At 70.8% G+C, this 113,704-nt stretch carries 101 protein-coding genes, 4 pseudogenes and 1 riboswitch (1 of these 106 cut by a window edge); of the genes and pseudogenes, 39 read left to right on the plus strand and 66 right to left on the minus strand.

The genetic code is table 11. The annotated features are described in order from the left end of the window. Positions 1–1,199: 1,199 nt before the first annotated feature. Entirely contained in the window at positions 1,200–1,625 is a 426-nt protein-coding gene (locus tag AB0J04_RS07825) for a DUF6299 family protein (RefSeq protein ID WP_363167474.1), read from the minus strand. 230 nt (positions 1,626–1,855) lie between these two features. Here AB0J04_RS07825 and AB0J04_RS07830 point away from each other — a divergent pair, with 230 nt between their 5' ends. After that, on the plus strand, positions 1,856–2,038 hold the full coding sequence (locus tag AB0J04_RS07830; RefSeq protein ID WP_363167475.1) for a DUF5999 family protein: 183 nt from the start codon (positions 1,856–1,858) through the stop codon (positions 2,036–2,038). A 224-nt stretch (positions 2,039–2,262) separates the two neighbouring features. Here the strand turns inward: AB0J04_RS07830 and AB0J04_RS07835 are convergent, their stop codons facing one another. Both AB0J04_RS07835 and AB0J04_RS07840 read right to left on the minus strand, forming a co-directional pair. After that, positions 2,263–2,664 carry a RidA family protein gene (locus tag AB0J04_RS07835; RefSeq protein ID WP_363167476.1) on the minus strand — a complete coding sequence of 134 codons (402 nt, stop codon included), beginning with the start codon at positions 2,662–2,664 and terminating at the stop codon, positions 2,263–2,265. After that, positions 2,661–3,830 carry an acyl-CoA dehydrogenase family protein gene (locus tag AB0J04_RS07840; RefSeq protein ID WP_363167477.1) on the minus strand — a complete coding sequence of 390 codons (1,170 nt, stop codon included), beginning with the start codon at positions 3,828–3,830 and terminating at the stop codon, positions 2,661–2,663. The genes AB0J04_RS07835 and AB0J04_RS07840 overlap by 4 nt, the downstream gene beginning before the upstream one ends. A gap of 194 nt (positions 3,831–4,024) precedes the next feature. Between AB0J04_RS07840 and AB0J04_RS07845 the strand changes: the two genes are divergently transcribed. From AB0J04_RS07845 to cysC, 3 genes and pseudogenes are all read left to right on the plus strand, one after another. Continuing rightward, positions 4,025–5,647 (plus strand): AMP-binding protein, encoded by a 1,623-nt coding sequence (locus AB0J04_RS07845; RefSeq protein ID WP_363167478.1) that lies wholly within the window; start codon positions 4,025–4,027, stop codon positions 5,645–5,647. A gap of 15 nt (positions 5,648–5,662) precedes the next feature. Beyond that, entirely contained in the window at positions 5,663–6,475 is an 813-nt protein-coding gene (locus AB0J04_RS07850; RefSeq protein ID WP_363167479.1) for a PaaX family transcriptional regulator C-terminal domain-containing protein, read from the plus strand. A 166-nt stretch (positions 6,476–6,641) separates the two neighbouring features. Next, a pseudogene (cysC, locus tag AB0J04_RS07855) lies at positions 6,642–7,208 on the plus strand (adenylyl-sulfate kinase). Positions 7,209–7,266: 58 nt separating this feature from the next. On the opposite strand, the gene AB0J04_RS07860 reads toward cysC, so the two are convergent. Further along, positions 7,267–9,624: a bifunctional salicylyl-CoA 5-hydroxylase/oxidoreductase gene (locus tag AB0J04_RS07860; RefSeq protein WP_363167480.1), complete on the minus strand. Its 2,358-nt coding sequence runs from the start codon at positions 9,622–9,624 to the stop codon at positions 7,267–7,269. Then, complete coding sequence (locus AB0J04_RS07865) at positions 9,621–10,448, minus strand: enoyl-CoA hydratase family protein (protein WP_363167481.1); 828 nt, start codon at positions 10,446–10,448, stop codon at positions 9,621–9,623. The genes AB0J04_RS07860 and AB0J04_RS07865 overlap by 4 nt, the downstream gene beginning before the upstream one ends. A gap of 339 nt (positions 10,449–10,787) precedes the next feature. On the opposite strand from AB0J04_RS07865, the gene AB0J04_RS07870 reads away from it, so the two are divergent. Next, complete coding sequence (locus AB0J04_RS07870) at positions 10,788–11,249, plus strand: ATP-binding protein (protein WP_363167482.1); 462 nt, start codon at positions 10,788–10,790, stop codon at positions 11,247–11,249. Between the two features lie 24 nt (positions 11,250–11,273). Here AB0J04_RS07870 and argF read toward each other — a convergent pair whose 3' ends face one another. Then, a complete protein-coding gene (gene argF / locus AB0J04_RS07875; protein WP_363167483.1) occupies positions 11,274–12,281 on the minus strand; it encodes an ornithine carbamoyltransferase in 1,008 nt (335 codons plus the stop codon). A gap of 153 nt (positions 12,282–12,434) precedes the next feature. Then, a complete protein-coding gene (locus AB0J04_RS07880; protein WP_363167484.1) occupies positions 12,435–13,658 on the minus strand; it encodes an arginine deiminase in 1,224 nt (407 codons plus the stop codon). Positions 13,659–13,917: 259 nt separating this feature from the next. Between AB0J04_RS07880 and AB0J04_RS07885 the strand changes: the two genes are divergently transcribed. Next, positions 13,918–15,087: an SPFH domain-containing protein gene (locus AB0J04_RS07885; RefSeq protein ID WP_363167485.1), complete on the plus strand. Its 1,170-nt coding sequence runs from the start codon at positions 13,918–13,920 to the stop codon at positions 15,085–15,087. Beyond that, positions 15,084–16,001: a hypothetical protein gene (locus tag AB0J04_RS07890; RefSeq protein WP_363167486.1), complete on the plus strand. Its 918-nt coding sequence runs from the start codon at positions 15,084–15,086 to the stop codon at positions 15,999–16,001. The genes AB0J04_RS07885 and AB0J04_RS07890 overlap by 4 nt, the downstream gene beginning before the upstream one ends. Before the next feature lie 197 nt (positions 16,002–16,198). Here AB0J04_RS07890 and AB0J04_RS07895 read toward each other — a convergent pair whose 3' ends face one another. The 4 genes from AB0J04_RS07895 to AB0J04_RS07910 all read right to left on the minus strand — a co-directional run bounded on the left by AB0J04_RS07895 (position 16,199) and on the right by AB0J04_RS07910 (position 22,572). After that, entirely contained in the window at positions 16,199–18,757 is a 2,559-nt protein-coding gene (locus tag AB0J04_RS07895; RefSeq protein WP_363167487.1) for a polynucleotide kinase-phosphatase, read from the minus strand. Beyond that, the gene (locus tag AB0J04_RS07900; protein WP_363167488.1) at positions 18,754–20,250 is read right to left on the minus strand and encodes a 3' terminal RNA ribose 2'-O-methyltransferase Hen1; all 1,497 of its coding nucleotides are present in this window, start codon (positions 20,248–20,250) and stop codon (positions 18,754–18,756) included. Before AB0J04_RS07900 ends, AB0J04_RS07895 begins: the two co-directional genes overlap by 4 nt. 170 nt (positions 20,251–20,420) lie before the next feature. Then, entirely contained in the window at positions 20,421–21,380 is a 960-nt protein-coding gene (locus AB0J04_RS07905; protein WP_363167489.1) for a DUF4232 domain-containing protein, read from the minus strand. Positions 21,381–21,648: 268 nt separating this feature from the next. Then, positions 21,649–22,572, minus strand: a complete 924-nt coding sequence (locus tag AB0J04_RS07910; protein ID WP_363167490.1) for an LLM class F420-dependent oxidoreductase — start codon at positions 22,570–22,572, stop codon at positions 21,649–21,651. 243 nt (positions 22,573–22,815) lie between these two features. Here AB0J04_RS07910 and AB0J04_RS07915 point away from each other — a divergent pair, with 243 nt between their 5' ends. Further along, the gene (locus tag AB0J04_RS07915) at positions 22,816–22,974 is read left to right on the plus strand and encodes a hypothetical protein (protein ID WP_363167491.1); all 159 of its coding nucleotides are present in this window, start codon (positions 22,816–22,818) and stop codon (positions 22,972–22,974) included. Positions 22,975–23,322: 348 nt separating this feature from the next. On the opposite strand, the gene AB0J04_RS07920 is transcribed toward AB0J04_RS07915, so the two are convergent. Both AB0J04_RS07920 and AB0J04_RS07925 read right to left on the minus strand, forming a co-directional pair. Then, positions 23,323–24,015 carry a hypothetical protein gene (locus tag AB0J04_RS07920; RefSeq protein ID WP_363167492.1) on the minus strand — a complete coding sequence of 231 codons (693 nt, stop codon included), beginning with the start codon at positions 24,013–24,015 and terminating at the stop codon, positions 23,323–23,325. 402 nt (positions 24,016–24,417) lie between these two features. Beyond that, a complete protein-coding gene (locus tag AB0J04_RS07925; protein WP_363167493.1) occupies positions 24,418–25,665 on the minus strand; it encodes a helix-turn-helix domain-containing protein in 1,248 nt (415 codons plus the stop codon). A gap of 139 nt (positions 25,666–25,804) precedes the next feature. Between AB0J04_RS07925 and AB0J04_RS07930 the strand changes: the two genes are divergently transcribed. Then, on the plus strand, positions 25,805–26,089 hold the full coding sequence (locus AB0J04_RS07930; protein WP_363167577.1) for a hypothetical protein: 285 nt from the start codon (positions 25,805–25,807) through the stop codon (positions 26,087–26,089). Beyond that, entirely contained in the window at positions 26,086–26,271 is a 186-nt protein-coding gene (locus tag AB0J04_RS07935) for a hypothetical protein (protein WP_363167494.1), read from the plus strand. The genes AB0J04_RS07930 and AB0J04_RS07935 overlap by 4 nt, the downstream gene beginning before the upstream one ends. Positions 26,272–26,331: 60 nt before the next feature. Here the strand turns inward: AB0J04_RS07935 and AB0J04_RS07940 are convergent, their stop codons facing one another. From AB0J04_RS07940 to AB0J04_RS07965, 6 genes are all read right to left on the minus strand, one after another. Next, positions 26,332–27,894, minus strand: a complete 1,563-nt coding sequence (locus tag AB0J04_RS07940) for a recombinase family protein (protein ID WP_363167495.1) — start codon at positions 27,892–27,894, stop codon at positions 26,332–26,334. Between the two features lie 643 nt (positions 27,895–28,537). Then, positions 28,538–29,017 carry a DUF6099 family protein gene (locus tag AB0J04_RS07945; RefSeq protein WP_363167496.1) on the minus strand — a complete coding sequence of 160 codons (480 nt, stop codon included), beginning with the start codon at positions 29,015–29,017 and terminating at the stop codon, positions 28,538–28,540. A 224-nt stretch (positions 29,018–29,241) separates the two neighbouring features. Continuing rightward, on the minus strand, positions 29,242–29,571 hold the full coding sequence (locus AB0J04_RS07950; RefSeq protein ID WP_363167497.1) for a nucleotide pyrophosphohydrolase: 330 nt from the start codon (positions 29,569–29,571) through the stop codon (positions 29,242–29,244). Further along, complete coding sequence (locus AB0J04_RS07955; protein WP_363167498.1) at positions 29,568–30,869, minus strand: ATP-binding protein; 1,302 nt, start codon at positions 30,867–30,869, stop codon at positions 29,568–29,570. Before AB0J04_RS07955 ends, AB0J04_RS07950 begins: the two co-directional genes overlap by 4 nt. A 308-nt stretch (positions 30,870–31,177) precedes the next feature. Beyond that, a complete protein-coding gene (locus AB0J04_RS07960) occupies positions 31,178–31,573 on the minus strand; it encodes a cell division protein SepF (RefSeq protein ID WP_363167499.1) in 396 nt (131 codons plus the stop codon). Positions 31,574–32,008: 435 nt separating this feature from the next. Further along, entirely contained in the window at positions 32,009–32,656 is a 648-nt protein-coding gene (locus AB0J04_RS07965) for a TetR/AcrR family transcriptional regulator (protein ID WP_363167500.1), read from the minus strand. Between the two features lie 247 nt (positions 32,657–32,903). Between AB0J04_RS07965 and AB0J04_RS07970 the strand changes: the two are divergent. Next, positions 32,904–33,308, plus strand: a pseudogene (locus tag AB0J04_RS07970) (ATP-binding cassette domain-containing protein); the annotation flags it as partial. Between the two features lie 9 nt (positions 33,309–33,317). Here AB0J04_RS07970 and AB0J04_RS07975 read toward each other — a convergent pair. From AB0J04_RS07975 to AB0J04_RS08000, 6 genes and pseudogenes are all read right to left on the minus strand, one after another. Then, positions 33,318–33,529: pseudogene (locus tag AB0J04_RS07975) on the minus strand (BREX system ATP-binding domain-containing protein); the annotation flags it as partial. Between the two features lie 70 nt (positions 33,530–33,599). Beyond that, positions 33,600–34,466 (minus strand): 4-hydroxyphenyl-beta-ketoacyl-CoA hydrolase, encoded by an 867-nt coding sequence (gene couO / locus AB0J04_RS07980; protein WP_363167501.1) that lies wholly within the window; start codon positions 34,464–34,466, stop codon positions 33,600–33,602. A 43-nt stretch (positions 34,467–34,509) separates the two neighbouring features. Then, on the minus strand, positions 34,510–36,477 hold the full coding sequence (locus tag AB0J04_RS07985) for an acetoacetate--CoA ligase (RefSeq protein ID WP_363167502.1): 1,968 nt from the start codon (positions 36,475–36,477) through the stop codon (positions 34,510–34,512). Further along, entirely contained in the window at positions 36,474–37,052 is a 579-nt protein-coding gene (locus tag AB0J04_RS07990) for a hypothetical protein (protein WP_363167503.1), read from the minus strand. The genes AB0J04_RS07985 and AB0J04_RS07990 overlap by 4 nt, the downstream gene beginning before the upstream one ends. A 42-nt stretch (positions 37,053–37,094) precedes the next feature. After that, positions 37,095–38,405, minus strand: coding sequence for an aminotransferase class III-fold pyridoxal phosphate-dependent enzyme (locus tag AB0J04_RS07995; protein ID WP_363167504.1), 1,311 nt, complete (start codon positions 38,403–38,405; stop codon positions 37,095–37,097). Continuing rightward, a complete protein-coding gene (locus AB0J04_RS08000) occupies positions 38,402–39,775 on the minus strand; it encodes an aminotransferase class III-fold pyridoxal phosphate-dependent enzyme (RefSeq protein ID WP_363167505.1) in 1,374 nt (457 codons plus the stop codon). The genes AB0J04_RS07995 and AB0J04_RS08000 overlap by 4 nt, the downstream gene beginning before the upstream one ends. 262 nt (positions 39,776–40,037) lie before the next feature. Between AB0J04_RS08000 and AB0J04_RS08005 the strand changes: the two genes are divergently transcribed. From AB0J04_RS08005 to AB0J04_RS08020, 4 genes are read left to right on the plus strand one after another with little or no spacing between them, the layout of a single operon-like run. Continuing rightward, positions 40,038–41,393, plus strand: coding sequence for an MFS transporter (locus AB0J04_RS08005; protein ID WP_363167506.1), 1,356 nt, complete (start codon positions 40,038–40,040; stop codon positions 41,391–41,393). Beyond that, a complete protein-coding gene (locus AB0J04_RS08010) occupies positions 41,390–42,418 on the plus strand; it encodes a hypothetical protein (protein ID WP_363167507.1) in 1,029 nt (342 codons plus the stop codon). Before AB0J04_RS08005 ends, AB0J04_RS08010 begins: the two co-directional genes overlap by 4 nt. Beyond that, positions 42,415–43,392, plus strand: a complete 978-nt coding sequence (locus AB0J04_RS08015; protein ID WP_363167508.1) for a hypothetical protein — start codon at positions 42,415–42,417, stop codon at positions 43,390–43,392. Before AB0J04_RS08010 ends, AB0J04_RS08015 begins: the two co-directional genes overlap by 4 nt. A gap of 58 nt (positions 43,393–43,450) precedes the next feature. Beyond that, positions 43,451–44,167: a TetR/AcrR family transcriptional regulator gene (locus AB0J04_RS08020; protein ID WP_363167509.1), complete on the plus strand. Its 717-nt coding sequence runs from the start codon at positions 43,451–43,453 to the stop codon at positions 44,165–44,167. Between the two features lie 253 nt (positions 44,168–44,420). On the opposite strand, the gene AB0J04_RS08025 is transcribed toward AB0J04_RS08020, so the two are convergent. Both AB0J04_RS08025 and AB0J04_RS08030 read right to left on the minus strand, forming a co-directional pair. Then, positions 44,421–44,936 carry a hypothetical protein gene (locus AB0J04_RS08025; RefSeq protein WP_363167510.1) on the minus strand — a complete coding sequence of 172 codons (516 nt, stop codon included), beginning with the start codon at positions 44,934–44,936 and terminating at the stop codon, positions 44,421–44,423. A 170-nt stretch (positions 44,937–45,106) separates the two neighbouring features. After that, a pseudogene (locus AB0J04_RS08030) lies at positions 45,107–45,876 on the minus strand (hypothetical protein); the annotation flags it as partial. 43 nt (positions 45,877–45,919) lie between these two features. Between AB0J04_RS08030 and AB0J04_RS08035 the strand changes: the two are divergent. Then, positions 45,920–46,252, plus strand: coding sequence for a transposase (locus tag AB0J04_RS08035; protein ID WP_363167575.1), 333 nt, complete (start codon positions 45,920–45,922; stop codon positions 46,250–46,252). Positions 46,253–46,619: 367 nt separating this feature from the next. Here AB0J04_RS08035 and AB0J04_RS08040 read toward each other — a convergent pair whose 3' ends face one another. Both AB0J04_RS08040 and AB0J04_RS08045 read right to left on the minus strand, forming a co-directional pair. Next, complete coding sequence (locus AB0J04_RS08040) at positions 46,620–47,975, minus strand: TRAM domain-containing protein (RefSeq protein WP_363167511.1); 1,356 nt, start codon at positions 47,973–47,975, stop codon at positions 46,620–46,622. A 148-nt stretch (positions 47,976–48,123) separates the two neighbouring features. Continuing rightward, positions 48,124–50,184: an APC family permease gene (locus AB0J04_RS08045; protein WP_363167512.1), complete on the minus strand. Its 2,061-nt coding sequence runs from the start codon at positions 50,182–50,184 to the stop codon at positions 48,124–48,126. A 423-nt stretch (positions 50,185–50,607) separates the two neighbouring features. Between AB0J04_RS08045 and AB0J04_RS08050 the strand changes: the two genes are divergently transcribed. Both AB0J04_RS08050 and AB0J04_RS08055 read left to right on the plus strand, forming a co-directional pair. After that, positions 50,608–51,276 (plus strand): TrkA family potassium uptake protein, encoded by a 669-nt coding sequence (locus AB0J04_RS08050; protein ID WP_363167513.1) that lies wholly within the window; start codon positions 50,608–50,610, stop codon positions 51,274–51,276. Continuing rightward, positions 51,276–51,944 carry a TrkA family potassium uptake protein gene (locus tag AB0J04_RS08055; RefSeq protein ID WP_363167514.1) on the plus strand — a complete coding sequence of 223 codons (669 nt, stop codon included), beginning with the start codon at positions 51,276–51,278 and terminating at the stop codon, positions 51,942–51,944. The genes AB0J04_RS08050 and AB0J04_RS08055 overlap by 1 nt, the downstream gene beginning before the upstream one ends. Before the next feature lie 40 nt (positions 51,945–51,984). Here AB0J04_RS08055 and AB0J04_RS08060 read toward each other — a convergent pair whose 3' ends face one another. The 8 genes from AB0J04_RS08060 to AB0J04_RS08095 all read right to left on the minus strand — a co-directional run bounded on the left by AB0J04_RS08060 (position 51,985) and on the right by AB0J04_RS08095 (position 60,157). Next, on the minus strand, positions 51,985–52,758 hold the full coding sequence (locus AB0J04_RS08060) for a DUF3159 domain-containing protein (RefSeq protein WP_363167515.1): 774 nt from the start codon (positions 52,756–52,758) through the stop codon (positions 51,985–51,987). Positions 52,759–52,761: 3 nt separating this feature from the next. Then, complete coding sequence (locus AB0J04_RS08065; RefSeq protein WP_363167516.1) at positions 52,762–53,160, minus strand: OB-fold nucleic acid binding domain-containing protein; 399 nt, start codon at positions 53,158–53,160, stop codon at positions 52,762–52,764. Positions 53,161–53,381: 221 nt separating this feature from the next. After that, a complete protein-coding gene (locus tag AB0J04_RS08070; protein ID WP_363167517.1) occupies positions 53,382–54,098 on the minus strand; it encodes a response regulator in 717 nt (238 codons plus the stop codon). Further along, positions 54,092–56,644, minus strand: coding sequence for an ATP-binding protein (locus tag AB0J04_RS08075; RefSeq protein WP_363167518.1), 2,553 nt, complete (start codon positions 56,642–56,644; stop codon positions 54,092–54,094). The genes AB0J04_RS08070 and AB0J04_RS08075 overlap by 7 nt, the downstream gene beginning before the upstream one ends. A gap of 198 nt (positions 56,645–56,842) precedes the next feature. Continuing rightward, positions 56,843–58,021, minus strand: coding sequence for an alginate lyase family protein (locus tag AB0J04_RS08080; protein WP_363167519.1), 1,179 nt, complete (start codon positions 58,019–58,021; stop codon positions 56,843–56,845). A 225-nt stretch (positions 58,022–58,246) separates the two neighbouring features. After that, positions 58,247–59,023 carry a DUF3710 domain-containing protein gene (locus AB0J04_RS08085; RefSeq protein ID WP_363167520.1) on the minus strand — a complete coding sequence of 259 codons (777 nt, stop codon included), beginning with the start codon at positions 59,021–59,023 and terminating at the stop codon, positions 58,247–58,249. A 1-nt stretch (position 59,024) separates the two neighbouring features. Continuing rightward, positions 59,025–59,576 (minus strand): dUTP diphosphatase, encoded by a 552-nt coding sequence (gene dut / locus AB0J04_RS08090; protein ID WP_363167521.1) that lies wholly within the window; start codon positions 59,574–59,576, stop codon positions 59,025–59,027. Beyond that, complete coding sequence (locus tag AB0J04_RS08095) at positions 59,573–60,157, minus strand: PaaI family thioesterase (protein WP_363167522.1); 585 nt, start codon at positions 60,155–60,157, stop codon at positions 59,573–59,575. Before AB0J04_RS08095 ends, dut begins: the two co-directional genes overlap by 4 nt. 58 nt (positions 60,158–60,215) lie before the next feature. Between AB0J04_RS08095 and AB0J04_RS08100 the strand changes: the two genes are divergently transcribed. Further along, positions 60,216–60,680 (plus strand): DUF3093 domain-containing protein, encoded by a 465-nt coding sequence (locus AB0J04_RS08100; protein WP_363167523.1) that lies wholly within the window; start codon positions 60,216–60,218, stop codon positions 60,678–60,680. A 28-nt stretch (positions 60,681–60,708) separates the two neighbouring features. Here AB0J04_RS08100 and AB0J04_RS08105 read toward each other — a convergent pair whose 3' ends face one another. The 4 genes from AB0J04_RS08105 to AB0J04_RS08120 form a co-directional block, all read right to left on the minus strand. Further along, positions 60,709–61,674 carry a hypothetical protein gene (locus AB0J04_RS08105; protein WP_363167524.1) on the minus strand — a complete coding sequence of 322 codons (966 nt, stop codon included), beginning with the start codon at positions 61,672–61,674 and terminating at the stop codon, positions 60,709–60,711. Positions 61,675–61,687: 13 nt separating this feature from the next. Further along, complete coding sequence (locus AB0J04_RS08110; RefSeq protein ID WP_003993510.1) at positions 61,688–61,984, minus strand: DUF4193 domain-containing protein; 297 nt, start codon at positions 61,982–61,984, stop codon at positions 61,688–61,690. 396 nt (positions 61,985–62,380) lie between these two features. Beyond that, a complete protein-coding gene (locus tag AB0J04_RS08115; RefSeq protein WP_363167525.1) occupies positions 62,381–63,622 on the minus strand; it encodes a HAMP domain-containing sensor histidine kinase in 1,242 nt (413 codons plus the stop codon). A gap of 6 nt (positions 63,623–63,628) precedes the next feature. Next, entirely contained in the window at positions 63,629–64,282 is a 654-nt protein-coding gene (locus tag AB0J04_RS08120) for a response regulator transcription factor (protein WP_003993508.1), read from the minus strand. Positions 64,283–64,693: 411 nt separating this feature from the next. Here AB0J04_RS08120 and AB0J04_RS08125 point away from each other — a divergent pair, with 411 nt between their 5' ends. Then, the gene (locus AB0J04_RS08125) at positions 64,694–64,867 is read left to right on the plus strand and encodes a hypothetical protein (RefSeq protein WP_351909625.1); all 174 of its coding nucleotides are present in this window, start codon (positions 64,694–64,696) and stop codon (positions 64,865–64,867) included. 71 nt (positions 64,868–64,938) lie between these two features. Here the strand turns inward: AB0J04_RS08125 and AB0J04_RS08130 are convergent, their stop codons facing one another. Continuing rightward, a complete protein-coding gene (locus AB0J04_RS08130) occupies positions 64,939–65,754 on the minus strand; it encodes an inositol monophosphatase family protein (protein ID WP_363167526.1) in 816 nt (271 codons plus the stop codon). A gap of 8 nt (positions 65,755–65,762) precedes the next feature. Then, on the minus strand, positions 65,763–66,890 hold the full coding sequence (locus AB0J04_RS08135) for a ferrochelatase (protein ID WP_363167527.1): 1,128 nt from the start codon (positions 66,888–66,890) through the stop codon (positions 65,763–65,765). A 236-nt stretch (positions 66,891–67,126) separates the two neighbouring features. Between AB0J04_RS08135 and AB0J04_RS08140 the strand changes: the two genes are divergently transcribed. From AB0J04_RS08140 to sepH, 3 genes are all read left to right on the plus strand, one after another. Beyond that, entirely contained in the window at positions 67,127–68,365 is a 1,239-nt protein-coding gene (locus AB0J04_RS08140) for an MFS transporter (protein WP_363167528.1), read from the plus strand. Continuing rightward, positions 68,325–69,644 (plus strand): D-arabinono-1,4-lactone oxidase, encoded by a 1,320-nt coding sequence (locus tag AB0J04_RS08145; protein ID WP_363167529.1) that lies wholly within the window; start codon positions 68,325–68,327, stop codon positions 69,642–69,644. Before AB0J04_RS08140 ends, AB0J04_RS08145 begins: the two co-directional genes overlap by 41 nt. 468 nt (positions 69,645–70,112) lie before the next feature. After that, positions 70,113–71,150 (plus strand): septation protein SepH, encoded by a 1,038-nt coding sequence (sepH, locus tag AB0J04_RS08150; protein WP_363167530.1) that lies wholly within the window; start codon positions 70,113–70,115, stop codon positions 71,148–71,150. Positions 71,151–71,268: 118 nt separating this feature from the next. Here the strand turns inward: sepH and AB0J04_RS08155 are convergent, their stop codons facing one another. Further along, positions 71,269–72,120, minus strand: coding sequence for a sulfurtransferase (locus tag AB0J04_RS08155; protein ID WP_363167531.1), 852 nt, complete (start codon positions 72,118–72,120; stop codon positions 71,269–71,271). Here AB0J04_RS08155 and AB0J04_RS08160 point away from each other — a divergent pair. Together AB0J04_RS08160 and AB0J04_RS08165 are read left to right on the plus strand one after the other, a co-directional pair. Beyond that, the gene (locus AB0J04_RS08160) at positions 72,119–72,259 is read left to right on the plus strand and encodes a hypothetical protein (RefSeq protein WP_363167532.1); all 141 of its coding nucleotides are present in this window, start codon (positions 72,119–72,121) and stop codon (positions 72,257–72,259) included. The genes AB0J04_RS08155 and AB0J04_RS08160 overlap by 2 nt on opposite strands. A gap of 81 nt (positions 72,260–72,340) precedes the next feature. Next, positions 72,341–73,144, plus strand: a complete 804-nt coding sequence (locus AB0J04_RS08165; protein ID WP_363167533.1) for a VOC family protein — start codon at positions 72,341–72,343, stop codon at positions 73,142–73,144. Positions 73,145–73,166: 22 nt separating this feature from the next. On the opposite strand, the gene AB0J04_RS08170 is transcribed toward AB0J04_RS08165, so the two are convergent. After that, positions 73,167–73,808: a thymidine kinase gene (locus tag AB0J04_RS08170; protein WP_363167576.1), complete on the minus strand. Its 642-nt coding sequence runs from the start codon at positions 73,806–73,808 to the stop codon at positions 73,167–73,169. Between AB0J04_RS08170 and AB0J04_RS08175 the strand changes: the two genes are divergently transcribed. After that, positions 73,788–74,291, plus strand: coding sequence for an integrase core domain-containing protein (locus AB0J04_RS08175; RefSeq protein ID WP_363167534.1), 504 nt, complete (start codon positions 73,788–73,790; stop codon positions 74,289–74,291). The genes AB0J04_RS08170 and AB0J04_RS08175 overlap by 21 nt on opposite strands. A 125-nt stretch (positions 74,292–74,416) precedes the next feature. On the opposite strand, the gene AB0J04_RS08180 is transcribed toward AB0J04_RS08175, so the two are convergent. Beyond that, positions 74,417–75,481 carry a S8 family peptidase gene (locus AB0J04_RS08180; protein ID WP_363167535.1) on the minus strand — a complete coding sequence of 355 codons (1,065 nt, stop codon included), beginning with the start codon at positions 75,479–75,481 and terminating at the stop codon, positions 74,417–74,419. Between the two features lie 1,172 nt (positions 75,482–76,653). On the opposite strand from AB0J04_RS08180, the gene AB0J04_RS08185 reads away from it, so the two are divergent. After that, positions 76,654–77,607, plus strand: a complete 954-nt coding sequence (locus AB0J04_RS08185; RefSeq protein WP_363167536.1) for an FHA domain-containing protein — start codon at positions 76,654–76,656, stop codon at positions 77,605–77,607. 14 nt (positions 77,608–77,621) lie between these two features. Beyond that, positions 77,622–78,014: a hypothetical protein gene (locus AB0J04_RS08190; protein ID WP_363167537.1), complete on the plus strand. Its 393-nt coding sequence runs from the start codon at positions 77,622–77,624 to the stop codon at positions 78,012–78,014. Between the two features lie 274 nt (positions 78,015–78,288). Here the strand turns inward: AB0J04_RS08190 and AB0J04_RS08195 are convergent, their stop codons facing one another. From AB0J04_RS08195 to AB0J04_RS08210, 4 genes are all read right to left on the minus strand, one after another. Then, positions 78,289–78,939, minus strand: a complete 651-nt coding sequence (locus tag AB0J04_RS08195; RefSeq protein WP_363167538.1) for a thymidine kinase — start codon at positions 78,937–78,939, stop codon at positions 78,289–78,291. Between the two features lie 60 nt (positions 78,940–78,999). Continuing rightward, positions 79,000–80,190 carry a nucleotide pyrophosphatase/phosphodiesterase family protein gene (locus AB0J04_RS08200; RefSeq protein WP_363167539.1) on the minus strand — a complete coding sequence of 397 codons (1,191 nt, stop codon included), beginning with the start codon at positions 80,188–80,190 and terminating at the stop codon, positions 79,000–79,002. Continuing rightward, complete coding sequence (locus tag AB0J04_RS08205; RefSeq protein ID WP_351909669.1) at positions 80,190–80,786, minus strand: DUF5998 family protein; 597 nt, start codon at positions 80,784–80,786, stop codon at positions 80,190–80,192. Before AB0J04_RS08205 ends, AB0J04_RS08200 begins: the two co-directional genes overlap by 1 nt. Before the next feature lie 269 nt (positions 80,787–81,055). Beyond that, complete coding sequence (locus AB0J04_RS08210) at positions 81,056–83,869, minus strand: GNAT family N-acetyltransferase (protein WP_363167540.1); 2,814 nt, start codon at positions 83,867–83,869, stop codon at positions 81,056–81,058. Positions 83,870–84,049: 180 nt separating this feature from the next. Here AB0J04_RS08210 and AB0J04_RS08215 point away from each other — a divergent pair, with 180 nt between their 5' ends. Continuing rightward, positions 84,050–84,331, plus strand: a complete 282-nt coding sequence (locus AB0J04_RS08215; protein WP_351909603.1) for an HPr family phosphocarrier protein — start codon at positions 84,050–84,052, stop codon at positions 84,329–84,331. Between the two features lie 149 nt (positions 84,332–84,480). On the opposite strand, the gene AB0J04_RS08220 is transcribed toward AB0J04_RS08215, so the two are convergent. The 4 genes from AB0J04_RS08220 to AB0J04_RS08235 form a co-directional block, all read right to left on the minus strand. Beyond that, complete coding sequence (locus AB0J04_RS08220; protein WP_363167541.1) at positions 84,481–85,176, minus strand: GntR family transcriptional regulator; 696 nt, start codon at positions 85,174–85,176, stop codon at positions 84,481–84,483. 188 nt (positions 85,177–85,364) lie between these two features. Continuing rightward, positions 85,365–86,108 carry a M23 family metallopeptidase gene (locus tag AB0J04_RS08225; protein WP_363167542.1) on the minus strand — a complete coding sequence of 248 codons (744 nt, stop codon included), beginning with the start codon at positions 86,106–86,108 and terminating at the stop codon, positions 85,365–85,367. A 14-nt stretch (positions 86,109–86,122) separates the two neighbouring features. After that, a riboswitch (cyclic di-AMP (ydaO/yuaA leader) is annotated at positions 86,123–86,321 on the minus strand. Positions 86,322–86,547: 226 nt separating this feature from the next. Next, a complete protein-coding gene (locus AB0J04_RS08230) occupies positions 86,548–87,936 on the minus strand; it encodes a pitrilysin family protein (RefSeq protein ID WP_363167543.1) in 1,389 nt (462 codons plus the stop codon). Continuing rightward, on the minus strand, positions 87,933–89,282 hold the full coding sequence (locus AB0J04_RS08235) for a pitrilysin family protein (protein WP_363167544.1): 1,350 nt from the start codon (positions 89,280–89,282) through the stop codon (positions 87,933–87,935). Before AB0J04_RS08235 ends, AB0J04_RS08230 begins: the two co-directional genes overlap by 4 nt. 270 nt (positions 89,283–89,552) lie before the next feature. Between AB0J04_RS08235 and AB0J04_RS08240 the strand changes: the two genes are divergently transcribed. Next, complete coding sequence (locus AB0J04_RS08240) at positions 89,553–92,018, plus strand: DNA topoisomerase IV subunit A (protein ID WP_363167545.1); 2,466 nt, start codon at positions 89,553–89,555, stop codon at positions 92,016–92,018. Positions 92,019–92,063: 45 nt separating this feature from the next. Next, entirely contained in the window at positions 92,064–93,287 is a 1,224-nt protein-coding gene (locus AB0J04_RS08245) for an IS4 family transposase (protein ID WP_363167546.1), read from the plus strand. Between the two features lie 173 nt (positions 93,288–93,460). Here the strand turns inward: AB0J04_RS08245 and AB0J04_RS08250 are convergent, their stop codons facing one another. Further along, a complete protein-coding gene (locus AB0J04_RS08250) occupies positions 93,461–94,531 on the minus strand; it encodes a GTP-binding protein (RefSeq protein WP_363167547.1) in 1,071 nt (356 codons plus the stop codon). A gap of 325 nt (positions 94,532–94,856) precedes the next feature. Between AB0J04_RS08250 and AB0J04_RS08255 the strand changes: the two genes are divergently transcribed. From AB0J04_RS08255 to AB0J04_RS08280, 6 genes are all read left to right on the plus strand, one after another. Next, the gene (locus tag AB0J04_RS08255) at positions 94,857–95,414 is read left to right on the plus strand and encodes a DUF6082 family protein (protein WP_363167548.1); all 558 of its coding nucleotides are present in this window, start codon (positions 94,857–94,859) and stop codon (positions 95,412–95,414) included. 273 nt (positions 95,415–95,687) lie between these two features. Next, positions 95,688–95,927, plus strand: coding sequence for a hypothetical protein (locus AB0J04_RS08260; RefSeq protein WP_363167549.1), 240 nt, complete (start codon positions 95,688–95,690; stop codon positions 95,925–95,927). A gap of 76 nt (positions 95,928–96,003) precedes the next feature. Further along, on the plus strand, positions 96,004–97,293 hold the full coding sequence (locus tag AB0J04_RS08265; protein ID WP_363167550.1) for a citrate synthase: 1,290 nt from the start codon (positions 96,004–96,006) through the stop codon (positions 97,291–97,293). Between the two features lie 103 nt (positions 97,294–97,396). Beyond that, the gene (locus AB0J04_RS08270) at positions 97,397–98,341 is read left to right on the plus strand and encodes a sucrase ferredoxin (RefSeq protein ID WP_363167551.1); all 945 of its coding nucleotides are present in this window, start codon (positions 97,397–97,399) and stop codon (positions 98,339–98,341) included. 129 nt (positions 98,342–98,470) lie between these two features. Next, positions 98,471–100,141, plus strand: a complete 1,671-nt coding sequence (locus AB0J04_RS08275; RefSeq protein WP_363167552.1) for a sensor histidine kinase — start codon at positions 98,471–98,473, stop codon at positions 100,139–100,141. Further along, the gene (locus tag AB0J04_RS08280) at positions 100,138–100,818 is read left to right on the plus strand and encodes a response regulator (RefSeq protein ID WP_351909579.1); all 681 of its coding nucleotides are present in this window, start codon (positions 100,138–100,140) and stop codon (positions 100,816–100,818) included. The genes AB0J04_RS08275 and AB0J04_RS08280 overlap by 4 nt, the downstream gene beginning before the upstream one ends. Before the next feature lie 79 nt (positions 100,819–100,897). Here AB0J04_RS08280 and AB0J04_RS08285 read toward each other — a convergent pair whose 3' ends face one another. From AB0J04_RS08285 to AB0J04_RS08295, 3 genes are all read right to left on the minus strand, one after another. Next, entirely contained in the window at positions 100,898–101,959 is a 1,062-nt protein-coding gene (locus tag AB0J04_RS08285; protein WP_363167553.1) for an ABC transporter substrate-binding protein, read from the minus strand. Between the two features lie 75 nt (positions 101,960–102,034). After that, complete coding sequence (locus AB0J04_RS08290) at positions 102,035–102,898, minus strand: ABC transporter permease (RefSeq protein ID WP_363167554.1); 864 nt, start codon at positions 102,896–102,898, stop codon at positions 102,035–102,037. Then, entirely contained in the window at positions 102,888–103,703 is an 816-nt protein-coding gene (locus AB0J04_RS08295; protein WP_363167555.1) for an ABC transporter ATP-binding protein, read from the minus strand. Before AB0J04_RS08295 ends, AB0J04_RS08290 begins: the two co-directional genes overlap by 11 nt. 161 nt (positions 103,704–103,864) lie before the next feature. Between AB0J04_RS08295 and AB0J04_RS08300 the strand changes: the two genes are divergently transcribed. Beyond that, positions 103,865–104,557, plus strand: a complete 693-nt coding sequence (locus AB0J04_RS08300; protein WP_363167556.1) for a response regulator — start codon at positions 103,865–103,867, stop codon at positions 104,555–104,557. Between the two features lie 49 nt (positions 104,558–104,606). Here the strand turns inward: AB0J04_RS08300 and AB0J04_RS08305 are convergent, their stop codons facing one another. The 6 genes from AB0J04_RS08305 to AB0J04_RS08330 form a co-directional block, all read right to left on the minus strand. After that, positions 104,607–106,199 (minus strand): cation acetate symporter, encoded by a 1,593-nt coding sequence (locus AB0J04_RS08305; RefSeq protein WP_363167557.1) that lies wholly within the window; start codon positions 106,197–106,199, stop codon positions 104,607–104,609. Then, a complete protein-coding gene (locus tag AB0J04_RS08310) occupies positions 106,196–106,774 on the minus strand; it encodes a DUF485 domain-containing protein (protein WP_363167558.1) in 579 nt (192 codons plus the stop codon). The genes AB0J04_RS08305 and AB0J04_RS08310 overlap by 4 nt, the downstream gene beginning before the upstream one ends. Positions 106,775–106,855: 81 nt before the next feature. Beyond that, positions 106,856–107,539 carry a response regulator transcription factor gene (locus tag AB0J04_RS08315; RefSeq protein WP_363167559.1) on the minus strand — a complete coding sequence of 228 codons (684 nt, stop codon included), beginning with the start codon at positions 107,537–107,539 and terminating at the stop codon, positions 106,856–106,858. Beyond that, a complete protein-coding gene (locus AB0J04_RS08320; RefSeq protein WP_363167560.1) occupies positions 107,536–108,687 on the minus strand; it encodes a histidine kinase in 1,152 nt (383 codons plus the stop codon). Before AB0J04_RS08320 ends, AB0J04_RS08315 begins: the two co-directional genes overlap by 4 nt. Continuing rightward, a complete protein-coding gene (locus AB0J04_RS08325; protein WP_363167561.1) occupies positions 108,684–109,208 on the minus strand; it encodes a DUF1453 domain-containing protein in 525 nt (174 codons plus the stop codon). Before AB0J04_RS08325 ends, AB0J04_RS08320 begins: the two co-directional genes overlap by 4 nt. A 383-nt stretch (positions 109,209–109,591) precedes the next feature. Further along, the gene (locus tag AB0J04_RS08330; protein ID WP_363167562.1) at positions 109,592–111,712 is read right to left on the minus strand and encodes a DNA topoisomerase IV subunit B; all 2,121 of its coding nucleotides are present in this window, start codon (positions 111,710–111,712) and stop codon (positions 109,592–109,594) included. A gap of 443 nt (positions 111,713–112,155) precedes the next feature. Here AB0J04_RS08330 and AB0J04_RS08335 point away from each other — a divergent pair, with 443 nt between their 5' ends. Continuing rightward, positions 112,156–112,386, plus strand: coding sequence for a hypothetical protein (locus AB0J04_RS08335; protein ID WP_328479314.1), 231 nt, complete (start codon positions 112,156–112,158; stop codon positions 112,384–112,386). A gap of 136 nt (positions 112,387–112,522) precedes the next feature. Here AB0J04_RS08335 and AB0J04_RS08340 read toward each other — a convergent pair whose 3' ends face one another. Continuing rightward, the gene (locus AB0J04_RS08340) at positions 112,523–113,389 is read right to left on the minus strand and encodes a serine protease (protein ID WP_363167563.1); all 867 of its coding nucleotides are present in this window, start codon (positions 113,387–113,389) and stop codon (positions 112,523–112,525) included. Between the two features lie 133 nt (positions 113,390–113,522). After that, positions 113,523–113,704 carry the end of an RNA polymerase sigma factor gene (locus AB0J04_RS08345; protein ID WP_363167564.1) on the minus strand. The gene runs 1,360 nt beyond the window's last position, so only the last 182 of its 1,542 coding nucleotides appear in the window; its start codon lies off the right edge, out of view; it ends in the stop codon at positions 113,523–113,525.

The following is a 113,704-nucleotide window of genomic DNA, read 5'->3' on the forward strand; positions in this document are numbered from 1 at the left end:
AGCTCCGCTACGAGGACTCTCGCCCGGCACACCGAGAGCACGCACCGAACGCCGCTCCTTCTCCCACGGAGATCCATCAGAAGCCCCCTAGGCCCACGGCCCCCGTCGCGTGTCACATCCGTCCGCGCCTTGCGATCAGTTCCGCCTCGTCCACAGGGAGAAGGCCATCCGCATCGCCACATCGCGCGCCGCCTCTGAAGCAGACCCACTTCAACAGCAGCGATCCTCTGCCCAAGGCGACGTGGACAAGATCTGCGACCTCAACAAGCTGCTGAGGGAGTACAGGAGCAGATCCAGGCACTCTCTGCCGCACCACCGCCGCGTACACGCAGTCCACCGTCGCCCACGGCGTCTCGTTGTGTGCGCGTCGGACCTGGGCAGCTCAGGGTTCGCCGGGCAGCGTTGGCGGCCACGTGCCCGGAAGGGACTTCGGGGCACGGCTCACCGGCACCAGCGGCGAACTGCGCGAGAAGTGTCGGACACTCGCGCGGAACGCGTACCGCCACTCTCCCTCGACGAACGGCCCTGCGGCGCCGAGTCCGGCAGGGGCCTGATGCTGGTCGCGGCGCTGGCCGACGAGTGGGGGACCAAGCCGCGTGTGAACACACCCGGAAAGACGGTGTGGGCGCCGCCGGCGCTTTTCTGACCGCGCGTCACCCATGCAGCCGGTGCCCCGGCCGGCCTCCGCCCTCTTCGGCACGACAGGCTGCTGCCAGGACCTCGCGGACGCCTCACAGACACACGGGGCCGACGCTCGTCGAGCGCTTTCTGGATCTGTTTCCCGGGAGCCGCGCCCCCACGCAGCGGTCGTGGGGGCGGATCGGCAGACGTCTACGGTCGGCCGTAGCCGCGTCGGCGGAACGCCCCTCGGATTTTCGGCTGCACCAGCGGGCAGGAGCACGAGGGCCCGAAGGGCCACGCGTGCGGGTGAGCACCCCGCAGCTGCCCGTTTCGGCAGGTTTCGGCGACCCGGGCAGGTCGGTGTGCCGTCGGTCGCGAAGGGGGTCACCCCGACTCCGTCCGGCGGAGTCGGCCGGTGCACGCAGTCGGCGTACCTGGTCGTCAGCCGCCTTCGGGCGTGCGCGACGAGCTCGGACACGTGGCTGGGTGCGGCACCGCGGGCGGGCGCGGCTGGAGGACTCCACTCGGTCCGCCGACCGGGACGCGGTGTCGGACGACACCGCGTCCCGTCCGGCCGCTCAGCCCTCGGCGAGCGTGATGTCCCGCTCCTGTACCGCGTGGAAGCGGGGCAGGGGCAGGCCGCCCTCGGGGCGGAGTTCCATCAGCGTGGCCTCGACGTGGGCCACGCCGGGTTCGAGGTCGCCCGAGGCGACCTTGCCGGTGTTCCGCCAGGCGTGCTCGGCGCCGTCGCACACAGCGCGGGTGCCGCCGATGCCGTGCCGGGTGTTCCCGGAGTTCTGCCGGACGGAGGAGCTGACGAAGACGGGGCCCGTGTCGCCGATGCAGCGATATGTGCCGGACAGCGTGACAGTGCCGTCGGAGGCGATACGGCCGACCGCGTCGACGGTGACGGACTCGGCCGGGGCCGCGACGGTGACCGCCGGGGCGGCCAGCAGGAACAGGGCGGCACCGACGGCCGCGGACAGGACAGGGCGCAACGACATGGAAGAACCTCCAGTTGTGGGGGCCTCCACTGGTACCGGGCGGGCGCACGCTGGACGGTGACCGTCACTCCTTCGGTGGCGAGTCCGCACCGGTCGTCGGCGAACGGTCCTGGAGTTGTCCTGGTGCTGTCACGCTTTCTGGCGCCCCCTGGCGGTGGCTCCGGGGCGGGCGCATGGTCTAAGCATGCGGGCCGACCGGACGGCCGACCCCACCGACGTGGAGGTGCGCCATGTGTTCCCACCAGCTCCCCGACGCTCACCCCGTGCACATCGTCGCCGCCCACCCCGAGCAGGGCTGGAACCTGCTGTGCGACGGCACGATCGTCTTCGACGACTCCGGCGAACTCCTCCCCGACGGCCGCGTAGTGGACCCGCACCGGGTGACCGCGCAGCGGCTGGCCGTCGCGGCCTGATCCCGATCACCGAGCCCGATCACCGAGCCCCATCGCCGAGCCCGACCGCTGTCGCCTGTCACCTGCTCGGCTGATCGCTGGTACGGATCCCCGCCCCGGACGCCGTCCATGCATCGCCGCCACGAATCCGGGCCGTGCTTGTCGGTGCCCGAGCCCGCAAGCCGCATCGCCGTCACCGGGCCCGGCCGCGCATCCCGGTCACGCAACCCCGCCGGCAGGCCGCCTCACCGATCCAGCACCGCGAACCCGTCCAGCTCGACGAGGGCCTGCTCGTCCCAGAGTCGTACGATGCCGACGACTGCCATCGCCGGGTACTCCCGGCCCGCCGACTCCCGCCAGATTCGGCCCAGTTCGGCAGCGTGCTCCCGATACGCGGCGACGTCCGTGACGTAGACCGTGACGCGCGCCAGGTCCGATGCCGTGCCGCCCGCCGCCGTCAGCGCGGCCAGCAGGTTGGCGAGCGCCTGCGCGAACTGCTGGGGCAGCGTCTCCCCCACGACCTTTCCGTCGACGTCCAGCGCGGTCTGGCCGGCGAGGAAGACGATCCGGCTGCCGGTGGCGACGACGGCGTGGGAGAAGCCGGTGGGAGGGGAGAGTTCGGGCGGGTTGACGCGCTGGGTGGTCACCTGGCCTCCAGGTCGACGTGCTCGGCATCCTCGGCGTCCTTGGCGTGCTCCGTGTACAGCTCCCGGGCGATGATGCCGCGTTGGACCTCGCTGGCCCCCTCGTAGATGCGCGGTGCGCGCACCTCGCGGTAGAGGTGTTCGAGGAGATGGCCGCGGCGCAGCGCCCGCGCGCCGTGGAGTTGGACGGCCGTGTCGACGACGTACTGCGCGGTCTCGGTGGCGAGCAGCTTGGCCATCGCGACGCGTTTCGGGACGTCCGGCGCGCCGTCGTCGTACGCCGTCGCGGCCGCATGGACCATCAGACGGGCCGCCTCGGTACGCAGGGCCATCTCGGCGACCTGGTGGGCGACCACCTGAAGGTCCCTCAACTTGCCGCCGAACGCGTCTCGTTCGGCGGTGTGGGCGAGGGTGGCGTCGAGGGCGGCCTGTGCCATGCCGACGGCGAAGGCGCCGACGCTGGGGCGGAACAGATTGAGCGTGCCCATGGCGACCCGGAAGCCGCGGTCGGCCTCCCCGATCACATCGTCCGCCGTGACCGGTACGGCGTCGAAACGGAGAGCGCCGATGGGATGCGGGGAGAGCATGTCGAGGGCCGAGCCGGTGAGACCGGGGCGGTCGGCGGGAACGAGGAAAGCGGTTACGCCACGGGATCCCGCCCCGGGGGTCGTACGCGCGAAAACGGTATAGAAATCGGCCTCGGGCGCGTTCGAGATCCAGCGTTTCTCACCGGTGAGCCGCCAGCCGCGGACGTCCGGGCCGTCCCGTTCGGCGGCCAGTGACAGCGCCGCCGCGTCCGAGCCCGCGCCCGGCTCGCTCAGCGCGAACGCGGCCACCGCGCTGCCGTCGGCGACGCCCGGCAGCCAGCGCTCCCGTTGGGCCGGGGTGCCGTGCGCGTGGACCGGATGAGCGCCCAGCCCTTGCAGCGCGAGGGCGGTCTCCGCCTCCGTGCAGGCGTACGCGAGGGACTCGCGCATCAGGCAGAGGTCGACGGCGCCCGAGGTGAACAGTCGGGCCGACAGGCCGAGTCGGCCGAGTTCGGCGACGAGCGGACGGTTGACGCGGCCCGGTTCGCCCTTCTCGGCGAGCGGGCGCAGCCGGTCGGCGGCCAGCGTGCGCAACTCCGCACACCAGGCGGTCTGTGCCGGTTCGAGCGAGAATGCGGGCATCGCCTGTCCCCTCTGCCGTATCCGTGCGCCGTGTCGGTCCTGTACCGCCGCCCTGTACCGCCGCCTGTACATCCCCACCGCCCTTCGACGGTATCGCGTACCGTTGACTGTCGTCACCAACGCGATACGCTCGTTGCGCGAGCCTGCTACGACGCCCAGCCGGACAGTCCCTCCAGGCAAGGGGTTGAACGCCCATGAACGTCTCGGCCCACGTCGACACCTTCGCGCGCGATCACCTCCCGCCGCCCGGCGAGTGGCCCGAGCTGCGCTTCGAGCTGCCCGAACTGGACTACCCCGAACGGGTGAACTGCGCCGCCGAGCTGCTCGACCACGCCACCCCCGACCGGCCGGTGTTCCACACCCTCGCCGGACCGTCCTGGACTTACGGGGAGCTGCGCGCCCGTGTCGACCGGATCGCGCATGTGCTCACCGGCGGCCTCGGGGTCGTCCCCGGCAACCGGGTGCTGCTGCGCGGGCCCACCACGCCGTGGCTCGCGGCCTGCTGGCTGGCGGTGCTGAAGGCGGGCGCGATCGCGGTCACCGTCCTGGCCCAACAGCGGCCGAACGAGCTGCGCACCATGTGCGAGATCGCGCACGTGCAGCATGCCCTGTGCGACGTCAGGGCCGTCGACGACCTCGCCAAGGCGGAGATGGCCGGGCTGCGGATCACGACGTACGGGGGTGACTCCGCCGACGACCTGCTGAACCGGCCCGCGCCGGCCGAGCCGTACGAAGCTGTCGAAACCGCTTCCGACGACGTTGCGCTGATCGCGTTCACCTCCGGCACCACCGGCCGTCCGAAGGGATGTCTGCACTTCCACCGGGACGTGTTGGCGATCGCCGACACGTTCTCGCGACATGTGCTGAAACCGCTTCCCGACGATGTCTTCGCCGGCAGTCCCCCGCTCGGATTCACCTTCGGCCTCGGCGGACTCGTCGTCTTCCCGATGCGGGCCGGCGCCAGTGCGCTGCTGCTCGAACAGGCGGGCCCCCGACAGCTGTTGCCCACGATCGCCGAGCACCGGGTCACCGTGCTGTTCACAGCGCCCACCGCCTACCGCGCGATGCTGGCCGACCTCGGCGCCCCTGGAGACGTCGACGCCCACGACGTGTCGTCGCTGCGGCGCTGCGTCTCCGCCGGCGAGAACCTGCCCGCCGCCACCTGGCACTCCTGGTACGAGCGGACCGGACTGCGGCTGATCAACGGCATCGGCGCCACCGAACTGCTCCACATCTTCATCTCCGCCGCCGACGAACAGGTCCGCCCCGGCAGCACCGGCGTCCCTGTCCCCGGCTGGCACGCGCGCGTGCAGGACGCGGACGGCGCACCCGTGCCCGACGGCGAGCCGGGACTGCTCGCCGTGCGCGGCCCGATCGGCTGCCGCTACCTCGCCGACCCGCGACAACAGCAGTACGTGCGCGACGGCTGGAACATCACCGGCGACACCTACATCCGCGAGGCCGACGGCTACTTCCGCTATGTCGCCCGCGCCGACGACATGATCATCTCGGCCGGGTACAACATCGCAGGCCCCGAGGTCGAGGAGGCGCTGCTGCGCCACCCGGACGTGGTCGAGGCGGCGGTCGTGGGCCGGCCCGACGAGCGCCGGGGGCAGGCGGTCGTCGCGTTCGCCGTGCTGCGGGAGGGCGCCCGGCGCGACACGGAGGCGTTGCGCGCCTTCCTCAAGGAGGAACTGGCACCGTACAAGTGTCCGCGCGAGTTCGTCCTGCTGGACGCGCTGCCGCGCACCGCGACCGGGAAGCTGCAGAGATTCAGGTTGCGTGCAAGCGGTTACACCGATGGTGACCAGCACTGATGTCGAAGACCTAAGATGATCAACGTGTCCGATCAGCCCGCACCTCGGTCTCTCATCGTCACGCTCTACGGCGCGTACGGCCGCTTCGCGCCGGGCCCGGTGCCCGTCGCCGAGCTGATCCGGCTGCTCGCCGCCGTCGGCGTCGACGCGCCCTCCGTACGCTCCTCGGTGTCCAGGCTCAAGCGACGCGGACTGCTGCTGCCGGCCCGTACGGCGCAGGGCTCGGCCGGCTACGAACTCTCCGACGAGGCACGGCAGTTGCTCGACGACGGCGACCGGCGCATCTACACCACGACGCCTCCCGCGGACGACGGCTGGGTACTGGCGGTGTTCTCCGTCCCGGAGTCGGAGCGGCAGAAGCGGCACGTACTGCGGTCCCGGCTCGCCGGGCTGGGCTTCGGCACGGCGGCGCCCGGGGTGTGGATCGCGCCGGCACGGCTGCACGACGAGACCCGGCACACCCTGCGCCGCCTGCGCCTCGATCCGTACGTCGACCTCTTCCGCGGCGAGCATCTGGGTTTCGCGCCGACCGTCGAGGCCGTCGCCCGCTGGTGGGACCTGGCGGCCATCGCCAAGGAGCACGAGACGTTCCTCGACCGCCACGCGCGCGTACTGCACGCCTGGCAGCAGCGGTCGGACACCCCGCCGCAGGAGGCCTACCGCGACTACCTCCTCGCCCTGGACTCCTGGCGTCACCTGCCCTACACGGACCCGGGCCTGCCCGCCCGGCTGCTGCCTGCGGACTGGCCGGGCACCCGGTCGGCGGCCGTGTTCCACGAGCTGCACGAGCGACTGCGGGACGCGGGGGCGGAGTTCGCCGGGGTGTGAGCCTGCTCAAGAGCGCCGGGCCCCTGAGCTCCGGCGCCCGCCGCGTCATCTCCTGAGCACCGGGCGCGCCGCTCAGTCAAACCCCAGGTTCCTGGACCGCTCCTCTCAGCTTCCCTGCCTACCGTTCGACGGGTTGTCCGCCGGTGAGGAAAGAGGACAGTCGCGCATGAGCACCACGCCAAGGGCCATCACCCCGAGGGCTCAAGGGGCCACCGTCCGGCTCACGGGACTGCCGAGCGCGGGAAAGACGACGATCGCCCGTTTCCTGGGCGACCGGCTGCGGTCCGAGGGGCACCGCGTGGAGCTCCTCGACGGCGACGAGTCACGCCGTTTCCTCTCCGCCTGACTCGGTTTCTCGCGCGCCGACCGCAACACCGACGTGCAGCGCATCGGCCTCGTCTCGGATGTCCTGGCACGCAACGGCGTCCTGTCGGTCGTCCCCGTCGTCGCGCCCTACGCCGACAGCCGCGAGGCGGTGCGCCTGCGGCACGAGAAAAGCGGGACGCCGTACATCGAGGTGCATGTCGCGACCCCGGTCGAGGTGTGCAGCGCGCGGGACGTGAAGGGCCTCCACGCCCGGCAGGCCGCGGGCGAGCTGACCGGGCTCACCGGAGTCGACGACCCGTACGAGGCGCCGGTCGACCCCGCCCTCGTGCTCACGACGCACGAGCGGACGCCGCTGGAATCCGCGGACGCGGTGTACGCGGTGCCGGCGGAACGAGGGCTGGTATGAGGGCGACGACTGCGGAAAGGCTCCTTCATCGGGACGCCGACCGTCGGGATGGCGGATCTCAACTCATAAGTGTCAGGCGGGGTTTGGGGGCGTCGGTGCGTCCGGTGCGCGGGGGTCGGCTGCCTGCCCGGTAGGGCGTCGGCCAGTCGACGCCCGGGCCGGCATAGCCCTGCTCGGCCGCCGCGTGCAGGGTCCAGTTGGGGTCGTGGAGGTGGGGCCGGGCGAGCGCGCAGAGATCGGTGCGGCCTGCCAGGATCAGCGAGTTGACGTCGTCCCAGGAGGAGATCGCACCGACCGCGATCACCGGGACGCCCACCTCGTGCCGGATACGGTCCGCGAACGGCGTCTGGTACGAGCGTCCGAAGTCGGGCCGTTCCTCGGCCACCACCTGTCCGGTCGACACGTCGATCGCGTCGGCACCGTGCTCGGCGAAGGCACAGGCCATCTCGACGGCGTCGTCGGCCGAAGTCCCGCCCTCTGCCCAGTCGGTGGCGGAGATGCGCACGGTCATCGGCCGTTCCGCCGGCCACACTTCGCGGACCGCGTCGAAGACCTCGAGCGGGAAGCGCAGCCGTTCGGCGAGTGAGCCTCCGTAGGCGTCGGTGCGGCGGTTGGTCAGCGGGGAGAGGAAGCCGGACAGCAAGTAGCCGTGTGCGCAGTGCAGTTCGAGCAGGTCGAAGCCGGAGCGGGCGGCCCGCGAGGCTGCGGAGGTGAACTGCTCGCGCAGGTCGGTGAGTTCGGCTCGGGTCAGTTCGCGGGGCACCTGGCTTTCCGGCTTGTAGGGCAGTGGGGAGGCGGCCACGAGCGGCCAGTTGCCGTCGGGCAGGGGCTCGTCCATGCCCTCCCACATCAGCTTTGTGGATCCCTTGCGCCCGGAGTGGCCGAGCTGGACGCCGATCGCTGTGCCCGGGGCCCTCTCGTGCACGAAGTCGGTGATCCGCCGCCAGCCGTCGGCCTGCCGGGCGGTGTAGATGCCGGTGCAGCCGGGGGTGATGCGTCCCTCGGGGGACACGCACACCATCTCGGTCATCACCAGCCCCGCCCCGCCGAGAGCGCGGGCGCCGAGGTGGACGAGGTGGAAGTCGCCGGGGAGACCGTCCACCGCCGAGTACATGTCCATGGGCGAGACGACGACGCGGTTGCGCAGGGTCAGGCCCCGCAGCCGGAACGGGGTGAACATCGGGGGCGTCCCGGGCGGGCAGCCGAACTCCCGCTCCACGGCCTCGGTGAAGTGCGGGTCGCGCAGCCGGAGGTTGTCATGGGTGACGCGGCGGCTGCGGGTGAGCAGGTTGAAGGCGAACCTTCGGGGCGGCTGATCGAGGTAGAGGCCGAGGTTCTCGAACCACTCCAGGCTGGCGCGGGCGGCCCGCTGGGTGGAGGCGACGACAGGCCTGCGCTCCTCTTCGTAGGCGGTCAACGCCGTTGGGAGATCGGGGTGTTCCTCCAGGCAGGCGGCCAACGCGAGCGCGTCCTCGACGGCGAGTTTGGTGCCGGAGCCGATGGAGAAGTGGGCGGTGTGCGCGGCGTCGCCCAGCAGGACGATGTTGTCGTGCGACCAACGCTCGTTGACGACCGTGCGGAACGTGGTCCAGGTGGAGTCGTTGGACTTGAGAGGACGTCCGCCGAGCGCGTCCGCGAAGATCTTGGCGCAGCGCTCGACCGACTCCCGCTCGTCGAGTTCGTCGAAACCGGTTGCCCGCCAGACCTCTTCGCGCATCTCGACGATCACCGTGGAGGCGTCGAACTGACGCTGCGGCCCGGAGGGCCTCGTCGAGGGGTGGTGGTCGGGCGACGGGCGGGAATACGGGTAACCGTGCAGCTGCATCACGCCGTGCTCGGTCTCGGCGATCTCGAAGCGGAAGGCGTCGAAAGCGAAGTCGGCGGCGAGCCATATGTAACGGCAGCGGTGGCTGACCACGCGGGGCCGGAAAACATGCGCGTACGCCTCACGGGTCGTGCTGTGCACGCCGTCCGCGGCGATGACGAGGTCGTACTTCTCCGCCAGCCATGCGGGGTACGGCGCCTCCACGTGGAAGCGCAGGTCGACGCCGAGGGAGCGGCAGCGTTCGTGCAGGATCTCCAGGAGCCTGCGCCGGCCCAGGGCGGCGAAGCCGTGTCCTGAGGAGGTGTGGCGGACGCCGCGGTGGACGATGTCTATGTCGTCCCAGCGGACGAAGTCCCGTTGGAGAGCCGCGTAGACGACCGGGTCGGCGTGTTCGATGCCGCCCAGGGTCTCGTCGGAGAGAACCACCCCGAAACCGAAGGTGTCGTCGGGAGCGTTGCGTTCCCAGAGGGTTATCTCCCGGGACGGGTCGAGCCGTTTCAGCAACGCCGCGGCGTACAGTCCGCCGGGGCCGCCGCCGATGATCGCGACTTGCAGGGGCTGGTTCGTCGTCCCTTGAGTCGGCACACTCATCGCCCCCTCCATTTGGGAGGTCGCTTCTCCGTGAACGCCGCGTGGAACTCGGCGTAGTCCTCGCCGTTCATGAGCAGAGCCTGGGTGGCGGCGTCCAGTTCGACCGCTGCCGCCAGCGGCATGTCCAGCTCGGCCGTCAGCAGCGCCTTCGTCTGGGCGTACGCCAGTGCGGGGCCGTCGGCCAGGCGGCGGGCGAGCTCCTGGGCGCGTTCGTCGGCCCGGCCCTCCTCGGTCAGTTCGCTGATCAGGCCGATCCGCTCGGCCTCGGGGGCGCGGACCGGTTCGCCGAGCATGAGCAGCCGGGTGGCGTGGCCGAGGCCGACGACCCGGGGCAGGAGGTAGGCGGCGCCCATGTCCCCGCCGGAGAGACCGACGCGGGTGAAGAGGAACGCGAAGCGGGCGCTGGGGTCGGCGACCCGGAAGTCCGCGGCCAGGGCGAGGACCGCGCCGGCCCCCGCCGCGACTCCCTGCACGGCCGCGATCACCGGGAACGGGCACTCCCGTACGGCCCGCACGACCTGGCCGGTCATCCGGTTGAAGTCGAGGAGCTGGGCGGTGTCCATGCCTAGGGTGGCGCCGATGATCTCGTCGACGTCTCCCCCCGAGCAGAAACCGCGGCCTTCGCCGGACAGCACCAGGGCGCGGACCGACCGCTCCCGGGACAGCTCGGCGAGCAGGTCGCGCAGGTCGGCGTAGGCGCCGAAGGTGAGGGCGTTGAGTTTCTCGGGACGGGCCAGGGTGACGGTGGCGATGCCGTCGGTCTGCTCGACGCGCAGATGGCTCCAGTCGGAGGTGCGGGCGGCGGAGCCGGTGAAGGGACTCATCAGGGCGGCCTCCTCGACAGTCACCTTCGAAGTTATCACCCTCTCGTGACTGTCGTCATGAGTGCGCGATAGCCCGGCCGGGCAGAATCGCTGTGCAACCGCATGTCACGGGATGAGATGTCACCGCACGGCATGCCCCCGTCACACACGTCACCGGTCGTCAATAACGCGGTAACAACGGGATCAGGTGCGCGAGTGGGACCGTTCACCCGGGTAAGCCATCCGGTAGCGGGACCGACAGTCCCGTGCGGCACCCACTGAGCGCCTCGCCGGAGGCCGCCGTACCATTCCTAAAGTTGAAAGCAGGACCGCCTGATGTCGATCACAGGAACCTGCGCCATGAACGGACTCACCTTGCACGAACGCCCCACCGATTCGGCCGCCTCCTGGCGTATCGCACTGCCGCACTCCGCCGCGGCCGTGCCGGTGGCGCGCGCTCTGGTCCGTACGGCGCTGGCCGAGCTGAAGCACGGGGCGGACAGCGACACCGCGGAGCTGCTCACCGCAGAGCTGGTGGCGAACGCCGTGGAGCACACCGCCGGGGACGCCCCCATAGAGCTGGTGGTGGAGCTGCAGCCGACCGGCTGCCAGGTCGAGGTGCACGACCCCGACCCGGTGCCGCCCGGCGACCTGACCCGGCCGTCCGGCGAGGAGCCCGACCCCTGGCAGGAGCACGGGCGCGGGCTGCTGCTGATCCGCGCCCTCAGCTCGTCCTGCGGGCACCGGCCCACGGAACAGGGCAAGGCGGTGTGGTTCAGGCTGGCCGCGGTTCCGCCGCAGTGGCGTCCGCGTTCGTTGTGAGACCGGTTTCCGGCCCGCGGACGGTCAGCCCAGGGTGGCGACCAGCACGGCCTTGATCGTGTGCAGCCGGTTCTCCGCCTCGTCGAAGACGACCGAGTGGGCGGACTCGAAGACCTCGTCCGTCACTTCCAGGGAGTCCAGACCGTGGCGCTCGTGGATCTCCCGGCCGACCTTGGTGTCGAGGTCGTGGAAGGCCGGGAGGCAGTGCATGAACTTGACCTCGGGATTGCCGGTGGCCCGCAGGACGTCCATGGTCACCGCGTACGGGCCGAGGGCGGCGATCCGCTCGTCCCACACCTCCTTGGGCTCGCCCATGGAGACCCATACGTCGGTGGCGACGAAGTCGGCGCCGAGCACGCCCTCCGTCAGTGACTCGGTGAGCGTGACCCGGGCCCCGCTGGTCGCGGCGAGCTCGCGGGCCCGGTCGACGACCTCCTGGGCGGGCCAGTAGGCCTTCGGGGCGACGATGCGCACGTCCATGCCGAGCAGGGCGCCGGTGACCAGGTAGGAGTTGCCCATGTTGAAGCGGGCGTCGCCGAGGTAGGCGAAAGCGATGTCCGTAAGCGGTTTCTCGCAGTGCTCGATCATGGTCAGCACCTCGGCGAGCATCTGGGTGGGGTGCCAGTCGTCGGTGAGACCGTTGTAGACGGGGACACCCGCGTGCGCGGCGAGTTCCTCGACCTTTTGCTGGCTGTCCCCGCGGTACTCGATGCCGTCGTACATCCGGCCCAGCACGCGCGCGGTGTCCTTCACGGACTCCTTGTGGCCGATCTGCGAGCCGGAGGGGTCGAGATAGGTGGTCGAGGCGCCTTGGTCGGCGGCGGCGACCTCGAACGCGCAACGGGTGCGCGTCGAGGTCTTCTCGAAGATCAGCGCGATGTTCTTCCGGCTCAGGTACTGAACCTCGGTCCCGGCCTTCTTGGCGGCCTTCAGTTCGGCGGCCAGTTCGATCAGGCCGCGGAACTCCTCCTCCGTGAAGTCCAGCTCCTTGAGGAAATGGCGGCCGGCGAGGGCGGTCGGGACTGTCGCCATGGGGCGCTCCAGAAGTGCGGTGACGAAATGCAGTGCGAGGTGTGACTGCAGTGACAGGGACCCTCGGAAGTCTATACGAAGCTCGGCATTTTTATACAGACACTTGTTCGTAAGGCATCCGTACGTACAGACACCCTCCTTCACTCCCTTCGCCTATACGGCACTCCGCTCGACCGGACAGCTCATACAGCGCGGCCCGCCCCGCCCCCGGCCCAGTTCACTGCCCGGGATCTCGATCACCTCGACGCCCTGTTTGCGCAGGTGGGTGTTGGTGGTGACGTTGCGCTCGTAAGCGACGACGACACCGGGCTCCACGGCCAGGACATTGCAGCCGTCGTCCCACTGCTCACGCTCTGCCGCGTGGACGTCCTGGGTGGCCGTGAGCACACGGATCTCGCTGAGACCGAGGGCGGCGGCGATCGCGCGGTGCATGTGCTCCGGCGGATGGTCGGTGACCTTCAACTCCTTCTCGCCGACGCCCGGTTCGATGGTGTACGAGCGGAGCATGCCGAGGCCCGCGTACTGGGTGAAGACATCGGCGTCGACCATCGTCATCACCGTGTCCAGGTGCATGAAGGCGCGCCGCTTGGGCATGTCGAGGGCCACGATGGTCTCGGCGGAGCCCGCGGCGAACAGCTTGTGGGCGAGCATCTCGACGGCCTGCGGGGTGGTGCGCTCGCTCATGCCGATCAGCACGGCGCCGTTGCCGATGACGAGGACGTCGCCGCCCTCGATGGTGGACGGATAGTCGGCCTGCCCCTCGGACCAGACGCGGAACGTTTCGCCACGGAAGAGGGGGTGGTGCCGGTAGATCGCCTCGAAGTGGACGGTCTCGCGCTGCCTGGCCGGCCAGCGCATGGCATTGATGGCGACGCCGTCGTAGATCCAGGCGGAGGTGTCCCGGGTGAAGAGATGGTTCGGGAGGGGGTCGAGGAGGAAGTCGTCGAGGTCCATCACATGGAAGCGCACGGAGGTCGGCTCGGGATGCGCTTCCAGGAACTCCCGCTTGGTCATGCCGCCGACGAGCGCCTCCACGAGTTCCGGAGCGGGGAGGGCCTCGAAGGCGGCACGGAGATGATCGGTGGCGAGCACCCCGTACTCCTTCTCGTCGAAGACGCGGTCCAGGACGAGCGCTCTGGCCACCGGGATCTCCAGGGCCTCGGTGAGCAGGTCGCCGAAGAGGTGGACGGCGACGCCACGATCGCGCAGCACGTCGGCGAACCCGTCATGCTCGGCGCGCGCCCGGCGCACCCACAGCACATCGTCGAAGAGAAGGGCGTCCTTGTTACTGGGGGTGAGCCTTTTGAGCTCGAGATCCGGCCGGTGCAGGATGACGCGGCGCAGCCGCCCGGCCTCGGAGTCGACTTGGAATCCCATGACTCCATCCTGACCATCGGAGACCGCATTCACCCGCCGCCGGACCGTTTCCGCACAGTCTTGTTTCCGAGCCCGCCTCTGATCCTGTTTCCGGGGGTGCTTCCGATCCTGTTTCCGGGGGTGCCTCCGATCCTGTTTCCGGGGCTGCTCGCGGGCTTGCGCCACTCCCCCTTCTCGTCCTCTTGACGACAAGACCGTTTCTGACTATCGTCTTCTTATCGTCGTAGTGACGAAAAATGGGGACGAGGGGGGTCCATTCATGGCCGACATCACGCGGCGCCTGGGCTGGCGTCATCTGCGCGGAGCTCCGACGGCGCACGTGCGCCACCACCGCTCCGGCAAGCTGGTGCACGACGGGCCGGGACTCAGCTTCTGGTTCCGTTCGCTGAGCGCCGCGCTCTCCGAAGTTCCGGTCGACGACCGGGAGTTGGCCATGACCTTCCACGCCCGCACGGTCGACTTCCAGGATGTGACGGTGCAGGCGACGGTGACCTACCGGATCAGCGATCCGGCCGTGGCCGCCGCCCGCCTCGACTTCTCCGTCGACCCCGACACCGGGGTGTGGCGCAGCGCGCCCCTGGAGCAGCTCGGCACCCTGCTGACCGAGACGGCACAGCAGCACGCGCTGGACGTCCTCGCGCGCACGTCACTGTCGTCTGCGCTGGTGGACGGTGTGACGGCGGTCCGGGAACGGGTCGCGGCGGGGTTGGCGGCGGAGCCGCGGCTGCCGTCCACCGGCATCGAGATCGTCGCCGTCCGGGTCGTCGCGCTGCGTCCGGAGCCGGAGGTGGAGCGGGCGCTGCGCACGCCGGCCCGGGAGCAGATCCAGCAGGAGGCCGACCGGGCGACGTACGAGCGGCGGGCGGTGGCGGTCGAGCGGGAGCGGACGATCGCCGAGAACGAGCTCGCCAGCAAGATCGAACTGGCCCGCCGTGAGGAGCAGTTGGTCGAGCAGCGCGGTACCAACACCCGTCGTGAGGCGGAGGAGAGCGCGGCCGCTGACAAGGTGCGGGCGGAGGCGGAGGCGAGCCGGAGCGTGCGGCTCGCGGAGGCGGAGGCCGCGCGGGCGGTGAAGCTGGCGGAGGCGGAGGCCTCGAAGCAGGTGCGGCTGGGGGACGCCGAGGCGCAGCGCACGGAACGGTTGGCCCAGGCCGAGGCAGCCCGTACGGTCCGGCTCGCGGAGGCCGAAGCGACCCGCTCGGTCCAGCTCGCCCGCGCCGAGGCCGAGGCCGCGCGCGAGGTCGGCGAGGCGCGGGCCCAGGCACAGGCGGCCTGGCTGCGAGTGCACGGGGACGTCGACGTGGCGACCCTGCACGCCCTCACCGGGACGCGCCTCGCGGAGAATCTGCCGCACATCGACAGTGTGACGATCTCGCCGGACGTCCTGACCGGGCTCCTGTCGAGGCTCGGCGGCGGGGAACGGGAATGAGTCTCGCCCCGCGGGCCGTGCTGGTCCATCGCACCACGGAGTACGAGGAGTTGGTGGCCCGGCACGGCACGCACGGCCAGGCCGCCTTCTTCCTCTCCTCGCGGGGCCGGGACATCGAGGAGGTCGCCGAGCGCCACCGCCGCACGAGGCGGGCGCTGGCGGAGGTCACGGCGGCCATTCCGTTGACGTGGCGTCAGACGAGGCTGGAGCGGGCGGACTTGGACCGCTTTCTCTTCGCGCCCAAGGACGTGATCGTCGTGGTCGGCCAGGACGGACTGGTGGCGAACGTCGCCAAGTACCTGGCGGGCCAGCCGGTGTTGGGCATCGACACGGATCCTGGCCGCAATCCGGGCGTCCTGGTGCGGCATCGGCCGGGGGACGCCCGGGTGCTCCTGCCCTCCGTGCTCGCCGCCGGCACCGGCATGACCGAGCTGACCATGGTCGAGGCGGTCGCCGACGACACCCAGCGGCTGCTGGCCCTCAACGAGATCTACCTGGGCGCCCCCGGCCACCAGACCGCCCGCTACCGCCTGGGCCTCGACGACGACAGGGGTGTCGTCGAGGCCCAGGCATCCTCCGGGGTGCTGGTGGGCACGGGCACGGGGGCGACCGGGTGGATCCGTTCGGTGTGGCAGGAACGGGGCGGCGGTGGCAAGGGCGACGGGGGCCTGCGGCTGCCGGGCCCGACGGAGGAGCGACTGGTGTGGTTCGTGCGGGAGGCGTGGCCGTCGCCCGCGACCGGTACCTCGCTGGTCGCGGGCGAGCTGGCGGCCGGCGGGCGGCTGAGCCTCACCGTGGAGTCGGAGCGGCTCATCGCCTTCGGGGACGGCATCGAGAGCGACGCGGTGGAGCTGACGTGGGGGCAGACGGTACGGGTGGGAAGGGCGGGGACGGCACTGCGGCTGGCGGGCTGAGCCGTCCCCGCCGGGCGAGGACGAGCGGGATGAACATGAGCCGTCCTCGCACCTCCTGGAACTCCGTGCCCCGCCCAGCCGGACGAACGCGGCGCAGCGCAGTGCCTGCCCCGCCGCGTCGAACGGCTCGTCCGCGGTACCAGTACCGGGACTGGTACCGGTAACGTGACTGGTACCGGTAACGGGACTGGTACCGGTTACAACCTGGGGTCGACCGGTTCCGACTCCAGGGCCAGCACTCCGAACACCGCTTCGTGGACCCGCCACAGCGGCTCGCCCTCCGCCAGCCGGGCCAGCGCCTCCAGACCGAGCACGTACTCGCGGATCGCGAGCGAGCGCTTGTGGTTGAGGAAGCGGCCGCGCAGGCGGGTGAGGTTGTCGGGGCGCGTGTACTCCGGGCCGTAGATGATCCGGAGGTACTCGCGGCCCCGGCACTTGATGCCGGGCTGGACCAGTCGGCCCTCTGCGCTGCGCACCAGCGCGCCCAACGGCTTGACGACCATGCCCTCGCCGCCCCGGCCGGTCATCTCCAGCCACCAGTCGACGCCGGCCTGGACCGACTCGGGGTCGGCCGTGTCGACGTAAAGCCGGCGCGTGGTCTGCAGCAGGCCGGTCGGGTCGTGCTCCACCAGCCGGTCGAGCAGCGCCAGTTGGCCGTCATGGGGCAGATCCGCGAGGCTGCGGCCCTGGACCGCGAGGATCTGGAACGGGGCCAGGCGTACGCCGTCCAGGCCGTCCGTGGTCCAGCAGTAGCGCCGGTAGGCCTCGGTGAACGCCGTTGCCGCATCGGCCCGTTCACGCTGGCGCGCGAGCAGGTCGGACACGTCGACGCCACGGTCGGCCGCACCCTGGAGTGCGGCCAGTGCGCCCGGGAACACCGCCCCGGACGCGGCGCCGACGGCCGCGTACTGCGATCGCAGCAGACCGGCGGCCTTGAGCGACCACGGCATCAACTCGGCGTCCAACAGCAGCCAGTCCGTGTCGAGTTCGTCCCACAGACCGGCCTCGCCGACCGCCGTCCGCACCCGGTCGAGTATTTCCTCCGTCACCGACTCGTCGTCGAAGAACGGGCGGCCGGTGCGGGTGCAGAGGGAGCCGGTCGGGCCGTCCACGCCGAACCGCTTACGCGCTGTTTCCGCGTCGCGGCAGACCAGGGCCACCGCCCGCGAGCCCATGTGCTTCTCCTCGCACACGACCCGCGCCACACCGTCGGCTGCGTACTGCGCGAACGCCTCCGCCGGGTGCTCCAGGTAGCCGTCGACGTGCGAGGTGGCCGTGGGCGCCATCGTCGGCGGGAGATACGGCAGCAGGCGCGGGTCCACCGCGAAGCGGCTCATCACCTCCAGGGCAGCGGCCGCGTTCTCCTCACGGATCGAGACGCGATTGTGTCCTTCGTAACGGGTTTCGACGATGCGTCGGCCGTTGACGTCCGCCAGGTCCAGCGGACGACCGTCGTGTCCGCCCGGCGCGTCCGTCTTCAGCGGCCGCGCCGGCTCGTACCAGACCTGCTCCGCCGGTACGTCGACCAGCTCGCGCTCCGGCCAGCGCAGCGCGGTCAGCTTGCCGCCGAAGACGGCGCCGGTGTCCAGGCAGATGGTGTTGTTCAGCCAGGTCGCCTCGGGGACCGGGGTGTGGCCGTAGACGACGGCCGCCCGGCCCCGGTAGTCCTCCGCCCACGGGTAGCGCACCGGCAGGCCGAACTCGTCGGTCTCGCCGGTCGTGTCGCCGTAGAGGGCGTGCGAACGGACCCGGCCGGAGGTGCGGCCGTGGTACTTCTCGGGCAGACCGGCGTGGCAGACCACCAGCTTGCCGCCGTCGAGGACGTAGTGGCTGACCAGTCCGTCGATGAACTCCCGCACCTCGGCGCGGAACTCCTCGGTCTCCGTCTCCATCTGCTCGATGGTCTCGGCGAGGCCGTGGGTGTGCTGAACCTTGCGGCCCTTGAGGTAACGGCCGTACTTGTTCTCGTGGTTGCCGGGGACGCAGAGGGCGTCGCCGGACCTGACCATCGACATCACGCGGCGCAGAACGCCCGGGCTGTCCGGGCCCCGGTCGACCAGGTCGCCGACGAAGACGGCCTGGCGGCCTTCCGGGTGCGCGCCGTCGACGTAGCCCAACTTGCCCAGCAGGGACTCCAGTTCAAAGGCACAGCCGTGGATGTCGCCGATGACGTCGAAGGGGCCGGTGAGGTGGGTCAGGTCGTTGAAGCGCTTCTCGGTGACGATCGAGGCGTTCTCGACGTCCTCGACGCCCCGCAGGACGTGCACCTTGCGGAAGCCCTCGCGCTCCAAGTGGCGCAGGGAGCGACGGAGTTCGCGAGTGTGGCGCTGAATGACCCGGCGGGGCATGTCGGCGCGGTCGTTGCGGCCCGCGTTGCGTTCGGCGCACACCTCCTCCGGCACGTCCAGCACGATGGCGATGGGCAGGACGTCGTGCTGCTTGGCCAGGTCGATCAGCTGCCGGCGGGCGTCCTGCTGGACGCTGGTCGCGTCGACGACCGTGCGCCGGCCGGCCGCGAGCCGCTTGCCCGCGATGTAGTGCAGGACGTCGAAGGCGTCCCGGGTCGCGCTCTGGTCGTTCTCGTCGTCGGAGACCAGACCTCGACAGAAGTCGGAGGAGATGACCTCGGTGGGCTTGAAGTTCCGGCGGGCGAAGGTGGACTTGCCCGACCCGGACGCGCCGATGAGCACGACGAGGGAGAGGTCGGTGACGGGCAGCACGCGGCCCTGCTCCATGGAAACCTGATTCTCGGTCATGCTGCCTTCTCCTCCTTCTCGTTCGCCTTGTTCTTCTGGTTCGTCTCGTTCGCGGGCTTCATGCGGAACACGGCCATCTGGGTGGGCGGGCCGACCTCGGGGTCGTCGAGGCCCACGGGGACGAACTCGACCTCGTAGCCGTGCCGTTCGGCGACGCCGACCGCCCAGGCGCGGAATTCCTCGCGGGTCCACTCGAAGCGGTGGTCGCCGTGCCGGACGTGGCCGGCCGGGAGGGTCTCCCAGCGCACGTTGTACTCGACGTTCGGGGTCGTCACGAGGACGGTCCTCGGGCGGGCCGAGCCGAACACCGCGTACTCCAGGGCGGGCAGCCGCGGCAGGTCGACGTGTTCGACGACCTCGCTGAGGACGGCGGCGTCGTAGCCCTTGAGACGGGTGTCGGTGTAGGCCAGCGAGCCCTGGAAGAGCTGGACGCGGGAGGCCTGCCGCTCCCCCATGCGGTCCAGCTTCAGACGGCGCGAGGCGATGGTGAGCGCACGCATCGACACGTCGACGCCGACGATCTCGGTGAAGCGCGGGTCCTTCAGCAGCGCCTGCACCAACTGGCCCTGGCCGCAGCCGAGATCGAGGACGCGGGCGGCCCCGGACGCGGTCAGCGCCGTGACGATCGCCTCGCGGCGCAGCACGGCCAGCGGGGTCGGGCGCTCCTCCGTCTCGGCCTCCGCCGCGACCGCGTTGTCGATCTCCTCGACCTCGCTGTCGTCGGCCTCGGCGAGCCGGACCAGCTCCAGCCGCTCCATCGCCTGCCGGGTCAGTGACCAGCGGCGGGACAGGTAACGGCTTGTGATCAGTTTCTGCTGGGGGTGGTCGGACAGCCAGCCCTCACCGGCGCGAAGCAGCTTGTCGACCTCGTCGGAGGACACCCAGTAGTGCTTGGCGTCGTCGAGGACGGGCAGCAGGACGTACAGGTGCCGCAGGGCCTCGGCGAGAGTGAGCGTCTGCGATTCCAGAACGAGGCTCACATAGCGCGAGTCGCCCCACTGGGGGAACTCCGTGTCCAGGGCCACCGGTTCGGCGCTCACCGTCCAGCCGAGCGGCTCGAAGAGGGCTCGTACGAGGTCGGGGCCGCCGCGGGCGGGCAGCGCGGGCACCTCGACCCGCAACGGCCTGGCCTGCGCGGGGAGTTCGGGCTTGGCGGCGCACACTCCGCGCATCGCGCTGGAGAACACGCCGCTGAGTGCGACCGCGAGCAGCGAGGAAGCGGCGTACGGGCGGTCGTTGACGTACTGGGCGAGGGCGGCGTCGGGAGCGCCGCCGCGGCCCTTGCCCTTGCCGCGCCGGACCAGCGCCACCGCGTCCACCTCCAGCAGCAGCGCCGCCGTGCAGCGCTCGGCGTCGGCCTCGGGATAGAGGACGTGCGCCCGGCCGTAGGAGGTGGAGAACGCCTGCGATTTGTCGGGATGCTTGTGCAGCAGGAAGCCCAGGTCGGTCGCGGGGCGTTCGGGGGTGCCTGTGGTGCTGATCGTCAGGAACACGGTGGGTGCCTCGAAGGGGTCGGAAGGAGCGAAAGCGCTGGTGGTGCGCTCGCGCGCCTCTCCAACGTACCGAGAAACGGTGCGCGAAGACGCGGAATTTTTCCTGGCTGCCGTAGGCCTGCCCTACGGCGGCCGTGCGGCTGCCATGCGGCTGCCATGGGCTACCGCGGTTAGCGATCCGCCCTTTTCCACGCTCCGACGCCCAGCTTTCCGGTGGTGCCGAGGTCGAGGTGCGGAGTGACGATGACAGGTGCGGCACCGGTTTTCGCGCGGACGCGGACGTACGGGACGGTCACGGCGTCGAGACCGGCTTCGGTGGTGTTGCGCCAGATCAGGCCGGAGACAGCGGTTTCACCGGGTTTCAGGGTGAGCGGGCTCGGCGGGTCGTCGTAACCGGTTCCGGTGGAAATGCTGTCGCCGCCGTGGAGGATCTGCACTCCGTCGACCGGCTGGTGGTCGTCGTCCAGGAGGGTCAGTTGCGGGTAGCCGTCGAGGGAGTAGTCCTTCTTGCCGCAGTTCTCCAGGTGCAGTCCGACGACGCGCAGGCCCATCGCCGCGTCGCCCTCGTCGGCCGTGACGCGAATCCCGGAGGACGGGCAGACGTCGGGGGCGGCCGGCGCCTCGGTCGCGGGGACCTTGGTCACCTCGGCGACCTTCGCCGTCGTCACCGGGGAGGCGCCCGGGGCGAGCACGCCCGGTTCGACGGTTCCCCGCACGGTCCTGCCGGGTCCGACCGCCCGCACGGTCTCGCGCTTGCTGCTCATGACCTCGCCGTTGCTCGTCGTGAAGGTGAAGAGCACGGTGTACGTCAGCGACTCCGAGCCGTCGTTGGTGATCTCGTAGACGGCGGAGACACCGGAGTCCTCCCGGCCGGCGGAGTCGTCCGAGCCGACGGGGAGGCGGTCCGCGGGGATGGTGACCGAGGTGATCCGAACGCCGTCCACCGGAGGGTCGGTGACCAGGGTCGTGGGCGCCGCGGACGCCGCGCCGACTCCGCCGGTCGTGCCCGCGCGTTCCGTTCCGCAGGCCGTCGCCGCCGAGGCGAGGAGCAGCACGGCGGCGACGGCAGGGAGGACGGGGCCGACGGGGCCGACGGGGCCGACGAGGCCGGAACCACGGGGTCTGCGCATCCGGCCAGCTCATCAGGGCATGGTCGGGCCGACTGTGACGGAAGCCATACCTCCGGTCACAGCCGTGTCACAGATGACCTGCGGCGCGTCGCGGTTGCGGGGACGCACAGGACGTGCGGGACGCGGAAGGACGACGATGTCCGGACCCGGGACGCTCCGCATGCCTCGCCCCAGGGAGGTCGGCGCCGCCCCGGGGACGTCGGCCCCGTCCAGGGACATCGGCTCACCCCCTGGGACGCCGACCTCGCCTCAGGACGCGAGCGTCGCCTCAGGACAGTTGTGTCTGTACCTGGGCGGAGATCAGCTCGAGGTGGTCCAGGTCGTGCAGGTCGAGGACCTGGAGGTAGATCCGCCGGGAGCCGGCCTCGGCGTAGCGGCCGATCTTGTCGACGACCTCGGCGGGGGAACCGGCCAGCCCGTTGGCCTTCAGCTCGTCGACCTCGCGGCCGATCGTGGCGGCGCGCCGGGCGAGTTCCTGGTCGTCCTTGCCGACGCAGACGACGAGGGCGTTGGAGAGGGTGATCGCGTCGGCTTCGCGGCCGATCTCCTCCGCGGCGGCCCGCACCCGGCCGAACTGGCGTTCGCTGTCCTCGACCGAGCCGAACGGCATGTTGAACTCGTCGGCGAACCGGGCGGCCAGTCGCGGCGTGCGGGTCGCGCCGTTGCCGCCGATCAGCACCGGGATCTTCGCCTGTGCGGGCTTGGGCAGCGCGGGCGAGTCGGTGAGGTCGTAGTACGACCCGTGGAAGTCGAAGGTCTTGCCGAGCTCCGTGGCCCACAGGCCCGTGACGATCTCCAGCTGCTCCTCCAGGCGGCCGATCTTCTCCTTCGGGAAGGGGATGCCGTACGCCGTGTGCTCCTCCTCGAACCAGCCTGCGCCCAGGCCGAGTTCGACGCGTCCGCCGGACATCTGGTCCACCTGAGCGACCTGGATGGCGAGGACGCCGGGCAGCCGGAAGGTGCCGGCCGTCATGAGCGTGCCGAGGCGTATGCGCTTGGTCTCACGGGCGAGGCCGGCGAGCGTGATCCAGGCGTCGGTGGGGCCCGGGAGTCCGCCGGCATCGCCCATCTTCAGGTAGTGGTCCGACCGGAAGAAGGCGTCGAACCCGAGGTCCTCGGTGGCCTTGGCCACGGTGAGAAGGGTGTCGTAGGTCGCCCCCTGCTGGGGCTCGGTGAAGATGCGAAGATCCATGCCTCCATCCTGCATGCCGTCCGCCCCGTCAATCTCACCGGTCCCCCGGCCCCCGGGCTTCCCCGGTCGGGTGAAAAAGGCGCATGCCGTGCGTGGGGGGTTGCCCGGGCCAGTGACCCGCCTCCGCAGTGATCGTTGGCCGGGGCGGAGCCGGACCGCCCGGCGCCGGTGCCCGGCTGGTCAGCGCCGGGACGCCACCCGCATCGGCCCTCCTCACGGGGGGCCAGGGCCGAGGAGGCCGTCATGTCCGAAGAGACCGTGCCGCAGCAGGGTGGGGCCACCGCAGCCCAGCCGAAGGGGTTGTTGCAGCAGATGGAGGAGCTGATGGCGGCGTTGAACGCGGATCTGTCCGACCTTGAGATCAAAGCGGGTTTTTCTCGTGAGGAATCACAGGCCCCGTGACCTGGGGTGATGCCGATTTGCCTTAGCTGAATCGGCTCAATCCGGCGGGCGGAGCACGCCATGGAATCCCTGGCGAGACGGACGACCCGCCAGGGATTCCATGACCCAGGTCAGTCCCGCCACGGGAGGATCACCCGGCTGAGAGACCCGCTGTAGAGCCGGGCGCGGAGTTCGGGCGGCCAAGTGTCGACGGCGGCCTGGTCCTGCTCGGTCAGCCCCTTTCACGGGCGCAATGGAGCGCTCGGCCGCCGGGGTGCGCCTGCGGCGACGGCGGGCCCGCTTCAGCTCCGTCGCCAGCTCGGCCACGCGGTCGGTGTCCGGAGGTCCTCGGCCCGCGCGGCCGTCAACTCAGCCTTGATCGTCGTCTTCGTCCTCATCCTCCTCAAGCAGGGCGCGGGCGGCGGCGAGCACCGAGTCGGCGTCGTCGCGTGGGGGCCGCCGGGCAGACGGGCCGGGCGGCAGGGCGAGCTGAGTGACCGTCGGGGCGTCCTGCGGCTCCACGGCCACGACGCGGTACCGCAGGCCCTCCGGCCCGTCGATGAACATCACGCCGTCCTCGGTGTAGGGCGTGGGCGCGGAGGCCGGCGGCGGCAGCGGCTCCGGCGGGGCGAACTCTCCGCCCCCGACGGCCCGGAGGCGACCGGCGGCGGCCTCCAGCGCGTACTGCTGCCGGTCCTGCGGCAGGGAGACGGCGGCGAGCCCGGCCGTGATGGCCTCCACGACGTCCACCGACTCCTCGTCCACCCGGCGCTCCGAGGAGACCGTCAAGGCCTCCGGCGCGTCGGCCCCGTGGAGGCGACGGCGGGACTCGTTGAGGCCCCGGAGGACGTTGATCGCTTTCAGCTTCGTCTCGGGGTCGTCGGCACGGGCGTACTGCGCCCGCCCCCTGCGCCAAAGATCCTCCAGCTCGGCATCGCGCACGGCGACCATGGTGCCCACCACTGGCCCGAGCTGCTGCGCGATCCGCTGCTCTACGACCGCGTTGACGCGCGACTGCGACAGGCCGACCTCGGCGGCGATCTGCCGCTCCGTCAGCCGCAAGGAAGGCGATCAGGTCGGCCGTGCGCACCTTCTGTCCGCCGAGGATCCGCAGCACCGGTACAGGAAACGCGCCCCGGGCTGCGGTGACGAAGGCAGTGGTGCGGCCGATGTTGAGTGCGCGGGCCGCCTGGGTGAGCGGGACGAGTGCGGACCAGGTGCGCACCTCGTCGAGCGTGACGGGGGATTCGCCCGTGTGTGGGCCTCCGGTCGGGTCGTGACCAGCCCCACGCGGCAGAAAAAAGACCACTGCCCGTGTGTTGCCGGTCAGTGGTCGGGGTCTTGCTGCGCCCTCCCGGAGTACGTCTCCGTACGGGCAGGTTCCAGAGGATTCGGAGCCGTTCGCCAACCAGTCTGAGCTGGTCAGAGTGGTTTTGACTGAATCAGCCGGCAAGAGGCCCAGGCTCAGTCGAACTGCCGCAGCGCGGCGACGAGCTGGGGCCCTTCGGGGGCACCCCGGCGCAGCAGCAGGGCCGCCGTGCTGTGGAGTTCGTTCCAGGCATGCGGGCGGCCGACGGCGGCGGCATCCGGCACCGCCTCCAGGGCCACGGCGAGGGCCTCGGGGGCTTCCCCGGCCCCGGCGTACGCATGCGCCAGGCACGTGCGGTACCAGGTGCGGTCACGCCGGTACTCGTCCGGCAGGGCAGCCAGCCCGACCGTGAGGTGGTCGACGGCGACCCGCCATTCCCGCAGGTGCAACGCGGCCATGCCCCGCTGGAGGGTGAACCAGGTCTCGCCGTAGAAGTACATCCAGACCGGCTCGTCTTCCGGGTGCTCGGCCGCCCGGCCGATGAGCGACTGCGCCTCGTCCAGGAGCCGTTCGGCGTCGTCGCCGTCACCATTGAGGGCATGCCCCCGGGCGGCCATCTGCGCTGCCATGCCCTGGACCCCGAGTGATGTCCCAGGAGCGGACCAGCGCGCGGCCTCGGCCAGCCGGACGGCCCGGTCGCCCCGGCCACCCGACCAGGCCATGTGCGCCTTCATCGAGAGCGTGGTGGCGGCCATGTTGGCGTCTCCGGCCTCAAGGGCCCACTCGTGGGAGCGGTCGTACCAGGCGAGCGCGGCGGCGGTCTGGCCCTGGTCCTGCGCCATCCACGCGAGGAACTGGGCATGCTCGGAGGCGAGTCGGATCACCCGGTCGGCCAGTGGACCTCGGGCCCCGGCGTACAGGTCGACGACCGTACGGAGTTGCTGGCGCATGATCTCGACCAGCGGGCGCGAGCCGATCTCGTCCTCGGCCCGGCGGTGCTCGGCGAGCAGCCGGTCGAGCCAGTCGAGGGCGGGAGCGTCGACCCGGTGCGCGGAATCGACCACGGTCGTCACCCGGGTCAGCAGGTCGTCATCGGGGCCGGGGCCGGGGAGCACGAGACCGGCGACCGACTGAGCCGGGGCCAGAGCCCCCGCACGGGTGAGGTCCGCCGGGATGTCCAGGCCGGACACGATGCGCTGCCGCACCTCGACAGAGGTGACCCGGCGGTGCCCGCGTTCGATGCCGGAGACGTCGGGCTGGACCAGACCGACGCGCTCACCGAGCTTGGTCTGACTGAGACCGGTCAGCTTGCGGTACGCGCGGAAGACAGCACCCCAGTCCTCGGCCGTGACGGCTGCGATGAGCTGCGGGTGCGACCACAGGCCCGGTTGCGAGTCCCCCATGGATTTAAAGATATAGGGCCGAGCTATAGGACGGCCCAATTGTGACGGATGGGGCAGCGCACAAGGGTTGACAGGCAAGGACCCCGGCAACGGCGGACACCGTCCCGGGGCGTGGCCGACGCTTACGAGGAGCGACGACATGACCGAACCTACCGCCCGCCCGGCAGCACTGGCAGAGTCCCCGCCGACCGAGACAGACAGCTTGCCGCCGGACACGCCCCAGGTCGGGGACCTCGTGTGGGACACGTCGGCGCGGCGGATCGGCAGGGTGATGGGCCATGTCGGCCCGTACGTGCAGCTCCGGCCGCCGGGCGGGGGGCGGGAGTGGGACGCGAGGGGGCCTCTCCGGCCCGCCACGGTGGCGGAGAGCCTGTCCGCCGGTGCGGCCGTGGCGAACGCTCGGAGCCGGGGAGAGACGCCGTGAGCGCGCCGACCACGGACGACGGGGTGCTGTCGGCGGAGTGCGCGGTCGGGGCCCGGCCCGGATACGGCGCCCTGCACGATCGCTGCCGACAGACCCGGGACGTACCGCTGCCTCACTCGACCAGGATCACGCTGGTGCACCGCTGTCGCTGCTCGTGCCACGGGCGCGAGGCGAGCAAGTAGGCGAACAGCGCGGAGCCCGGCCGGGCGTCACCACCGGCCGGGCTCCGTCGTGTGTGGGGGTCAGCTCGTCCAGTCGACCTGCACCGACTCGGGGTCGACGCCCCCCGGCAGGACCCCGAGCGGACGGCCCCGCCGTCCAGGCCTCAGGGTGACCACCGCCAGCACGGCGAGGATCTTCCGCCGCCGCTCCAACGAATACGTGGCGCGCCACCACTCAAGGGCGTCATCGGGGTCAGCCTCGTGCCGCCTGACCAACTCCGGCAAGTCAACGGCGTCCAACGGGCCCGGCTCGCTGGCGGCTGCCGCCGCCGACACCGCATCGGCGATCTGCGTCTCGACGGCTGCGATCCTCTCACTGACGCGCCGGGCCGCCTCACGGTACTCGACCGGGTCGGCATCCTCACTGTCCGCGAACACCTCGGCCAGGGCGTTCAGCCGGGCGTTCAAGGTCGCGTGACGGGCGGTCAGGGCGTCTACGTCCGGGCCGTCGGCTACGGGTGACTCGGACGTCGTGAAGACCTCCCGGGCCCGCCCGGGGCGGCACAACCGCGCGATGATCAAGCGTTCCACCAAACCATCCACCGGAGCGGCGGTCCGGATCAGGTGCGCGCTGGCCGTGCACCGGTACTGCTGCCCCTGTCCGGCCCTGGCCCCGCCGGGACGGACCACTGCGCCGCAGCCTGGACGGCCGCACCGGTACAACCCGGAACCCAGGTACTTGGGCGCTCGGGCGTCGGCACTGGCGAGGTGTGCGCTGCGAGCTGGGTCGGTCAGCACCGTGCGCAGCGCGAGCCACGTGTCATGGTCGATGATCGCGTCCCACTGCGCCGGGCCCACGTCCTCGCCCTTGTGCACGACGCGTCCGGCGATCCGGGGCGAGAGCAGCACGGAGCGAAGCGTCTGGATGACCCACGGCTTGCCTCGCGGACTGGTGATCCCCCGAGCGTTCCACGCCCGGCAGATGCCCGTCAGGGTCGCGCCGCTCTGCGGGTCGGCGGCACGCGCCAGTACCGCGTCCGCCGCCTCGCGAATCAACTTCGCCTCACGCGGGTCGACACGCGGCACCTGAGGAGCCTTCCCCTTGACCGTGGGCTCAACAGCCTTGAACCCGAAGGTGCGGGGGCCGCCGTGGTGGACGCCCGCCCGGCGGTTCGCCTCCTTCTTGGCTTTCATGCGCTCGACAGAGTGCTCGACCTCGTGCGTGCTCACGCTGGCGAGGATACGGGCGACCATCCGGCCGGAGGCGGTTGCGAGATCGAGTTCGCCCTGCTTCACCGGGCGGATCAGGATGTGCGTGCGCTCCACGATCTCGATGAGCGGCTCAAGGTCCCGGGCCTGCCGATACAGCCTGTCGGTGTGCCAAACAAGCACGGCGTCGGCCTCACGGGCGGACAGCATGCCGAGCAGTTCCGCGTAGGCGGGACGCCGGGCGCGCTGGCCGCTCTTGCCGACGGCGGTGCGGTCGTCATCGACCTTGACCGCGACGACGGACCAACCGAGGTCGGCGGCGAGCTTGCGGCAGGCGTCCTCCTGCCGGGTAACCCCTTCGGCCTTGCCGGTCGGGTCGTGGGAGATGCGGGTGTAGATCACTGCGCGGAGCGGCGTGCGCTCGGTCCTGACCATGCCTCAATAATACGCTGTGATCATTATGTTGGATCTGTCGGCACTGGACGCGGATTTCCAGTCGACCGGAACGGGAGTTCCTCAGCGAACCCCAAGAGAAGAGGGCACCGCAGGCCGACGCCCCCGACCCGCGGGGCCCGGCCCCTCCCCGGGCTCCCAGGCACCGCAGGCTCCCGGACACGCAGACTCCCAGGCATCCGGGCCCTCCGGGCCCGAGGGCCTCTGGTCGCGGGCCCACGGCCCCCGGCTCCGGCCCGCCAGTCCACTGCCTCCGGTGCCCAGACCCGCCGATCCTCCGACCCCGATCCTCCGACCCCGGTGCCCCGACCGCCGGTCCTCCGACCGCCGGTCCACCGTCTACCGTTCTGCCGGTCCATGTTGGCGGGCCTTCAGTCCCCGGCCCCGGACCCGGCCGCCAGCCCGTTGATCACCCTGGCCAACCGCTCCCCTGATGACCTCGCCCTAAGGACCACCCCGACCTGACGTGACCCACGGAGCAAGGAGCACGGAGCACGGATGACGCGCCGGGGCCGGGGTGCGGCAGACCGGCGGGCGGGCCCGAGAGGCGGCCGACGGACGGCATGGTCGGGGTGCGGCAGACCGACAGCCGGGCAGGGATGAGGGAGACCGACGGTCGGGGGGCTCATCTCTCTGGTAAGGCGGCCTCTCTCTGTTCCCGTTCTTCTCTTGCGGTCAGTTTGCGTAGCATTTCGAGGACTCGGTCTCTGGATTCGTCGGCCGCGTCGATGGCCTCCATGCACTGCCAGTACGTGCTCTGCTCGTCCGCCGAACTGGCCAGGCCGACCAGGGCGATGCCGACCTCGCCGAGCAGGCCGCCCAGGTCGAGCAGGGCCCGGCGGGCGTCGTCCAGCTCGGTGAGCCGGGCGGCGAGGAGGTCCGTGGGGTCGAGGTCCGGCGCGCCCAGCACACCACAGCCCCTGCCCGCCAGCTCGGTCAGTCCGAGCGCCTCGCCGCGCAGTTCGGGCGGGCCCGAGACGGCGAGGCGACTGCCGATCGCCTGCGCCAGGGCCTGTGCCTGCCACACCTCCGTGAGTATCTCCGTCGCCTGGCTGCTGCCCGCGAGCGCGCGCCTGCTCGTCAGGATGAGCCGCACCGCGTCCATGCGCCGCCCCCGTCTGTCCCGACGTGCTGCTCGCACGTCCGCCCGAACACCCTTGTCCACTACCCAGAGTGAGGGTCTGTGGGACGAAAAGCCAGAGGAAGACCGAAATCTGTGGACAACAAATCGATTTCGGTCCGCCTGTTGACTCCGGAGAGTGAAAACGGATCGTCCGGCTCCCGCGCGATGGCGCGCGGGAGCCGCTCCCACCACGGCTGCATCTACGGCTACGGCGCCGGGAATCTGTGCTCGTTGCGGTCGATCTTCGCGTCCAGCGCCGCCAGCGGATCGATCCCGAGTACCTCGCACAGTTGCAGCAGATAGGCGAGCACGTCGGCGACCTCGTCCGTCACCCGGTGGGCCGTGTCGGGGTCGTTCATCACGCGGGCCGACTCCTCCGGCGTCAACCACTGGAAGATCTCGACCAGTTCGGACGCCTCCACGCTCAGCGCGGCGACGAGGTTCTTGGGCGTGTGGAAGGGCTGCCAGTTCCGCGCGGCCGCGAACTCGGCCAGTCGGCGTTGCAGTTTCGCCACGTCGAGGTGTTGTTCTGTCACGACCCCAGGTGTACCACCGTCACTCCGTCCGTCCGGGCGGCGAAGGAGCCGTCGCTGACCGCGCCGACGCAGCGGATGTGCCCGCGCTCGGCCATCCGGACCGCCAGCCGCACCAGTTCGGCGTGCTGCGTCGCGTCGAGGCCGCGGTCGAGGCCGTCGGCGAGCAGGGTGAGAGTCTGCATCGCGGCGGGCACCTCGCCGACCGGGTCCACGTCGAGGACGCCGGGGCCGGTGAGCAGCACCAACGCGAGGGCGACGTAACGGAGTTCGCCGTATCCCAGCCGGGCGAGTTCGGTGCGGGTGCCGTCTGCTCGGTGGAGGAGCGCGCGGACCGTGCCGTCGGTCAGCGGCTCGGCGCGCAGGTCGACGATCGGGCCGGTGGGCCGGGGGGCTCCGCCGGATCCGGCGGACAGCGCGGCCACCAGTTGCGCGTGCCGCCGTCCGCACTCCTCGCGGGTGCGCCAGAGCACGTCGGCGAGGTTGTCGCAGCCGGTGAGCAGTCGGCCGGAGCCGGTGGGGACGGGGGCGCCCATCCAGTCGGGCTGCGGATCGCAGGCGAACACGGACCGCAGGGCGACCACCATCTGTTCGGCGGCGGCGAGCACTTGCCGCTGTCCGTCGGTCTTGCCGGCCACGCGCAGCGGCAGCAGCGCGGTGCCGAGCCGGTCGTCGGGCAGCGGAGCGCGGGTCACCGGGGAGGAGCCGCCGGTGTGCCAGGCGGCCTGCACCGAGCGCCGCCCTGGATCGCGCAGGGCCGTCTCCAGCAACACGATGCCGCCCGCGCTCAGCCGCTCCCCCACGATGCGCAGCTCGGGTTCGGCCTGTACGGCGACGTCGAGCCTGACCGGCCCGCCGGGTCCGTCGGCCGTGCACCCGATACGGAACCCGCGGCGGCGCTGGGCGTCGGGCCGCGCGCCCTGGGGCACACACGCGACCGGGTCGGCGAACACCTCGCAGAGCGGGGCGCCGCCTCCGAGCCGCGCCAACGCCTCGTACGCCCGCAGCGCGCTGCTCTTGCCGCTCCCGCTGGCCCCCACGAACAGCGTGACGGCGCCCAGTGCGAACCGGGCACGCACGTGCGTCGCGAAGGCGGAGAGCCGCAGCTCGGTGACGCAGGGCCGGGTGTACCGCACCTGCGCGGGCGCCGTGCGGGGGACGTCGGCCCCGGGCGAGGCGCGTTGCTCCTCCATGGAGGCCGCCTGCGCGGGCACGGTGGGCGAGGCGTCGCCGGGCGGCGCGCCGTCGGGCGTGGTGGGAGGTTGGGGTAAGGGCGCGGAAGAGGCGAACGGCGAGGGCATATCCGGACCGTAGGACTCCGCCGCCGGACGAACCGTTCCGCCCGGGCAAGCTTCCTACGATCGGGCGACCACGACGAGACGAACGACGACGAGACGGTGTCGGCGAGCAGCCATGGCAGCCGCCCACGCCCGGCCGGACCGGGTCCCGCTCCCGCTCCCGCTCCCGCTCCCGGCGAACCGGCCGCGCCGGTCGGTCGCCGCGCGCCCTTCGCACCGAGCCGGTCGCGCCGCCGGCCCGGCGGCGGTCCGACGCCGGCCCCGTGACGGTCCGACGGCGGCCCGCCGCTCACGGGACCGGCCCCGCCGTCTCAGACCCCCGGAACCCCCGCCCCTTCCATGATCCCGCTCACCTCTGTGCCCGGTGGGGTCAGCAGGAAGACGTTGCGGTCGACCCGGTGCATGCCGCTGGACAGGCCGAAGACGACCCCGGTGGAGAAGTCCAGGACTCGCTTGGCGGTGTCGGTCTCCGCGCTCGTCAGGTCGAGCAGCACCGGGATGCCCGCCATCAGCGTCTCGGCGACCTCGCGGGCGTCCGCGAAGACGTTGACCCGCAGCACGACGAAGCGGCGCCGGGTCTCCGTCTCGTCGTCGGGCAGCGCGCGATGGTCCACCGCCGACGGCCAGGCGTCCCGGCCGCGCAACGGAACAACCTGAGCGAGCCCTTCCCATTGTTCATCGGTGACGTCGTAACGGTTCACCGGCACCCCCCGAACTGACTCGCCTTCAATGCGTGCACCAGCCAATTCTTACGCCAAGTCACCCGTTCGGCCCAACAGCGACACGGACCGCCACCGCCTCGGATGTCACACAGTGGCCTCCTGCCCCGGCCACACCGCAGTGTTGACGTCCGAGCGCACCGCGTTCACCAGCCCCGATTACGTTGTGAGACCGTGCACTTGGCAGAAGCGCCGCTGGTGACAAGGGCGGCGACGAAGCCGTCCTCACCACCCAGGCAGCCCGGGCGCTCGTCGTCGGCGACCTCGTCTACGGACAGCCCTGGCCCTGGCTCTTCGGCCACGGCGTCGCGCTCACGCCGACGATGGACGGGGCCGCCTTCGACTGACCGGCTGACTGACTGACTGACCGGCTGGCTGGCTGGCTGGCTGGCTGGCTGGCTGGCTGGCTGGCTGATCGACGCGTCAGGCGTCGGTGTCGTGCCCCGCGTCCGCCGCCGACACGACCTCGTCGACCACGGCGCGGGCCCGTCCCTCCGGCACACCCGCCGCCACGAGCGTGGCGACGGCCGTCCGCGTCCCGTCGTCCTCCAACGCGCCGGTGTTGACCTCCTCCAACAGCGCGATGTGCATGCCCTCCAGCCCGGCGCTCAGCACGGCGGGCGGCAGTTGCGTGTGGAAGACGCCGGTGCGCTGGCCCCGCGCCAGGATGGCCGTGACCTCCTCGCGGGCGGGGGCGAGGATGTCGGCCACCCGCTCGATGCCCAGGTCGCGCTGGGCCAGGGCGAGCAGCAGCCGGTAGCGGTCCCCCACCGGCCAGATCGAGCAGACGAAGTGCGCGAGCGCCCGCTCGGCCGGGTCCTCGGGGCGTGCCGCCACCGCCAGGACGGCGCGCAGCGCGTCGGACGCCTCCTGCGCGAGCGCCTCCAACAGCGCCGCCCGCCCGGGAAAGTGACCGAAGAGCGTACGCCGTACGACGCCGGAGGCCCGCGCGATCTCCTCCAGGGTGACGTCCGGATTCCGGCCGAGCTCCTGACGGGCCGTGGCCAGGATGCGAGCCCGGTTGGACCGCGAATTGCGCCGCTGCGGCTCGCGGGCCACGGAGTGGGTCACGGAAAACCTCGGTGGTTCGGTACGGACGAACGGGCACCCATTCTGGCGGATCTTCGCGACGAGGGCGACCCGGATGCGACCCGGGGACGACACGACGACGGCCCCGGGTGGTACCGCGGTACGACCCGGGCGCGAAGATTCCCCTCCGGTCCCAGCCTCCCGGCCCGAGGCGCTCGTAGCTTCAAAAACAGACACCGCGGCACCGCCCCCGCGGCCGAGTCCCAGGCAGGAAAGGCCAGGCCCACCCATGGTCGAAGCGCGCGAGCTGACGAAGCGGTACGGCGACACGACGGTCGTCGACAAGCTGGGCTTCACCGTCGAGCCCGGTGAGGTGACCGGCTTCCTCGGTCCCAACGGCGCGGGCGAGTCCACGACCATGCGGATGATCGTCGGACTGGACTCCCCCACCAAGGGCTCGGTCACGGTCAACGGGCGTGCGTACGGCGGGCACTCCGCGCCGCTGCACGAGATCGGCACCCTGCTGGAGGCGAAGTCCGTGCACCCCGGGCGCAGCGCGTTCAGCCATCTGATGGCACTCGCGTACACGCACGGCATTCCGCGGCGCCGGGTCGACGAGGTCATCGAGCCGGCCGGGCTGACCAGCGTGGCCGGCAAGCGCGTCGGCGCCTTCTCGCTCGGCATGGGGCAGCGCGGAGATCGGCACCGCGGCGGTGGCGAGCCCCGCGCGCTTGGCCCGTTCGGCGAGCCGGCGCGCGAAGAACGTCCTGCCCGAGCCGTACTCGCCGCGAATGGCGTGAAAGGCGGCCCCGTCTCGTGCCGCTGTCGTGAGGTCGTCGTCCAGGACGGACCCGAACCGGTCGAGACCTACGGCGAACAGGTCGAGCCCGCCTGTGGAACGGTGCCCCGGCGCAGCGCGTCGCGTCGATGACCGTGCGCTTCGTCTTGGCCGCAGCGACGGTGCGTTGTTGCGGGATGCCGGCGGCTACTTCAGACCCAGCATCCGTGCCGCGTTGTCCTTGAGGATCAAGGGCCGTACGTCGTTTTTGATCTCCAGCTCGGTGAAGTCGGCCATCCAGCGGTCGGGGGTGATGACGGGGAAGTCCGAGCCGAACAGCACCTTGTGCCTGAGGAAGCTGTTGGCGGCGCGTACGAGCTGGGGCGGGAAGTACTTCGGTGACCAGCCCGAGAGATCGATGTAGACGTTGGCCTTGTGGGTGGCGATGGAGATCGCGGCGTCCTGCCAGGGCACCGAGGGGTGCGCCATGACGATGGTCAGGTCGGGGAAGTCGGCGGCGACGTCGTCGAGGAGCATCGGGTCGGAGTAGCGCAGCTTGATGCCGCGCCCACCGGGGAGGCCGGCGCCGATGCCTGTCTGCCCGGTGTGGAACAGGGCGGGGACGCCGAGTTCGGCGAGGGTTTCGTAGAGCGGGTAGTGGCGGACGTCGTTGGGCTGGAATGCCTGCAGGCTGGGGTGGAACTTGAAGCCGCGTACGCCGTGTTCGGTGACGAGTCGGCGGGCACGGGCGATCGCGGCCTGTCCGGCGTGCGGATCGACCGACCCGAAGGGGATCAGTACGTCGGCATGTTCAGCGGCCTGGTCGGCGATCTCCTCGCTGGAGAGGGCCGGATGGCCGGTTGCGGCGGTGGCGTCGACCGTGAACACGACTGCAGCCATGCGCCGGGCGCGGTAGTGCTCGGCGATATGGGCGAGGGTGGGCGTGCGGTTCTCGGAGGATTTGAAGTAGGACGCCGAGGCGTCCATGAGCTCGTCGTCGAGTGAGTAGCAGCCGTGGGCGTCCTGTTCGACGTGGACGTGGACGTCGATGGCGTCCAGTGCGGTGAGTTCCATGGTGTGTTCTCTCGGTACGGGTGGCCGTCGTGGTGCTGTCACGTCAGTGCGCGGGGCGCCGGGCGGCCAGGGCGGTGAATGTGTCCAGCGATGTCGGCTCGGCCAGGGTGTCGCGGCTGACGACTTCGGACAGGGCGGCTCCCAGCAGGATCTTCTTCGCCGGCAGTTCGAGTTTCTTGCCGGTGCGGTTCCTGGGGATCACCGGCACAGGGATGATGCTGTCGGGCACATGGCGCGGGGAGAGGGCGTTCCGCAGCGCTGTCGTGATCCGCTTTCTCAGGGCATGGTCCAGCTCGGCGCCGTTGTGCAGTGCGACGAACAGGAGCAGTTCGCCGGCGCCGCCGACGGGGTCCTCCAGGTGGACGACCAGGCTGTCGTCGACTTCGGGCAGTTCTTCGACGACGCGGTAGAACTCCGCAGTGCCCAGGCGCACCCCGCCGCGGTTGAGGGTGGCGTCGGAGCGTCCGGCCACCGTACAGCTGCCCGTCGCCGCGGTGAAGCGCACCCAGTCGCCGTGGCGCCACACGCCCGGATAGGTGTCGAAGTAGGCGTCCCGGTAGCGGGAGCCGTCGGCGTCGCCCCAGAAGCCGACGGGCATCGAGGGCATGGGCTGGGTGATGACCAGCTCGCCGAGCGCGTCGGTCACCTCGTGGGCCTGCTCGTCGTAGGCGGTGGCGGCGACGCCCAGGCAGGGGCCGGAGATCTCTCCTGCCCAGACTGGCTGCAGTGGGCTGCCCTGCAGGATTCCCGTGCACACATCGGTGCCGCCGCTGCCTACGTTGAGCAGTACGCCGGGGCCGAACTGCTCGGCTACCCAGCGGAATCCCTCGAGTGGCAGGGGGCTTCCCGCGGCGCCGATCTGGCGCAGCCGGGACAGGTCGTGGTCCTTGGCCGGGGCCATGCCTTCTTTTCGGCAGGCCATCAGGAATCCGGGGCTGGCGCCCATGAGGGTGGCGCCGGTCTCCTCGGCCAGCTGCCACTGCCAGTCCAGGCCGGGGTGGAGGGGGTTGCCGTCGATCATCACGACGGAGGCGCCCACGAGCAGCCCGGAGACCAGGGAGTTCCACATCATCCACGCGGTGGTGGTGAACCACAGGATGCGGTCGCCGGGGCGCAGGTCCCAGCTCAGGGAGTGGTTTTTCAGGTGTTCCAGCAGGATCCCGCCGTGGCCGTGGACGATCGGTTTGGGTTTGCCCGTGGTGCCGGACGAGAACAGCACGCACAGCGGGTGGGCGAAGGGGACGGGGTCGAAGCCGGGGTCGGCGGGTGCGGCGAGCAGGTCCGCCCAGGCGACCGTGTCGGTGAGTTCCCCGGGCCCGTACGGTACGTGGACGGTGTGGCGCAGGGTGGGCAGGCCGGCGCGGATTGCGGCGAGTTCGTCGCGTCGGTCGATGTCCTTCGCGCCGTAGCGATATCCGGCTGTGGCGAGAAGGATGGTGGGCTCGATCTGCGAGAACCGGTCGATGACGCCGCGGGCGCCGAATTCCGGTGCGCAGCTTGCCCAGACGGCGCCCAGGCTCGCGGTCGCCAGGAACGCCACGAGGGTTTCGGGGATGTTCGGCAGGTAGGCGACGACACGGTCGCCCCTGCCGACACCGAGGCGGCGCAGACCAGTCCGGGCGCGGGCGACCTGGTCGGCCAGCTGCCGCCAGGTCAGCTCCATGGGCCCGCGGGTCTGCGATCGCGCCAGCACGGCCACGGCGTCGGGCGCGGCTCCTGCCGGCCGCAGGGCGTGTTCGGCGTAGTTGAGGGTCGCGCCGGGAAACCATTCGGCACCGGGCATGTCCCGTCGGCCGAGTACCCGGTCGTAGGGGGTGTGCGTACGGACGTCGAAGTGGTCCCAGATCGACGACCAGAAGCCTTCGAGGTCCGTGACCGACCAGTGGTGCAGGTCGTGGTAGCCGGTGAAGGCAAGATCCCGGGTGCGCTCCAGCCAGGTGAGGTAGTCACCGATCGCGGTGGCGCGGAGCACGTCGGGAGCCGGTTCGCGTAGCATCTCCGGCTCGTTCATGAGGTGACCTCCTTCGCCGGACGGAAAGGAGAGCACCCCGAGCGGTCCGGCACGGCCGGGCCGGGCTGATCCGTCCGGCTCGAGTCGGCGGCTGCGTGGAACCCGGTCACGAACAGCCTTCGCTGCTGCCGGGACAGAGCACTCTTCCGGATCGTCGGACCGGGGCGGGCGTGTGTGTTTTCCATGCGGTGGAAGCACTTTCGGGTTGTGCGGCGCGGCTGTGGGCGATGCGGGTGGCCTGGCTGCGGCTGGTCCTGCGAAGGGGGCCCGGCCGGCCTCAGGATCATGCGCCGGCCGGGGCCTGCGAGTCGGACAGGCAGGGGCCCTGCGCGCCGGCCACCCGGAGCGGGGCTGCAGGTGGCCGACTCCTGGGGCATCCGCTTGATCAGGAAGATGACCGCACCGATGCCGATGCAGGCGAGCAGCATGGTGGGGCCCGCCGCGGAGATCGCGGTGCCGCTGCCGACGAACAGGCCGACGCCGATGACGCCGCCGATGACGATCGTGTCGAGCTGGCAGACGGACAGGACCGGCTTGGGTCGCTGCGGGGTTGAGGGTGCAGGGTCGTTGGTCATCTGGGGCCCCCGGGTCGCCGGATCAGGGAAACGGCACGGGGATCACCGGGACGGTGTGGGGATCTCCGCGTCTGCGAGCCGCTGGAAGGCGTGGGCATACGCCTGAGCGGCACGGTCGAGGTCGTCCGCGTCCAGCGCGGTCGACAGATTGATCATTCCTCGCGGAGTCGTGTAGACCCCGTCGAGGAGCAGCGCGAGGTGCAGGGCGCTGAGCAGGGGGGTGGCGGTGGCCGCGCGGGCCTGTTCGGCGTCGACCGGCACGGTCGGGGTGAAGTGGACGTTGAGGATGGATCCGGCGCGGGTCACTGTGGCCGGGATTCCGGCCCCGGCCGCGGCGGCGGTGACGGCGTCGGCGAGGCGGCGTGCGGCCTGGTTCAGGCGGTCGATCGCGGGGGCGTCGAGATGCCGGAGGGTGACGGTACCGGCGGCTGCGGCGGTGAGGTGGCCGTTGAAGGTGCCGGAGTGCGCGAGGTTGCGGTCGGTGGTCGCCGCGGTCAGTCGCAGCAGCTCCTCGCTTCCGCCGATCGCGCCGATGGGCATGCCCCCACCGATGACCTTGCCCATCACGGTCAGGTCCGGGCGCAGACCGAGCCGGTTCTGCTCGCCGCCGACGGCGTTGCGCAGTGACTGCACCTCGTCCAGGACGAACAGGGCCCCGCGCTCACGGGCCAGTTCGGCAACGGCCCGCAGGAATTCCGGCCGGCCCGGGATCACTCCGCCGGCGCCGAGGAAGGGCTCGGCGAACACCGCGGCGATGTCCTCGGTGAGCGCCTCTCGTACGGCGTCGAGGTCGTTGTAGGGGACGGTGACGACATCGGGGCCGTCGGCCAGCAGCGGGGGCGCGCTGCCATGGTAGGCGCCGTCGAACAGCAGCAGTCGGCTGCGCCCGGTGGCGCGCTGGGCGAGCCGCGCGGCGAGCACCGACGCCTCGGTCCCGGAGTTGGTGAACCGTACCCGCTCCACCGACGGAATACGGGCGACGAGCAACTCCGCGAGTTCCAGCTGCAGTTCGTGCGGGCTGGGGAAGACCGCGCCTGATGCCAGTACCGCCGCGGCGGCCGTCATGGCCGGTGGATACGCGTTGCCGTGGACGAGCGAGGTGTAGTTGTTGACCAGGTCCAGGTACTCGACGCCGTCGACGTCGAGCAGCCGCGAGCCGTGGCCCTCGGCAAGGATGACCGGGTACGGCGGGAAGTAGGTGACGAACCGGGTCTCGCCGCCGGGCAGCGCCGCGACGGCCCGCTGGAAGGCGGTCGCCGACCCCGGGGTACGGGCCCGGTACTCGGCGAGCAGCGCCTCCAGCACTGCGGAGTCGCGGGTCGGGCTCGGACGGTCGGCAGGCAGTGTCGTCATGCGGTGGGGCTCGGCTTCCCGCTCGGCTTCTTCTTCAGCTCGGTCAGGGCGGCGTCGAGGAGTTCGAGCAGCAGATCGGTCTCCTGGGCGGTGACGGTGAGCGGCGGGGCGACGAGGATCGCGTCGTTGATCCCGCCGGTCGCCGGGTAGACGAGCAGTCCGGCGTCGCGGGCGGCCAGCACGGCGGCACGCGTGAGGGAGCCGACGGGCTCGCCGGGGCTGCGGGTCGCGCGGTCGCTGACCAGCTCCAGTCCCTGGAGCAGGCCGAGGCCGCGGACCTCTCCTATGACCTCGTGCCGTTCGGCAAGTTCTTCCAGGCCGGCGCGCAGCTGCTTGCCGCGCGCCGCGGCGTTCGCCACCAGATCCCTGGACTCGATGGCGTCCAGGACGGCCAGGGCCACGGCACTGCCGAGCGGGTTGCCGCCGTAGGTGTGCCCGTTGGTGACGGACGCGGTCCCGGCGGCGATGGTGTCGATGAGGTGCCGGCCGACCAGCACCGCCGACACGGGTGCGTATCCGGCGCCCATCCCCTTGCCGAGGACCACCATGTCGGGGTGCACGTCCCAGTGCTGCGCAGCCAGCATGGTGCCGGTGCGGCCCATGCCGGTCATGATCTCGTCGGCGATCAGCGGCAGCCCGCGTTCGTGGCACAGGCCGGCCAGCGCGGGCAGGTAGCCGTCGGGCGGTGTGATGGCGCCGCCTGCCGCGCCGCCGACGGGTTCGACCACCACGCCGGCCGCGGCGGAGCCGTGGGAGTCCAGCACGTGGGCCGCTCGCTCGCTCAGCAGCGCGGTGAACGACGCGTCGTCGCGGCCCTCGGCGAACCGGTAGGCATAGGGCGGAGTGAGTTCGTCGAACCCGTGCAGCAGCGCTTCGGCGGCCCAGCGGCGCTGCGGGTGGCCGGACAGCGACAGCCCGCCGAGGGTGGCGCCGTGGTAGCTCACCGCATGGGAGACGAACCTGGCCCGCTCGGGCTCGCCCCGCTCCCGCCAGTACTGCAGGGTCAGCCGCAGCGCGGTTTCCACCGCCTCGGATCCGCTGTTGCACAGGAAGACGTACGGATAGCCGGTCATCTCGCTGAGCCGGTCGGCCAGGCGCTCCGACTGCTCGCTGTGGAACGAGCCGCGGTGCGCGAAGGTGATCCGCTCGGCCTGCTCGCTCATGGTCCGCAGGATCTCCGGGTCGGCATGCCCCAGGTTCGCGGTCACCGCCCCGGAACACCCGTCGAGGTACCTGCGTCCATCGGTGTCGTGGACGAACACCCCCCGCCCGTGGCTGACGAACGGCAGCTCCTCACCGAAGGAGAACTTGATCAGTCGGCTGCCGTCGGGCCGCATGGCCGTACGGGGCGGCGAGGTGGCTGGGCGCATGCTGGACTCCTGGATCGGGTGGGGGTGAGGAAAGGAGCGACCTCGTTCATGTACATCGGCCAGTATGCATTGTACGCGGGACAAGAGAAAGGCCGGTGCCCACGTCGGGCTCCACGGAGGTGTCGCGGTGTTGCGGATGCGTTACGCGGCGTTGCGCCGCGCGTCGACCTATTGACCGTTGTACGTCGGACAAGTAACGCTGTCCAACGTACAGCTCTCCGCGGCTGTCCGTCCCCGCTGCTTCGATGCCCCCGGAGTCCTCATGACGGCAACCTCCCCCTCCCCGAACAAACCCTCCCCCGCGCGCCCCGAGAAAGAGCTCCCGCCCGCCGGCTCACGCCGGGTGCTGATCTCGGCATACCTCGGCAGCGTCATGGAGTGGTACGACTTCCTGCTGTACGGCACGGCCTCCGCGCTCGTGTTCAACAAGCTCTTCTTCCCCGAGCTCAGCTCGGCCGCCGGCACACTCGCCTCGTTCGGAACACTGGCCGTCGGTTACGGAGCCCGCCCGCTCGGCGGCATCCTCTTCGGACACTTCGGCGACCGCCTCGGCCGCAAGAGCATGCTGGTGACGAGCATCTTGCTGATGGGTGCGGCAAGCACCCTGATCGGGCTGCTGCCCACGCACAACACCATCGGCATCTGGGCCCCCGCCCTCTTGGTGCTGCTGCGCCTCGTGCAGGGAGTCGCCGTCGGCGGCGAGTGGGGCGGCGCGGTACTGATGACCGTCGAGCATTCCGGCAAGGGGCGGCGCGGGCTGTGGAGCAGCGTGGCGCAGATGGGCGCGCCCACCGGCCTGCTGCTGTCGACCTTCGTCTTCTCGCTGGCCAACAGGCTGCCCGAGTCGGCCTTCATGTCCTGGGGCTGGCGAGTGCCATTCCTGATGACCGTCGTCCTGGCCACCGTGGGGCTGTGGATCCGCCTCGGCGTGTCCGAGACCCCGGCCTTCGAGGCCGCACAGTCCGAGCTGGCAGCGAAGCGCGAACGGGGCGAGCGGACCCGCCCGCCGATCGTCGAACTGCTGCGCACGCAGCCCAAGGACCTGCTGCTGGCCTCGCTCATCGGGTTCGGCCCGTTCGCGGCCAACTCTGTGCTGATCACCTTTGTGATCTCGTACGCCACCCAGGTCGGGCACAGTCGCGACACCGCCCTGAACGGCCTCATGGTCGCCTCGGCGGTCTCGCTGGTCTGTCTGCCGCTGGCCGCCGCGCTGTCCGACCGGGTGGGGCGCCGCCCGGTCTACTTCGCCGGCGCGGTGCTGCTCGGCCTCAACTCCTTCCTGCTCTTCCCGCTGGTGAACGCGCACTCCACCGGGCTGTTCCTCCTGGGCTACGCGCTGGCGCTGGGCCTGCACTCCCTGATGTACGGGCCGATGGGCGCCTTCCTGGCCGAGCTGTTCGGTACCGAAACGCGCTATACCGGCGCCTCCCTGGGCTACCAGATCGCCTCCGTGGCAGGCGGCGCACTGGCTCCGATCGCCGCGACCAGCCTGCTGGCGGCGGGAGGCGGAGCGCCGAACGCCCTGTACGTGTCCTGGTTCATGGCGGGCACATGTGCCGTGACCGCGCTGGCCGTCCTGTTGACCCGGGAAACCCACAAGTCGGAACTCGGCGCATGAGCGGCGTCGTCCACACCGTGCTCGGGCCGGTCGCTCCCGACCGGCTCGGCCATGTCCAGCCGCACGAACACCTGCTCGCCGATCTCAGCCGCTACGCACCGAACGACGCCGTCGACGAACCCCTCGCCCCCGCCAACTACTTCGCCACGCGAGTGGACCGGAACAACCGGCGGGACATGGTGCTGGACGAGGTGGACACCGCCGTCGACGAACTGGCCCGCTACCGCGAGGCCGGCGGCGGCACCGTCGTGGACGCCACTCCGGTGGGCCTGGGCCGCGACCCGGCCGGGCTGCGCGAGATCTCCCGCCGCACCGGTGTCCACGTGGTGATGGGCAGCGGCTACTACGTCGCCACGTTCCACCCGCCCCAGGTCGCCTCCCTCTCACGCGATGCCATCACTCGGCAGATCACCGGTGACATCGAGCAGGGCGCCGATGACACCGGCATCCGCGCCGGTGTCATCGGTGAGATCGGCATGTCATGGCCCGCGCACCCGGACGAGGTGAAGGTGCTCCAAGCGGCCGCCCAGGCGCAGGCGGCGACCGGTGCCGCCTTGCTGATCCACCCCGGACGGCACCCCGAGGCCCCACTGCTGCACCTGCGCCAAGCCGTTGAGGCGGGCGCGGACCCCACGCGAACCGTCCTGTGCCATGTGGACCGCACGCTCTTCGAGCCCGACGAGATGCTCGCTCTCGCCGACACCGGCTGCGTACTCGAATTTGACCTCTTCGGGACCGAGTCCAGCTACTACCCGCCCGATCCCACGGTCGATCTGCCGAACGACGGCATGCGGGTCCGCCACATCGCCGCGCTCATCGCGGCCGGGCACGGCGACCGGATCACCATCGCCGAGGACATCTGCCGCCGCTCCCAGCTGACCCGCTACGGCGGCGAAGGCTACGCTCACATCCTGCGCCGCGTACTGCCGCTGATGCTGGCGCGCGGCATCGGTCCCGAGGACATCGGCAGGATCACCCGGACCACCCCGGCCCGTCTTCTCACCGTCCCCGGAAGGACCGTATGACCAGCACGGTGTCCACCGCCCGCGGCCCGGTCGCCCGCCAGGAACTGGGCACGGTGCTGCCGCACGAGCACCTGTTCATCAACCTGATGCGGGAGCGGCGCGGCGACGGGCTCATCGCCGACGAGGCCGTCGTCACCGAGGAGTTGAACGTCTTCACGGGGCTCGGTGGAGCCACCGTCGTCGACCTGACCACCGCCGAGCTGACCCCCGGCGCCGCCCCGGACGCGGGGGCCGCGCCGCCCCCGCCCGGTGCCAGCCGGGACCCGGCCAACGTCCTCGCCGTACAAAGGGTCGCCGAAGCCACCGGACTGCACGTGGTGCTCGGCACAGGGCACTACCGCGACCCGTTCCTGGACCGGGACTGGTTCGACCGTCACGGAGCCGACGCCATCGCCGAGGAGATCGTCCGCGACCTCACCGAGGGCTTCCCCGGCACCGGGGGAGTCCGTGCCGGGATCATCGGCGAGGTGGGCTGCGACAAGTGGTACATCTCCGCGGCCGAGGAGCGCTCGCTGCGCGCGGCCGCCCGTGCTCAGCGGGCGACCGGAGCGGCCATTCACACCCACGCGGCCCGCTGGCCGGTCGGCCTGCCGCAGTTGGACCTGCTCACCTCCGAGGGAGCCGACCCGGCGCGCGTCGCCATCGGCCACTGCGACACGGTGACCGCCCCCGGCTACGCCGAACAGATCGCCCGCCGCGGCGCGTACGTCGGCATCGACACGATCAACACCGCCCACACCGGCGAGGTGCGCCACCGTGTACGGATGGTGCTGGATCTGGTGAGGGCCGGGTACATCGACAACATCCTGCTCTCCCACGACGTATGCCTGGTCTCCCAGCTCCGCGCCCACGGTGGGGGAGGGTACGGGTTCGTCCACACCCGATTTCGCGAGCAGCTGCTGGCGGCCGGACTCGACGCGGGCGAGTTCGACCACATCACGACGGCGAACCCGGCCCGCCTGCTGTGCTCCTGACCTGAGCCAGCGGGCTAACGTGTCTCCGTTCGCAGCAACCGTGGAGAGAGGGACCCGAATGGGCGAGAGCAGCGGCCGTCGCCGCGGCAGGCAGGCGGCCCGCAATCCGCTGTCGCGCGCGGAGGTGATCGACGCGGCTCTGCGCTATGTGGACCTGCACGGCTTGGACGCGCTCACCATGCGGGCACTCGCCACGGAAATGGGGGTCTACCCCACGGCGCTGTACTGGCACACCGGCACCAAAGCACAGCTCGTGGCGGCCGTCTCGGCACGGGTGCTGGAGGACATTGTGCTCCCCCCCGACCACGGCATGGCCTGGGACGAGTGGCTGGCCGAGGTCGCTCGGCTGTGTCGCCAGGCGATGCACCGGCACCCCAACCTCGCCCCGATCCTGGGCTCGCAGTTGGTGGTGAGCACCACCGCGGTTCCGTTCGCGGAGCGCGTGGTGGGCGTGCTGGAGCGAGCGGGCTTCTCGGGTCGGGACCTGGTCGAGGTGTACAACGCGGTGGTCGGGTTCGTGCTCGGCTGGGTCACCCTTGAGCTCTCCAGCGTGCCGGCGGACGTGGAGGAGGGCTGGCAGAAGGAATACGCGGCCCAGCTACGGACGGTGAACCCGAATGCCTTCCCGGCCCTGACCCGCAACCTCGGTCTGCTGGAGAACAACGCGTTCCTGGTCCGCTGGGACTCCGGCAGGGACCGGCCCATGGACCGCAGCTTCGAGACCGCACTGGAACTACTGATCCTGGGGTTGCGCGTCAAGCTCACCGCAAAGTGATGAGGCGAGCGAGCGTTCGCGGTGAGTGGGCACACCGGCCGGCGCCTCCGGATCCTGGGGCGCGACCACGCACCGCGAACCGCGGCGGACATTCGTGGGTCGAACTCCCACCACGCGTCATTCGCCTCCCGGGGGCGCGCCCTGGAGACGAGGTCCGTGCACCGCTCGTCCGTGGCGCACCGCATACAGCAGGCGGCCCCTCCTGCGGACGGGAAGGCCCCTTGACCATGGCCGTACCCGCGTACGTCAGCGGCTACGCGGGATCCAGCACGGGCTTCGCGGGGAGCCCGCCGTTCTTCTCGCAGCGCAGTTCCTTGGCCATGGCCAGTGAGACGGAGTGGGCGACGGTCGCGTAGGCGTCCTTCAACGCCTCTACGTCGCCCTCGGGCTCCGTGGGCATGCCTCCGCGCCTCACGCCGATGACAATGTGGGCCGGACTCGTCGGGTCGTAGTACTTGGGACTCCGGCATGCGAAAAAGACGTACGCCTTGTCCGCCGCCGTCACGGCCAGCTCCCCCATCTTCAGCTCGGTGAATTCCGGGGCCGAGGGGCCCGTCGGGGCGCTGTCGTCCAGCGTCCAGGTGATTCTGAGCTCAAAATGCGGCGTGTCGAGGGGCGTGTAGACACGGCAGGCGTCCTCGGTCACGGTGGGTGGGAACGCCGCGACAAGGTCCGTCGCGGCCTGCGCCATGGTGTACTTCTCTGCCGACGCCTCGAACCGCGACGACCCCGTGATCACCTTCAGTGCCTTGGCCGCGTCGGCGGACATGGCGTCGCCACCGCAGAGTTGTGTCCCCGCAACGACCTTGTAGTCGTCCGGAAGTCCGTCCTCCTCCCCGTCCCCTCCACAACCCGTGGCACCGAGAAACAACGAGCCGGCCACGGCCGCGGAGAGAAGTCCCCCGCGTACCGACCTACGACTGATCACTGTCCGAATCCTTACGTGTCCTCGGCCGTCCACTGGCCGCAGCCGGTCTCCGGGTCGTTGCCCTGCTGGTTCTCCCGGTCGTTGCCGACCCCGTGGCCGATCAGCATCGATTCCACCAGGTCCTGCCTGAACAGGTCGTTCTCACCCACACCGTGATGCGACAGGAACTCTTCCCTCAGGGCCTCGGCCATGCTCTCACCGGATAGATCGTCTTCTTCTCCACGTCGGTGAGGTCCTCCATCTTCTCCTTGTGCTCGTCCACCGAGTTGTCGGAGATGTCGCCGACCATCTGGCCGATGCCCTGTTCGGCAGCACCACTGGCGGTGTGGGTCGCCAGTGGGATGAGTACCGCAGCCGTGCCCACGGCCGCCGTCGCGGGCAGGAAGGCGACGCCCGCCGCGATGCCCGCCGCGATGCCCGCCGCGATGCCCGCCGCGGCCCCGAACTCGACCCAGCCCGCCCGCTCGACGACCGCCTTCTCGTAGTCCTCGTGGGTCTTGAGGTTCGTCGCCTCCACCTGGTCGGTCCGGGACTGGTCGAGCATGCCCTGCACCTCGGCGCCCACGCGCGCAGTCGCCCTTGGCCCTGGCAGCGACCTCGTCGTCAATCTTTCCGTGAGGAAGCCCCGGACGACGCTCCGCCCGTTCCCGTCCACGGTGTCCGCGAAGTCGATGTGCCCGTCCGGATTCCTGCCTGGCGCGAACACACTGTCCGGATCGTTCTTGGCCAACGCCCAGTTGATGTCGTCGATGTAGCCGCCGCCCGTGACGCCCGGGCTGTCCACCTGGGACCCGATGCCGGTGCAGCGGCGGATCCGTGAGCGCATGCTGCCGCTGGCCGAAGCGGCGGCCTGGGTGATCGACGACGTGTCCGTACCCAAGGACGGCCGGATGTCGGCCGGGGTGGCTCCGCAGCACTGCGAAGCCCTGGGCGAACGTGCCGACTGCCAGGTCGTGGTCAGCGTCCACGCCGCCGGTGACACCGCCTCCTGCCCGCTGCAGTGGCGGCCGGCTCTGGACATGCTCGACACCCTGGCCGGCTGGGGCATCAGCCCGCCCGTGGTCGTGGCTGATGTGGCCTACGGCACCAACGCCCACCTGCGGCCGACCTGGCCCAGCGGGGAATCTACTGCACGCCGGCCGTCCGGGCGGACGTGAGTGCCCACCCGTTCGACGTCCAGCGCGTGGCTCCGGACCGCAAGGGTCCCGTCGACCGCCGCACCACGACGGATGCGGCTGCTTCTCCGCGGCGACCGTCCGTGCCTCGTCCAGGCCGGCAACCCTCGCCGCACGGGCCTTTGGGCCACGGAGCCGGGCGAACGTCTCCGGCCTGCGGGCTACGGCCACCTGCACGGCCCGGCCCTGCGCGAAGTTCCGCAACGGCGTCGCGGAGCAAGTTGACTCTCCTTCACCCCGACACGAGTCTCGGCAGCGGAAAACCGCAGGTGAGGTACTGAGCTGCCGTCCGACCTGTTGGACACGGCAAAACAGGTCGAGAGCCGACCCGGAACAGAGGATCTGCAGATCAGGCAGACTTCCGAGCAGGCTCCAGAATCGCCACGCACTCCACATGATGCGTCATCGGAAACAGATCGAACGCCCGCAACGACCGGACCCGATACCCCCCGGCCCGGAAGTACCCCAGATCCCGTGCCAGTGCCGCCGGATCGCAGGCGACGTACGCGATCTTGCGCGCCCCGAGTGACGCCATGTGTTCGACCGTCTTCTTGCCGGCCCCGGCGCGCGGCGGGTCCAGGACGATCAGGTCGACCTCGGTGATGCCGGTACGCGGGAGGACCACGTCGACCTTGCCCTGCTCGATGCGGACCCGGTCGAAGTCCGCGAGGTTGTGCCGGGCGTCCTCGACCGCGCGCTTGCCGGACTCGATGCCGAGGACCGCGCCCTTCTCGCCGAGGCGGTCGGCGAGGGCGCCCGCGAACAGGCCGACACCGCAGTAGAGGTCCAGCGCCATGTCGCCCTTGCGCGGCAGCAGGCCCTGCATGACCGCCGTCACCAGCGTGTCCGCGGCCTTCGGGTGGACCTGCCAGAAGCCGCCGCTGCCGACCCGGTGGGTACGGCCGTCGGCGCGCTCGCGCACGAAGGGGCGGCCGTGGACTCGGTGGATCCCGCCGTCCTTCTCCTCGACCCTCATCACGGACACCGGCCGGTCCAGCTCCACCAGCGGCAGTCGCGCGCCCGGCAGCGGCTCCAGGATCACCTGGCGGTCCTGCGAGCCCGTCGCCGCGATCGCGTCGACGGAGGCCATGCCGCTCCAGTCGCGCTTCTCGATGCCGAGCTCGCTGACGCCCTCCGCGGCGATCATGCAGTGGTCGATCGGCTCGACCTCGTGCGAACGGTGCCTGCGCAGGCCCGCCCGCCCGGTCTCGGCGTCGACCGCGTACTGCACGCGCGTGCGCCACTGCGGGACCTGGCCCGGCGGCAGCTTGTCGCCCTCGGCCGGCATCACGGTGCCGTCCCAGCCGGCCTCCTCGGGCGTGAGGCCCGCGAGCCGCAGCAGCTGCTCGGCGATCACCTCGCCCTTGAGCCGGCGCTGGGCGCCGGGCTTGGCGTGCTGCCAGTCGCAGCCGCCGCAGCGGCCGGGCCCGGCGTACGGACAGGGCGCCTCGACCCGGTCCTTGGAGGCGTCCAGCACGCGCACCGCGTCCGCGCGCAGGAAACGGGCGCCCTCCTCGCCGTCGGTCACCCGGGCCACGACCCGCTCGCCGGGCAGCGCGTGCCGGACGAACAGCACCTGGCCGGAGTCGGTGCGGGCGATGCAGTGGCCGCCGTGGGCGACGGGGCCGATCTCGACCTCGTACTCCTCGCCCACCAGCGATACCGCCTGCGCTTCCGCCTGCGACTTCTTCGGTTCTGCCTGCATGGCGGGGTGACTCCACAACGTCGAACGAGGAACGGCCGGACAACAGCCCACCAGTCTACGTGGCTGTCGTCCGACCGTTCACCACAAGCCGGAGCCCGATGCCCCGCGAGCGGAACGCGGAGCGTGGAGCTTGAGCTCGGAGCGCGGGTCAGCTCTTGGCGTCCGTGCCCGTCGGCTCCTTCGGGTGTCCCTGCTGCGCGGGGCCGCGCCGCACCGCACCCGGGGCGTTCCACTCCTGGCGCTTGCCGGCCCGCTTCTTGGCCGCCTCGGAGGACTGCAACTGGTACGGGACGGACGTGACCATGACGCCGGGTGTGAACAGCAGCCGGCCCTTCAGCCGCAGCGCGCTCTGGTTGTGCAGCAGGTGCTCGTACCAGTGGCCGACCACGTACTCGGGGATGATCACCGACACCGCGTCGCGCGGCGACTCCCGGCGCAGGTTCTTGACGTACTCGATGACCGGCCGCGTGACCTCGCGGTACGGCGAGTCCAGCACCTTCAGCGGTACGTCGATCCCGCGCCGTTCCCACTCCTCGCGCAGCAGCTTCGTCTCGGCCGGGTCGACGTTGACGGTGAGCGCCTCCAGGGTGTCGGAGCGCATCAGCTTGGCGTAGGCGAGGGCGCGCAGCGTCGGGCGGTGGATCTTGGAGATCAGCAGCACCGAGTGGACCCGCGAGGGGCGGACGCTGTCGTCACTGGGGCCCTCGGGGGCGACGAGTTCCGCGGCGACGCCGTCGTAGTGGCGGCGGATCGCGGTCATCGTCCCGTAGAAGATCACCATGCCGAGCAGGGCGACCCACGCGCCGTGCGTGAACTTGGTGACGAGGACGACGACCAGGACCAGGCCGGTGAAGAAGGCGCCGAAGGTGTTGATCGCGCGCGAGCGGACCATGTGACGGCGCTTGGCCTGGTCGGTCTCGGTCGCCAGGAGGCGGTTCCAGTGCCGGACCATGCCGGTCTGGCTGAGCGTGAAGGACACGAACACGCCGACGATGTACAGCTGGATCAGCCGGGTGGAGTCGGCGCCGTAGATGACGACCAGCAGGGTGGCCGCGCCGGCGAGCAGCACGATGCCGTTGGAGAACGCGAGGCGGTCGCCGCGGGTGTGCAGCTGGCGGGGGAGGTAGCGGTCCTGGGCGAGGATCGAGCCGAGCACCGGGAAGCCGTTGTAGGCGGTGTTGGCGGCCAGGAACAGCACCAGGGCCGTGGCGGCGGCGAGCACGAGGAAGAAGAAGCTGCCCTTGCCGAAGACGGCCTCGGCGACCTGGGTGATGACCGGGTTCTGGACGTATCCGGAGCCGACGGCGACACCGTCCTTCAGCAGGTCGACGGCCGGGTTCTCGGCCATCCGGACCTTGGTCACCAGGGCCAGGACGATGATCCCGCAGAACATGGTGACGGCCAGCAGCCCCATCGCCGCGAGCGTGGACGCCGCGTTCTTCGACTTGGGCTTGCGGAACGCCGGGACGCCGTTGGAGATCGCCTCGACGCCGGTGAGCGCGGCGCAGCCGGACGAGAAGGCGCGCAGCATCAGGAAGACGAGGGCGAAACCGGCCAGGCCCTGGTGCTCGGCCTTGATCGTGTACTCGGCGGTCGGCGCCCGCATCTGGTCGTCCAGCACGAGGCCCCGGAAGGCGCCCCAGGCGATCATGATGAAGACGCCCGCGACGAACACGTACGTCGGGATCGCGAAGAGCTTGCCGGACTCCCTGACGCCGCGCAGGTTCATCAGCGTCAGCAGCACGATCACGGCGACCGCGCAGGCCACCTTGTGCTCGACGACGAACGGGATCGCGGAGCCGAGGTTCTCGATGCCTGAGGCGATGGACACGGCGACGGTGAGGACGTAGTCGACGAGCAGTGCGCTCGCGACGGTCAGACCGGCCTTGGGGCCGAGGTTGGTGGTGGCCACCTCGTAGTCGCCACCGCCACTGGGGTAGGCGTGGACGTTCTGTCGGTAGGAGGCGACCACCGTGAACATCAGCACGACGACCGCGAGGGCGATCCACGGGCTGAAGTGGTAGGCCGACACGCCCGCGATGGACAGGACCAGCAGCACCTCCCCGGGCGCGTAGGCCACGGAGGACAGCGGGTCGGAAGCGAAGACGGGTAGGGCGATGCGCTTCGGCAGGAGCGTTTCCCCGAGCCGATCACTGCGCAGTGCGCGCCCGATCAGAATTCGTTTGGGCACGTCGGTCAGTTTGGACACAACAGAGGATCGTAAGCCTTCGAACACGGGACCGCCCACCCTCCCCCGGACTCAGCCGGGTGACGATTCCCGCGTCTGCCTCCCGAGTGAAATCGGCCAGGCCCGCGCCGCCGATTCCGCGACCGCGCCGATCGGCATGCCTATATGACAATCCCCGCCCGCAGCCGCCCCCGGAGGGTCCCCTTGCACACGACCGCGGAACTCATCGGCGCCATCGGCACCCTCGTCGGCCTCGGCGTCCTTACCTTCCTCAGTCTCTGGAGCATCAGCCGACGCTGATCTCGCAGACTGTCCAGCACAGGGGGTGCCCTGCGCCGACCGCGCGTGTGTAGCTTGGTCGACTGTCTGAGACCCTGTTCAAAGCCAAGCCAGATTTTAATTGACCTCTTGACTTCTTGACTTCTTGACCTCGGAAGGACGGTCGTGCACATCGTCATCATGGGCTGCGGCAGGGTGGGTTCCGCCCTCGCCCAGACCCTGGAGCAACAGGGGCACACGGTCGCAGTGATCGACCAGGACCCCACCGCCTTCCGACGACTGGGCTCCGGTTTCGGCGGCCGTCGTGTCACCGGCGTCGGCTTCGACCAGGACACCCTGCGCGAGGCGGGCATCGAGGAGGCCGGCGCCTTCGCGGCCGTCTCCAGCGGCGACAACTCCAACATCATCGCCGCCCGCGTCGCCCGTGAGATGTTCGGCATCGAGAACGTCGCCGCCCGCATCTACGACCCCCGGCGCGCCGAGGTCTACCAGCGTCTGGGCATCCCCACCGTCGCCACCGTCCGCTGGACGGCCGACCAGATGCTGCGCCGGCTGCTGCCCTCGGGCGCCGAGCCGCTGTGGCGCGACCCCACCGGGGGCGTCCAGCTCGCCGAGGTGCACGCCGCCCCGTCCTGGGTCGGCCACAAGATCAGCAAGCTGCAGGAGGAGACGGGCGTCCGCGTGGCGTTCCTGACCCGCCTCGGCGAGGCCATGCTGCCCAGCTCGCAGACGGTCCTCCAGGAGGGCGACCTGGTCCATGTGATGCTGCGCAGCGACGAGGTCGAGAAGGTCGAGGCCTCGTTCTCCGAAGGCCCGAAGGAGGACGGTCACTGATGAGGGTCGCCATTGCCGGAGCCGGCGCCGTCGGCCGCTCGATCGCGGGCGAACTGCTGGAGAACGGCCACGAGGTCCTCCTCGTCGACAAGGCGCCGACCGCCATCTCGGTCGAGCGCGTCCCGCAGGCGGAGTGGCTGCTGGCCGACGCCTGCGAGATCACGTCACTGGACGAGGCGGCCCTGCAGCGCTGCAACGTCGTCATCGCCGCGACCGGCGACGACAAGGTCAACCTGGTCGTCTCGCTGCTGGCCAAGACCGAGTACGGCGTCCCGCGGGTCGTCGCCCGTGTCAACAACCCCAAGAACGAGTGGCTCTTCAACGAGTCCTGGGGCGTGGACGTGGCCGTCTCCACCCCGCGTCTGATGTCGGCCCTGGTCGAGGAGGCGGTGAGTGTCGGCGACCTGGTCCGGCTGCTCCGCTTCAGCCACGGCGACGCCAACCTCGTCGAACTGACGCTCCCGGAGGAGTCGGCCCTGGCCGGCACCCAGGTCGGCGACGTGGAGTGGCCGGAGGACACCTCGCTGGTCACCATCATCCGAGGCAACCGGGTCCTGACCCCGTCCGCCGAGGACTCCCTGGAGCCGGGCGACGAGCTCCTCTTCGTGGCCGCCCAGGCCAGGGAGGAGCAGTTGGAGGACTTGCTGTCGGTGCGGCGCGAGGGATGAGTTCCGGGCGGGGTCCGGGGGCTTGAAGCCCCCGGACCGGCTAGCCGTCCCGACGGTGTCGGCCGCCCGCGGTCTCACCGTGCTCCGCGGCCAGCGCAGCCTTGCGCTCCTCTTCCGCCTTCTCCTCCGCCTCCATCTCCGCGAACACGTCGATCGGCGCGGGCGCCTTCGCGAGGAAGACCCAGGTCAGCCAGACGGCGAGCAGGAACGGCGGGATCTTCAGCGCCACCAGCACCCAGCCCAGCTGCGCGGTGTTCGCCCACCAGTACAGCGGGAAGAGGATCGCGCACTTGGCGAGCAGGATCAGCCCCCACGCCCAACTGGCCTTGGAGTACGCCGACTTGCGCCCCGGGTTGCGGGTCCGCCAGGAGAGGTTCTCCTTGAAGACCGGGCCGAGGATCAGACCGATCAGCGGCACCCCGCACAGCGTGGTGATGATGTACGCCAGCGCCAGCCCCAGCGTGTAGAGCATGCCCGGCAGATAGAAGTCCTTGGCGTTGCCGGTCATCATCGCGAAGGCGACGCCGAAGGCGACGCCGAAGACTCCGCTGAAGGCGTGCTTGATGGTGTCCTTCATCACCAGGCGGACCACGACCAGGACCAGCGACACCGCGAGCGCGGCGATCGCGGACATGTGCAGGTCCTTGTTGATCGTGAAGATCGTGACGAAGAGCAGGCCTGGCACCACCGTCTCGACCATGCCCCGCACGCCGCCGAATGCCTCGAACAGGGCGGCCTCGGTCACCGCCCGGGCGTCGGCCGCGGCGGTGTCCTCCGCGGTCGTGTCTTCGGTCGGCTTGTCGAGCGACGTCACCGGCTACTCCCTACCCAGGGGTCTCAGTTCGTACTTGGGGTTGAACAGCACCCGGCGGCCCCGGCTCATGGAGACCCGGCCCGATGCGATGAGCCTGCGCCCCGGCTCTATCCCGACTATGGAGCGTCTGCCCAGCCACACCACGTCCAGCGCGGCGGTGCCGTCGAACAGCTCGGCCTCCAGGGCGGGGACTCCGGCGCGCGGCCGCAGGGTGACCGTGCGCAAGGTACCAGTAACCGTGACGATCTGCCGGTCCTGGCAGTCTCCGATCCGCGTGCAACCGGCCGTCTCGGAGTCCTCGCGCAGTTCCTCGGACTCCAGGTCCTCCTGCGACGAGGAGAGCCGGTCGAGCATGCGCCGGAACCGCCCCACCGGCTTTTCGGAACGAGGAACAGCACTCATGTCTGAAGCGTACCGGGGCTCACCGACAGAGCCGCAGCCACCGCCGAACTCGGGCCACTAGGGGGCTTCTGTTGGATCTCCGTGGGAGAAGGAGCGGCGTTCGGTGCGTGCTCTCGGTGTGCCGGGCGAGAGTCCTCGTAGCGGAGCTACTAGGGCTTTCGCCCGGTGCGGCGAGAGTGCGTGCCGGCGTCGCGACGCCGCGGAGATCCATCAGAAGCCCTCTAGCGTTCGAACCGGTAGCCCATCCCGGGCTCCGTGACGAAGTGCCGGGGGTGCGAGGGGTCCGCCTCGAGCTTCCGTCTCAGTTGTGCCATGTACACCCGCAGGTAGTTCGTCTCCGTCCCGTACGACGGCCCCCACACCTCCTGCAGCAGCTGCTTCTGGCTGACCAGCCGGCCGGCGTTGCGCACCAGCACCTCCAGCAGATGCCACTCCGTGGGCGTCAGCCGGACGTCCTTCCCGGCCCGGTTGACCTTCTTCGCGGCCAGGTCGACGGTGAACTCCTCGGTCTCCACCAGCACCTCGTCCTCACCGCTCCCCGCGGGTTCGGCCCGGCGGACGGCGGCCCGCAGCCGGGCCAGCAGCTCGTCCATGCCGAACGGCTTGGTGACGTAGTCGTCGGCGCCCGCGTCGAGCGCCTCGACCTTCTCGTCCGAGGAGTGCCGGGCGGACAGCACCAGGATCGGCACCCTGGTCCAGCCGCGCAGCCCCTTGATCACCTCCACGCCGTCCATGTCCGGCAGCCCCAGGTCGAGGACGATCACGTCCGGGTGGCGGGCGGCGGCGAGCCGGAGGGCGGTGGCACCGTCGTGCGCCGCGTCGACCTCGTACTTGCGGGCCTTGAGGTTGATCACGAGGGCGCGCACGATCTGCGGCTCGTCGTCGATCACGAGCACCCTCGTGGGGGTCTGGGGTGTCCCCCCAGCCGGGCTCAGCATGAGGCCTGCCTTTCGGGTCGTACGGTGTGCGGCTCGGGGCGCGGTCCCGCCGCCGCGCGGACGGTGAGCACCATGGTGAGGCCGCCGCCGGGGGTGTCCTCGGCGTTCAGGGTGCCGCCCATGGCCTCGGCGAACCCGCGCGCGACCGCGAGGCCGAGCCCCACCCCGGCCCCGCGCGGGGCGTCGCCGTAGCGCTGGAAGGGCGCGAATATCCGCTCCTTGGCCTCGTCGGGGACGCCCGGACCGCGGTCCACCACCCGTACCTCGACCCGGTCGGACATCGCGCTCGCCGACACCAGCACGGGCTCGCCGCCCGGACTGTACTTGACGGCGTTCTCCACGAGATTGGCCACCGACCGCTCCAGCAGTCCGGCGTCCACGGCGACCATGGGCAGCGTCTCCGGGATGTCCAGCTCCACGCTCTCCTGCGGATCCGGGACCCCGCCGAGTGCCATCGGCACCACCTCGTCGAGGTCGATCTCCCGGATGATCGGCGTGACCGTACCGGTCTGGAGGCGGGACATGTCCAGCAGGTTGCCCACCAGGTGGTCGAGGCGGTCCGCGCCGTCCTCGATGCCCTCCAGCAGCTCCGCCCGGTCCTCCTCGGACCATGCCACGTCGTCGGACCTGAGGCTCGACACCGCCGCCTTGATGCCGGCCAGCGGGGTCCGCAGATCGTGGCTGACGGCGGCCAGGAGGGCCGTGCGGATGCGGTTGCCCTCGGCCAGCGCCCGGGCCTGCTCGGCCTCCTCCTGGAGCCGCCGCCGGTCCAGCACGACGACCGCCTGCGCGGCGAACGCGGCCAGCACCCGCCGGTCCTCCGCGGGCAGCACCCGGCCGGTGAGCGCCAGCGCCAGATGGTCGCCGACCGGCACGTCCACGTCCGCGTCCTCGGGCCGCTCGACCGGGCGTCCGAAGCCGACGTGGCCCGCGCGGGTCCACGGCGATCTGTCGTCCGCCCGCTCCAGCAGCGCCGCCGACTCCATGCCGAAGGTCTCGCGCACGCGCTCCAACAGCGCCTCCAGGCTGGTCTCGCCCCGCAGCACGTTGCCCGCCAGGTAGGACAGGATCTCCGACTCGGCCCGCAGCCGGGCGGCCTGGTGCGTACGCCGGGCCGCCAGGTCCACCACCGACGCCACCGAGACGCCCACCCCGACGAAGATCACGATGGCGACGATGTTCTTCGGGTCGGCGATCGTCCATCTGTGCAGGGGCGGTGTGTAGAAGTAGTTCAGCAGGAGCGAGCCCACCGCCGCCGAGGCCAGCGCGGGCAGCAGCCCGCCGAGCAGCGCCGCCGCGACGGTCACCGCCAGGAACAGCAGCATGTCGTTGGCGAGGCCGAGGTGGACGGTGTTCAGCAGCAGCGCCAGCAGCGCCGGGACCACCACCCCGACCAGCCAGCCCCAGACGATCCGGGCCCGCCCGAGCCGGGCGCGCCGGGCCACCGGCAGCCCACGCCCCCTGGCGACCTCGTCGTGGGTGACGATGTGCACGTCGAGGTCGGACCCGGACTCCCGGGCGACCGTCGCACCGACCCCGGGCCCGAAGACGTACTGCCAGGCCTTGCGGCGGGAGGAGCCCAGCACGATCTGCGTGGCGTTGACCCCGCGGGCGAAGTCGAGCAGCGCGGCCGGGATGTCGTCGCCGACCACATGGTGGAAGGTGCCGCCGAGGTCCTCCACCAGGGTGCGCTGGACCGCCAGCTCCTTGGGTGAGGCCGAGGTCAGCCCGTCGCTGCGCGCGATGTACACGGCCAGCACCTCGCCGCCGGCGCCCTTCTCCGCCAGCCGCGCCGCCCGCCGGATCAACGTGCGCCCCTCCGGGCCGCCGGTCAGTCCGACCACGATCCGCTCGCGCGAACCCCAGATCGCCGACACCCGGTGTTCGCTGCGGTACTGCTTCAGGTACTCGTCGACCCGGTCGGCCACCCAGAGCAGGGCCAGCTCCCGCAGGGCGGTGAGGTTGCCGGGCCGGAAGTAGTTGGACAGGGCCGCGTCGACCTTGTCCGGCTTGTAGATGTTGCCGTGCGCCATGCGCCGTCGCAGCGCCTGCGGTGACATGTCGACCAGCTCGATCTGGTCGGCGCGCCGGACGAACTCGTCGGGCACCGTCTCCTGCTGCCGTACGCCCGTGATCGACTCGACGACGTCGCCGAGAGACTCCAGGTGTTGGATGTTCACCGTCGAGACCACGTCGACACCGGCGGCGAGCAGTTCCTCCACGTCCTGCCAGCGCTTGGCGTTGCGCGAGCCCGGGGCGTTGGTGTGGGCCAGTTCGTCCACCAGGGCGACCTGCGGGGCACGTGCGAGGACCGCGTCCACGTCCATCTCGGTGAAGACGGCGCCCCGGTACCCCAGCTCCCGGCGCGGGACCTGTTCCAGGCCGTGCAGCATCACCTCGGTGCGCGGCCGGTCGTGGGGTTCGACGAACGCCACCACGCAGTCCGTGCCGCGCTCCACCCGTCGGTGTGCCTCGGACAGCATCGCGTACGTCTTGCCGACGCCCGGTGCCGCACCGAGGTAGATCCGAAGCTTGCCGCGTGCCATGGCCTCATTGTCTTCCAGTGACTGCTGCATACGCAGCGTCGACCTTACGGCCAACAGTTCCGACATAAGGGACGAGCTGAGGGGCGAGAGTCGCCTTTGACGCAACCCTGACGCGGCGGGACGATCACCGGCGCCCCTCAGCCCTTCATCGGACGAGCCCCCCGAATCGGTTCACGCGGATCGGCCAGGATTTCCGCGTCACGCGAGGTTGTCCCCGTGGGTCAGCGTCTCCCAGGCGACGAAGAGGTTGTTGCTGCCGGCCGGGCGGTTCTGCAGGGTCAGTGTCTGCGTGTTGGTCATCGCGATGCCGAGCCGGTTGTGGAGCGCGTTGTAGCCGACCTCGGTGACCGGGCCGAGCCCCGTCGTGAGCGAGCCGCCGCACAGCCAGCCGGGCACGGCCGCGCCGAGCTGGTACTTGGCCTGGAAGCCGAGGGCCTGCCGCAGCCGTTCGCCGACGTCGGTGCCGTACAGATCCTGGCCCTGGATCCGGCTGGTCTCGGCGACGTGTGAGATCGCGGAGATGCCGTACCCGGTGTGGGTGAGGTCCCGGCAGGTCTCCTGGGTCAGCCCGGTGACGAAGGTGCCCTGCCCCTGCCAGTAGGCGACGATCTTGTCCCGGGTGTTCAGGTTCTGGCTCGGCACGGTCTTCGGCAGCTCGCCGTCGGAGGACAGGTAGACGTAGGCGGCCGTGCGGGTGCGGAACTTCGCCATGGCCTTGTCGTACGACGTCCGGTCCTCGAGGAAGACGGAGATGCCGATCGCGGCCTCCGTCATCGACAGCTCCCAGTTCCCGTTCGAGTGGGAGCCGTTGATGATCTCGGGCAGATAGACGTCCCGCAGCATGGTCGCGAAGCGGCCCGAGCCGGCCCAGCCGCCGGAGTACGTGTACTTGATGATCTCGGCGGCCCGCGGCCAGGACGATCCCGCCCAGCCGGTCTGCAGGGGCGCGTTGCTGTTGGTGTGGTCCTTGATGACGCCCGACCAGGCGTCCATCAGCTCGATGGCCTTCTTCGCGTACCGCTCGTCCCGCGTGACGTACCAGGCGAGCGCGTCGGTGTAGGCGGCGAGGGCGTCCTCGCGTTCGTCCGTGCAGCCGTTGTTCGGGTTGGAGTAGGGACCGCACTCGACGACCGCACGGGGCTTGGGGGTGCGGCTCAGGCTGGCGTATTTGCTCGCCAGCAGCTGGTCGAAGGCGCCTTTCCAGGGCTGGGCCGCGGAGTCGACCTTGCCCCGGACGAAGTCCAGCTGCGCCCGGGAGACGGTGACCCCGGGATGGGCGAAGGCGGTCGGCGCGGCTTGAGCCCGGGGGGCGTTCGGGGACGCGAGGGCGCCCAGGACGAGGGCGGTGACGGTCACAAGGAATGCGGTTCGACGCACAGCGGCTCCGTTTCTTGTTCGCGTATATGAACACAGAGCGCCCTTATGAACTCAGGCGTTGAGCGGAGACCGTAGGTCCAGACCAATAGGCCGTCAAGGGTTCCCGCACGGGAAGGAACTGGGAAGGGACATGCCAAAGGGCCGCACCCCCATGAGGGGTACGGCCCTTTCAGTCGTACGGCCCGCCGTCGAACCAGGAACCCGGAACGAGGCGGCCCGGCCGGGCTAGCGGACCTCGGTGATCTCCGGTCCGCGCTGCAGCTGACCCATGCCGCCGGAGAAGCGGGAGCCCTCCTCCTGCTGCTGGACGCCCTCGGGCACCATCTGCGCGTCGTTCGGCAGCTTGAGGACGATCGGGTCCCGGGGCGCCATCGGGCCCTCGCCGCGGACCACGACCGTGTCACGGAAGATGTTCTCCAGCAGGCCGGCCGCCTGCGGCTGCACCGCGCCCTGCCCCGAGATCACCCCGCGCAGGAACCAGCGAGGACCGTCCACGCCGACGAACCGCACGACGTGGAAGCCGCTCTTGCCGTCCGGCAGCTGCACCGGCACCTGGGCCCGCAGCTCCCAGCCCAGCGGACCCTCGACCTCGTCGACGATGCCGCCCTGCTGGGTGATGCCGGAGCCGATCTCCTCGCGCACCTCGCCCCAGATGCCCTCGCGCTTGGGAGCGGCGAAGGCCTGGAGCTGGATGGCGCTGTCGCGCAGCACGACGGTCGCCGCGACGATCGCGTCACCGGCGACCTCGACCCGCAGTTCCATGCCGTCGACCCCGGGCACGAAGATCCCGCCGAGGTCCACGCGGCCGTCGGCCGGGTCGCGTACCTCCGAGTCGTCCCAGGGCCCGTCGGGCCGCGGCTCGGGCTCGAGCCGCACGCGCTCGCGTGCACCCTCGCCCTCGCCCTCTACGTCGTCCGCCTCAGTGTCGACACTGTCGACGACCTGCTCGGCCTCGCCGGCCGCGTCCTCGGCGGCACCCTTCTTCTTGCGACGTCCGAACACGTCACTGTCCTTCCCGGTCGGATACGACCGAAGCGTATCGATTCCCACCCGTCGCGCCGCCCTCGGCGGCCGAACCGCTTGTACCGCTTGCGCCGCCCACCGCGGCGTGCCCGCCGGTGGACCCGAAGCCCCCTGCGGCCCGCGCCGAGTCGGGAAGCTCCGCCACCTCCTGGAAGCGGACCCTCTCGACCTGCTGGACGACCAGTTGGGCAATCCGGTCGAAGCGCTCGAACCGCACGGACTCGCGCGGGTCGAGATTCACCACGATCACCTTGATCTCCCCACGGTACCCGGCATCAACCGTCCCCGGGGCATTCACGAGGGCGACGCCGCACCGTGCGGCGAGCCCCGAACGCGGGTGCACGAAGGCCGCGTACCCCTCCGGCAGGGCGATGCACACCCCCGTGGGCAGGACGGCCCGCTCCCCCGGCGCGAGTTCCCGGCTCTCCGTGGTGCGCAGATCGGCTCCCGCGTCCCCCGGGCGCTCGTACGTCGGAAGCGGTACGTCGGGGTCGACGCGCCGGATCAGGACGTTCAGGGGGTCGCGGCTCACGGGTTCACCTCGAAGGCGCGGGTGCGCCTGATCTGGTCCGGGTCGCTCATGGCGGCCTGGATCTCCTCCTCGCGGCCGTGGCTCACGAAGTGCTCGACCGCGACCTCGACGAAGAGGGCGTCGGCGCGGACGGCGACGGGACCGTCGGGGCCGCCGATCCGCCCGGTGGCGGTCGAGTAGATCTTGCGCCTGGCCACCGCGGTCACCTCGGCCTCCAGATGGAGCGTGGTGCCGACGGGCACGGGCCGTACGAAGTCGGTCTCCAGCCGTCCGGTCACGGCGATCGTCCGCAGCAGCCAGTTCAGCGAGCCCAGCGTCTCGTCCAGGGCGCTGGCAAGGATCCCGCCGTGTGCGAGACCGGGCGCGCCCTGGTGGGCGGGCTGCACGGTGAACTCGGCCGTTACGGTCACCCCCTCGCCGGCCCGCGCCTCCAGATGCAGCCCATGGGGCTGCTCGCCACCACATCCGAAACAGTGTTCGTAGTGGGCACCGAGCAGCTCGCCGGGCGCCGGAGCGTCGGGGTGCCGAACGGGTTTCACGGCATCGGCCGGAGGCTCAAGAGCTGGGGAAGTACCACTCACAGCCGCAGACCTTACCCGCGCGTCCGGCAAGAGCGGACACCGTGCCAAGCTTGGCTCCATGCAGCTCTCCGCCGCCCCTTACGAAGAACGCCTCACCGCCCCTCGCTCGTGGTGGTTCGTCTCGTTCCTCGTGGGCGTATCCATGGCCCTGATCCTGCTGCCCTTCGGCACCCTGCCGTTGCTCGGCGGCCTGGTCGGCGGCACCGCCGCCGCGGCGGTCGTGGCGAGTTCCTACGGATCCCTCCGTATCCGCGTGGTGGGCGACTCGCTGATCGCGGGCGAGGCGAAGATCCCGGTCGCGGCCCTGGGCGAGGCGGAGATCCTGGACCCGGAGGAGGCGCGCGCCTGGCGCACGTACAAGGCCGACACCCGCGCCTTCCTGCTGCTGCGCGCCTACATCCCGACGGCGCTGAAGGTGGAGGTCACCGACCCGGCCGACCCCACGCCGTACCTGTACCTGTCGACGCGGGAGCCGGAGCGCCTGGCGCAGGCTCTGAAGGCGGCGCGGGAGACGGCCGCGTAGCCGGAGAGCTCAGCGGCCCCCCTCGGCTTCAGCCCCCGAGTTCTCTGGGGTTCTCGGGGTTCAAGGGGTTCTCGGGGATTTCCCCGATCGCCAGTGGATCCGCCGGCTTCTCCAGCGGCGGCAGTGCGGGCAGCGCGTCCCACGGCACCTGGATCTTCCTCAGGTCGGCCCGGACCTTCGCGGCGACCCTCCTGGTGTCCCGGCGGTTCATGACCGCTCCGACGGCGGCTCCGACCATGAAAGGCATCAGGTTCGGCAGGTCGCGGACCATGCGCTTCATGATCTGCTGGCGCAGCTCGCGCTTCATCTGGCCGCCGAGCGCCGAGTTGACCGACGACGGCTTCAGGACGTCGACCCCGCGTTCGCCCGACCAGGAGCGCAGGTAGGCGGTGCTGCGGTCCTTGAGGTTGCCAGAAGGTCGCACGCCGTAGACCTCGTGGAGTTCGGCGATCAGTTTCAGTTCGACCGCCGCGACCCCGGTGATCTCCGCGGCCAGTTCGGTCGGCATCGCGGGCGGCACAGGGAGCATCGCCGCCGCCCCGATGCCCGCTCCGACGGTGGACGTGGCGTTCGCCGCGCCCGTCACGAGCTTGTCCGCGAGCTGTTCGGGGCCGAGGCCCGGGAACTGTCTGCGGAGCGTCTGAAGGTCCCGTACGGGGATCCGCGGGGCGATCTCGATGACCCGGTCGGCCAGGTGCGCCAGCCCCGCCCTGGCGCGGTCACCGCCCTTGCGGACGCCTTCCCGGGCCAGGCCGACGGCCTTCTCCCGGATGACCGCCGCCCGTCGCCTGGCGACGGGGGCGGCATTCCGCGTCTGCACCGGGCGGTCACCCCGGTCGGTCGCGGGTTCGAGCGAGGCCGATCCTGCAGGGACCGCTCCCGTACCGGATGAGCCTCGCTCGTCGTCACGCACGCCGTGAGGGCCGTGGGAGGGCCCTTTGTCCGTTCCCCCCAGGGGGAAGCGGCGCTTCCGAGGAGGGGTCGAGCCAGTCACGGCCGACCCGTCCTCAGTCGCAGTCGCGGCAGATCGGCTGGCCGTTCTTCTCGCGGGCCAGCTGGCTGCGGTGGTGCACCAGGAAGCAGCTCATGCAAGTGAACTCGTCCTGCTGCTTCGGCAGCACCCGGACAGCCAACTCCTCATTGGAGAGGTCTGCACCGGGCAGCTCGAGCCCCTCCGCGGCCTCGAACTCGTCGACGTCGACCGCTGAGGCGGACTTGTCGTTCCGCCTGGCCTTCAGCTCTTCAAGGCTGTCGGAATCCACGTCGTCATCGGTCTTGCGTGGGGTGTCGTAATCGGTAGCCATTTCGCCTCTCCCCCTCTGGGTGTCTGCGGTGTCTCCAGCGCACGTAACGCGTGAGAGGCCGGACTTGTGCCCGCCTCGAGGCGGAGATTTTGCCTCACATCAAGGTCTGTTACTCAATCGACACCCAACCGAACTCCTCACGAGTGATCGGCGTAGATGGCGATCGGGACCGTACACGGTCCGAATGCCGCACTTCAAAGGCGTCTCACCGTGTACTTCCCGTGATCAGGACCCCCGAAAACCCGGATTTTCCGGGCCTTACGGCAGCATTCATGATCACGGAGAGTAGATGGCCGGAAATTCGCCCTTGTGATCGATCACACACGGGAAAGCCGAGTAGGCGCCCAGAAAATTCCGCGCAAAGCGAACATCCCCGCGGGTGTCGGCGCAATGATCTCAGACAGGCAAGGTGACTCGCATCACCAGCCCACCCCCTTCACGCGGCTGGGCCGCGATATGGCCGCCGTGCGCCCGCGCCACGGACCGCACGATGGACAGCCCGAGCCCGACGCCCTTGTCGCTGCCCGTCCGCTCCGTACGCAGCCGACGGAAGGGCTCGAACAGGTTGTCGATCTCGTACGCCGGCACGACCGGTCCGGTGTTCGACACGACCAGGACCGCCTGGCCGTGCTGGACGTCGGTGGTCACCTCGACCCAGCCGCCCTCGGGCACGTTGTACCGTACGGCGTTCTGTACGAGGTTCAGGGCGATCCGCTCCAGCAGCACGCCATTGCCCTGGACGACCGCGGCCTTCTGCTCGCCCCGGATCACCACGCCCTTGGCCGCCGCCTCCCCGTGCACCTGGTCGATGGCCTGCTCGGCGACCTCGGCCAGGTCGACCGGCTTGCGCTCGACGATCTGGTTGTCGCTGCGGGCCAGCAGCAGCAGACCCTCGACGAGCTGTTCGCTGCGCTCGTTGGTGGCCAGCAGCGTCTTGCCGAGCTGCTGCAGCTCCACCGGCGCACCGGGGTCGGAGAGGTGCACTTCCAGCAGGGTGCGGTTGATCGCGAGCGGCGTCCGCAGCTCGTGCGAGGCGTTGCCCACGAAGCGCTGCTGGGCCGTGAAGGCGCGCTGGAGCCGCTCCAGCATGTCGTCGAAGGTGTCGGCCAGCTCCTTCAGCTCGTCGTCCGGTCCGTCCAGCTCGATCCGGCGGGACAGGTCCGAGCCCGCCACCGCGCGCGCGGTGCGGGTGATCCGGCCCAGCGGGGACAGAACGCGCCCGGCCATCGCGTAGCCGAAGGCGAAGGCGATGACCGCGAGGCCGAGGAGGGCCAGCAGGGAGCGGCTGAGGAGGTCGTCCAGCGCATGCTGGCGCTGGCTCTCGGCGCACTGTTTGAGGAACTCCGTGAGTTGATCCTGGTTGGTCGCCGCGTCCAGCTGCGGACAGGTGGAACTGCTGATGTCGAGATTGCTGCCGGTCACCCGGAAGGACTGGCCGCTTCCCTCGTGGAGGGCCTGAGCGGCCAGCAGGTAGATGATCGACAGCAGCAGGATGCCCGCGATCAGGAACATCCCGCCGTAGAGGAGCGTGAGACGTATACGGATGGTGGGCCGCAGCCACGGGAAGGGGATCTGCGGGCTTCTGGGGTCCCAGGTGGGCTTCGGCGGCGCCTGGGGCGGCGCGGGTGTCGCGGCCATGTCGCATCAGATCCGGTAGCCGGAGCCGGGCACGGTGACGATCACCGGAGGTTCGCCCAGCTTGCGGCGCAGCGTCATGACGGTCACGCGCACGACGTTGGTGAAGGGATCGGTGTTCTCGTCCCAGGCCTTCTCGAGGAGCTGTTCCGCGGAAACCACCGCTCCCTCGCTGCGCATCAGCACCTCCAGGACGGCGAACTCCTTCGGCGCGAGCTGGACCTCCTTGCCGTCGCGGAAGACCTCGCGGCGGTTGGGGTCGAGCTTGATGCCGGCGCGCTCCAGGACGGGCGGCAGCGGCACGCTGGTGCGCCGGCCGAGGGCACGCACGCGTGCGATCAGCTCGCTGAAGGCGAAGGGCTTGGGAAGGTAGTCGTCGGCGCCGATCTCCAGACCCTCCACCCGGTCGCTGACGTCGCCGGAGGCGGTGAGCATCAGCACGCGCGTGGGCATGCCGAGCTCGACGATCTTGCGGCAGACGTCGTCGCCGTGCACGAGGGGGAGGTCGCGGTCGAGGACGACCACGTCGTAGTCGTTGACGCCGATGCGTTCCAGGGCGGCCGCACCGTCGTACACGACGTCGACGGCCATGGCCTCCCGGCGCAGTCCGGTGGCCACCGCATCGGCGAGCAGTTGCTCGTCCTCGACGACGAGTACGCGCACGTCGATCGTCCTTCCTGTGTCCACCCGCGTAGCGCTCCGTGAGCGCACGCCGGCAGGGGTTGGTGAGTGTGGGCTTCCATCCTGCCCTTTTCGGCCATAAGTCGGCGGTAAGGCGGGTGGGAGCGAGATGAAGGACGGGTGTGAAGCCCGGGAATGCGAGATTTTCTCGTCGGGTTGAGGTTTCCGTGGAAGGGAGCGGGGGGAGGACGGCTTTACACCCCGCGATCACGCTCTGCATGTGCCGCAGCACCATGCGGCAACTTGCGATCCACTTGCCGCAGAGTGGGCGTGGGTGTCCGGCACCGTCGCCGCCCGGCAGGGCAGCGCTGGGCACCTATGAGACGTGATCGCCCCTTCCCGACCGGCACACCCCCGTGCCATGACCCACGACCCAGGACGAGGGGGCGCAGCATGGACGCATTCACCGCAGGACTTCTGCAGCGCATAAGGGCGACCGAGTCCGACCTGACGCGGGCTCGCGACGAGGGCGACGACTTCCTCGTCGAGGTGGAGCAGGCCGAGCTCGACGACCTGCGCCGCCTCGCCGCCGAGCACGGCGTGGAGGTCGGCGCGACGAGCGTCTGAGCAGTTCGCAGGATGGAGGGGCCCCGGCGAATCCAGCGCCGGGGCCCCTCCGCGTGTCCGCGCGAGGCGGCTCAGTCGTGCCAGGCGCCGAAGTCCTCCAGCAGCCTCTGGAGGGGCTCGAAGACGCCGGGGGTGGCGGCGATCGCCAGGTCGCGTGCGGGGCGCTCTCCGGGCCGTCCACCGGTCAGCGCGCCCGCCTCCCGGGCGATCAGGTCGCCCGCGGCGAGGTCCCAGGGGTGCAGCCCCCGCTCGTAGTAGCCGTCGAGCCGGCCCGCGGCCACGTCGCACAGGTCGACCGCGGCCGAGCCGCTGCGCCGGATGTCGCGCACCAGCGGGATCAGCCGCCGGGCGACGTCGGCCTGGTGGACGCGGACCTCGGTGACGTAGTTGAAGCCGGTGGAGACCAGTGCCATTTCGAGGGGCGCCGTCGGACGGCAGGACAGGACACGTTCGCCCGCCCCGCCGCCGCTCCCCCGGGCCCCGCCGCCGCGCACGGCGTGGAACGTCTCGCCCCGCATCGGGATCTCGACGACCCCGACGACGGTCTCGCCGCCGCGCTCGGCGGCGATGGAGACGGACCAGGTGGGCAGGCCGTAGAGGTAGTTGACCGTGCCGTCGAGGGGGTCGATCACCCAGCGGATGCCGCTGGTGCCCTCGCTGGAGGCGCCCTCCTCGCCGAGGAAGCCGTCCTCGGGGCGGTGTTCGGAGATCAGGCCCGTGATCAGTTTCTCGGCCGCGATGTCCATCTCGGTGACCACGTCGATGGGGCTCGACTTGGTGGCGGCGACCGCGAGGTCGGCCGGGCGGCCGTCCCGCAGCAGCTCACCGGCCCGGCGGGCGGCTTCGCGGGCGAGTTCGAGCAGTTCCGTGTGCAGGGGGTCGGTCACGCCGTTCCTCACGCGTAGGGGCTGTCGGCGCCCGCGGCGGCGGGCCTGGGGGCGCGGGCGGGGCAGCAGCCGACCGGGCACAGGTTGTGGCTCGCGCCGAGTTGCCCGAGAGCGCACGGAGCGACCTCCACGCCGCTCTCCGCCTGCGCGCGTTCCAGGACGAGCTCGCGGATCGCGGCGGCGAAACGCGGATCGGCGCCGACGGTGGCCGAGCGGCGCACCGGCAGGCCGAGCTCCTCCGCCTTGGCCTTGGCCTCCGTGTCGAGGTCGTAGAGGACCTCCATGTGGTCGGAGACGAAACCGATGGGGGCCATCACGACGGCCGGGACGCCGGCCGCGTGCCGCTCCTCGAGGTGGTCGCAGATGTCCGGCTCCAGCCAGGGGATGTGCGGGGCGCCGGAGCGGGACTGGTAGACGAGCTGCCAGGGGTGGTCCACGCCGGTGCGCTCGCGGACGGCGTCGGCGACGAGCCGCGCGGTGTCCAGGTGCTGCTTCACGTACGCGCCGCCGTCGCCGTGGTCCTCCACGGGGCCGGAGCCGTCCGCGGCCGCGTTCGGGATCGAGTGGGTCGAGAACGCGAGGTGCGCGCCGTCACGGACGTCCTCGGGGAGGTCGGCCAGCGAGTGCAGCACCCCCTCGATCATGGGCTCCAGGAAGCCGGGGTGGTTGAAGTAGTGCCGCAGCTTGTCGACCTTGGGCGGGGCGAGGCCCTCGGCCGCCAGCTCGGCCAGCGAGTCGGCGAGGTTCTCGCGGTACTGGCGGCAGCCGGAGTACGAGGCGTACGCGCTGGTGGCGAGGACGAGGATGTGGCGGCGGCCGTCGGCGACCATCTCGCGCAGGGTGTCCGTGAGATACGGGGCCCAGTTGCGGTTGCCCCAGTAGATCGGCAGGTCCAGGCCGTGGTCGGCGAAGTCCTTGCGCAGGGCGTCCAGCAGCGCGCGGTTCTGGTCGTTGATGGGGCTGACCCCGCCGAAGAGGAAGTAGTGCTGCCCGACTTCCTTGAGGCGTTCCTTGGGGATGCCGCGCCCGCGCGTCACGTTCTCCAGGAACGGGACCACGTCGTCCGGGCCTTCCGGGCCGCCGAAGGAGAGCAGGAGCAGGGCGTCGTAGGGGGTGGCGTCGAGCACGTCTCGCATGAGTCGATCCTGCCACCCGGCTCTGACAGCCGGAAAACGGCGGGGGGACGGACGGGACAGCGACCCTCGCACACCAGTGCATTAGGGTTGCCTAAGTTCGTAAGCTGTATGAGGCGCGTTCACGCCTTACCGGTTCCGCCGGGCTCACCGCACGCGTCACCGAGTCCCGACGAACCGCCTTCCTTCACGCCGCGCCGAGCCGCCACGCGCGCGTGACCGGACCACCGGAGACCCCCGTGCCCAGCCCGTACCGCGCCCTGTTCGCCGCCCCCGGCTCCAAAGGCTTCTCCGCCGCGGGGTTCGTCGGCAGGATGCCGCTGTCGATGATGGGCATCGGCGTGGTCACGATGGTCTCCCAGCTCACGGGCCGCTACGGGCTCGCGGGCGCGCTGTCGGCGACCATCGCACTGGCGGCCGCCGCCTTCGGACCGCAGATCTCGCGTCTGGTGGACCTGCACGGTCAGCGCAGGGTGCTGCGCCCGGCCACGCTCGTCGCGCTCGCCGCCTCAACCGGACTGCTGCTCGCCGCCCACTACGAGTGGCCGGACTGGGTGCTGTTCGTGTGCGCCGCCGGCATCGGCACCGTGCCGAGCCTCGGCGCCATGATCAGGGCCCGCTGGGCGGCCGTGTACCGAGGCACTCCGCAACTGCACACGGCGTACTCCTTCGAGTCCGTGGTGGACGAGGTGTGCTTCATCTTCGGGCCGATCATCTCCATCGGTCTGTCCACCGCATGGTTCCCGGAGGCCGGACCGCTGCTGGCGGCGGGCTTCCTGGCCGTCGGCGTCTTCTGGCTGACCGCCCAACGGGCCACCGAGCCCGAGCCGCACCCGCGCGGGCAGCGCGCCGACGGTTCGGCACTGCGCTCGCCCGGCCTACAGGTCCTGGTGGCCACCTTCGTGGCGACCGGAACGATCTTCGGTGCGGTCGACGTGGTCACCATCGCCTTCGCCGAGGAGCAGGGCCACAAGGGCGCCGCCAGCGTCGTCCTTGCGGTGTACGCGGCGGGTTCCTGCGTGGCCGGGCTCGTGTTCGGCCTGCTGCACCTCAAGGGGGCGCCGGAACGTCGCTGGCTGCTGGGCGTGTTCATGATGGGCGTGAGTATGATCCCCCTCCTACTGGTCGGAAACTTGCCGTTTCTGGCCGTGGCGCTGTTCGTTGCGGGTCTGGCCATCGCTCCCACGATGATCACCACGATGTCCCTCATCGAAGAGCACGTACCACGTGCACAACTGACCGAGGGCATGACCTGGATCAGCACCGGGCTCGCGGTCGGGGTCGCGTTCGGCTCCGCCATCGCCGGCTGGGTCATCGACGCGGCCGGGGCGCGAGCCGGGTACGGGGTTCCGGCGGTGTCCGGAGCCGTCGCGGTCGCGGTCGGTTTCCTGGGGTACCGCCGGCTGAGCAGGCCGGCTCCGGGTCGGGGAGGCACCGTTGAGCAGCACAGCGAGCGGGAAGAACGGCACGTGGCGTAACTGGGGCGGCAACGTCGCCGCGCGCCCCGCGCGGGAGGTCATGCCCGCCTCCGTCGACGAACTGGCCGAGGCCGTGCGCCGGGCCGCCGAGGACGGGCTGAAGGTGAAGGCGGTCGGCAGCGGCCACTCCTTCACGTCGATCGCCGCGACCGACGGTGTGTTGATCCGCCCTCAACTGTTGACCGGCATCCGCAAGATCGACCGTGACGACTTGACCGTCACGGTGGAGGCCGGCACACCGCTCAAGAGACTCAACATGGCCCTCGCGCGCGAGGGCCTGTCGCTCACGAACATGGGCGACATCATGGAGCAGACGGTCTCCGGGGCCACCAGCACCGGCACCCACGGCACCGGCCGCGAGTCCGCGTCGATCGCGGCCCAGATCAAGGGCCTGGAACTGGTCACGGCCGACGGCTCTGTGCTCACCTGCTCCGAGAAGGACAACCCCGAGGTCTTCGCGGCCGCCCGGATCGGCCTGGGCGCTCTCGGCATCGTCACCGCCATCACCTTCGCCGTGGAGCCGATCTTTCTGCTCACCGCGCGCGAGGAGCCGATGCCGTTCGACAAGGTCCTCGCCGACTTCGACGAACTGTGGGCGGAGAACGAGCACTTCGAGTTCTACTGGTTCCCGCACACCGGCAGCACCAACACCAAGCGCAACAACCGCAGCGCCGGTCCGCGCAAGCCGGTGAGCCAGGTCGCGGGCTGGATCGAGGACGAGTTCCTCTCCAACGGCGTCTTCCAGGTGGCCCAGTGGGTCGGCCGCGCGGCGCCCGCCACGATCCCGACGATCGCCCGGGTCTCCAGCAAGGCCCTGTCCGCGCGCACCTACACCGACATCCCTTACAAGGTCTTCACGTCTCCGCGCCGGGTGCGGTTCGTGGAGATGGAGTACGCGGTCCCGCGCGAGGCGGTGACCGAGACGCTGAGCGAGCTCAGGTCCATGGTCGAACGCTCGCGTCTGCGGGTGAGCTTCCCCGTGGAGGTGCGCACCGCGCCCGCCGACGACATCACCCTGTCCACCGCCTCCGGCCGCGACAGCGCGTATATCGCCGTCCACATGGTCAAGGGCACTCCCTATCAGGGGTACTTCACCGCCGCGGAGCGCATCTTCACCGCGCACGAGGGCCGGCCGCACTGGGGCAAGGTGAACACGCGGGACGCGGAGTACCTCGCCGGGGTCTATCCGCGCTTCGGCGAGTTCACGGCGCTGCGGGACCGGCTGGACCCCGACCGCCGGTTCCAGAACGACTACTTGCGGAGGGTCCTGGGGGCGTAGGGACTCCGGAGGCGGACTCCGCGACCGGCGGTGTCCGCCTCCTCGATCGAATCAGGCCATTCGCGCGTATCGGGAACCTTCGGGAGATTGCGTGAAGTACGCCACCTCCAAGATCGCAAAAAGTCCGCAAGAGGCGGCCAAGTCCCACCTCTTGCGAGAAGTTGAGTGGCGCGCCAATCCACGCACGTGGCCCAAATGGAGTACTGTTGCGAGCCCTGGGCCCGGTCTCCCGCCAGGATGTCCGGAGCCTCGCCGGACCGCCTGAAGGGGGGCTAGTTGCACAGGGTGATGGTGTTGGTCACTCAGCGTGGCGAATAGGTAACCGTGCCATAACGGCGAGGCAGGGCCTGTGCCCGACACGCCGGGCAACTCGGCAAGGTTGTGGCAGGCTGCACCCGGGCAGGCCACACTCGACTAGCGGAAGCAGCGACGCACGTGACGTCGGCAGGCACCACCCGGGAGGTCCCCATGCCCGAACTGCGTGTCGTGGCCGTCTCGAATGACGGCACACGGCTGGTGCTGAAGGCTGCGGACAGCACGGAGTACACGCTTCCGATCGACGAGCGTCTGCGCGCCGCCGTACGCGGCGACCGTCCCCGCCTCGGCCAGATCGAGATCGAGGTGGAGAGCCATCTCCGCCCCCGCGACATCCAGGCGCGTATACGTGCCGGTGCGACCGCGGAAGAAGTCGCGCAGATGGCCGGCATCCCCGTCGACCGTGTGCGCCGCTTCGAGGGCCCCGTGCTGGCCGAGCGAGCCTTCATGGCCGAGCGGGCCCGGAAGACTCCGGTCCGTCGGCCCGGAGAGAACGCCGGGCCACAGCTCGGCGAGGCCGTCCAGGAACGGCTGTTGCTCCGCGGCGCCGAGAAGGACACCGTCCAGTGGGACTCGTGGCGTCGCGACGACGGCACCTGGGAAGTCCTGCTGGTCTACCTGGTCGCGGGCGAACCCCACTCGGCGAGCTGGACGTACGACCCGCCCCGGCGGCTCGTCCAGGCCGTCGACGACGAGGCGCGCTCGCTGATCGGCGAGTCCGACGACCTGGCCGCCCCCGAGCCCAGCTTTCCCTTCGTCCCGCGTATCGCACGGCTGCCCCGCGACCGTCCGCTGGACCGCACCCTCGACCGGCCGAGCCTGCCCGCCCAGCCGTCCGAGTCGGCCGAGGAGAGCACGGCCGAGCGGGAACGCGACTCGCTGACCAGCCTGTTGGAGGCGGTGCCGAGTTTCCGGGGCGACATGGTCGTCCCGGAGCGCCCGGCGGAGCCCGTCACGGAGGAGCCCGACGAGCAGGAGCCGGGCGCCGAGGAGCCCCCGGCGCCCGCCGCCTCCGCCGGTTCCGCCTACGCGGACGTCCTCATGCCGCGTTCCGTCGGAAGCCATCGCGACCGTCTCATCGGAGCCACCGACCGCCAGGCCGAGGCGGACGGCGTCCGTCCGGGCCGCCGCGCCGCGGTGCCGAGCTGGGACGAGATCGTGTTCGGCACCCGGCGGAAGAAGCAGGAGTAAGCGGCCCTCGGGCAACTCGCCCGGGGCGTCCGCCGGTTCGCGGTTCTCGGTTCGCACACCGGTACATACGTAGGGGAGGGCCGCACCTGTTCGGTGCGGCCCTCCCCTACGTATGGAGTCACTGCGGATCGGGGCCCACGGCGACCGGCCGGTCCGGGTCCGAGGACCACTCCGACCAGGACCCGACGTACAGGGCCGCCGGGATCTCCGCGACCGCCAGCGCCAGCACCTCGTGAGCCCCGGAGACGCCCGAGCCGCAGTACACGCCGACCTCGGTGCCGTCCGACGCCCCCAGGGCCTTGAAGCGGTCCCTCAGGTCCTCCACGGGCAGAAAGCGGCCGTCCGGGCCCACATTGTCGTTCGTGGGCGCGGACACGGCGCCCGGGATGTGTCCGCCGACACGGTCGATCGGCTCGACCTCGCCCCGGTACCGCTCCCCCGCGCGGGCGTCGAACAGCACTCCGGAGCGCGCCAGGGCCGCGGCCCCGTCCGCGTCGAGGAGGCCCACGGCACCCGGCGCCGGCTCGAAGTCGCCCTCCACGCGCGCGTGGACGCCCACCGAGAGATCGCCCCGCCACGACGGCAACCCGCCGTCGAGGACCCGCACGTCCGGGTGACCCGTCCAGCGCAGCAGCCACCACGCGCGGGCCGCCGCCCAGCCCTGCCCGCCGTCGTAGACGATCACTGGACGGCCGGCCGAGACACCCGCCCGGCGCATCGCCGCGCCGAACTCGGCAAGGTCCGGCAGCGGGTGCCGGCCACGGCCTCCGGGCGCGCCCGCGAGCTCCCGGTCCAGGTCCACGTAGGCCGCGCCCGGCACGTGTCCGGCCTCGTACGCGGCCCGGCCGTCGAACGGCGGCTCCCCGGCCGCCTTGGCCACGCTGAGCTGCCAGCGGACGTCGAGGACGACGGGCGGGTGCTCCCCCGCCAGGTCGCCGGCCAGTTCCGATGCGGTGATGATGGCGTTCATGGCCACCATCCTGGCGCACGGGGTGGCCCCGTCGCTCATGTCCGGCTACTCTGCTCGGCCGGACAGGCTCGATCACGAGGCGTGCGGAGTCGAGCACATGCCGTACATGCGATCGACATACGGCGACAACCGCGCGTAAACCGTTGAGAAACCCCCCATCAGGCATCCTCCGAGGGCGGAAGCGAAGCGGCCACCAGAAGTGGCCGAGGAGAGAGTGACGATGACCGAGGCAGGCGGGTCGACCGGCCCGATCGGCGCAGCACACACTCGGTATGCGCCCGGTACACCCTGCTGGGTGAGTCTGATGGCGCACGGATTGACCGCGACGCAGGAGTTCTACGGCGGGCTGTTCGGCTGGGAGTTCCAACCCGGACCGCACCAGCTCGGCCCCTACATGCGGGCGCTGCTCGACGGCGAGGAGGTGGCCGGCATCGGCCAACTGGCCCCGGACCGCCACCTCCCCGTCGCCTGGACGCCCTATCTCGCCTCGGACGACGTGGACAGGACCGCCGAAACGATCCGGTTGTGCGGCGGCACGGTCGGGGTCGGTCCCTTGGACGCCTCCGCCGCCGGACGCCTGGCGATCGGCTCGGACCCCTCCGGCGCGGTCTTCGGCGTCTGGCAGGCCGCCGCCCACATCGGCACGGGCATCACCGGCGTACCCGGCACCCCCGCCTGGTACGAGCTGACGACCTTCGAGACCGCGGGCGTCCACAAGTTCTACGAGACGGTGTTCGGCTACGACGAGGAGGCGACCGTGGCCGCCGACCTCGACTACGTGACGCTGAACGTCGCCGGCCGCCCGGTCGCCGGCATCCACGGCGTGGGGCCCGCGCTGCCCCGGGACCAGGGGCCGCACTGGACGACGTACTTCGAGGTGGCCGACACGGACGCGGCGCTCGCCCTGGTCGTCGACCTGGGCGGGCACGTCCTCGAGCCGGCCCAGGACAGCGCGCACGGGCGCGTGGCGACCGTGGCCGACCCCGAGGGGGCCCGCTTCTCCCTGATCCAGGGACCGCGGTGAGGGGCGGTTCCCCGAGCCGGTCCTAGACCTGCTGGACCGGCAGCACGTCCGGCGACAGGGCCGCCGCCCGGGCCGACGCCGAGGCCATACGGCGTCGGTGGTGGCGTCGGCACAGCACCTCGTAGCCGACCGTGTCCGCCTGGTCGACGTCGCCGACGACGACCTGCGCGCCCTCGACGACCATGGCCCCGCCCACTGTGCGGGCGTTGTGCGTGGCGCGGGCGCCGCACCAGCACAGGGCCTCGACCTGGAGGACCTCCACGCGGTCGGCGAGTTCGACGAGCCGCTGGGAGCCGGGGAACAGTTTGGAACGGAAGTCGGTGGTGATACCGAAGGCGTAGACGTCGATGTCCAGGTCGTCGACCACGCGCGCGAGCTGATCGATCTGCTCCTCGGCGAGGAACTGCGCCTCGTCCGCGATCACGTAGTCCGCGCGGCCGCCGTGCGCGAGGTGGTCGACGAGAGAGGCGTACACGTCCTGACCGTCCTCGACCTCGACCGCGTCGGTGACCAGGCCGAGCCGGAAGGACAGCTTGCCCTCGCCCGCCCGGTCGTCGCGGGTGAAGATCATGCCCTGCAGCCCGCGCGCGGAGCGGTTGTGCTCTGTCTGCAGAGCCAGCGTCCTTTTGCTTGACCATCCACCATGTTCCGGGGAGCCGTAGATACGGGCCTTGGCAGATCGCGCCAAGGGAGGATACTCACGGAGTTCCGGACCGACCCCGAGTGCACCCGAGGCGTTTCCGCAGTCGGTGACCGCCGTCGAGATCGAGACACTCTGCCGCCGGACCTTCGGAGCGAACCCGACGGTGCCCTCCGCGACCGAGCTGGGCACCGGGGATGCACACATCCGAGGCGTTCCAGCAGTCGTGCTGCCGCTGGGGCGTGGCGCAGTCGATGGGGCGCGTCGGGTCGGCCCTGGACAACGCCGCCGCGGAGTCGTTCCACTCGGTCCTCAAGGTTCGAGTACATCCACCGGCACACCTTCGCCACCCGCGCCGAGGCCCGGCTGAAGACCGCGACGTGGATCGCTGACTTCTACAACACGAAACGCCGTCACAGCGCAGCCGGCGGGAAGCCGCCCGTCGAGTTCGAACGGATCATCCAGGAAGCGCGAGCCCGGACCGATCAGGAAGGCCGGGCCGCATAACCAACGTCTCTACGAAAACTGGGGATTGACACAAGCGTACGGCGCGGTGGCTGAGCGGCTTGCGCCCGCCGTGCCATTGAGGCGCGGCGCCTGGGTGACCGTGCGGCCGGGGCGGCTGGGGCAGGTCAGAGGCCGCCGGTGTTGAGCAGCCGGTTGGGGGTGTCGGAGCGGACGCCGCGTACGACGCCGCGGGTGGCCGTGCGGTCGAGCCAGACGTGGACTTGGTCGGCCGTGGCGTGCGGGTGTGCCGACAGGTACAGCGCGATCACGCCGGTCGCGTGCGGTGCGGCCCAGGACGTCGCACCGCCGGTCTCCGTGACCGTACCGCCGCCGGCAAGGGCCGAGGTCACCTTCTGGCCGGGGGCGTACAGGTCGACGCACCGTCCATAACCCGAGCCGTAGGAGCCGCCGTCGCTCCACGCTCGGTCGTTCGAAGTGGAGGCCGCCACGACGATGGTGCCGGGGACGCCGGCCGGGGAGTGCTTGCAGGCGTCGTCATGGAAATTGCCGGCCGACACCACCGTCGGGATCCCCGCATCGACCATCTTCTTCACGGCGGACTCCAGCGCCGCCGACCGGTGGTCGAGGTTGAGCGACATGTTCACCACCGCCGGCTTCTGCGCGTGCGCGGTAACCCACTTGACCGACTTCACGAGCGCCGCCTCGGCCGCCGCCGACGAACCGCCGCCCCCGCTCTCGCACAGGATGCCCTGGACCCGTACCAGCTCCGCCTTGGGCGCCACCCCGTACTTCGCCCCGCCGATGACGCCGGCGACGAACGTGCCGTGGCCGGTCCCCTCCTCGCTGAAGCAGTCACCGGAGTCCTTCGGGCCCACAAAGTCGGCGCCGAGGTGGGCGCGTCCGCCGAACTCCTTGTGGGCAATGTCCATCCCGGTGTCGATCACATAGACGTGCACGCCCTTGCCCGTGGCGGTGGTGGTGAGCTTCCCGTTCAGCGGACGCGACCGCTGGTCCAGGATGTCCAGGTTCCACGGCACGTTCCGGGTGACGCGCGCCGCCGCGGCCGGTGCGGCCAGCTTCTCCAGGCCGGCGTCAGGCACCGCCGCCGAGCCGGACGGCGTCCCGCCCCCTGAGGCCGCCGCGCCGGCTTCCCCGCCACAGGCCGAGGCCCCGAACACCGTCACCATGGCCACCGCGATGAGACCGGCCTTCGTCACATTCCGCGTCACGACGTCCCCCACTTGCCCGTTTCGTACACAGTCAGCGCACAAGACGAGCACAGGGGGCGAGCGGTTCCGGCGAGGCGTGCGGGTGGGTCGGTGCACGCGCTCGACGGAACCTGTCCGGCTGCGCACCGGTAAGGCCCCCGGACACGATCCCACGGGACCGGGGCGTCGTGGATGTCAGAGCAGTAGGCGACGCCCGAGATACCGCGCGCTCTCAGCGCCGGGTGATAACTGGTTCAACCCACGCCGACACGCACCCACGGGTGGGAGATCCGCTTGCAGTCGAGAACGAACGCGTGGGAGCCGTGACGCCGGGCTCGGTGAAAGCTCTGCGGCCCCGGGAGCAGCACTGACAGACTCGGGTGCGTGGGGCTTCCGAGCGGCCGCTGGACAATCGCCCGCTCTGCCGGACGCGCTCCGCGACCTGCCAGTCCGGGGCCTGGAAGAACCTGCGTCGTCGAGTGGAATCGGGAGGACCGGCTTCGTCTGTCTCCAACGCCACGGTGACCACATCCGGCGGGGAGATCTCGGAGAGGCCGAAGGCCCAGCTTCGACGTCCCGCGAGCTCGACGCCGTTACCTTCGGCGACCCGCTGTACGGCTCGTTCTGACCCGTACACATACCGGCCGCCCCCAGGCGTACCGGCGCCAGGCGAAGAAGAAGATCGCCGCGCTGTGGGTGAGCATCGGCTTCCAGCGATTGGGCGGGGACCCGGCCGGGGTGGCCCTGGCCGACGTGCCGGAGGCCAAGCGGCCCGGTACCCGCCTCACGCTGCTTGTGGCGCTGGTGCTGTACCGGATCACCGACGCCGACGTGGCTGCCTGGCGAGCGGGCCGAGGCGAGCGGACAGGCAGCACAGACAGTGACCTGACCCGCGGCCCAGCCTTCGGCGCGATCACGGTGCTGCTGCGGCGTCCTGGATCAAGGCGCCGTGGATCGCGGAGAGCCGGGCGGCCGGACGGGCACGGGCCGGAGTCGCGGAGACCAGCCCGTCGGGATCGGAGAGCTGCGGACCGAGGGGACGGCGGCCGAACGCACTGCCGAGTTCCGGCCGTCCGGGATGCTGTGGCAGGACGGGGCCGATCGGCCTTTACTGGAAGGTGAGGACCACCAGAATAGGCGACCGAATCGTTTCGCCCGACGCCTGATGCTTCGCCAAGGCAGGAGGTCGTGCCATGGACCCGCATCTGCGAGAGCGCGACCTACCGCACCTCGTGGTCGACCGCCCGGACCGGCTGCGCGGCCGGGTCTTCGTCCTCGACGACCAGCCGATGCTGGTCGGGCGGGACTCCGACTGCCAGATCCAGGTGGGCGATCCGGGCGTCAGCCGGCGGCACGCGGTGGTGTGGCGGGCCTCGGGCCGGACCACCGTCGAGGATCTGGCCTCCGCCAACGGCACCATGCTGAACGGTCACCCGGTGCTCGGGCAGCAGGTGCTGCACTCGGGCGACGTACTGGATTTTGGGCCCTTAGAGGTGCATTACGAAGAGCTGCGCCCCGCCGACCGGACCGTTCAGACCCCGAAGCCCGGGGCCGGCGGCACCCTGGGCGGTACCTCGAACACCATGCCGGGCTGGGGCCCCGCCCCTGAGCCCGGGCCCACGCCTCACGGCGCTCCCGCCGCAGGGCCGCCACCCTCCGGCCCGCCGGGCCGCCCGGCACCGCGCGAGGCCGGCCGTACGCCGCCCGGCGGCGAGCGGCGGTTCGACATCGGGGAGCAGCAGGCCGACCGGCTGAGCAACATCGCCGGGGACCAGTACAACTACGTTCAGCAGGCGCAGCGCGAGAGCTTTTTCCAGGAGATCGCCGCGACCCGTACCAGGGCGCGACACCTGATCATGCTCGGCTTCCTGCTCTTTGTGGTCGGGGGCGGGATCTACGGCTGGGTGATCATTCGATCCGTTGTCAGGACCACCGACGATATTTCGTCCGGGAGTTCGAACTTCGACTCCTCCCCAGAGCTGCTCGGCCCGAAGGTGGCCGGGGTGCCGGTAGGGGCGGTCGGGTTCGCGATGGCGGCTATCGGGACGGTTCTGACGGTCATCGGGATCGTTCTGCACATCGTGACGACGTCCCGGCGCCGCCGCTTCGAGGATGCCGAGCGGCAGGCGTCCTGGCGGCAGCGGTGAGGAGATGGGGAGCCATGGCCTTCAACATCGGCAACCAGCAGGGCGGCGTGGTCAACAACGTCGCCGGGAACCAGACCGTTCACGGTGGTCAGTCGGCCGTCTTCACGGCGGGCGGGCAGGAGGTGCGCGGCCTGGTCCGGGAACTGAGGGCGTCGATCGAGCGGACGGCGCTGCCGCCGGCAATCGAGCCCGAGGTGCGGGCCGAGCTGGACTCGCTGGACGAGGAGGTCGCCCGGCCGGAGCCGGACCGGGAGGCAGTGGCGGGCCGGCTCGGCCGGATCACCCGGCTGCTGTCCTCGGCGGGTGCGCTGGCCACGGCGAGCACCGGGCTGATCGGGCCGCTCGGAGCGCTCGCGGGCTGGCTCGGCGCACTCGGCCAGCCGATCTTGCGGGCGATCGCAGGCTGATGGGAGGAGGCTGACGGAGAGGGCCTTTGCCCAGGGAAACTTCAGCCGACGCCTCCTCCGATCACTCAACCAGACGCCAGCACCTCCCCGGGGAGCAAAGACTCCACAGGCGCAGGCGAGCACAGCGGCTACGTCAGGAGGGCTGGACGCCGTCCTCGACACCTACGAACAGCCTTGGCCGCCGGCGCAACCGACGGACACCGGGTGCAGGCGGCGACCGAGAGGCGCTGCAGACCACCGCACGCTGAATCACGGCCTGTTCGGCCGACAACCCTCAGTCAGAGGCCACTGGCAGGACGTCCGGCGACAGCGCGCCGGCGCCGGCGGAAGCGCTCGTCATACGGCGCTGATGGTGGCGCCGGCACAACACCTCATAGCCGACCTCCGCCGCGGGGCTGCTCACGTCACCGACAACGACCTGCTCACCTTCCACCACCATCTCGCCGTCCACCGTGCGGGCATTGTGCGTGGCACGCGCCCCGCACCAGCACATCGCCTCCACCTGGAGCGTCTCAATGCGGTCCGCCAGCTCGATCAGCCGCCGCGAGCCAGGAAAGAGCTTCGTGCGGAAGTCGGTGGTGATACCGAAGGCGAAGACATCCATGCCCAAGTCATCCACGACCCGCGCCAACTGGTCGATCTGCACCGGCGCCAGGAACTGCGCCTCGTCCACGATCACGTAGTCGACCCTGCCACCATGGGACACCCGGTCGACGACATAGGCGTACAGATCCATGCCCGGCACCGCCTCGACCGCGTCGGTCACCAGCCCCAGCCGTGAAGACAGCTTCCCCTCCCCCGCACGGTCGTCCCGAGTGAAGATCAGACCCTGCAGCCCCCTCGCCGACCGGTTGTGCGCAATTTGCAACGCCAGCGTCGACTTCCCGCAGTCCATGGTTCCGGAGAAGAACACCAGCTCGGGCATGGGGAGTCGAACGCCTTTCGGTGAAGGGGGGCAGAAACGGTTCTGGGAGGGTCCGGGACCTCAGGAGCGTACTTCGAGCAGGGGCACCAGCTGCTCGGCAGGGGTCATCGAACCGTGGTTGCCGACCATCGCCGACTCCTTGGGCTCCCGCTCGGAAGCGATGATCAGGACGTCGTCCCGGGCGGCTGCGACCACATCGCCGAGGCGGGCGTGCACCCGCTCGTCGACCTGCGGCCCGAACCAGCCCGCGGCGATCGCCTCGTCCCGGGAGGCCACCCAGAACTGTTCGCCGAGCACCTCGCGCCAGCAGGTCAGAACGTCGTTCTCGGCGCCCGGCACGGCGTAGACATGGCGGGCGCGGCCCTCGCCGCCCAGCAGGGCGACTCCGGCGCGCAGTTCCCAGTCCGCGTCGAAGTCGATGCGGTGTTCGTCGTCGAAGGGCACGTCGACCATGCCGTGGTCGGCGGTGACATAGAGCGCGCTGCGCGGCGGCAGTTGCTCGGCGAGACGCTGGACGAGCCGGTCGACGTACATGAGCTGTCCGCGCCAGGTGTCGGAGGCGACGCCGTAGCGGTGCCCGGCGCCGTCGAGTTCGGCGTAGTACGTGTAGACGAGGGAGCGGTCGCCGGCGGCGAGCTGCTCGGCGGCGAGGTCCATGCGCTCCTCGCCGGTCAGCCGCCCGTGAAACGTTCCGCCACTGAGCGCGACCTTGGTGAGCGGGGTGTTCTGGAACGCGGGGGACGACACCTGGGCGGCGTGCACACCCGCCTCCTGGGCAAGCTGGAAGACCGTGGGATACGGCTGCCAGGCGGCCGGCGAGGTCCACGGCTGCCAGCGGAGCTGGTTCATCAGCGCGCCGGTGGCCGGGTTGCGCACGGTGTAGCCGGGCAGGCCGTGCGCGCCGGGCGGGAGGCCGGTGCCGACGGAGGCGAGGGAGGTCGCGGTGGTCGCCGGATAGCCGGCGGTCAGCGGACGTCCGGTGCCGCCGCGCGAGCTGCCGAGGAGCGCGTGCAGATACGGCGCCTCTTCGGGGTGGTCCTTGATCTGCTCCCAGCCGAGGCCGTCGATCAGGAAGACGCAGTTGCGGTCGGCCGGGGTCAGCTCGCCGATCGCCGCGGTCGTGCCGGGTACGCCCATGCCCGCGGCCAGCGTGGGCAGCAGGTCGGCAAGGGAGCCGGAGCCGTACTCGGGGACGGGGGCGGAGCCGACGGCGAGGGGTTCGGGGAAGTCCCAGGGGGCGGACTGTGCCATCAGCGGGTGACGTCCGCTGTCGCCTCGGAGAGCGACTGCGCGAAGGCGAGCGTCTGGCGCACCGTCTCCGGGCCGTCCCCGGCCTCGCTGACCCGCAGGCTGAGGTCGTCCGCCGTCGAGTTGCCGGTGTAGCCGTGATCGGCGTCGCAGTTGGGGTCGCCGCAGGCGGCGGGTTCCAGGTCGATGCGGGAGACGGCGCCCCAGCCGATGGTCAGCACGACCTCGCGCGGCAGGGTGCCCGGCGCATACGACTCGGGGTTCGCGACCACGCGGCTGAGGACGACCGAGGAGATCCGGCCGAGCTTCACCGATTCCGTGGACGTCGTGGCGTACGGCGTCGGGGAGGTGGTGTCGGCGGCCTGCTCGTCGGTGTGGCTGACGATGAAGCGGTTGCCGGTGAGGACCAGCACGGTCACGTGCCGACGCACCTCGTTCTGGTCGAACGTGGTCTCCTGGTGGACCAGGTACGACCGGATCGGCTCGCCGCCCACAGCGGCCTCCACCGCCTCGGCCACGAGGGCCGGGTAGTAGCCGCTGCGCTCGATCGCCGCGCGCAGCCCCTGGGTCGTCGTACTGGTCTTGGCCATGCCCTCCATCCTACGGGGACCCACTGACTGCGAGGCACCGGTCACGACCGCTTCGGCGGGCCGATCCGTCGGCGCCTCGGAGGCCGCGCCCGTGGAGCGAACCGCTGCCCGGGCGTCGCGCCTCGCGCGCGTGCCCAAGATTCGGCCGTCACGAGGCAGGCGACGGGCTCGGGCCCGCCCGCGTCCGCCTCGAACGCGACCACGGCCGATGGACGTTCGCAGCAGTTCGTCACAGCGGCTCGTCGGGGCGGCTCGTCGGGGCGGGCTCCCTGAAGGCCTCAGTACGTCGGCAGGGTCCTCGGTCCGAGGTCGTCGCGCGCGGGCGGGGGCGCGAGGCGGATGGAGGCGCCCAGGACGCTCAGGCCGTGCGGGGCGACGACGACGGGCTCCAGGGTGACCGCGACGACCTCGGGGTGGTCGTCGACCAGCCGGGACACCCGCAGCAGCAGCTCCTCCAGGGCGGGGGTGTCGACGGGCGTCGAACCGCGCCAGCCGAAGAGGAGCGGGGCGGTCCGGATGGAGCGGATCAACGAGGTCGCGTCGCGGTCGGTGACCGGAACCAGGCGGTGCGCCATGTCCCCGAGCAGCTGCGAGGCGGCCCCGGCGAGCCCGAAGGAGAGCACGGCGCCGGCCGCCGGGTCGATGACCGCGCGGACGACTGTGTCGACCCCGCGCGGCGCCATCGCCTGGACGACCGGGCGGAGCTCCTCCGGCCCGCCGAAGAGCTCGGTCAACTCGGCGTACGCGCGGCGCAGTTGCTCCTCGTCGGCCAGGTCGAGGCGTACGCCTCCCAGGTCGGCGCGGTGGCGCAGGTGCGGGGCGGTCGCCTTGAGGGCGACGGGGTAGCCCAGGGCGCCCGCGGCCCGCGCGGCCTCGTCGGGGGTGAGCGCGGGCATCGCCCTGCGGGTGCGGATGCCGTAGCGGCCGAGCAGCTCGCAGGTCTCCTCCGTGCCGAGGGTGAGGCCCTGCCCGCGCGCGAGGAGCCCGCCGATCAGTGCGGCGGCGCCCTTCTCGTCGATGTCCTCGTACTCGGGCACCTTGCCGGGGTCCGCCGCCTCGCGCCGCCACTGGGCGTACTTCACCGCCTCGGCGAGGGCGCGGACGGCGCGTTCGGCGGCGGGGTAGGCGGGGATGAGGTGTGCTCCCTCGGGTGCTTCGACGGCGGCGGGCTGCGGTGTCCCGACGCCTTCCGTCTCGGCACGCGCGCGTGAGACCGCTTCGGCGCGCGGTGCGGTGCTCGTCGCGGCGGACAGGGCTGCCGCGAGGCCGCCGAGTTCCACGTGCACGACGAGCACCGGTTTGGCGGGCGCCGCGGCCGCGGCCGAGCGAAGGGCCTGGGCGAGTTCCCCGTCCCCGGGCGACACCTCGCCGATCGCCGGGATCGCCGTCACGACCACCGCGTCGCACGTCTCGTCGGCCAGCGCCCGGGCCAGGGCGGCGTGGAAGTCCTCCGCCGACGCCTCCGTCGTCAGGTCGAGCGGGGGCAGCGGACGCAGCCCCTCCGAGAGACAGGCGTCGTACGTCAGCTGCCCCAGCGACTCGGAGTTGCCGAGGATCGCGACCCGCGGTCCCGTCGGCAGCGGCTGGCGGGCGAGCAGCAGGCCTGCGTCGACCAGTTCGGTGATGGTGTCCACCCGGATCACGCCGGCCTGTCGCAGGAGCGCCGACACCGTGGCATGGGGCAGCCGCGTCGCCCGCACGGTGTGCCCCTGGGGGGCGGAGCCGGCGCCCTGGACGACCACCAGGGGCTTGGCGGCCGCCGTGCGCCGAGCGAGGCGGGTGAACTTGCGCGGGTTGCCGATGGACTCCAGGTACATCAGGGCGACGTCGGTGTCGGGATCGTCGTACCAGTACTGGAGGACGTCGTTGCCGGAGACGTCCGCGCGGTTGCCGGAGGATACGAAGGTCGACACGCCGGTGACTCCGGTGACGCCGCCGCCGCGCCGGTGGAGCCGGGAGAGCAGGGCGATGCCGATGGCCCCGGACTGGGCGAACAGGCCGATCCGGCCGGGCCTCGGCATCTCCGGGGCGAGCGAGGCGTTGAGCCGCACCTGGGGGGAGGTGTTGATGACCCCGAACGCGTTGGGGCCGATGATCCGCATGCCGTACGCGCGCGCGTGCCGGACGAGTTCGCGCTGGCGCTCGCGCCCTTCGGGGCCGCTCTCCGCGTAGCCGGCGGAGAGGACGACGAGTCCCTGCACGCCGTGTTCGCCGCACTCGGCGACGGCCTCGGGCACCTGCTCGGCCGGGACGGCGACGACCGCGAGGTCGACGGGTTCCGCTATGTCGCGCACCGAGCGGTGCGCGGGCACCGAGTCGAGTTCCTTCAGGTCCTCGGGGAAGGCCTTGTTCACGGCGTAGAGGCGTCCGGTGAAGCCGGCTGCCCGGAGGTTGCCGAGGACGCTCCGGCCGACGCCGCCCGGGGTGCGGCCGGCGCCGACGACGGCCACCGAGCCGGGCGCCAGCAGCCGTCGTACGGAGTGGGCCTCGGCGCGCTGCTCCCGCGCGCGCTGCACGGCGACGGAGCGCTCGGTGGGTTCGAGGTCGAACTCGAGGCGGACGACGCCGTCCTCGAAGTGGCGCTGCTGGGTGTAGCCGGCGTCCGTGAACACCTTGATCATCTTGCTGTTGGCGGGGAGCACCTCGGCGGCGAAGCGGCGGATGTCGCGTTCGCGTGCCACGGCCGCGATGTGTTCGAGGAGCGCGGAGGCGACACCGCGCCCCTGATGGGCGTCCTGCACGAGGAAGGCGACCTCGGCCTCGTCGGCGGGCGCGGAGGCGGCCATGCCGTCGGCGCCAATCCGGTCATAGCGTACGGTTGCGATGAACTCGCCGCCGATGGTGGCCGCGAGTCCCACCCGGTCCACAAAGTCGTGGTGCGTGAAGCGGTGGACGTCCTTTGCGGACAGGCGCGGGTAGGGCGCGAAGAAGCGGTAGTACTTCGACTCGTCCGAGACCTGCTCGTAGAAGCTGACCAGGCGCTCGGCGTCGTCGACGGTGATGGGGCGGATGCGTGCGGTGCCGCCGTCGCGCAGCACCACGTCGGCCTCCCAGTGGGCGGGGTACTCGTGCCGGTCCGACGCGCTCTGCATGGGGCCCAGAGTACGGCTCGCGTACGACAACGGCGCGAGGCAGTCTGTTGAGGACGCACGTCGGATCGAGGCCGCGATCCGACGACCACGTCGGGAGGGGACCGCACGGTCCCTCCCCCCTCACGCTTCACGTGTGGAACACTGGTCTAGACAACCTGAGACACTGAAGGGCAGCATCACATGGCTGAGCGCCGCGTCAACGTCGGCTGGGCCGAGGGCCTTCACGCCCGCCCCGCTTCCATCTTCGTCCGGGCCGCCACGGCCGCAGGTATCCCCGTGACGATCGCCAAGGCCGACGGCAACCCCGTCAACGCGGCCTCCATGCTGGCCGTTCTCGGCCTGGGCGCCAAGGGCGGCGAGGAGATCGTCCTCGCGTCCGAGGCCGAGGGCGCGGACGCTGCCCTCGACCGGCTCGCGAAGCTGGTCGCCGAGGGTCTCGAGGAGCTCCCCGAGACCGTCTGAAAACCCTGACGGCGCACTGCCTTAAAGGCGTCGTCGGGCAACACCGAAGGGCTCGTCCGAATTGTCGGGCGAGCCCTTTGAATTTCCCGCTCATGGGCAGCAGAAATAGCGCCCCGCGAATTAACTCCTCTTTGTATACGGCCCCTGTGTTAATGCCGCAGACCCGTCATGTTTACGGGAGGTTGCGAAGTCCTCACACGGTCGACGCGCTCCACGCCGCCGGTGAAACGCAGTCGGTGCGCGGCCGTCGCGCGCTCGGTGTGCAACGCCGTGACCGCCCGCGCGCGCTCCCCGTCGCCGCGTGCCACCGCGTCCACGATCGCGCCGTGCTCCCCCCAGGACTCCACCGGGTCGGCCGGGGCGTCCACCGCGTACATCCAGGCGATCTTGTGGCGGAGCTGGGTGAGCATCGAGGTCAGGGCCTGGCTTCCGGAGGCCTGGGCGAGCGTCTCGTGGAACCAGCCCCCCAGGGAGCGCAGATCCTCGCTGTTGCCCCTCCTGGCCCGCTCCTGGCCCAGCCTGACGAGACCGCGCAGCACCTTCAGATGGGCCTCGGTGCGGCGCTGGGCGGCCCGGGAGGCGCCGAGCGGCTCCAGCAGCATGCGCATCTCCAGCAGGTCCGCGGCCTCCTGCTCGGTCGGCTCGGCGACGCACGCGCCCGCGTGCCGCCGCGTGACGACGAAGCCCTCCGCCTCCAGCGTGCGCAGCGCCTCCCGGACGGGCACACGGGAGACGCCGTAGCGGCGGGCGAGGAGTTCCTCCGTGAGGCGGCTGCCGCGCTCGTAGACACCCGAGACGATGTCGTCCCGGATGGCCGTGCACACCGAGTGCGCCGGAATACGCATGACGGACCTCCGCCTTAATCCCCGTGAAACGTCGATGATTGACGTGTGTTCCGTGACTCTATTGCAATCAGCGGGAATTTCCGATGGCGGGCTGGAATCCGTGGATATTTTTTGGACAGCGGGATCTCGAAAACGACGAAAGCCCCGGCCGGGAGGGCCGGGGCCGAACGATCTGTCGCCGTGCGTCGTCAGACGTTCACGCCGTGCTTGCGGAGATAGGCGACCGGGTCGATGTCCGAGCCGTACTCGGCGGTGGTGCGGGCCTCGAAGTGCAGATGCGGGCCGGTGACGTTGCCGGTCGCGCCGGAGAGGGCGATCCGCTGGCCCGGGGTGACCTGCTGGCCCACCGACACCTCGATGGACGACAGGTGACCGTACTGGGTGTACGTCCCGTCGTTCATCTTGATCACGACCTGGTAGCCGTAGGACCCGGCCCAGCCGGCCTCGACGACGGTGCCCAGGCCGACCGCGTGCACCGTGGTGCCGCTGGAGGCGTGGAAGTCGATGCCGGTGTGGCTGCCGGAGGACCACAGGGAGCTGCTGGCCTGGTAGCCGGTGGACACGTAGGACCCGGTGATCGGCAGCACGAAAGCGTTGAGGCGCTTGCGCTCGGCCTCGCGGGCGGCACGCACGCGTGCCTCACGCTCCTCCACGGCCTTCTTGGCGGCGGCCTCGCGGGCGGCCTCCTCGAAGGCGGCCTGCTTCTGCACCGCGACCTGGTCGTCGAGCTGCTCGGCGACGGACTCGCCGACCGTGACGACGGGGATCAGCCCGGTCTGCTCGGGCGTGGGCTCGGCGGCGAAGGCCGGAGTGGAGGCGACGGTGGCCATGACACCGGTGGTGGTGAGCGCCGCGACGCCCGCCGCGCGAACGGTGGTCCGTTGCATCCGGCTGGGCCGACGGTGCTTCCCGGTGGCGCAGGTGATCGCCATGAAGTTGGGGGTGTCCTTTCCTTCCCTCTCGCCTACCGGGTTAGCTGACGGGTTCGGAGCAGGAAGGTCTCCTACGGACCCCCTCGCGACTCGCGCGGGCGTCCGATTCACCCCAGGGACTTCTGGGCCCCTCCAGCCGCGAAGGTGGCGACAGGAGGGAGGGTCCCCGGCTCCCCTGGCTCGCGCCGTACGGGGACTCGGCGATGACTGTCCGGTGCCGCGGCTGCGGCGCACTGCCTGACGGACAGCCCGCACGAAGCTAAGCGGGGCGGGTTTCAATCCTCAAACGAATCCCGGTTTTTGTAGCGCATCCCACAGGGCAGACAGGCAACCTCCGCCCCAATTCGGACATCTAGCGGCCCTGGTGACGCTTCCGTCGACCAGGGCCCCTACACGCGCGTGCCGTTGCCGCGGACTGCTCGGCGGCCGGCTCTTCGGCCTACTCCGCGGACACCACCTTCACCTCGCCGATGCCGAGGGCCTCGACCGGTGCCTTGATCTGGGCCGCGTCGCCCACCAGGACGGTCACCAACCGGTCCACCGGGAAGGCGTTCACGGCCGCCGCGGTGGCCTCCACCGTGCCGGTCGCGGCGAGCTGCTGGTACAGCGTCGCCTGGAAGTCGTCGGGCAGGTGCTGCTCGACCTGGTCGGCCAGCGTGCCCGCGACGGCCGCCGCGGTCTCGAACTTCAGCGGCGCCACCCCGACCAGGTTCTGCACGGCGACGTCACGCTCGGCGTCGGTCAGCCCCTCGGCGGCGAGGGTGCGCAGCACCTTCCAGAGGTCCTCGAGCGCGGGACCGGTGTTCGGGGTGTCCACGGAGCCGCTGATGGCGAGCATCGCGGCGCCGGAGCCGTCCGGAGCGGACCGCAGGACCTGTCCGAAGGCGCGGACGCCGTAGGTGTAGCCCTTCTCCTCGCGCAGGACGCGGTCCAGACGGGAGGTGAGAGTGCCGCCGAGGCAGTACGTGCCGAGCACCTGAGCGGGCCACACGCGGTCGTGCCGGTCGGCGCCGATACGGCCGAGCAGCAGCTGCGTCTGGACGGCGCCGGGGCGGTCCACGATGACGACCCGGCCGGTGTCGTCGGCGGTCACCGGCGGCACGGGCCGCGGCTGGGCCGAGGAGCCCGTCCAGGCGCCCAGGGTGTCGCTGAGCAGCGCGTCCAGGTCGACGCCGGTGAGGTCGCCGACGACCACGGCGGTGGCCGTGGCGGGGCGGACGTGCTTCTCGTGGAAGGCGCGTACCGCCGCGGAGTCGATCTTCTCGACCGTCTCCGCCGTGCCCTGGCGCGGGCGGGACATGCGCGCGGTGGCCGGGAACAGCTCCTTGGAGAGCTCCTTGGCCGCGCGCCGGGAGGGGTTGGCCAGCTCGTGCGGGATTTCGTCCAGCCGGTTGCGGACGAGGCGCTCGACCTCGCTGTCGGCGAACGCGGGCGCCCGCAGCGCGTCGGCGAGGAGGCCGAGGCCCTTGGGCAGGCGCGAGGCCGGCACTTCGAGGCTCAGCCGGACGCCGGGGTGGTCGGCGTGCGCGTCCAAGGTGGCGCCGCAGCGCTCCAGTTCGGCGGCGAACTCCTCGGCGGAGTGCTTGTCGGTGCCCTCGGAGAACGCGCGCGCCATGATCGTGGCGACGCCGTCGAGGTCGGCCGGTTCGGCGTCCAGCGGGGCGTCGAGGAGGATCTCGACGGCGACGACCTGCTGGCCGGGGCGGTGGCAGTGCAGGACCGTCAGGCCGTTGGCCAGCGCGGCGCGCTCAGGCGCCGGGAACGCCCACGGCTTGGCCTCGCCCGCCCGGGGCTGGGGGTGGAAGTCCATCGTGGCGAGCTCGGTCACCGGGCCGCCTCCTCGTTCTCGTCCTGGTCGGCGGGGGCTTCGGCGGCGGTCGGCTCGTAGACGAGCACCGCGCGGTTGTCGGGGCGCAGGCGGGCCTTGGCGACCTCCTGCACCTCCTCGGGCGTCACGTCCAGCACCCGCTGGACGGCGGTGAGGGCGAGCTGCGGGTCGCCGAACAGGACGGCGTACCGGCACAGTTCGTCGGCGCGGCCGGCGACCGTGCCGAGCCGGTCGAGCCACTCGCGCTCCAACTGGGCCTGGGCGCGCTCCATCTCCTCGGCCGTCGGGCCCTCCTCTGCGAACCGCGCGAGCTCCTCGTCGATGGCGGCCTCGATGACGGGCACCTCGACGTCCCCGGACGTCTTCACGTCCAGCCAGCCCAGGGAGGGGGCTCCGGCGAGCCGCAGCAGGCCGAAGCCGGCCGCCACCGCCGTACGGTCGCGACGCACCAGGCGGTTGTAGAGCCGGGAGGACTCGCCGCCTCCGAGGACGGTGAGCGCCAGGTCGACGGCGTCGCACGCACGCGTGCCGTCCTCGGGCAGCCGGTAGGCGGCCATCAGGGCGCGGGCCGGCACCTCCTCCTCGACGATCTCGCGCAGTTGCCCGCCGATGACCTCGGGCAGCGCGCCGTCGCGCGGAGCGGGCTTGCCGTCGTGGCCGGGGATGGAGCCGAAGTACTTCTCGACCCAGGCGAGGGTCTGCTCCGGGTCGATGTCGCCGACCACGGACAGGACCGCGTTGTTGGGCGCGTAGTACGTGCGGAAGAACGCCCGCGCGTCCTCCAGCGTCGCCGCGTCCAGGTCGGCCATCGAGCCGATCGGCGTGTGGTGGTACGGGTGGCCGTCCGGGTAGGCGAGAGCGGTCAGCTTCTCGAACGCGGTGCCGTAGGGGACGTTGTCGTAGCGCTGGCGGCGCTCGTTCTTGACGACGTCGCGCTGGTTCTCCATCGACTCGTCGTCGAGCGCGGTGAGCAGGGAGCCCATGCGGTCGGCCTCCAGCCAGAGGGCGAGCTCCAGCTGGTGGGTGGGCATGGTCTCGAAGTAGTTGGTGCGCTCGAAGCTGGTGGTGCCGTTGAGCGAGCCGCCCGCGCCCTGGACCAGTTCGAAATGGCCGTTGCCCTTGACCTGGCCGGATCCCTGGAACATCAGGTGCTCGAAAAGGTGAGCAAGGCCGGTACGCCCCTTGACTTCGTGGCGCGAGCCCACGTCGTACCAGAGGCACACCGCCGCGACGGGGGTCAGGTGGTCCTCCGAGAGCACCACGCGCAGGCCGTTGGCCAGACGGTGCTCGGTCGCTTTCAGGCCCCCGGAGCCTGCCTGGTCTGTGGCCGTGTGACCCATGGGCATGTACGTCCCTTCCGATCGCGGACGCGGTCGTCGAAACCGCGGTTTTCCTGCCGGTCCTGCCACTGTATGCAAGCGTGCGGACGGTCCGCGAAGTTCCCGGGCGACATACGCCGAGAGCGAGATCGCGTAGCCTGCGGGCAGCCGTGGAGGAGGTGCCTCTGCGTGCGGGGCCGGACCGCCGACGCGGGTCCACGCCCGCGCTGTCAGTGCCACGGTCCACAATGGTCCGCGTCAGATCCCGTCACACGCCCCAGCAAGGAGCCGGCAGCGATGGCCCGCCGCAGCACGAAGACCCCGCCGCCCGACGACTCGTACGAGGAGCGGATCCTCGACATCGACGTCGTCGACGAGATGCAGGGCTCCTTCCTCGAGTACGCGTACTCGGTCATCTACTCCCGCGCCCTGCCGGACGCCCGTGACGGCCTCAAGCCGGTGCATCGCCGCATCGTCTACCAGATGAACGAGATGGGCCTGCGCCCGGAGCGCGGCTATGTGAAGTGCGCCCGTGTCGTCGGCGAGGTCATGGGCAAGCTGCACCCGCACGGCGACGCGTCGATCTACGACGCCCTGGTGCGCATGGCCCAGCCCTTCTCCATGCGCGTGCCGCTGATCGACGGTCACGGCAACTTCGGTTCGCTGGGCAACGACGACCCGCCGGCCGCCATGCGGTACACCGAGTGCCGCCAGGCCCAGGCGACGAGCCTGATGACGGAGTCGATCGACGAGGACACGGTCGACTTCACGCCCAACTACGACGGCCAGGAGCAGGAGCCGGTGGCCCTGCCCGCCGCCTTCCCGAACCTGCTGGTCAACGGCGCGTCCGGGATCGCGGTCGGCATGGCCACGAACATGCCGCCGCACAACCTGGGCGAGGTCGTCGCGGCCGCCCGGCACCTGATCCGCTACCCCGGCGCGGATCTCGACGCCCTGATGAAGTTCGTGCCGGGCCCCGACCTGCCGACCGGCGGCCGGATCGTCGGCCTCTCCGGCATCCGGGACGCCTACGAGAACGGCCGCGGCACCTTCAAGATCCGCGCCACGGTCGCGGTGGAGACGGTGACGGCCCGCCGCAAGGGTCTGGTCATCACCGAACTGCCGTTCACCGTCGGTCCCGAGAAGGTCATCGCCAAGATCAAGGACCTGGTCGGCTCGAAGAAGATCCAGGGCATCGCCGACGTCAAGGACCTCACCGACCGCGCGCACGGCCTGCGCCTGGTCATCGAGATCAAGAACGGCTTCGTGCCGGAGGCGGTCCTGGAGCAGCTGTACAAGCTGACGCCCATGGAGGAGTCCTTCGGCATCAACAACGTGGCGCTGGTCGACGGCCAGCCGCTCACGCTGGGCCTCAAGGAGCTCCTGGAGGTCTACCTCGACCACCGCTTCAACGTGGTGCGCCGCCGCAGCGAGTTCCGGCGCACCAAGCGCCGTGACCGGCTGCACCTGGTGGAGGGCCTGCTGACGGCGCTCGTCGACATCGACGAGGTCATCCGGCTGATCCGCTCCAGCGAGAACAGCGCGCAGGCGAAGGAGCGCCTGATGGAGCGCTTCTCGCTGTCGGAGATCCAGACGCAGTACATCCTGGACACCCCGCTGCGCCGGCTCACCAAGTTCGACCGCATCGAGCTGGAGGCGGAGAAGGAGCGGCTCAACCAGGAGATCGCGGAGCTGACCCGGATCCTGGACTCGGACGCGGAGCTGCGCAAGCTGGTCTCGGCGGAACTCGCCGCGGTGGCGAAGAAGTTCGGCACCGAGCGCCGTACGGTCCTGCTGGAGTCCTCGGGCACCACGGCCACCGCCGTGCCCCTCCAGGTCGCGGACGACCCGTGCCGCGTCCTGCTGTCCTCCACGGGCCTGCTGGCCCGCACCGCGAACGGCGAGCCCTTCGCGGAGGACTCGGAGGACGGGGACGGCAGGCGCACCAAGCACGATGTGATCGTCTCGGTCGTGCCGGCCACCGCGCGCGGGGAGATCGGCGCGGTCACGTCCTCCGGCAGGCTGCTGCGGATCAACGTCGTCGACCTGCCGCAGCTCCCGGACACGGCGTCGGCGCCGAACCTCTCGGGCGGCGCCCCGCTGACGGAGTTCGTCTCCCTGGAGGGCGACGAGACGGTGGTCTGTCTGACCACGCTGGACGAGTCGTCCCCCGGTCTGGCGCTGGGTACGGAACAGGGCGTCGTCAAGCGGGTCGTGCCCGACTACCCGACCAACAAGGACGAGCTGGAGGTCATCGCCCTCAAGGACGGCGACCGGATCGTCGGCGCCGTCGAGCTGCGCACCAGCGAGGAGGACCTGGTCTTCATCACCGACGACGCCCAACTGCTGCGCTTCCAGGCCGCGCAGGTGCGCCCGCAGGGCCGTCCGGCGGGCGGTATGGCGGGCATCAAGCTGATCGAGGGCGCGAAGGTGATCTCGTTCACGGCCGTGGACCCCGCGGTGGACGCGGTCGTCTTCACCATCGCGGGCTCGCGCGGAACCCTGGACGACTCCGTCCAGACGACCGCCAAGCTCACCCCCTTCGACCAGTATCCGCGCAAGGGGCGCGCCACCGGCGGTGTGCGCTGTCAGCGGTTCCTGAAGGGCGAGGACTGTCTGTCCCTGGCGTGGGCGGGTCCGGTCCCGGCCAAGGCGGCGCAGAAGAACGGTCTGCCGGCCGACCTCCCGGAGATGGACCCGCGCCGTGACGGCTCGGGCGTGTCCCTGGCGAAGACGGTGTCGGTGGTGGCGGGGCCGGTCTAGGCCCAATGCCGGTGACTTAAGTGGCTGTGCCTCGTTGTCCTTCATGTGGCGAGGGTGGGGCAGGTCAGGGTGCCTGCGGGAGAGCGGTTGTCGGACCGGATCGCGATCGGGGTGCTGACGCAGGCGTTTCCGCCGGGCCTGGTTGATGAGGTGATCTCCGACACCGGCCGGGCTGAGCAGCGCAGCCGCCTGTTGCCGGCGCGGGTGGTGGTGTACTTCGTCCTCGCGATGTGCCTGTTCTTCGGGCAGGGATACGAGGAGGTCGCCCGGCTGCTGGGAGAGGGCCTGGGCGATGGGCGGCCCTCGTGGCGGGTGCCGACGACCGCGGCGATCGGTCGGGCGCGTCGGCGTCTGGGCGTGGAGCCGTTGAAGGCGTTGTTCGCGCGGGTCTGCCGTCCGGTGGCCGTGCCCGAGACGGTCGGCTCCTGGTACCGGCACTGGCGTGTGGTCGCGGTGGACGGCACGACCTTGGATGTGGCGGACACGGCGGCCAACGAGGAGTTCTTCGGCCGCCATGTCTCGCAGCGCGGAGCGGGCGCGTTTCCGCAGGCACGGCTGGTCGCGCTGGCGGAATGCGGCACTCATGCGCTGTTCGGGGCTGTGGTCGGTCCGCAGTCGACGAGCGAGCAGAAACTCTCCCGCCAGCTGTTCGCCCGGCTTCAGGAAGGGATGCTGCTGCTGGCCGACCGGGGCTTTTACGGCTTCGAGTTGTGGCAGGCCGCCCGTGCTGCCGGCGCCGACCTGCTGTGGCGGGTGCGCAAGAGCGCGGCGCTGCCCGTCGCCCAGGTGCTCGGCGACGGCTCGTACCTCAGCACGGTCCATGCCGAGAAGGACCGCAAGAGCCGCCGCAACCCGGTCGTGGTCCGGGTGATCGAGTACACCCATGCCCGCACCGGCGACGCCACCGTCTACCGTCTGCTGACCACCCTGCTGGACCCAGAGCAAGCACCGGCGCGGGAACTGGCCGCGCTCTATGCCCAGCGGTGGGAGTTCGAGACCACGCTGGACGAGATCAAGACCCACCAGCGCGGCCCGAAGCTCATCCTGCGCTCGAAATACCCGTGGGGCGTGGAACAGGAGATCTACGGCTTCCTCCTGGTGCACCACGCCATCCGGCAGCTGATGCACCAGGCTGCCCTCCGTGAGGGCCTGGACCCTGACCGCCTGTCCTTCACCCGGTCCCTGCGGATCGTGCGCCGTCAGGTCCCGGCCCAGGCGGCGTTCTCCCCCCGGCAGACTCGCCCGGGCACTGGCCCGCACCCTGGCTGAGATCGCAGAACGCCTGCTGCCCGCCCGCCGCCACCGGACCTGCCCCCGAGTGATCAAACGCAAGATGTCCAACTGGCCGCTCAAACGGGCCGAGCATCACAACTGGCCACCACCCGTACCCGACACCGCCACGATCACTCGACGGGACAGAACTTAAGTCACCGGCATTGGGTCTAGGCCTCGTCCGGAGGATCCAGCAAGTCCCCGTCCTCGACGGGGTCCTGTACGTAGCGCAGAACGCCCCACATGCCGTGCTCGTCGGCGTGCGGGGCGTCGCTCGTGCACGCGTCGAGCTCCTTGGCGAGGGCGGCGGTGTCGATGCCGGAGCCGATGAGGACGAGCTGGGTGAGACGGGCGTCGGCGGCTGGCCAGGGCTCCGGGTAGAAGCGCAGGAAGGGCCCGACGGCGTGCACGGCGTACCGGTTGGCGGGGTCGTACGGGCCGAAGTCGACGTAGCCCTTGATCCGGTAGAGCCCTTCGGGCCGACTGTCGAGGAACTCCATCGACCGGCGCGGGTCGAGGGGGACCTCGGAGCGGAAGGAGAGGCTGTCGTAGGCGGTGTGGAGGTGGTCGGCATGGCCGTCCCCGGCGTGGTCGTGCAGATCGTCGAAGGAGAGCTGCCCGACGCGCTCCTCGCTCGGCCGGCAGTCGAAGAGGAACTCGGCGTCGATGCGGCCGTAGGTCGCGGGGACGACGGCGGCCCGGTCGGTGAGGGAGCGGACCAGCGCGAGGACGCGGTCGGCGTCCGGCGCACGGTCGAGCTTGTTCACCACCACGAGGTCGGCGAGCGCGAGGTGCCGGTCGATCTCGGGGTGCTTCGCCCGGGTCTCGTCGAACTCGGCGGCGTCGACGACCTCGACGAGCCCGCCGTAGACGATTCCGGGGTGGTCGCTGGCCAGCACCATGCGCACGAGCTCCTGTGGCTCGGCGAGGCCGCTCGCCTCGATGACGATGACGTCGATGCCGGCGGCCGGCCCGGCGAGCCGTTCGAGGTAGACGTCGAGTTCACTGGCGTCGACGGCGCAGCACAGGCAGCCGTTGCCGAGGGAGACGGTGGAGTCGCCGAGCGCGCCGGCCACGGCCATGGCGTCGATCTCGATGGCGCCGAAGTCGTTCACGATCGCCCCGATGCGGCTGCCTCCGCTGCGGTGCAGGAGATGGTTGAGCAGGGTCGTCTTGCCGGAGCCCAGGAATCCGGCGAGCACGACGACCGGGATCTGCTGCGGGCTGCGGCTGTGCGACACGTGCGACCTCTCTGAACGCTGCGCGTGCACCGGCTCGCGGCCGGGCGCGCGGTGCGGGGAATGAATGCGGTCCCAGGATACGAGCCGACGGAAAGCCCACGAAGTGAACGCTTGTTAGCAGCATTCGGGGGGCAGACCTTGGACAAGGCGCCCTGGCGTGCGACCCTCGCTTCCCTCTGTGCGCCTCCCCTCCGCCTCCCCCGCCGATCAGAGCCGCTCGGCACTCTGGGAGGCGGCAAGCGCCGCCCACCGCTCGCCGGTCCCCGTCACGTCCACCCGCACCCCCGACGACCGGCGCACGGCCGCTCGATCGGGAGTTTTTGACATGGCCACACAGAGGTTTGGGGTACGCGGACTCGGTGCAGTCGCCGCGGCGGCGGTCGGCATGGCCGCCGGTGCTCTGATCACCATGGCGGCACAACGTCATGCGCTGGAGGCACTCCGCATGCGACTGGAACACCTGGAACGCACCGCCCACTCCCAGCAGCACACCAACCTGGCCAACCAGCAACGCCTGCACTGGGAATTACTGAGCAAAGCCATCGACGACCCCGAACTGGCGGAAGTACTGGACCTCTTCGAGGCCCCCGTTTCCACCAAGCAGCGACGCCAGTACATCTACGCCAACGCCCTCTACACGAACGCACTGTTTTATTACCGGATCGGCAATATCTCCCGCGAAGAGTTCTTCGGGTACATCCGGGGCATTCTTCAGAATCCCGTCGTACGGGAGTACTGGTACGCGACCAGACACCAACGCGCCACCATTGCGGACGGCTCGGACGAAGCGGAACTCGGCCGCATGGTGGACGAACTCCTGACACAACTCGAGGAATCGGACGCCGACGAATGGTGGGTGGTGGGCGAGCCACCGAGTCCGTGAAAGCCGGGTGGTCTCGACGTACTCGGCGCACTCCGGAGGGCGAGGGCTCACGCACGCGGCCGCGCTCCCCGCTTCCGGAGTTCACACCCACGGCCCATAACGAACCGGTGAAGTTGAGAGTTGAGTGGGACGTCAGGGAGTTGACTCGCGCTTGATCGCGTAGAGGACCCCACCATCGTCGCCTACGCCGCCGGATGACGAGCGCACCCCACAGGGCCCGCCTTGCACCGCGTAGTCGTCGTGCGAAAGCCAACGGACCCAAGGGAAGCAACAGTGAGTCAGATCATCCGTCGGATCGGTGCATCTCCGCGCGCTCGGGGGAGCGTAAGTGGAGCGAATTGCCCCGATATTTTTGAACTTGCCGACGGCAATTTCGCGGTTATCGGCACGGACGCCACGGATTCACTGGACCCCGGCCTTCCCTCCGACGCCTCACGCGGTGAGCACGAGCGCATTGTCGTCATCACTCGCGAGACCCTCCTGCGCGCAAAGGCCGATATTCCGGACCTTTAGCCCTGCCGAGAAACCGGCCCGGCCCGCCCCGTCGCGACGCCGGGCCTTCCTCGTACGGGTGGATACGGTGGCCCTCATGCGCGATCAAGAACCCGGCCCCGGCCACCCCGAACGACGGCTGAGCACCAAGGAGGCCGCCGAGGCGCTCGGGGTGAAACCCGAGACCGTGTACGCGTACGTCAGCCGCGGTCAGTTGAGCAGCAGGCGCACGTCCGGCGGACGGGGCAGCACCTTCGACCCCGGCGAGGTCGATGCGCTCGCGCGCCGCAACAGGCGGGAGAGCAGCGGGAGTCCGAGGTCCGGGGCGGAGCTGTCCGTACGCACCCGTGTCACGTTCATCGACGAGGACCGCTACTACTTCCGCGGCGTGGACGCGGTCGACCTGGTGTGCCGGCACGCGTACGAAGAGGTCGCCGAGTGGCTGTGGACGGGCCGGCTGCGCCCCGGGGTCACGTTCACCGCGCCCGAGGCGTCCGTGCTGGCCGCCCGCCGTGTCGTCGAGGCGCTGCCCGAACACACCGGCCCCACCGACCGGTTGCGGGTCGCGGCCGTCGCCGCGGCGGCCGTGGACCCCTTGCGGTTCGACCTGTCGGAGGAGGCGGTGCTCGGCACCGCGCGCATCCTGATCCCCACCCTGGTCGCGGCCCTGCCGCCGAAGCGGCCCGCCCACCGCGACGAAGGCCCCCTCGCCCGGCGCCTGTGGGACCGGCTCAGCGGACGCCCCGCCGAACCGGCGCAGCTGCGCGTCCTCGACACCGCGCTCGGGCTGCTCGTCGACCACGACCTGGCCGCCTCGACACTCGCGGTGCGCGTCGCCGCCTCGGCCCGCGCGCATGCCTACGCGGCCGTCTCCGCCGGGCTCGGCGTGCTCGAGGGACCCCTGCACGGCGCGGCGAGCGGGCTCGCCCACCGGATGCTTCTCGAAGTGCTCGACGTCGGCAGCGCCGCGCCCGTGATCGCGGAGGAGCTGCGGGCCGGCCGTCGCGTTCCCGGTCTCGGCCACCCGCTCTACCCCGGCGAGGACCCACGCGCGCGTGCCCTCTTCGCACTCCTGGAAGACATCCCCGAGGCCGCACCCGCCCTCGCCGCCGCCCGGGACGTCGTCGCCACGACCGCCCGCCATGCGCCGCTGCACGCCAACGTGGACCTGGCGCTCGCCGTCCTCACCGCGTCCTGCGGCATGGAGTCCTCGGCCGGCGAGACGATCTTCGCCGTCGCCCGTACGGCGGGCTGGATCGCCCATGCCCTGGAGGAGTACGGCGAGCGCCCGCTGCGGATGCGGCCCAGCGGGCACTACGTGGGCCCGAAGCCGCCACAGCCACTGCCGATGCCGGAACCCGGCGCCGGACCGGACCGCCCGGTGTGACCTCGGGTGCGGCGGTGCGCACAGCCAGGGCCCGGCGACTCCACAGCGTTCCACAGGCGTGACAGGAAGCCGTCGGCCGTCAAGTCAGGTTAGGCTCACCTCTGTGAGTACGTGCGCGACCGTCTCGCGGAACCTCGGCGAGCCCATTTCCGGCACCGCGGCCACCGCCAGGACCTGGCTCCTGCTGGAGCAGCCCGGTCCGTGGGGCGCGGACGCACTCACGTCGAGCCACCTGGACCCGGCGCTGGGCCGCGCCCTGGAGGCGGCGGCGAAGGACACCGGGGTGCGTATCGCGCTCATCCGCCGCCCCGGCCGGCACGCCGACCCGGGCATGCCGCCGCCGGTACGGCACGTGTACGCGGCGCACACCACGCCGGGCGGCATCTGGTTGCACAGCGCCACGACCACCGACCCCGGGCGGCTGCTCGACCTCGACATGGCCGCGCTCGGCCGGGGCGAGCCCCACACCTTCGACCGCGCGCTGCAGGGCCGGCCCCACACCGGCGACCCGCTCGCCCTCGTCTGCACCAACGGCAAGCGCGACCGCTGCTGCGCGCTCCTCGGCCGTCCGCTGGCCGCGGAGCTCGCCGCCTCCGGCGTACAGGGCGCCTGGGAGGTCACCCATCTGGGGGGTCATCGCTTCTCCCCCACCCTGCTCGTCCTGCCGCACGGGTACGCGTACGGCCGCGCCGAGGCCCACACCGTCAAGGAGGTCCTGCACGGCGTCCAGGAGGGGCGGATCGTCGTGGAGGGGTGCCGCGGGAGCTCGGCCTGGGAACGGCCCGGCCAGGCGGCGGAACTGGCGGTGCGGGCGGCGACCGGCGAGGACGCGGCGGAGGTGCTGAGCATCGTCCGGATCACCGGCGCTGCTCCGCGCTGGGAGGTGACCGTCGCGCACACGGACGGACGTCACTGGCAGGTCGTCGTGGCCCAGGGCGCCGCGCAGCCGCCCCGGCCCGAAAGCTGTGGCACCTCGGTACTCGGTTCGCCCGCGCGGATGGACGTGGTGGCGGTGCACGAACTGGCGGGCTCGGCAGCGGCGGGCTGAGCCGCTCTCGCGGTCGGTTCGATCGCACCCCGCGCGGACACGGCCGAACCGTTTCCTCCTGGGTCGGTCAAGAGATCCACATCACCCGCCCCTACGGCTGTGCCCTCCCACCCACGTACCTTCTTGGGTATGAGCCCCACTCCCCCCGCCCGTCGCCTGCGTCTCGGAATGCCGAGGCGCATGTTCTCGCAGCTCCTGCTCATGCAGCTGGCGATCGCCGCGGGAGTCGTGGTGCTCGCGACCGGGCTGTTCCTCGCCCCGCTCAGCGCTCAGCTGGACGACCAGGCGATGCGCCGAGCCCTCGCCATCGCCCAGACCACCGCGGCCATGCCCCAGATCGCCGAGGACCTCCAGAACACGCAGCCCTCGGTCGACGGGCCGGTGCAGCGGGAGGCCGAGGCCATCCGCAAGGCCAGCGGCGCCGAGTACGTCGTCGTCATGGACCTGCACGGCACACGCTGGTCGCACACCGACACCGGGCAGGTCGGCGGCCATGTCTCGACGGACCCGAGCCAGGCTCTGGCCGGCCGGGACGTCATGGAGATCGACAGCGGCACTCTGGGCCGCTCGGCCCGCGGCAAGGTCCCCCTGCGCGACGCCAACGACAAGATCATCGGTGCGGTCTCGGTCGGCATCGAGTACGACAGCGTGCGGGCCCGCCTCATCCACGCGATCCCCGGGCTGTTCGCCTACGCCGGAGGCGCGCTCGCCGTGGGCGCGCTGGCCGCCTGGCTGATCTCCCGGCGGGTCCAGCGCCAGACCCGCGACCTTGCCTTCTCGGACATCTCCGCGCTGCTCGCCGAGCGCGAGGCGATGCTGCACGGCATCCGCGAGGGCGTGGTCGCCCTCGACCGCGCGGGCCGGGTCCGGCTGCTCAACGACGAGGCCCAGCGCCTCCTCGGCATCGGGGACGAGGTGGTGGGCGAGGCGCCCGACGAGGCGCTCGGCCTGGGACGCACGGCCGACGTCCTGGCCGGCCGGGTGACCGGCACCGACCTGATCGCCGTCCGCGGACAGCGGGTCCTGGTCGTCAACCGCATGCCCACCGACGACGGCGGCGCCGTGGCCACCCTGCGCGACCGCACGGAACTGGAACAGCTCGGCCGCGAACTCGACTCGACGCGCGGACTCATCGACGCGCTGCGCGCCCAGGACCACGAGCACGCCAACCGCATGCACACACTGCTGGGGCTGCTCGAACTGGAGATGTACGACGACGCCGTGGAGTTCGTCGGAGAGGTCGTCGGCGATCACCGGGCCACCTCGGAGCAGGTGACCGAGAAGATCGAGGACCCGCTGCTCGCCGCCCTGCTGGTCGGCAAGGCGACCGTCGCGGCGGAGCGCGGTGTCGCCCTGTGGGTGTCCGACCGGACCCGGCTGCCCGACCGTCTGATCGACCCGCGCGGGCTGGTCACCGTCGTCGGCAACCTCGTGGACAACGCGCTCGACGCCGTCGCGGGCAAGCCGCACGCGCGCGTGGAGGTCGAGTTGCGTGCGGACGGCCGGGCCGCCGTACTGCGGGTGTGGGACACCGGCCCCGGCATCCCGGCCGAGCAGCGCGAGCTGGTCTTCACCGAGGGCTGGTCCACGAAGAAGCCGCCCGCGCACGGCAAGCGGGGCATCGGGCTCTCCCTGGTGCGCAGACTTGCCGAGCGGCAGGGCGGCAGCGCGACGGTCGGCGAGGCGGCCGGCGGGGGCGCCGAGTTCACCGTCGTCCTGCCCGAGGCGCTGACCGAGCCCGAACTGGAACCCGCCCTCGCCGCACCGGCGAAGAGCGCCGTCGAGGAGGAGTCCCGATGATCGAGGTCCTGGTCGTGGACGACGACACCAGGGTCGCCCGGGTCAACGCCGCCTACGTCGGGAAGGTGCCCGGCTTCCACGTGGCCGGCGAGGCCCACAACGCCGCCGACGCGCTGCGTCAGCTGGAGCTGCTGCCGCACCTGGACCTCGTGCTGCTGGACCACTACCTGCCCGACGAGACCGGCCTGGAGATGGTCCAGGAGATGCGCCGACGCGGCCACCAGACCGACGTGATCATGGTGACCGCCGCCCGGGACGTCTCGACCGTGCAGGCCGCGATGCGCCAGGGTGCCCTGCAGTACCTGGTGAAACCGTTCGCCTTCGCCGGGCTGCGCGCCAAGCTGGAGGCGTACGCGGATCTGCGCCGCACCCTCGACGGCGGCGGCGAGGCCGAGCAGGCCGACGTCGACCGCATCTTCGGCGCGCTGTCCGCCTCCTCTGAGCCCGGTCTGCCCAAGGGGCACTCCCCCACCACCGCCGAACTCGTGCGGCAGTCCCTGATGAACGCCGAGGGGCCCCTGTCGGCCCAGGAGATCGCCGATCGGACCGGGGTGAGCCGCCAGACCGCCCAGCGCTATCTGAAGCTCCTGGAGCGCACGGGACGGGCCCGCCTGACCCTGAAGTACGGCGACGCGGGCCGCCCGGAACACCGTTACGTGTGGGCGACCCGCGCCTGAGGGCACGGTTCTTGGGGGCGGGGGAAGGAACCGTGCCCCTTCCTGGGATACGGATGCGGGGCCGCCGCTTACTCGACCGTCAGCCCGTCGCCTTGTCGACGAACTCGGTCGTGTAGGTCCGGCTCAGGTCGACGTCCGCGTTCTGGATGTTCGGATTGAACGCCTTGAGGACCTTCTCGACGGTCTCGGGGCCGTTCTTGGGCATCACGCCGTCCGTGGTGAACATGGGCAGGGTGTTCTGGATGGCCACCGAGTACAGCATGCTGTTGCCCTGCGAGTAGTCGGCCGGCATCTTGCCGGCGATCTCGCTCGCACTGTGTGTGGACATCCACTTGAGGGTCTTGACGAACGCATTGGCCAACTTCTGGACGGTGCCCTTGTGACCGTTGACCCAGTCCGTCTGCATGTACAGACTCGACGACGGATACGGTCCGCCGAGCGCCTCCTCGGAGCCCTGCGGGGTCCGCATGTCGAGAAGGATCTTGCCGGCCTTCTTGTCCAGGATCGTCGCCACGGTCGGATCGGTCGTCATACCGCCGTCGATGGCGCCCTGTTGGAGCGCCGCGATGAAGGTCGGCCCCGCGCCGACGGCGACCGGGGTGAACTCGCTGACCTTCACTCCGTTCTTCACGGCGAGGTACTTGGTGAGGAAGTCGGTCGAGGAGCCGAGGCCGGTGACGCCGAGCTTCTTCCCCTTGAAGTCCTTGGGCGAGGCGATGTCGCCCTCCGCCTCGGTGGAGACGATCTCCACCTCGCCGGGCGCGTGCGAGAACTGGACGACGGACTCGACCTCCTTGCCCTTCACCTGGAGGTCGAGGGTGTGGTCGTAGAAGCCGACGGCGCCCTGGACCTGCCCGGAGACGAGCGCGGTCTCGGCCTGCACCCCGGCCGGCTCGCTCAGCAGTTCGACGTCGAGTCCCTCGGCGTCGAAGTAGCCCAGGCGCTGGGTGAGCATGGCGGGCAGGTAGATGACCTTGTCCAGGCCACCGACCATGATCTTGACCTTCGTCCCCTTGCCGTCGCCCTTGCTGTCGGCGCCCGTGGAGGCGGTGCTGGCCGCGTCGTTGGCGCAGGCCGTGAGGGAGGCGAGGGCGAGCAGGCCGGCGGCTGCCAGGGCCGTATATCTGGCGGTTGTGCGCATGGCGGGTTCACGTCCTTGTGAGAGGCGATGCGGGGTGGAGGAGCTCGGGAGAGGGAGCTTCCTCGGGAGACCGGATCAGCTGTCGGAGGCCGACGGCTTCCAGCGGAAGATGCGGCGCTCGGCGAAGGTCAGCAGCCCCTCGGCGGCCAGCGCCACGACGGCGAGGATGACCATCGCGGCGTACACGCCGGCCGCGTTGAAGGTGCCCTGCGACTGCGCGACGAGCAGGCCGATGCCCTTGGTCGCGCCGATGTACTCGCCGACGATGGCGCCGATCAGGGCGAACCCGAAGCTGACGTGAAGGCTGGTGAAGATCCAGGAGGTGGCGGACGGGATGACCACCTGGAGCGTCACCCGGCGGTCGCTCGCACCGAGAATGCGGGCGTTGGCGACGAGGTTGCGGTCGACCTCGCGGGCGCCCTGGAAGGCGTTGAAGAAGACCGGGAAGAACACCAGGACGACGGCCGAGGCGACCTTGGAGGCGGGGCCGAGACCGAACCAGATCACGAAGATCGGGGCCAGCACGATCCTGGGTATCGAGTTGAGCACCTTGATGTATGGACCGAGGACGTCGGCGAGGAAGGTGATCCGCCCGAGCGCGATGCCGCACACGACACCGGTGACCACGCCGATGATCCAGCCGAGCAGCGCCTCGTAGAGCGTGTACCAGATCTGTTCGCCCAGGGAACCGAGCGCGGTCCCGTGCGTCACCCAGGTGTAGATCTGGTCCCAGATCTTCGTGGGCATCGAGAAGTTGAACGGATCGATGACCTTCGCCCGGGCGAGCGCCTCCCACAGGGCGAGCACGGCCACCAGCAGCAGAACACGGGACGCCGCGACGACGACCTTGCGCTTACGTGCGGCACGCGCGCGTGAGTGCGCGCGGTCCGGTGTCTTGACCGTGTCGACCAGCGGCGGCTCGAGAACGTCAGGCGACATCGGCGGCACCTCTTTCGCGGGTGATGCGGACCTCTTCACCGAGGGACTCCCAGATCTCGCGGTAGATCTCGATGAACCGCGGCTCCAGACGCACCGACTCGACCTTGCGCGGCCGCGGCAGGTCGATGTCGAAGACATGCTTGACGGTGGCGGGGCCGGCGGTCATCACGACGACCTTGTCGGCCAGCGCGATGGACTCCTCCAGGTCGTGGGTGACGAAGACGACGGAAGCGCCCGTGCCCTCCCACAGCTCGAGGAGTTCGTCCGACATCAGAGCCCTGGTCTGCACGTCGAGCGCCGAGAACGGCTCGTCCATGAGCAGGATCTCGGGGTCGTTGACGAAGGTCGCGGCGAGCGCGACGCGTTTGCGTTGACCGCCGGAGAGCTGATGCGGGTAGCGGTCCTCGAAAGCGGTGAGTCCGACCCGGGCCAGCCACTCGCGGGCCCTCCGCTTCGCCTCCGCCTTGGGCACACCGCGGAAACGGGGGCCGGCCATGACGTTGGACAGGACCGACCGCCAGGGGAACGTCGCGTCCTGCTGGAAGACGAATCCGACCTTGTCGCCGACGCCACGCACGGGCTGCCCGGCGACCAGCACCTCGCCCTGGGTGGGCTCTTCCAAGCCGCTGACCAGGGTCAACGTGGTCGACTTACCGCAGCCGGTCGGCCCGACGACGGCCACGAACTCGCCGTGCCCGACAGTGAGGTCGAGTTCCCGCACAGCAGTGTGCGGAGCTCCCGACGGGGTCTTGAAGACCTTGCTCGCACCCCGCAGCTCGATGGCGGGGCTGGTGTGTGCGCTCATGGCCGGGGACCGTAGAGGTGACCGGCGAGACAGCATCAGTCTTGTGGGCACATGCGCTTCTTTTGCTTGCAAGAGCCTGTTGTGCTCGTTCTGCGCGCGCTACAACAGCGAAGCCGAAACATGGGTGAAACGCCCGCCTGGCCGCCACGGAGAGAGGCCCCATGATTGACGTCCTGGTGGTGGACGACGACTTCCGTGTCGCCGAGATCAACGCCAAGTACGTGGGAAAGGTTCCCGGTTACCGGGTCGCCGCCCGCGCCCACAGCGCCGCCCAGGCGCTCGCCGCCGTGCAGCGCGGCGACATCGACCTGGTCCTGTTGGACCACTACCTGCCCGACGGGACCGGACTCGACCTCGTGCACCGCATGCGGGAGCAGGGCCACGGCACCGACGTCATCATGATCACAGCGGCCGGCGACGTCACCACGGTGCGGACCGCGATGCGTCTGGGCGCCCTGCACTACCTGGTCAAACCGTTCACCTTCGCCGCGCTGCGCACGCGCCTGGACTCGTACGCCGCCCTGCGCCGGACGGTGGACCGGGTCGGGGGCCACGGCATCGCCGGCCAGGAGCAGGTCGACCGCATCTTCGGCGCCCTGCGCACCGCGTCGGCACCCTCCTCACCCGGCCTGCCGAGCGGCCACTCGGAGCCGACGACCGACCTGATCTGCGCGGTCCTGCATCGCGCGAACCACCCTCTGTCGGCCCACGAGGTCGCCGCCGAGACCGGCCTGAGCCGCTCCACCGCCCAGCGTTACCTCCGCCATCTGGAACAGGCCGGCCGTCTGCGCCTCTCCCTCAAGTACGGCGACACGGGCCGCCCGGAACACCGCTATGCCTGGGTGGCGCCGTAGCCGCGAGTCGGCACCGGGCGCACGGTACGCCGGCGCAGGAGCCGCACTTCTACGCGGCACCCGCCCCCGTCAGTGACCGCACCTCGGTCTCCGCGTACTTGGCCTCGTCCGCGACCTCGGCCGAGGTGACGGTGCCGAGCCAGCCCGCCAGGAAGCCCAGCGGAATGGAGACCAGGCCCGGGTTCTGCAGCGGGAAGTACTGGAAGTCCACGGCCGGGAAGAGCGACTCGGGGCTGCCCGACACCACCGGCGACAGCACGACGAGCGCCAGGGCCGGGAGCAACCCGCCGTACACCGCCCACACCGCGCCCCGGGTGGTGAAGCCCCGCCAGAACAGCGAGTACAGCAGGACCGGCAGGTTCGCGGACGCGGCGACGGCGAAGGCGAGCCCGACGAGGAAGGCGACGTTGAGATCGCGGGCCAGCAGGCCCAGCGCGATCGCGACCACGCCGATGCCCACGGCGGCGACCCGGGCCACCGCGACCTCGCTGCGGGGCTTGGCGTGGCGGCGACGCAGGGAGGCGTACAGATCGTGCGCCACGGACGCCGAGGAGGCGAGCGTGATCCCGGCGACGACGGCGAGGATGGTGGCGAAGGCGACGGCCGCCACGACCGCGAACAGGACCGTTCCCCCCGTGGAGTCGGCGCCGCCCCCCAGGTCGAGTGCCAGGAGTGGAACCGCCGTGTTCCCGGCCGCGTTCGAGCCACGCACGGCCTCCGGGCCGACGATCGCCGCCGCGCCGAAGCCCAGGACGATGGTCATCAGGTAGAAGCCGCCGATGAGCCCGATCGACCAGACGACCGAGCGCCGGGCCGCCTGCGCGGTCGGCACGGTGTAGAAGCGGGACAGGATGTGCGGCAGCCCGGCGGTACCCAGCACCAGAGCGAGTCCCAGGCTCATGAAGTCGAACCGCGCGGTCCAGTCCCCGCCGTACTTCAACCCGGGCGCCAGGAACGCGGCCCCGTGCCCGCTGCGCTCGGCCGCCGTGCGCAGCAACTGGTCGAAGTCACCGTGGAAGCGCACCAGGACGAGCACGGTGAGCGTGATGGTGCCGCCCAACAGCAGAACCGCCTTGACGATCTGGATCCACGTGGTGGCCCGCATCCCTCCCATCGACACATAGATGACCATGAGCGCGCCGACGCCGATGACGGCCCAGGACTGCGCCGCCTCTCCCGTGTTACCGAGGAGCAGCGCGACCAGGCTGCCCGCACCCACCATCTGCGCCACCAGATAGAGAACGGACACGGTGACCGAGGAAGTTCCCGCCGCGATCCGTACCGGCCGTTCGCTCATCCGCGCGGCGACCACGTCGGCGAGCGTGAACCGCCCGCAGTTGCGCACCAGTTCGGCGACGAGGAACAGCACCACCAGCCAGGCCACGAGGAAACCCACCGAGTACAGCAGCCCGTCGTACCCGAACAGCGCGATGAGCCCGGAGATGCCGAGGAAGGAAGCGGCCGACATGTAGTCGCCCGCGATGGCAAAACCATTCTCCATCGGGGAGAACAGCCGCCCGCCGACATAGAACTCCTCCTCCGAACCGTGCCGGTTGCGGCTCACCCAGGTCGTGATGCCCAACGTGACCGCGACGAAGACGCTGAACAGCAGCAACGCCGGCGTCTGATGGTTGCCGGTCATGACGCACCGCCCGTCGCCTCACGCGTCAACTCCTGGGTGTCCCAGCGCAGATCGAGCGCGGCGCGATCCCGGCGCAGCCGTGCGTGCCGGGCGTAGGCCCAGGTGAGCAGGAACGTGCTGAGGAACTGTCCGAGGCCGGCTAGCAACGCCACGTTCACCGCGCCCGCCACCGGCCGCGCCATGAATCCGGGCGCGGTCGTCGCGGTCACGACGTAGGCCACGTACCAGACGAAGAACCCGGCGACGGCGGGCACCACGAACCGCCGGTACCGGCTGCGCACTTCCTGGAACGCTGCGCTGCGCTGCACTTCGAGGTAGACCTGCGCCGCCGCCACGGCTCCGGTCTCCCGCTCCCGATGCGTCGCCGCAACCTCGGTCACGGGCGCACCGACGGCGGCCGACTCGCCCCAGCCCGAGGCGAGCGCGTCGTACCACGGGTCCTCGTAGCGCACGTCTCCTGACGTGTCGAGGAACGTCCGCCCCTGGCCTCTGTGTTGTTCGCGGGCGTGCGGCGTGGGGCCGCCGGTCTCGGGACCGTCCCCGCCGACGCGGGCACGACCGTTGCTTGACTGCATGCCCAAGGATGGACAGAACGGGAAGATCCCTGACTCTTCTTCCCCACACGCTTCACCCCTTCAGGTGACCGACAGGCCGATTCATCCCCTGGGTGGCCGTACCAGCCCCTTCCCGTACGCGTAACGCACCGCCTGGGCGCGGCCCTTGAGCCCCGTCTTGGTGAAGATGTTGTTGATGTGCGTCTTCACCGTCGCCGTGGAAACGCTCAGCCGACGCGCGATCTCCGGATTGCTGAGCCCGTCGGCGATCAGCACCAGCACCTCCGCCTCCCGTGGCGTCAGCCCGTCGGGTGGGACAGGGGGCTGCGCCGGCTCGGGCTCGGGCGCCGACAGACGCTCCAGCAGCCTCCGCTGGACGCTCGGCGACAGCCCCGCGTCCCCCGACAGCACGCTGTGCACGGCCCGCACGATCTCGTCCCCGCCCGCGTCCTTGGTGAGGTACCCACGCGCGCCCGCTTTCAGCGCCGGGAACAGGGACTCGTCGTCCGCGTAGGTCGTGAGCACCACGACCTGCGTTCCCGGGTGTTCCGCGCGGATGCGCCGCGTCGCCTCCACTCCGTCGCAGCGGGGCATGCGCAGGTCCATCAGCACCACATCGGGAGCGAGTTCGCCGACCAGCCGTACCGCCTCGTCCCCGTCCCCTGCGGCGCCCACGACCTCGACTCCCGGCAGGAGCCCGAGCAGCGTCACGATGCCTTCCCGGACGACCGTCTGATCGTCCGCGACCACGACCCGGGCCGGCTTCCTCTCCGGCTCCTCCGTCACAGTGGCACCTTCAGCGTCACCACGAAGCCTTCCTCCTCCGGTCCGGCAGCGAGCGATCCGCCCAGCAGTTCGGCGCGCTCCCGCATGCCCAGCAGACCGTACCCGCCTCCCGCCTCGGCGAGTTCACCCGGCGAACCCCCCGAGTCCCGCACATCGAGGGTGACTTCACGCGGGCTGTATTCCAGCCGCACGCGGACCTTCGCCCCCGGTGCGTGCTTGCGGGCGTTCGTCAGGGCTTCCTGGGCGACCCTGCGCACTGCCTGCGAGGCCTCTACCGGCAGCGGTCTGCGTTCACCCTTCACGGTGACCTCCGCGCCGTCGGAAGTGCGGACGAGGTCGGTCAGGAAGTCCTCCAGCGGCGTCAGCTCACCGCGCAGCGCGGAGAGCGACTGTCTGGTCTCCTCAAGACCGTCCCGGGCCATTCCGCGTGCCGCCACCACGCGTTCGAGGATCTGTTCTCGGTCCGCACCCCGCTCGATCAGCAGCCGGGCCGCTTCCAGGTGCACGAGTTGCGCCGAGAGGCTGTGGGCCAGGACGTCGTGGATCTCCCGGGCGATTCGGGCCCGCTCCGCGAGTGCGGCCGACTCGGCCTCGGCCACGCGCGCCGCCCGTTCCTGTGCGAGCAGTCGCTGTGCGTGGCCTCTGGCCTCGGCGTCCAGGCGCAGGGCGTATCCGGCCAGCGCCATGCCTCCGATGATGGCGGCCGAAGTCGGCCCCGGGTCGTCGTCGACCGTGGCGAAGGCGGCGAACCCGAGCGAGGCGGTCAGCACTGCGGCGCCCAGCGGCAGTCGCTCCAGTGCGGCGATGGCGCACCCGCACCACAGGACTATGGCCGCGGAGCGAAATCCGGCGCTCTCGGCTCCGGCCGCCAGTCCCAGCAGCATGAGGACGAGCGCCAGCGACCGCCACAGCCGATGCTCGAGCGTGGTTCGGAACAAGGCCCAGGCCAGCCCGCCTGCCGCGAGCACACCGCCGGCCCCGACGACCGCGACCCACCCGTGGACGCGGCTGTCGCGGAAGGCGCCCCACAGCAGCGCGCCCAGCACCAGGAGCCTTACCCCCCAGGCCAGCAGCCGCCTGGGCCGTGATAGCTCTTTGGGGCCCAGCGCCTCCCGCGAGGGCCAGCGGGTCCAGAGGTTCTCCGTCACACGTGCTCCTTCCACGTGGACCGGGGCACGTGGTCACCGTACGCCGCGGCGTGGACGGGAGCCTGGTTCAGTGACTGCGCACGCCAGATCAGCACCCCGGAGCGGACCAGCAGGGTGGCCGCGAGCGCCAGCAGCAGGGCCGAGCTGTCCTGGTGGATGCCCAGCAGCGTACCGACCGCGAAGAGGCCCAGCCGCACACCGATGCCGGCGGCCCAGACGGCCGCGCTCGCCTTGGTGCTCTTGCTCCACACCGAGCCGTCCCGCTCCACCCAGATACGCGTGGTCCAGGCCCAGGCGGCTCCCATGGCCAGGCCCACGATCAGTTCGGCACCGAGGACCAGGGCCGCCGTGGTGTGGTGACGGGCGTCGAGCAGGTGGGGCTCTCGCATCGCTATGACGGCCAGGATCCCGGGCAGGAGCCACCATCGCCGGTTCGTGTCGATACGGCTTGCGCGGAACTGCCGCGCGATCACGATGCCGGCCACGGCCACGATCACCAGTGCGTTGACGAGCCCGGACATCACAGCCTCCGTGTGCGGGAAGGGGATACCGACAGCGAGCGCTGCCGACGCCTTCGACGCTACGGAAACGCGCCGGTCCGCAGATCGGCGCTGGGGTGGATCACGGGTGGATTTCCGCAGGCCGGTGTTCTCCACCCACGGGTGGAGAACACCGCCGAAACGCCACCGCCGACAGGCCAACGGAGGACGCCGGACCCGACGGCGTAAACCGCAAGCCCAGCCCGCGGCACCACCGCCCCGACCGCCGGATCGCCGGATCGCCGGATCGCCGGATCGCCGGATCGCCGGATCGCCGGATACCGAACGACCCGACGCCCTCGTCGAACCCGGCGGATCCGACACGGGCTTCGGCCCAGACGCCCCGCCCAGGCCGAGCGCAGCGGCTACGCGTCGATGCGGGACCGGTCCAGTGTCGCCGCCGAACTGGAGATGAACTCCTTGCGCGGCGCCACGTCGTTGCCCATCAGCAGATCGAAGACCTGTTCGGCGGAGTCCAGGTCGGAGAGGTTGATGCGACGCAGGGTGCGATGGCGCGGGTCCATCGTCGTCTCCGCCAGCTGGTCGGCGTCCATCTCGCCGAGACCCTTGTAGCGCTGGATCGAATCCTTGTACCGGACGCCCTTGCTCTGGAACTCCATGAGCTTGTCGCGCAGCTCACGGTCCGAGTACGTGTACACGTACTTGTCCTGGCCCTTCTTGGGCTGGACGAGCTCGATGCGGTGCAGCGGCGGCACCGCGGCGAACACCCGGCCGGCCTCGACCATGGGTCGCATGTAGCGGTGGAACAGCGTCAGCAGCAGCGTGCGGATGTGGGAGCCGTCCACATCGGCGTCGGTCATCATGATGATCTTGCCGTAGCGGGCCGCGTCGATGTCGAACGTCCGGCCCGAGCCGGCTCCTATGACCTGGATGATCGCGCCGCACTCGGCGTTCTTCAGCATGTCGGTCACGGACGACTTCTGAACGTTGAGGATCTTGCCCCGGATCGGCAGCAGTGCCTGGAACTCGGAGTTCCGGGCGAGCTTCGCCGTGCCGAGCGCGGAGTCTCCCTCGACGATGAACAGCTCGCTGCGCTCGACGTCGTCGCTGCGGCAGTCGGCCAGCTTCGCGGGCAGCGAGGAGGATTCCAGTGCCGTCTTGCGGCGCTGCGCGTCCTTGTGCTGCCGGGCCGCGATACGCGTGCGTGCGGCGGCGACGGCCTTCTCCATGACGACCCGCGCCTGAGCTGCGTCGTCGCGCTTGGTGGAGGTCAGGAACGCCTTGAGCTCCTTGGAGATCACGGTGTTCACGATGCGGCGGGCCGCCGAGGTGCCGAGGATCTCCTTGGTCTGGCCCTCGAACTGGGGCTCGGCCAGCCGGACGGTGACGACGGCGGTCAGGCCCTCCAGGGCGTCGTCCTTGACGATGTCGTCCTCGGCCACGCGCAGCAGCTTCTTGGTGCGCAGCACCTCGTTCATCGTCTTGGCGATCGCCTGCTCGAAGCCGGCGACGTGCGTGCCGCCCTTGGGCGTGGCGATGATGTTGACGAACGACCGGAGGGTCGTGTCGTAGCCGGTGCCCCAGCGCATCGCCACGTCGACGCCGAGCTCACGGGTGACCTCGGTCGGGGTCATCTGCCCGTGGTCGTCCAGGACCGGGACCGTCTCCTTGAACGTGCCCTGCCCGGTGAAGCGGAGGACGTCGCAGACGGGCTTGTCGCCGGCCAGGTACTCGCAGAACTCGCTGATGCCGCCGTCGAAGCGGAAGGACTCCTCGCCCTTGCTGCCGCCGTCACCGAGACCGTACTCGTCACGGACGACGATGGTGAGGCCGGGCACCAGGAACGCGGTCTGGCGGGCGCGCTGGTGGAGGTTCTCCAGGGAGAGCTTGGCGTCCTTGAGGAAGATCTGACGGTCGGCCCAGTACCGCACGCGCGTGCCGGTGCGGTTCTTGGCGATTCTCTTGATCTTCCGCAGACCGCCCGTCTCGAACTTGGCGTCGGGACCGTCCGCGGCGAAGGCGCCCGGGACTCCTCGCCGGAAGCTGATCGCGTGCGTGTTGCCGCTTCGGTCCACTTCGACGTCGAGTCGGGCGGACAGGGCGTTGACCACGGAGGCGCCGACGCCGTGCAGACCGCCGGAGGCGGCGTAGGACCCGCCGCCGAACTTGCCGCCGGCGTGCAGCTTGGTCATGACGACCTCGACGCCGGACAGGCCGGTCTTGGGCTCGACGTCGACGGGGATGCCACGGCCGTTGTCACGGACCTCGACCGAGGCGTCGTCGTGGAGGATCACCTCGATGTGGTCGCAATAGCCGCCCAGGGCCTCGTCGACAGAGTTGTCGATGATCTCCCACAGGCAGTGCATCAGACCACGGCTGTCGGTCGAGCCGATGTACATACCCGGGCGCTTCCGCACGGCCTCGAGGCCCTCGAGGACGAGCAGGTGCCGCGCGGTGTAGTTGGAACCGTCCCGGTCTGCTCCTGCCAGCAGCGCTGTGGACGGCACGGACGTTTCGGCGGTCACGCGGTTCGCTCCTCGCTGAATTTCAGTTGGGGCCCTTCTGGGTAAGGGCGCGGCTTGGGTTGCCGCCAAGAGGGTACCGAGGCCTGGTAGAGCCGTTGTAACGCCACCCTCGTCTGAACTCACCCTAGTCCAGCGTCGCATGCATGTTCGATCCCTCGATGGAGTGAAGTACATATCACGTTCCCTTCGAGGCATGAACCATTTAGGCTCCGGGCACGTCCTCATGAACAAACCGGCAATCCAGCCGGGAGGATCGAACCATGACCGATAGCGCGAAACCGTAAGCCACAGACCACGCAATACGGCACATTCGCCGCCAAACCGGCAGCAGACGGCCACCTCGGGAAAGATTTTTTCGAGGAGAAGCCACGAGCGGGAACGTTTTGGGGCTGGTTGGATGTTGACCCTGGTACGACAGCTCGTCGAGCTAGAGAAGAGGCGACGTGACTACTGTTCTGACCCCCGCGAGCCCGCTGACGGCCGCTGACCGCTGCGACCGCTGCGGCGCCCAGGCGTACGTGCGCGTCGTGCTGCTCAGCGGCGGAGAACTGCTCTTCTGCGCCCACCACGGCCGCAAGTTCGAGCCGGAACTCAAGAAGATCGCCGCTGAGATACAGGACGAGACGGAGCGGCTGACGACCGTGCCGGCGTCCTCGTCCGAGGAAGAGCGCTGATCCGACGCGTCTACGACGAGCCAGAACCGGCACAGGCCGGTACACGGGCGGCCGTCCCTGCTCCCAGGGACGGCCGCCCGCTCTTGCGGGCTCAAGGCCCGAGCGAAGGCGTCAGCCTCGCCGAGGGAAGCCCCGCTCAGGCCCCGCCAGGGGCCTGGCGGGACCCTCGGGTGACGACGTCCCACTTCAGCGTCCGCACGGCGTCGGACACCCGTGTGTAGACGCCCGGGCTCCCCGGCCGCCCACAGCCGCTGCCCCACGACACCAACCCGATGAGCCGGCCCTGTGCGACCAGCGGCCCACCGCTGTCGCCCTGGCAGGCGTCGCGGCCGCCCCGCACCTCTCCGGCGCACACCATGCTCCGCGCGAGGTACGTGCCGTCGGCCGAAGCGGGATACGCCTGCTCACAGAGCGCGTCGGCCAGCACGTGGACGCGGGCCGCCCTCAGGCTGTGGGCGTACGCGCCGAAGCCTGTGATGTCTCCCCAGCCGTAGACGACGGCGTCCGCACCCGGCTCGTAGGCCGCATCGCCCTCGGCGGCCATGCCGATGACCGCCCCCGCCGGGAGCGACCCGGCAAGGGTGAGCACGGCGAAGTCTCCGGCGTTGCTGGAACTGTCGTAGCCCGGGTTCACCCAGACAGTACGCACGGAGACTTCCTGACCCGCGTCCGAGTACAGATCCGTACGGCCCGCGACGACCTTCAGGTCGGCCACCTGACCCGGCGGCGCTCCCAGGACGTCCTCGCCCAGGCAGTGGGCCGCCGTGAGCACGGTGGAAGGGCCGACCGCCACACCGCCGCAGAACTGCCCCGATCGCATACCTCCGAACCGGTCACGGCTGGACAGCGCGACCGCCCACGGGCTCTGAGAGACGTCGACCGGGAAACCGCCCACGACAACGCCGTCGGAGGCCGCCGGGGCGGCGGAGGCCAATGGTATGGCCACCGCCGCGGCCACCAGGATCAACGGCCGGGACAGGGCCCGGACAAGGGGACGACGCATGCGCGCTCCTCACTCTGGAGAGGTCGATGAACACCCAGAGTGATTCAGCGCCCGATGCCCCGCACCCGCGCGCACGTCGAAGGCCCGGCCTCCCCTCGGGGCAGTCGGGCCTTCGGCGTCGTACGGCTACGGCCTAGTCGAGGTAGTCGCGCAGCACCTGCGAACGGGACGGGTGGCGCAGCTTCGACATGGTCTTGGACTCGATCTGGCGGATGCGCTCGCGCGTCACGCCGTACACCTTGCCGATCTCGTCGAGGGTCTTCGGCTGACCGTCGGTGAGACCGAACCGCATGGAGACGACGCCCGCCTCGCGCT

It is taken from the genome of Streptomyces sp. NPDC050263 (genome assembly GCF_040655955.1).
GTDB lineage: Bacteria > Actinomycetota > Actinomycetes > Streptomycetales > Streptomycetaceae > Streptomyces.

Excerpts from the sequence above, each read along its gene's own strand:
- AB0J04_RS07825 (WP_363167474.1), bottom strand. The coding sequence starts at position 1,625 with ATGTCGTTGCGCCCTGTCCTGTCCGCGGCCGTCGGTGCCGCCCTGTTC.
- AB0J04_RS07830 (WP_363167475.1), top strand. The coding sequence starts at position 1,856 with ATGTGTTCCCACCAGCTCCCCGACGCTCACCCCGTGCACATCGTCGCC.
- AB0J04_RS07840 (WP_363167477.1), bottom strand. The coding sequence starts at position 3,830 with ATGCCCGCATTCTCGCTCGAACCGGCACAGACCGCCTGGTGTGCGGAG.
- AB0J04_RS07845 (WP_363167478.1), top strand. The coding sequence starts at position 4,025 with ATGAACGTCTCGGCCCACGTCGACACCTTCGCGCGCGATCACCTCCCG.
- AB0J04_RS07850 (WP_363167479.1), top strand. The coding sequence starts at position 5,663 with ATGATCAACGTGTCCGATCAGCCCGCACCTCGGTCTCTCATCGTCACG.
- AB0J04_RS07860 (WP_363167480.1), bottom strand. The coding sequence starts at position 9,624 with ATGAGTGTGCCGACTCAAGGGACGACGAACCAGCCCCTGCAAGTCGCG.
- AB0J04_RS07865 (WP_363167481.1), bottom strand. The coding sequence starts at position 10,448 with ATGAGTCCCTTCACCGGCTCCGCCGCCCGCACCTCCGACTGGAGCCAT.
- AB0J04_RS07870 (WP_363167482.1), top strand. The coding sequence starts at position 10,788 with ATGAACGGACTCACCTTGCACGAACGCCCCACCGATTCGGCCGCCTCC.
- argF (WP_363167483.1), bottom strand. The coding sequence starts at position 12,281 with ATGGCGACAGTCCCGACCGCCCTCGCCGGCCGCCATTTCCTCAAGGAG.
- AB0J04_RS07880 (WP_363167484.1), bottom strand. The coding sequence starts at position 13,658 with ATGGGATTCCAAGTCGACTCCGAGGCCGGGCGGCTGCGCCGCGTCATC.
- AB0J04_RS07885 (WP_363167485.1), top strand. The coding sequence starts at position 13,918 with ATGGCCGACATCACGCGGCGCCTGGGCTGGCGTCATCTGCGCGGAGCT.
- AB0J04_RS07890 (WP_363167486.1), top strand. The coding sequence starts at position 15,084 with ATGAGTCTCGCCCCGCGGGCCGTGCTGGTCCATCGCACCACGGAGTAC.
- AB0J04_RS07895 (WP_363167487.1), bottom strand. The coding sequence starts at position 18,757 with ATGACCGAGAATCAGGTTTCCATGGAGCAGGGCCGCGTGCTGCCCGTC.
- AB0J04_RS07905 (WP_363167489.1), bottom strand. The coding sequence starts at position 21,380 with ATGCGCAGACCCCGTGGTTCCGGCCTCGTCGGCCCCGTCGGCCCCGTC.
- AB0J04_RS07910 (WP_363167490.1), bottom strand. The coding sequence starts at position 22,572 with ATGGATCTTCGCATCTTCACCGAGCCCCAGCAGGGGGCGACCTACGAC.
- AB0J04_RS07915 (WP_363167491.1), top strand. The coding sequence starts at position 22,816 with ATGTCCGAAGAGACCGTGCCGCAGCAGGGTGGGGCCACCGCAGCCCAG.
- AB0J04_RS07925 (WP_363167493.1), bottom strand. The coding sequence starts at position 25,665 with ATGGGGGACTCGCAACCGGGCCTGTGGTCGCACCCGCAGCTCATCGCA.
- AB0J04_RS07930 (WP_363167577.1), top strand. The coding sequence starts at position 25,805 with ATGACCGAACCTACCGCCCGCCCGGCAGCACTGGCAGAGTCCCCGCCG.
- AB0J04_RS07940 (WP_363167495.1), bottom strand. The coding sequence starts at position 27,894 with ATGGTCAGGACCGAGCGCACGCCGCTCCGCGCAGTGATCTACACCCGC.
- AB0J04_RS07945 (WP_363167496.1), bottom strand. The coding sequence starts at position 29,017 with ATGGACGCGGTGCGGCTCATCCTGACGAGCAGGCGCGCGCTCGCGGGC.
- AB0J04_RS07955 (WP_363167498.1), bottom strand. The coding sequence starts at position 30,869 with ATGCCCTCGCCGTTCGCCTCTTCCGCGCCCTTACCCCAACCTCCCACC.
- couO (WP_363167501.1), bottom strand. The coding sequence starts at position 34,466 with ATGGAACTCACCGCACTGGACGCCATCGACGTCCACGTCCACGTCGAA.
- AB0J04_RS07985 (WP_363167502.1), bottom strand. The coding sequence starts at position 36,477 with ATGAACGAGCCGGAGATGCTACGCGAACCGGCTCCCGACGTGCTCCGC.
- AB0J04_RS07990 (WP_363167503.1), bottom strand. The coding sequence starts at position 37,052 with ATGACCAACGACCCTGCACCCTCAACCCCGCAGCGACCCAAGCCGGTC.
- AB0J04_RS07995 (WP_363167504.1), bottom strand. The coding sequence starts at position 38,405 with ATGACGACACTGCCTGCCGACCGTCCGAGCCCGACCCGCGACTCCGCA.
- AB0J04_RS08000 (WP_363167505.1), bottom strand. The coding sequence starts at position 39,775 with ATGCGCCCAGCCACCTCGCCGCCCCGTACGGCCATGCGGCCCGACGGC.
- AB0J04_RS08005 (WP_363167506.1), top strand. The coding sequence starts at position 40,038 with ATGACGGCAACCTCCCCCTCCCCGAACAAACCCTCCCCCGCGCGCCCC.
- AB0J04_RS08010 (WP_363167507.1), top strand. The coding sequence starts at position 41,390 with ATGAGCGGCGTCGTCCACACCGTGCTCGGGCCGGTCGCTCCCGACCGG.
- AB0J04_RS08015 (WP_363167508.1), top strand. The coding sequence starts at position 42,415 with ATGACCAGCACGGTGTCCACCGCCCGCGGCCCGGTCGCCCGCCAGGAA.
- AB0J04_RS08020 (WP_363167509.1), top strand. The coding sequence starts at position 43,451 with ATGGGCGAGAGCAGCGGCCGTCGCCGCGGCAGGCAGGCGGCCCGCAAT.
- AB0J04_RS08025 (WP_363167510.1), bottom strand. The coding sequence starts at position 44,936 with ATGTCCGCCGACGCGGCCAAGGCACTGAAGGTGATCACGGGGTCGTCG.
- AB0J04_RS08035 (WP_363167575.1), top strand. The coding sequence starts at position 45,920 with ATGCTGCCGCTGGCCGAAGCGGCGGCCTGGGTGATCGACGACGTGTCC.
- AB0J04_RS08040 (WP_363167511.1), bottom strand. The coding sequence starts at position 47,975 with ATGCAGGCAGAACCGAAGAAGTCGCAGGCGGAAGCGCAGGCGGTATCG.
- AB0J04_RS08055 (WP_363167514.1), top strand. The coding sequence starts at position 51,276 with ATGAGGGTCGCCATTGCCGGAGCCGGCGCCGTCGGCCGCTCGATCGCG.
- AB0J04_RS08065 (WP_363167516.1), bottom strand. The coding sequence starts at position 53,160 with ATGAGTGCTGTTCCTCGTTCCGAAAAGCCGGTGGGGCGGTTCCGGCGC.
- AB0J04_RS08070 (WP_363167517.1), bottom strand. The coding sequence starts at position 54,098 with ATGCTGAGCCCGGCTGGGGGGACACCCCAGACCCCCACGAGGGTGCTC.
- AB0J04_RS08075 (WP_363167518.1), bottom strand. The coding sequence starts at position 56,644 with ATGGCACGCGGCAAGCTTCGGATCTACCTCGGTGCGGCACCGGGCGTC.
- AB0J04_RS08100 (WP_363167523.1), top strand. The coding sequence starts at position 60,216 with ATGCAGCTCTCCGCCGCCCCTTACGAAGAACGCCTCACCGCCCCTCGC.
- AB0J04_RS08110 (WP_003993510.1), bottom strand. The coding sequence starts at position 61,984 with ATGGCTACCGATTACGACACCCCACGCAAGACCGATGACGACGTGGAT.
- AB0J04_RS08115 (WP_363167525.1), bottom strand. The coding sequence starts at position 63,622 with ATGGCCGCGACACCCGCGCCGCCCCAGGCGCCGCCGAAGCCCACCTGG.
- AB0J04_RS08125 (WP_351909625.1), top strand. The coding sequence starts at position 64,694 with ATGGACGCATTCACCGCAGGACTTCTGCAGCGCATAAGGGCGACCGAG.
- AB0J04_RS08135 (WP_363167527.1), bottom strand. The coding sequence starts at position 66,890 with ATGCGAGACGTGCTCGACGCCACCCCCTACGACGCCCTGCTCCTGCTC.
- sepH (WP_363167530.1), top strand. The coding sequence starts at position 70,113 with ATGCCCGAACTGCGTGTCGTGGCCGTCTCGAATGACGGCACACGGCTG.
- AB0J04_RS08160 (WP_363167532.1), top strand. The coding sequence starts at position 72,119 with ATGGCCACCATCCTGGCGCACGGGGTGGCCCCGTCGCTCATGTCCGGC.
- AB0J04_RS08155 (WP_363167531.1), bottom strand. The coding sequence starts at position 72,120 with ATGAACGCCATCATCACCGCATCGGAACTGGCCGGCGACCTGGCGGGG.
- AB0J04_RS08165 (WP_363167533.1), top strand. The coding sequence starts at position 72,341 with ATGACCGAGGCAGGCGGGTCGACCGGCCCGATCGGCGCAGCACACACT.
- AB0J04_RS08175 (WP_363167534.1), top strand. The coding sequence starts at position 73,788 with ATGTTCCGGGGAGCCGTAGATACGGGCCTTGGCAGATCGCGCCAAGGG.
- AB0J04_RS08185 (WP_363167536.1), top strand. The coding sequence starts at position 76,654 with ATGGACCCGCATCTGCGAGAGCGCGACCTACCGCACCTCGTGGTCGAC.
- AB0J04_RS08190 (WP_363167537.1), top strand. The coding sequence starts at position 77,622 with ATGGCCTTCAACATCGGCAACCAGCAGGGCGGCGTGGTCAACAACGTC.
- AB0J04_RS08195 (WP_363167538.1), bottom strand. The coding sequence starts at position 78,939 with ATGCCCGAGCTGGTGTTCTTCTCCGGAACCATGGACTGCGGGAAGTCG.
- AB0J04_RS08200 (WP_363167539.1), bottom strand. The coding sequence starts at position 80,190 with ATGGCACAGTCCGCCCCCTGGGACTTCCCCGAACCCCTCGCCGTCGGC.
- AB0J04_RS08205 (WP_351909669.1), bottom strand. The coding sequence starts at position 80,786 with ATGGAGGGCATGGCCAAGACCAGTACGACGACCCAGGGGCTGCGCGCG.
- AB0J04_RS08210 (WP_363167540.1), bottom strand. The coding sequence starts at position 83,869 with ATGCAGAGCGCGTCGGACCGGCACGAGTACCCCGCCCACTGGGAGGCC.
- AB0J04_RS08215 (WP_351909603.1), top strand. The coding sequence starts at position 84,050 with ATGGCTGAGCGCCGCGTCAACGTCGGCTGGGCCGAGGGCCTTCACGCC.
- AB0J04_RS08220 (WP_363167541.1), bottom strand. The coding sequence starts at position 85,176 with ATGCGTATTCCGGCGCACTCGGTGTGCACGGCCATCCGGGACGACATC.
- AB0J04_RS08225 (WP_363167542.1), bottom strand. The coding sequence starts at position 86,108 with ATGGCGATCACCTGCGCCACCGGGAAGCACCGTCGGCCCAGCCGGATG.
- AB0J04_RS08235 (WP_363167544.1), bottom strand. The coding sequence starts at position 89,282 with ATGCCCATGGGTCACACGGCCACAGACCAGGCAGGCTCCGGGGGCCTG.
- AB0J04_RS08240 (WP_363167545.1), top strand. The coding sequence starts at position 89,553 with ATGGCCCGCCGCAGCACGAAGACCCCGCCGCCCGACGACTCGTACGAG.
- AB0J04_RS08255 (WP_363167548.1), top strand. The coding sequence starts at position 94,857 with ATGGCCACACAGAGGTTTGGGGTACGCGGACTCGGTGCAGTCGCCGCG.
- AB0J04_RS08265 (WP_363167550.1), top strand. The coding sequence starts at position 96,004 with ATGCGCGATCAAGAACCCGGCCCCGGCCACCCCGAACGACGGCTGAGC.
- AB0J04_RS08275 (WP_363167552.1), top strand. The coding sequence starts at position 98,471 with ATGAGCCCCACTCCCCCCGCCCGTCGCCTGCGTCTCGGAATGCCGAGG.
- AB0J04_RS08280 (WP_351909579.1), top strand. The coding sequence starts at position 100,138 with ATGATCGAGGTCCTGGTCGTGGACGACGACACCAGGGTCGCCCGGGTC.
- AB0J04_RS08285 (WP_363167553.1), bottom strand. The coding sequence starts at position 101,959 with ATGCGCACAACCGCCAGATATACGGCCCTGGCAGCCGCCGGCCTGCTC.
- AB0J04_RS08290 (WP_363167554.1), bottom strand. The coding sequence starts at position 102,898 with ATGTCGCCTGACGTTCTCGAGCCGCCGCTGGTCGACACGGTCAAGACA.
- AB0J04_RS08295 (WP_363167555.1), bottom strand. The coding sequence starts at position 103,703 with ATGAGCGCACACACCAGCCCCGCCATCGAGCTGCGGGGTGCGAGCAAG.
- AB0J04_RS08300 (WP_363167556.1), top strand. The coding sequence starts at position 103,865 with ATGATTGACGTCCTGGTGGTGGACGACGACTTCCGTGTCGCCGAGATC.
- AB0J04_RS08305 (WP_363167557.1), bottom strand. The coding sequence starts at position 106,199 with ATGACCGGCAACCATCAGACGCCGGCGTTGCTGCTGTTCAGCGTCTTC.
- AB0J04_RS08310 (WP_363167558.1), bottom strand. The coding sequence starts at position 106,774 with ATGCAGTCAAGCAACGGTCGTGCCCGCGTCGGCGGGGACGGTCCCGAG.
- AB0J04_RS08325 (WP_363167561.1), bottom strand. The coding sequence starts at position 109,208 with ATGTCCGGGCTCGTCAACGCACTGGTGATCGTGGCCGTGGCCGGCATC.
- AB0J04_RS08340 (WP_363167563.1), bottom strand. The coding sequence starts at position 113,389 with ATGCGTCGTCCCCTTGTCCGGGCCCTGTCCCGGCCGTTGATCCTGGTG.